At 45.7% G+C, this 115343-nt stretch carries 100 protein-coding genes (1 of these 100 running past the window's edge); 54 read left to right on the top strand and 46 right to left on the bottom strand.

The features are described from left to right. The 9 genes from ACED45_RS04815 to pilM form a co-directional block, all read right to left on the bottom strand. Positions 1 to 164, bottom strand: partial view of a Dam family site-specific DNA-(adenine-N6)-methyltransferase gene (locus ACED45_RS04815; RefSeq protein ID WP_060468737.1) — the 5' end (the start) only. It extends 682 nt beyond the left edge of the window; the window shows 164 of its 846 coding nt (coding positions 1-164); it begins with the start codon at positions 162 to 164; the stop codon falls past the left edge of the window. A 69-nt stretch (positions 165 to 233) separates the two neighbouring features. Continuing rightward, on the bottom strand, positions 234 to 1751 hold the full coding sequence (locus ACED45_RS04810) for an SPOR domain-containing protein (protein ID WP_371713404.1): 1518 nt from the start codon (positions 1749 to 1751) through the stop codon (positions 234 to 236). A gap of 79 nt (positions 1752 to 1830) precedes the next feature. Continuing rightward, positions 1831 to 2919 (bottom strand): 3-dehydroquinate synthase, encoded by a 1089-nt coding sequence (gene aroB / locus ACED45_RS04805; RefSeq protein ID WP_017061124.1) that lies wholly within the window; start codon positions 2917 to 2919, stop codon positions 1831 to 1833. 25 nt (positions 2920 to 2944) lie between these two features. After that, the gene (gene aroK, locus ACED45_RS04800; RefSeq protein WP_017061125.1) at positions 2945 to 3463 is read right to left on the bottom strand and encodes a shikimate kinase AroK; all 519 of its coding nucleotides are present in this window, start codon (positions 3461 to 3463) and stop codon (positions 2945 to 2947) included. Between the two features lie 176 nt (positions 3464 to 3639). Further along, entirely contained in the window at positions 3640 to 5334 is a 1695-nt protein-coding gene (locus tag ACED45_RS04795; protein WP_371713415.1) for a type IV pilus secretin PilQ, read from the bottom strand. Between the two features lie 59 nt (positions 5335 to 5393). After that, entirely contained in the window at positions 5394 to 5912 is a 519-nt protein-coding gene (locus ACED45_RS04790) for a pilus assembly protein PilP (protein WP_048605381.1), read from the bottom strand. After that, positions 5899 to 6528 carry a type 4a pilus biogenesis protein PilO gene (locus ACED45_RS04785; protein WP_371713403.1) on the bottom strand — a complete coding sequence of 210 codons (630 nt, stop codon included), beginning with the start codon at positions 6526 to 6528 and terminating at the stop codon, positions 5899 to 5901. Before ACED45_RS04785 ends, ACED45_RS04790 begins: the two co-directional genes overlap by 14 nt. After that, positions 6521 to 7135: a PilN domain-containing protein gene (locus ACED45_RS04780; protein WP_371713402.1), complete on the bottom strand. Its 615-nt coding sequence runs from the start codon at positions 7133 to 7135 to the stop codon at positions 6521 to 6523. The genes ACED45_RS04785 and ACED45_RS04780 overlap by 8 nt, the downstream gene beginning before the upstream one ends. Beyond that, entirely contained in the window at positions 7119 to 8144 is a 1026-nt protein-coding gene (pilM, locus tag ACED45_RS04775; RefSeq protein ID WP_371713401.1) for a type IV pilus assembly protein PilM, read from the bottom strand. The genes ACED45_RS04780 and pilM overlap by 17 nt, the downstream gene beginning before the upstream one ends. A gap of 151 nt (positions 8145 to 8295) precedes the next feature. Between pilM and ACED45_RS04770 the strand changes: the two genes are divergently transcribed. Beyond that, positions 8296 to 10857, top strand: a complete 2562-nt coding sequence (locus ACED45_RS04770; protein ID WP_371713400.1) for a penicillin-binding protein 1A — start codon at positions 8296 to 8298, stop codon at positions 10855 to 10857. Between the two features lie 111 nt (positions 10858 to 10968). Here the strand turns inward: ACED45_RS04770 and oxyR are convergent, their stop codons facing one another. Continuing rightward, positions 10969 to 11862, bottom strand: coding sequence for a DNA-binding transcriptional regulator OxyR (gene oxyR, locus ACED45_RS04765; protein WP_371713399.1), 894 nt, complete (start codon positions 11860 to 11862; stop codon positions 10969 to 10971). Between oxyR and ACED45_RS04760 the strand changes: the two genes are divergently transcribed. The 3 genes from ACED45_RS04760 (at position 11861) to ACED45_RS04750 (ending at position 14553) form a co-directional block, all read left to right on the top strand. Continuing rightward, positions 11861 to 12040 (top strand): hypothetical protein, encoded by a 180-nt coding sequence (locus ACED45_RS04760; RefSeq protein WP_017096544.1) that lies wholly within the window; start codon positions 11861 to 11863, stop codon positions 12038 to 12040. The two genes, oxyR and ACED45_RS04760, sit on opposite strands and share 2 nt — an antisense overlap. A gap of 44 nt (positions 12041 to 12084) precedes the next feature. Continuing rightward, entirely contained in the window at positions 12085 to 12813 is a 729-nt protein-coding gene (locus ACED45_RS04755) for a glutathione peroxidase (protein ID WP_017061133.1), read from the top strand. 273 nt (positions 12814 to 13086) lie between these two features. Next, positions 13087 to 14553, top strand: coding sequence for a dihydrolipoyl dehydrogenase (locus ACED45_RS04750; RefSeq protein WP_371713398.1), 1467 nt, complete (start codon positions 13087 to 13089; stop codon positions 14551 to 14553). 255 nt (positions 14554 to 14808) lie between these two features. On the opposite strand, the gene ACED45_RS04745 is transcribed toward ACED45_RS04750, so the two are convergent. Next, positions 14809 to 15156 carry a RidA family protein gene (locus tag ACED45_RS04745; RefSeq protein ID WP_004737155.1) on the bottom strand — a complete coding sequence of 116 codons (348 nt, stop codon included), beginning with the start codon at positions 15154 to 15156 and terminating at the stop codon, positions 14809 to 14811. A gap of 87 nt (positions 15157 to 15243) precedes the next feature. Between ACED45_RS04745 and ACED45_RS04740 the strand changes: the two genes are divergently transcribed. Then, positions 15244 to 15492, top strand: coding sequence for a DUF3624 domain-containing protein (locus tag ACED45_RS04740; protein ID WP_371713397.1), 249 nt, complete (start codon positions 15244 to 15246; stop codon positions 15490 to 15492). Positions 15493 to 15746: 254 nt separating this feature from the next. Here the strand turns inward: ACED45_RS04740 and argH are convergent, their stop codons facing one another. The 4 genes from argH to argC all read right to left on the bottom strand — a co-directional run bounded on the left by argH (position 15747) and on the right by argC (position 21099). Next, complete coding sequence (gene argH / locus ACED45_RS04735; RefSeq protein ID WP_371713396.1) at positions 15747 to 17621, bottom strand: argininosuccinate lyase; 1875 nt, start codon at positions 17619 to 17621, stop codon at positions 15747 to 15749. 347 nt (positions 17622 to 17968) lie between these two features. Next, a complete protein-coding gene (locus ACED45_RS04730; RefSeq protein WP_017061137.1) occupies positions 17969 to 19180 on the bottom strand; it encodes an argininosuccinate synthase in 1212 nt (403 codons plus the stop codon). Positions 19181 to 19293: 113 nt separating this feature from the next. Then, positions 19294 to 20082, bottom strand: coding sequence for an acetylglutamate kinase (argB, locus tag ACED45_RS04725; protein WP_146492426.1), 789 nt, complete (start codon positions 20080 to 20082; stop codon positions 19294 to 19296). 12 nt (positions 20083 to 20094) lie between these two features. Further along, the gene (gene argC, locus ACED45_RS04720) at positions 20095 to 21099 is read right to left on the bottom strand and encodes an N-acetyl-gamma-glutamyl-phosphate reductase (protein WP_371713395.1); all 1005 of its coding nucleotides are present in this window, start codon (positions 21097 to 21099) and stop codon (positions 20095 to 20097) included. Positions 21100 to 21252: 153 nt separating this feature from the next. Here argC and argE point away from each other — a divergent pair, with 153 nt between their 5' ends. The 3 genes from argE (at position 21253) to ACED45_RS04705 (ending at position 26166) form a co-directional block, all read left to right on the top strand. After that, positions 21253 to 22389 (top strand): acetylornithine deacetylase, encoded by a 1137-nt coding sequence (argE, locus tag ACED45_RS04715; protein WP_371713394.1) that lies wholly within the window; start codon positions 21253 to 21255, stop codon positions 22387 to 22389. Positions 22390 to 22640: 251 nt separating this feature from the next. Further along, a complete protein-coding gene (gene ppc / locus ACED45_RS04710; protein WP_017063683.1) occupies positions 22641 to 25277 on the top strand; it encodes a phosphoenolpyruvate carboxylase in 2637 nt (878 codons plus the stop codon). A 349-nt stretch (positions 25278 to 25626) separates the two neighbouring features. Further along, on the top strand, positions 25627 to 26166 hold the full coding sequence (locus tag ACED45_RS04705) for a PadR family transcriptional regulator (RefSeq protein WP_017061141.1): 540 nt from the start codon (positions 25627 to 25629) through the stop codon (positions 26164 to 26166). 130 nt (positions 26167 to 26296) lie between these two features. On the opposite strand, the gene metF is transcribed toward ACED45_RS04705, so the two are convergent. The 3 genes from metF to ACED45_RS04690 form a co-directional block, all read right to left on the bottom strand. Next, the gene (metF, locus tag ACED45_RS04700) at positions 26297 to 27196 is read right to left on the bottom strand and encodes a methylenetetrahydrofolate reductase (RefSeq protein WP_009848888.1); all 900 of its coding nucleotides are present in this window, start codon (positions 27194 to 27196) and stop codon (positions 26297 to 26299) included. 297 nt (positions 27197 to 27493) lie between these two features. Beyond that, positions 27494 to 29905, bottom strand: a complete 2412-nt coding sequence (locus ACED45_RS04695; RefSeq protein ID WP_371713393.1) for a bifunctional aspartate kinase/homoserine dehydrogenase II — start codon at positions 29903 to 29905, stop codon at positions 27494 to 27496. A 2-nt stretch (positions 29906 to 29907) separates the two neighbouring features. Further along, positions 29908 to 31089, bottom strand: coding sequence for an O-succinylhomoserine (thiol)-lyase (locus ACED45_RS04690; protein ID WP_371713392.1), 1182 nt, complete (start codon positions 31087 to 31089; stop codon positions 29908 to 29910). 208 nt (positions 31090 to 31297) lie between these two features. Between ACED45_RS04690 and metJ the strand changes: the two genes are divergently transcribed. Next, positions 31298 to 31618, top strand: coding sequence for a met regulon transcriptional regulator MetJ (gene metJ / locus ACED45_RS04685; RefSeq protein WP_004415993.1), 321 nt, complete (start codon positions 31298 to 31300; stop codon positions 31616 to 31618). A gap of 165 nt (positions 31619 to 31783) precedes the next feature. Here metJ and ACED45_RS04680 read toward each other — a convergent pair whose 3' ends face one another. Both ACED45_RS04680 and rpmE read right to left on the bottom strand, forming a co-directional pair. After that, entirely contained in the window at positions 31784 to 33091 is a 1308-nt protein-coding gene (locus tag ACED45_RS04680; RefSeq protein WP_371713391.1) for a malic enzyme-like NAD(P)-binding protein, read from the bottom strand. A gap of 333 nt (positions 33092 to 33424) precedes the next feature. Beyond that, positions 33425 to 33643 carry a 50S ribosomal protein L31 gene (rpmE, locus tag ACED45_RS04675; protein WP_004737142.1) on the bottom strand — a complete coding sequence of 73 codons (219 nt, stop codon included), beginning with the start codon at positions 33641 to 33643 and terminating at the stop codon, positions 33425 to 33427. Positions 33644 to 33974: 331 nt separating this feature from the next. On the opposite strand from rpmE, the gene priA reads away from it, so the two are divergent. From priA to rraA, 7 genes are all read left to right on the top strand, one after another. Further along, positions 33975 to 36176 (top strand): primosomal protein N', encoded by a 2202-nt coding sequence (priA, locus tag ACED45_RS04670; protein WP_371713390.1) that lies wholly within the window; start codon positions 33975 to 33977, stop codon positions 36174 to 36176. A gap of 240 nt (positions 36177 to 36416) precedes the next feature. After that, complete coding sequence (gene cytR, locus ACED45_RS04665; RefSeq protein ID WP_048659182.1) at positions 36417 to 37421, top strand: DNA-binding transcriptional regulator CytR; 1005 nt, start codon at positions 36417 to 36419, stop codon at positions 37419 to 37421. A gap of 122 nt (positions 37422 to 37543) precedes the next feature. After that, complete coding sequence (locus ACED45_RS04660; protein WP_029405385.1) at positions 37544 to 38083, top strand: SPOR domain-containing protein; 540 nt, start codon at positions 37544 to 37546, stop codon at positions 38081 to 38083. Positions 38084 to 38306: 223 nt separating this feature from the next. Continuing rightward, positions 38307 to 38855, top strand: a complete 549-nt coding sequence (gene hslV, locus ACED45_RS04655) for an ATP-dependent protease subunit HslV (protein WP_004729692.1) — start codon at positions 38307 to 38309, stop codon at positions 38853 to 38855. Positions 38856 to 38913: 58 nt separating this feature from the next. Next, complete coding sequence (gene hslU / locus ACED45_RS04650) at positions 38914 to 40254, top strand: HslU--HslV peptidase ATPase subunit (protein WP_048605412.1); 1341 nt, start codon at positions 38914 to 38916, stop codon at positions 40252 to 40254. A 155-nt stretch (positions 40255 to 40409) separates the two neighbouring features. Further along, positions 40410 to 41327, top strand: coding sequence for a 1,4-dihydroxy-2-naphthoate polyprenyltransferase (locus ACED45_RS04645; protein WP_371713389.1), 918 nt, complete (start codon positions 40410 to 40412; stop codon positions 41325 to 41327). Positions 41328 to 41400: 73 nt separating this feature from the next. After that, entirely contained in the window at positions 41401 to 41919 is a 519-nt protein-coding gene (gene rraA / locus ACED45_RS04640) for a ribonuclease E activity regulator RraA (protein ID WP_017071322.1), read from the top strand. A gap of 93 nt (positions 41920 to 42012) precedes the next feature. Here the strand turns inward: rraA and zapB are convergent, their stop codons facing one another. After that, positions 42013 to 42255: a cell division protein ZapB gene (gene zapB / locus ACED45_RS04635; RefSeq protein ID WP_008219652.1), complete on the bottom strand. Its 243-nt coding sequence runs from the start codon at positions 42253 to 42255 to the stop codon at positions 42013 to 42015. A gap of 324 nt (positions 42256 to 42579) precedes the next feature. On the opposite strand from zapB, the gene glpX reads away from it, so the two are divergent. Next, on the top strand, positions 42580 to 43587 hold the full coding sequence (glpX, locus tag ACED45_RS04630) for a class II fructose-bisphosphatase (RefSeq protein WP_210443034.1): 1008 nt from the start codon (positions 42580 to 42582) through the stop codon (positions 43585 to 43587). Between the two features lie 113 nt (positions 43588 to 43700). Here glpX and ACED45_RS04625 read toward each other — a convergent pair whose 3' ends face one another. Together ACED45_RS04625 and ACED45_RS04620 are read right to left on the bottom strand one after the other, a co-directional pair. Beyond that, on the bottom strand, positions 43701 to 44036 hold the full coding sequence (locus tag ACED45_RS04625; RefSeq protein WP_371713388.1) for a NirD/YgiW/YdeI family stress tolerance protein: 336 nt from the start codon (positions 44034 to 44036) through the stop codon (positions 43701 to 43703). 18 nt (positions 44037 to 44054) lie between these two features. Next, the gene (locus ACED45_RS04620; RefSeq protein WP_371713387.1) at positions 44055 to 44702 is read right to left on the bottom strand and encodes an AcfA family outer membrane beta-barrel protein; all 648 of its coding nucleotides are present in this window, start codon (positions 44700 to 44702) and stop codon (positions 44055 to 44057) included. A gap of 182 nt (positions 44703 to 44884) precedes the next feature. Here ACED45_RS04620 and ACED45_RS04615 point away from each other — a divergent pair, with 182 nt between their 5' ends. Together ACED45_RS04615 and ACED45_RS04610 are read left to right on the top strand one after the other, a co-directional pair. Next, positions 44885 to 45505 carry a helix-turn-helix transcriptional regulator gene (locus ACED45_RS04615; RefSeq protein ID WP_371713386.1) on the top strand — a complete coding sequence of 207 codons (621 nt, stop codon included), beginning with the start codon at positions 44885 to 44887 and terminating at the stop codon, positions 45503 to 45505. Positions 45506 to 45627: 122 nt separating this feature from the next. Then, entirely contained in the window at positions 45628 to 45975 is a 348-nt protein-coding gene (locus ACED45_RS04610) for a DUF3135 domain-containing protein (protein ID WP_371713385.1), read from the top strand. Positions 45976 to 46041: 66 nt separating this feature from the next. Here the strand turns inward: ACED45_RS04610 and ACED45_RS04605 are convergent, their stop codons facing one another. Next, a complete protein-coding gene (locus ACED45_RS04605) occupies positions 46042 to 46464 on the bottom strand; it encodes a DUF805 domain-containing protein (protein WP_008219645.1) in 423 nt (140 codons plus the stop codon). Between the two features lie 63 nt (positions 46465 to 46527). Continuing rightward, complete coding sequence (locus ACED45_RS04600) at positions 46528 to 46875, bottom strand: 5-carboxymethyl-2-hydroxymuconate Delta-isomerase (RefSeq protein ID WP_017061157.1); 348 nt, start codon at positions 46873 to 46875, stop codon at positions 46528 to 46530. Between the two features lie 249 nt (positions 46876 to 47124). On the opposite strand from ACED45_RS04600, the gene tpiA reads away from it, so the two are divergent. Beyond that, positions 47125 to 47895 carry a triose-phosphate isomerase gene (tpiA, locus tag ACED45_RS04595; RefSeq protein ID WP_146492416.1) on the top strand — a complete coding sequence of 257 codons (771 nt, stop codon included), beginning with the start codon at positions 47125 to 47127 and terminating at the stop codon, positions 47893 to 47895. Positions 47896 to 48046: 151 nt separating this feature from the next. Here the strand turns inward: tpiA and pfkA are convergent, their stop codons facing one another. From pfkA to ACED45_RS04580, 3 genes are all read right to left on the bottom strand, one after another. Further along, on the bottom strand, positions 48047 to 49009 hold the full coding sequence (gene pfkA / locus ACED45_RS04590) for a 6-phosphofructokinase (protein WP_017061160.1): 963 nt from the start codon (positions 49007 to 49009) through the stop codon (positions 48047 to 48049). A gap of 315 nt (positions 49010 to 49324) precedes the next feature. Continuing rightward, complete coding sequence (fieF, locus tag ACED45_RS04585; protein WP_210446822.1) at positions 49325 to 50233, bottom strand: CDF family cation-efflux transporter FieF; 909 nt, start codon at positions 50231 to 50233, stop codon at positions 49325 to 49327. A 163-nt stretch (positions 50234 to 50396) separates the two neighbouring features. Then, complete coding sequence (locus ACED45_RS04580; RefSeq protein ID WP_371713384.1) at positions 50397 to 50906, bottom strand: CpxP family protein; 510 nt, start codon at positions 50904 to 50906, stop codon at positions 50397 to 50399. A gap of 178 nt (positions 50907 to 51084) precedes the next feature. Here ACED45_RS04580 and ACED45_RS04575 point away from each other — a divergent pair, with 178 nt between their 5' ends. From ACED45_RS04575 to trmL, 4 genes are all read left to right on the top strand, one after another. Further along, complete coding sequence (locus ACED45_RS04575) at positions 51085 to 51774, top strand: response regulator (RefSeq protein ID WP_146492413.1); 690 nt, start codon at positions 51085 to 51087, stop codon at positions 51772 to 51774. After that, a complete protein-coding gene (gene cpxA / locus ACED45_RS04570) occupies positions 51774 to 53153 on the top strand; it encodes an envelope stress sensor histidine kinase CpxA (protein WP_285953292.1) in 1380 nt (459 codons plus the stop codon). Before ACED45_RS04575 ends, cpxA begins: the two co-directional genes overlap by 1 nt. 76 nt (positions 53154 to 53229) lie before the next feature. Then, the gene (locus tag ACED45_RS04565; protein ID WP_371713383.1) at positions 53230 to 53847 is read left to right on the top strand and encodes a superoxide dismutase; all 618 of its coding nucleotides are present in this window, start codon (positions 53230 to 53232) and stop codon (positions 53845 to 53847) included. Between the two features lie 77 nt (positions 53848 to 53924). Beyond that, entirely contained in the window at positions 53925 to 54404 is a 480-nt protein-coding gene (gene trmL / locus ACED45_RS04560; protein ID WP_060983415.1) for a tRNA (uridine(34)/cytosine(34)/5-carboxymethylaminomethyluridine(34)-2'-O)-methyltransferase TrmL, read from the top strand. A 166-nt stretch (positions 54405 to 54570) separates the two neighbouring features. Here trmL and ACED45_RS04555 read toward each other — a convergent pair whose 3' ends face one another. Continuing rightward, positions 54571 to 55095 carry an FxsA family protein gene (locus ACED45_RS04555; protein WP_060983416.1) on the bottom strand — a complete coding sequence of 175 codons (525 nt, stop codon included), beginning with the start codon at positions 55093 to 55095 and terminating at the stop codon, positions 54571 to 54573. 284 nt (positions 55096 to 55379) lie between these two features. Here ACED45_RS04555 and aspA point away from each other — a divergent pair, with 284 nt between their 5' ends. The 11 genes from aspA to ACED45_RS04500 all read left to right on the top strand — a co-directional run bounded on the left by aspA (position 55380) and on the right by ACED45_RS04500 (position 69997). After that, on the top strand, positions 55380 to 56831 hold the full coding sequence (gene aspA / locus ACED45_RS04550; RefSeq protein WP_371713382.1) for an aspartate ammonia-lyase: 1452 nt from the start codon (positions 55380 to 55382) through the stop codon (positions 56829 to 56831). 180 nt (positions 56832 to 57011) lie between these two features. Then, a complete protein-coding gene (locus tag ACED45_RS04545) occupies positions 57012 to 58319 on the top strand; it encodes an anaerobic C4-dicarboxylate transporter (RefSeq protein WP_017061168.1) in 1308 nt (435 codons plus the stop codon). A gap of 510 nt (positions 58320 to 58829) precedes the next feature. Continuing rightward, positions 58830 to 60278: a YfcC family protein gene (locus tag ACED45_RS04540; protein ID WP_017068849.1), complete on the top strand. Its 1449-nt coding sequence runs from the start codon at positions 58830 to 58832 to the stop codon at positions 60276 to 60278. Positions 60279 to 61083: 805 nt separating this feature from the next. Then, a complete protein-coding gene (gene arcA, locus ACED45_RS04535) occupies positions 61084 to 62307 on the top strand; it encodes an arginine deiminase (RefSeq protein ID WP_086715848.1) in 1224 nt (407 codons plus the stop codon). Between the two features lie 71 nt (positions 62308 to 62378). After that, positions 62379 to 63290, top strand: coding sequence for a carbamate kinase (arcC, locus tag ACED45_RS04530; protein ID WP_019821541.1), 912 nt, complete (start codon positions 62379 to 62381; stop codon positions 63288 to 63290). A 141-nt stretch (positions 63291 to 63431) separates the two neighbouring features. After that, positions 63432 to 64442: an ornithine carbamoyltransferase gene (locus tag ACED45_RS04525; protein WP_017063666.1), complete on the top strand. Its 1011-nt coding sequence runs from the start codon at positions 63432 to 63434 to the stop codon at positions 64440 to 64442. A 484-nt stretch (positions 64443 to 64926) separates the two neighbouring features. Continuing rightward, on the top strand, positions 64927 to 65856 hold the full coding sequence (gene pyrB, locus ACED45_RS04520; protein ID WP_004729720.1) for an aspartate carbamoyltransferase: 930 nt from the start codon (positions 64927 to 64929) through the stop codon (positions 65854 to 65856). A 15-nt stretch (positions 65857 to 65871) separates the two neighbouring features. Beyond that, positions 65872 to 66336, top strand: a complete 465-nt coding sequence (pyrI, locus tag ACED45_RS04515) for an aspartate carbamoyltransferase regulatory subunit (protein ID WP_060983419.1) — start codon at positions 65872 to 65874, stop codon at positions 66334 to 66336. A gap of 326 nt (positions 66337 to 66662) precedes the next feature. Next, positions 66663 to 67151 (top strand): arginine repressor, encoded by a 489-nt coding sequence (locus tag ACED45_RS04510; RefSeq protein ID WP_285953288.1) that lies wholly within the window; start codon positions 66663 to 66665, stop codon positions 67149 to 67151. A 175-nt stretch (positions 67152 to 67326) separates the two neighbouring features. Continuing rightward, complete coding sequence (locus ACED45_RS04505) at positions 67327 to 69156, top strand: protein-disulfide reductase DsbD (protein WP_371713381.1); 1830 nt, start codon at positions 67327 to 67329, stop codon at positions 69154 to 69156. Positions 69157 to 69367: 211 nt separating this feature from the next. Then, entirely contained in the window at positions 69368 to 69997 is a 630-nt protein-coding gene (locus tag ACED45_RS04500) for a response regulator transcription factor (protein WP_012604978.1), read from the top strand. On the opposite strand, the gene ACED45_RS04495 is transcribed toward ACED45_RS04500, so the two are convergent. Then, on the bottom strand, positions 69994 to 71745 hold the full coding sequence (locus tag ACED45_RS04495; RefSeq protein WP_210446829.1) for a potassium/proton antiporter: 1752 nt from the start codon (positions 71743 to 71745) through the stop codon (positions 69994 to 69996). The genes ACED45_RS04500 and ACED45_RS04495 overlap by 4 nt on opposite strands. 435 nt (positions 71746 to 72180) lie before the next feature. Between ACED45_RS04495 and ACED45_RS04490 the strand changes: the two genes are divergently transcribed. The 4 genes from ACED45_RS04490 to ACED45_RS04475 all read left to right on the top strand — a co-directional run bounded on the left by ACED45_RS04490 (position 72181) and on the right by ACED45_RS04475 (position 76135). Beyond that, entirely contained in the window at positions 72181 to 72447 is a 267-nt protein-coding gene (locus ACED45_RS04490; RefSeq protein ID WP_010435433.1) for a DUF4212 domain-containing protein, read from the top strand. 10 nt (positions 72448 to 72457) lie between these two features. After that, on the top strand, positions 72458 to 74161 hold the full coding sequence (locus tag ACED45_RS04485; RefSeq protein WP_017062715.1) for a sodium:solute symporter family protein: 1704 nt from the start codon (positions 72458 to 72460) through the stop codon (positions 74159 to 74161). A 189-nt stretch (positions 74162 to 74350) separates the two neighbouring features. Next, positions 74351 to 74737, top strand: coding sequence for a hypothetical protein (locus tag ACED45_RS04480; RefSeq protein ID WP_146492406.1), 387 nt, complete (start codon positions 74351 to 74353; stop codon positions 74735 to 74737). A gap of 12 nt (positions 74738 to 74749) precedes the next feature. Beyond that, the gene (locus tag ACED45_RS04475) at positions 74750 to 76135 is read left to right on the top strand and encodes a class II fumarate hydratase (protein ID WP_371713380.1); all 1386 of its coding nucleotides are present in this window, start codon (positions 74750 to 74752) and stop codon (positions 76133 to 76135) included. A gap of 93 nt (positions 76136 to 76228) precedes the next feature. Here the strand turns inward: ACED45_RS04475 and ACED45_RS04470 are convergent, their stop codons facing one another. Further along, positions 76229 to 79660 (bottom strand): hybrid sensor histidine kinase/response regulator, encoded by a 3432-nt coding sequence (locus ACED45_RS04470; RefSeq protein ID WP_371713379.1) that lies wholly within the window; start codon positions 79658 to 79660, stop codon positions 76229 to 76231. Positions 79661 to 79778: 118 nt separating this feature from the next. Further along, a complete protein-coding gene (locus ACED45_RS04465) occupies positions 79779 to 80975 on the bottom strand; it encodes a 3-phenylpropionate MFS transporter (protein ID WP_017062710.1) in 1197 nt (398 codons plus the stop codon). A gap of 232 nt (positions 80976 to 81207) precedes the next feature. Here ACED45_RS04465 and ACED45_RS04460 point away from each other — a divergent pair, with 232 nt between their 5' ends. From ACED45_RS04460 to fis, 9 genes are all read left to right on the top strand, one after another. Then, on the top strand, positions 81208 to 83040 hold the full coding sequence (locus tag ACED45_RS04460; RefSeq protein WP_371713378.1) for a DUF294 nucleotidyltransferase-like domain-containing protein: 1833 nt from the start codon (positions 81208 to 81210) through the stop codon (positions 83038 to 83040). Between the two features lie 10 nt (positions 83041 to 83050). Further along, positions 83051 to 83683: a 3'-5' exonuclease gene (locus ACED45_RS04455; protein ID WP_017062708.1), complete on the top strand. Its 633-nt coding sequence runs from the start codon at positions 83051 to 83053 to the stop codon at positions 83681 to 83683. Between the two features lie 218 nt (positions 83684 to 83901). Next, positions 83902 to 85851 (top strand): acetate--CoA ligase, encoded by a 1950-nt coding sequence (acs, locus tag ACED45_RS04450; RefSeq protein WP_009844693.1) that lies wholly within the window; start codon positions 83902 to 83904, stop codon positions 85849 to 85851. Between the two features lie 322 nt (positions 85852 to 86173). Beyond that, positions 86174 to 86623 carry a type II 3-dehydroquinate dehydratase gene (aroQ, locus tag ACED45_RS04445; RefSeq protein WP_010435475.1) on the top strand — a complete coding sequence of 150 codons (450 nt, stop codon included), beginning with the start codon at positions 86174 to 86176 and terminating at the stop codon, positions 86621 to 86623. A 74-nt stretch (positions 86624 to 86697) separates the two neighbouring features. Next, positions 86698 to 87147 carry an acetyl-CoA carboxylase biotin carboxyl carrier protein gene (gene accB / locus ACED45_RS04440; protein ID WP_248388910.1) on the top strand — a complete coding sequence of 150 codons (450 nt, stop codon included), beginning with the start codon at positions 86698 to 86700 and terminating at the stop codon, positions 87145 to 87147. 15 nt (positions 87148 to 87162) lie between these two features. Then, on the top strand, positions 87163 to 88506 hold the full coding sequence (gene accC, locus ACED45_RS04435; protein ID WP_017062706.1) for an acetyl-CoA carboxylase biotin carboxylase subunit: 1344 nt from the start codon (positions 87163 to 87165) through the stop codon (positions 88504 to 88506). Positions 88507 to 88676: 170 nt separating this feature from the next. Continuing rightward, entirely contained in the window at positions 88677 to 89564 is an 888-nt protein-coding gene (gene prmA, locus ACED45_RS04430; protein ID WP_146492401.1) for a 50S ribosomal protein L11 methyltransferase, read from the top strand. Between the two features lie 140 nt (positions 89565 to 89704). Then, positions 89705 to 90673: a tRNA dihydrouridine synthase DusB gene (gene dusB, locus ACED45_RS04425; RefSeq protein WP_032546269.1), complete on the top strand. Its 969-nt coding sequence runs from the start codon at positions 89705 to 89707 to the stop codon at positions 90671 to 90673. A 23-nt stretch (positions 90674 to 90696) separates the two neighbouring features. Then, positions 90697 to 90993, top strand: coding sequence for a DNA-binding transcriptional regulator Fis (gene fis / locus ACED45_RS04420; RefSeq protein WP_004729744.1), 297 nt, complete (start codon positions 90697 to 90699; stop codon positions 90991 to 90993). Positions 90994 to 91082: 89 nt separating this feature from the next. Here fis and zntR read toward each other — a convergent pair whose 3' ends face one another. Next, positions 91083 to 91523 (bottom strand): Zn(2+)-responsive transcriptional regulator, encoded by a 441-nt coding sequence (gene zntR / locus ACED45_RS04415; protein WP_371713377.1) that lies wholly within the window; start codon positions 91521 to 91523, stop codon positions 91083 to 91085. A 325-nt stretch (positions 91524 to 91848) separates the two neighbouring features. Between zntR and purH the strand changes: the two genes are divergently transcribed. Then, entirely contained in the window at positions 91849 to 93456 is a 1608-nt protein-coding gene (purH, locus tag ACED45_RS04410) for a bifunctional phosphoribosylaminoimidazolecarboxamide formyltransferase/IMP cyclohydrolase (RefSeq protein WP_371713376.1), read from the top strand. 92 nt (positions 93457 to 93548) lie between these two features. Beyond that, complete coding sequence (purD, locus tag ACED45_RS04405; protein WP_054542683.1) at positions 93549 to 94838, top strand: phosphoribosylamine--glycine ligase; 1290 nt, start codon at positions 93549 to 93551, stop codon at positions 94836 to 94838. A 182-nt stretch (positions 94839 to 95020) separates the two neighbouring features. On the opposite strand, the gene ACED45_RS04400 is transcribed toward purD, so the two are convergent. Next, positions 95021 to 95719, bottom strand: a complete 699-nt coding sequence (locus ACED45_RS04400) for a DUF1481 domain-containing protein (RefSeq protein WP_017068859.1) — start codon at positions 95717 to 95719, stop codon at positions 95021 to 95023. Positions 95720 to 95766: 47 nt separating this feature from the next. After that, complete coding sequence (gene hupA / locus ACED45_RS04395; protein ID WP_004729753.1) at positions 95767 to 96039, bottom strand: nucleoid-associated protein HU-alpha; 273 nt, start codon at positions 96037 to 96039, stop codon at positions 95767 to 95769. A gap of 270 nt (positions 96040 to 96309) precedes the next feature. Here hupA and ACED45_RS04390 point away from each other — a divergent pair, with 270 nt between their 5' ends. Then, positions 96310 to 97476, top strand: coding sequence for a CNNM domain-containing protein (locus ACED45_RS04390; RefSeq protein WP_371713375.1), 1167 nt, complete (start codon positions 96310 to 96312; stop codon positions 97474 to 97476). Positions 97477 to 97556: 80 nt separating this feature from the next. On the opposite strand, the gene ACED45_RS04385 is transcribed toward ACED45_RS04390, so the two are convergent. Beyond that, the gene (locus tag ACED45_RS04385; protein ID WP_017062699.1) at positions 97557 to 98144 is read right to left on the bottom strand and encodes a YjaG family protein; all 588 of its coding nucleotides are present in this window, start codon (positions 98142 to 98144) and stop codon (positions 97557 to 97559) included. 71 nt (positions 98145 to 98215) lie between these two features. On the opposite strand from ACED45_RS04385, the gene ACED45_RS04380 reads away from it, so the two are divergent. Continuing rightward, on the top strand, positions 98216 to 99142 hold the full coding sequence (locus ACED45_RS04380; RefSeq protein ID WP_055319891.1) for a D-2-hydroxyacid dehydrogenase: 927 nt from the start codon (positions 98216 to 98218) through the stop codon (positions 99140 to 99142). Further along, positions 99142 to 99735, top strand: coding sequence for a uracil-DNA glycosylase family protein (locus tag ACED45_RS04375; protein WP_371713374.1), 594 nt, complete (start codon positions 99142 to 99144; stop codon positions 99733 to 99735). The genes ACED45_RS04380 and ACED45_RS04375 overlap by 1 nt, the downstream gene beginning before the upstream one ends. A 103-nt stretch (positions 99736 to 99838) precedes the next feature. On the opposite strand, the gene hemE is transcribed toward ACED45_RS04375, so the two are convergent. Next, positions 99839 to 100906, bottom strand: a complete 1068-nt coding sequence (hemE, locus tag ACED45_RS04370; RefSeq protein ID WP_017060530.1) for a uroporphyrinogen decarboxylase — start codon at positions 100904 to 100906, stop codon at positions 99839 to 99841. A gap of 299 nt (positions 100907 to 101205) precedes the next feature. Continuing rightward, complete coding sequence (gene nudC, locus ACED45_RS04365; protein ID WP_371713373.1) at positions 101206 to 102015, bottom strand: NAD(+) diphosphatase; 810 nt, start codon at positions 102013 to 102015, stop codon at positions 101206 to 101208. A gap of 165 nt (positions 102016 to 102180) precedes the next feature. On the opposite strand from nudC, the gene rsd reads away from it, so the two are divergent. Then, positions 102181 to 102678: a sigma D regulator gene (gene rsd / locus ACED45_RS04360; RefSeq protein ID WP_371713372.1), complete on the top strand. Its 498-nt coding sequence runs from the start codon at positions 102181 to 102183 to the stop codon at positions 102676 to 102678. A gap of 359 nt (positions 102679 to 103037) precedes the next feature. On the opposite strand, the gene rpoC is transcribed toward rsd, so the two are convergent. The 8 genes from rpoC to secE all read right to left on the bottom strand — a co-directional run bounded on the left by rpoC (position 103038) and on the right by secE (position 115058). Continuing rightward, complete coding sequence (gene rpoC / locus ACED45_RS04355; RefSeq protein ID WP_017060527.1) at positions 103038 to 107240, bottom strand: DNA-directed RNA polymerase subunit beta'; 4203 nt, start codon at positions 107238 to 107240, stop codon at positions 103038 to 103040. A gap of 92 nt (positions 107241 to 107332) precedes the next feature. Continuing rightward, positions 107333 to 111361 carry a DNA-directed RNA polymerase subunit beta gene (rpoB, locus tag ACED45_RS04350; RefSeq protein WP_017060526.1) on the bottom strand — a complete coding sequence of 1343 codons (4029 nt, stop codon included), beginning with the start codon at positions 111359 to 111361 and terminating at the stop codon, positions 107333 to 107335. Positions 111362 to 111596: 235 nt separating this feature from the next. After that, on the bottom strand, positions 111597 to 111965 hold the full coding sequence (rplL, locus tag ACED45_RS04345) for a 50S ribosomal protein L7/L12 (RefSeq protein ID WP_017631516.1): 369 nt from the start codon (positions 111963 to 111965) through the stop codon (positions 111597 to 111599). 57 nt (positions 111966 to 112022) lie between these two features. After that, positions 112023 to 112517 (bottom strand): 50S ribosomal protein L10, encoded by a 495-nt coding sequence (gene rplJ, locus ACED45_RS04340; protein ID WP_010435550.1) that lies wholly within the window; start codon positions 112515 to 112517, stop codon positions 112023 to 112025. A gap of 250 nt (positions 112518 to 112767) precedes the next feature. Next, entirely contained in the window at positions 112768 to 113472 is a 705-nt protein-coding gene (rplA, locus tag ACED45_RS04335) for a 50S ribosomal protein L1 (protein WP_048659214.1), read from the bottom strand. Positions 113473 to 113476: 4 nt separating this feature from the next. Next, entirely contained in the window at positions 113477 to 113905 is a 429-nt protein-coding gene (gene rplK / locus ACED45_RS04330; protein WP_010435555.1) for a 50S ribosomal protein L11, read from the bottom strand. A 213-nt stretch (positions 113906 to 114118) separates the two neighbouring features. Further along, a complete protein-coding gene (gene nusG, locus ACED45_RS04325; RefSeq protein WP_010435556.1) occupies positions 114119 to 114667 on the bottom strand; it encodes a transcription termination/antitermination protein NusG in 549 nt (182 codons plus the stop codon). 13 nt (positions 114668 to 114680) lie between these two features. Beyond that, positions 114681 to 115058: a preprotein translocase subunit SecE gene (gene secE, locus ACED45_RS04320; protein WP_010435558.1), complete on the bottom strand. Its 378-nt coding sequence runs from the start codon at positions 115056 to 115058 to the stop codon at positions 114681 to 114683. Between the last annotated feature and the right edge of the window lie 285 nt (positions 115059 to 115343).

The raw sequence follows: 115343 nt of genomic DNA, 5'->3' as shown, positions 1-115343 counted from the left end.
ATATCTGCAAGCAGGTACTGTTCAAAGTCAGTATTCAGAAATACTGAGCCGGCACCGACAAACGGTTCTACCAATTTACGAGCAGGTGGCAGGTGACGTTGGATGTCTTCAACTAGGCCATATTTACCACCAGCCCATTTTAGAAAGGCACGCTGCTTTTTCATTTACTGCTCTATCTATCAACTCAAAAATAAGGCTGCGGAATGTAACATATTTTGAGGCTAAGCTCAGGGTTATTTCGCACGTTCTATCTCTCGATGTACTTGATTCATCGATTTTGCCCAAGGTTCCAACTGTTGAAGTGGTTTTGGTAACGCACTTACCGCGTCTCGCGCCACTTGAATCGTTGGGTAATCTTGATAAGTGATAATAAACCACTTGATGTCGTTGCGAAGTGTTGGGTAAATACGAACCTTGTTCTCAAGGTCATACTCTTCAATGAAAGATTGTACGTCTTCCAATGAGGTCATCGCACTCAACTGCAGAGTATAAGCTCGCGGCGAGATAGCTTGTAACTCTTCGCGAGAAAATGAAAATGTGATTTTCTTAGTCGGTGGCGTGGACTGTGTTAGCTCTGTGGCTTCATCGGTTGAAGGCTGTGACTCCACTTTTGCTGCATCAGGTTGCGAACTCACCGCGGCAGCTGTGTTTTCTTCAACCGCAGCATCAATCGCACTGGTATCGGCGCTTTCAGGTTTATCATCAAGTAAGGCATCAACCACATCCGAAGTAATCACGACACGCTGTTGGTCTTGCTCAACCTCACCCACGCTAGCCGTCTCTTCCACCACAACCGGTGGCAAAGATGAACTGTCATCATCAGCGCCTTGATAACTCATGTCAGGTGACGTTTCAGTGTCTACAACTCCCTCAACACCAGCTTGTTCTGAGCCACTGTCCACTTCAAAGGTTGGAATAGCAGTCTGCTCGATTGGTGCGATCAGAGATTGCGCTTTGTCATCCGGGGTCGGTTGGCTGAACATCCACCAATAACCACCACCAATTAACAACAGCAACAGGGCTACCACAATCGCGATATTGATTGGTGAGCCAATGATTGAGCGAATAATAATCCTTTTTTCCACTTTCAATTCTCCTAAAGCCATTAGCTCGCCAGGCAGAGGTTGCGCTTTGTTAAACGCACGTCGCACACGAGTTTCAGACTCATCATCCACATATCGAATCACTAGTGATTCAAAGAAATGTTCAGCTTCTGGTTGCGAAAGGTCATCGATCTCAAGATCGATAGGCTTGTGTTGTTGGCCGTAACTTAGACGTGTGAGTAAGGTGTCTAGGTGACCAATTTCTGAGAAAAGAACGACATTGATCGTCCATTGGGGATTAGCTTGAGCTTCCAGTACCAACATCCATAGTTCGGATACCAATAGCTCAGAAAGTCGGTGGGCATCATCGACAACGATAACCACGCTACACGGCTCACCATCCAGCAACCTTGCTAGGCTATCTGATAAGGAATCGTGTTGATTAAATAGCGGATCAGAAACAATTTGGCTAAGAATAAGCGCGCGGCGTTGTTGGTCGTCTTGGCTTGGATGACAAAGCAGTAAACACTGATTTTTTTCTGTCGCCCACGCTTCGAGATAACGCTGTGCTAACCAAGAACGGCCAGAGCCAGGTTTACCAGCCACCGTTACTAGATTTGAACCAAAGTTAGTCAAAAGCTGTAAGCGCTCTAGCAGCTCAACTTGAGACTCTAACTCTAATACTCTTAATTCATGAGCCAAACTCATTGCGGATCCCTACTGATTAGATCGATCAGTAAAACGCTTCAGTTGCCTAGAGTTTAGCTAGCCAACCTCACAACCAAATTTAAAGAGTACGGCAGAAATCGATCGCTTGTTTAATGATGTCTTGAGGCACATCAGCAACCACTTCAGCAGTACCAATACTTGTTGGTAATACCAAACGTAACTGACCAGACAGCACTTTTTTATCGCGCATCATATGCTTCATAAAGTCTTCAAAAGACATGCTTTCTGGCGTATGGATTGGTAGTTTCGCATTCTTGAGTATAGAAATAATTCGCTCAAGTTGCTGCTGAGAGATCAGTCCCTGTAATTGAGCTGTTTTAGCTGCCATTACAGTGCCTGACGACACAGCTTCACCATGTAGCCAATTACCATAGCCTAGTTCTGCTTCAATCGCATGACCAAATGTATGACCTAGGTTCAATAACGCTCTGATTCCTGACTCTTTTTCATCTAGAGCCACCACTTCAGCCTTAATTGCACAACAACGAGCAATCGCGGTGATCAGTGCTTCTTCATCAAGTTGATAAAGTTTCTCTAGATTCTGCTCCAACCAATCAAAGAAGGCTTCATCGTAAATGATGCCGTATTTGATCACCTCAGCAATGCCCGCTGCAAACTCACGCTCTGGAAGCGTTGATAAACAGTTGGTATCGATAATCACAGATTTCGGTTGGTAAAAAGCACCGATCATATTCTTACCAAGAGGATGGTTTACTGCGGTTTTACCACCAACAGAAGAGTCCACTTGAGAAAGAAGGGTCGTCGGAATTTGAATGAAATCAATACCGCGTTGGTAACAAGAGGCAGCAAAACCGACCAAGTCACCGATAACACCACCACCTAAAGCAATCACCACCACATCGCGGCTGTAATTTCCTTCAAGCATGTAGCTCATCACTGAATTGAACGTTTCAAGGGTTTTGTACTGTTCACCATCTGGCAGCTCGAGAAGAGATGTCTGACAGCCAACTTGATCCAATAGCGATAAAATTTTATCAGCATAAAGAGGCGCTACTGTCACATTACTGATAACAACAACTTTCTGCTTACCTGATAAAAAAGAAAGGTACGCCGGGTCTTCAAATAACCCGGCGCCAATAGAGATAGGGTAGCTACGCTCAGCTAGATTGACCGTAATCCGTTCCATGGGTTTGCTCTCCGAAAAAATGAACTTAACGTTCTTCTAGCATTTTTACGATCTGGTTGGCTACCACTTTTGCACTTTGGTCGTCAGTACGAACTGTGTAGTCCGCCACTTCTTCGTATAGTGCGTTGCGAGATACAGCTAGATCTTCTAGCACATCACGCGGGTTGTCTGTTTGAAGTAGAGGGCGTTTCTTGTCGCGGTTAGTGCGAGCAAGTTGCTTTTCAATTGTTGTCTCTAGGTATACAACAATGCCTCGTGCAGATAGACGGTTACGGTTTTCTTTGCTCAACACTGAACCACCACCTGTCGCAAGAACAATACCTTGTTCTTCTGTCAGATCATTGATTACAGATTCTTCGCGCTTACGGAAACCTTCTTCGCCCTCAACATCAAAAACCCATGCGATGTCTGCGCCAGTGCGCTCTTCGATCACAGTGTCAGAGTCTAGAAACTCCATATGAAGTTGGGAAGCTAGGTGTCTACCAATTGTACTTTTGCCGGCGCCCATTGGGCCAACAAGAAAAATATTGCGTTTCTCAGCCATGTTTTTAGCAGTAATTTACAACGTTAATTCAATGACATCGCCACAAGGTAGGTCAGTACAAGTACTGAAATTAAAAGGCCCGTGGCACCGATTCCTCACAGATAATTCGTGATAAGACCCGAAATTATCAAGGTTAGGTGCCACTAATGCAACTTTATTTTTAATCTAATTGTTCATTACTGAATCACAACTTTAGGTGTGACAAAAATAAGCAGTTCACTTTTACCCACATTTTCATAGCTGCGACGGAACAATGCACCCAAAACTGGCAGGTCTCCCAACAGAGGAACTTTATCCACCGTACTGCTCACGCTGTGTTGAAATATCCCGCCAAGCACGACAGTTTCACCATTATTAACAAGCACTTGCGTACCTATCCTTTGCGTATCAATTGCGACCGCTTCACCCGTTCCGGTTTTTACCACCTGCCCAGGCCTATCTTGAGTCACGCTCAAATCCAATACCAAACGATTGTCGGGCGTGATCTGCGGTGTCACCTTAAGACTCAACACTGCTTTCTTAAACGCGACCGACGTAGCGCCACTTGAAGAGGACTCTAAATAAGGAATTTCAGTACCTTGCTCAATATAGGCGGGCTTTTTATTGGTGGTGATTAAGCGTGGGCTCGAAATAATTTCAGCTTTCGACTCTTGTTGCAGTGCTGACAATTCAAGATCAAGCAAGGTATCCGAACCCAACTTGGCTACCTGAAACGCAATACTCGAGGCGTTCGGCGATGTTGCTCCTAAATTTACGTTGAGATAGTCATCAATCACGCTGCTGCCGCTATCGTCGTCATACGGCGTAATCGCTGATGGGTGGTTGCCTTCGATTGAACCGCCTACGGTGAAGCTTCCGTTGGTTGAAGAAACACCCCAGCGCACACCAAGCTCATCAAGATTACCCTCAGTGACGGTTACGATACGCGCCTCTATCTGTACCTGCTTCACTGGAATGTCTAACGATTCAATAATACCTCGGATCACGGCAATGTTTTCTTCCAGCTCACGAATGAGCAGTGAGTTGGTGCGCTCATCAATGGTAATTGAACCACGATCGGACAACATACTGACCGTGCCTTCACCGCCAATCATGTCGGCAATGTCGGTGGCTTTAGCAAAGTTAATCTTGATGATTTCTGACTTAAGCTCCCCTAACTCCTCTTCCAAGCGAGATTTCTCTAACGCTTGTTGCTCTCGAAGATCGAGTTCCGCTTTCGGCGCGACCAAGATCACATTGCGATCAACACGCTTATCCAAGCCTTTAACTTGCAAGATAATGTCGAGAACTTGCTGCCAAGGTACGCCATCTAAACGTAACGTCAGGTTTCCGGCTACCGAATCAGACACCACGAGATTGAAATCGTTATAGTCGGCAATCAACTGCAGGACATTTCGTACTGGGATATCTTGGAAGTTAATCGATATCAGCTTGCCCTCTTTCTCTAGAACGCTTTTTTCTTTGGTCACTTCATCGATAACCGGTTTGCTGATCACCACCTCAATAAAGCGCCCCTTTAGATTATATTCATACTGATAGTCATTGCTAATCGTCGCTAGAAGCCGAGTGCTTGGTGTCTCTTTGTAGACCTCAATACCTTCAACCAAGGTGGCGAAGTCTTTCACATCCAGTAGGTAAAGCTTGTCATCATCAACCTGAGTATTGATTAACTCGATACTTAACCCTTCCTGAGCACGTTGAACATCCACCACAGCGGTGCTGGTCGCTAGCTCAATGATAATGACGGCGTCTTTATCCTTATTAACCCTAAAATCAATATTCTCTAATTTATTTGGTAGGCTCTCTGCGTAACTAAATACGCTAAAAACCAACATCACAGACACCATCAAGCCTTTCAGCCCTTTGTTCATTGACTCACTTATTCCTTTAATCATATTTACATCTCATATCCACATCATGTGACATTGGTTTACTTCAGAGCCAGCCTAACGTTGCGCTTATGCCAACAACCTAAGCCATCTGGAAGAGTTTCATTAATCTGAACGTATTGGCTCGTCACCTTAGTAACTCGACCATTGTTTAAGCCGATAAACTGGCCTTTCTTGACGTTGACCACGTTGCCTTTGGGTGTTTGCACTAAGCCGAACACGCTTGACCCACTGCCCATCACGCCTCTTAAACGAAGCTTACTCAGCGGATACTTCTCTAACTTGCCATTACGAGAACGGGCGCTGGGTTGCCAACAGTCTTTCTTCACCAAGGGTTGGTTTTGCACAATGGCTTCTTTAGGCAGTTCAAAGGGAGGACGAAAGGCACGGCGCTGATAAGTCGCCGCCGTGAATTCAGTTGCTGGGACAAGTTGCTCGACGTCTTTTCTCGCTTTGGCTTCAACCTGCGCCACAAAGTCTTGCAGTGAGTCTTGATTAGCCTTGCAGCCTGATAACGCAAGCAGCAACACGATTGAGTAAAACGCACTATTGGGTTTCATCATTGACCTCCGATTTAAACTGGTAGGTATAAGCTCGAACCCTAAAGTGCAGCGTGCTACTTTCTTGGCTGACTCTCTGCCAATTCACATCATCAAAGCTGATAATACGCGGCAGCTTGGCGATGGCAGCAGAGAAGTCACCAATCTCGTGATAGCCACCTGTTAGCTCAATATTGAGAGGCAATCGATAGAGGAATTCCTTATTCTGCTTTTGCCCCCAATCAATTCGAGTGAAGGTCAGCGCGTTATCCAAACCGAGCTCATTCACTGAGGCCAACATACTCGCCAACTCCTTTTGAACGGGCAGCTGCTCTAACAAGTAATCGTAACGGCTGGTTAGCTCATCCAACTGGCTCTGCAACTGAGGCAAGGCTGCAACCTTATTCGCCTTTATCCTCAAGGTCGTTTTTAAGGTCTGCTCCTGTTGCTTCATCTGTTGCAGTTCATCGTCGAGCGGCAACACATAAAGCCAAGTACCAACACCTTGGATTAACACTATCAGCACCAGAATCACGAGAAGCTGAGGCAGCAATGGCCATTCGGTGATCTCATCAACATCGAGATCTTGCAAGCTCATCCTATTTTGCCAACTAATCCTATTTTGAAGGTTAGCCATGATGTGCCCCCTTCTCTTTTCTGCTCGTGGCTGTGCTCTCTGCGGTTGTGTTTTCTAAAGGCACTGGGCTGAACACAAAAGAGACCTTGAAGGTCTGAAACTCTTTATTGAAGCGCTTACGGTTATGAACGATAGAGTGCATCTCGACCCCTTCCAGAGAATCTGAATGCTCGAGGTTATCCAACATGGTAGCGAGACGAGCAGTACTATCGCTGATACCCGACATTTCAATCTCCTGACCATTCATCTTTATCTTATCGACATACACGCCCTTAGGAATCAGATCCGGCATCAAGTTCATAAAGTCGGTGGTCTTATTGCGGCCAAGCTGCAGCGACTCCACTACATCAAGTCGAGTCAGAATCGCTTTGTGCTCTTGCTCTGCGACTTTTAATGACTGAATTTGTCGGTCGAGCTCAGCGATGTACTGATTGAGGTAATTGAGACGAGCTTGTTGCTTGGCTTGTTGGTCGTGAAAATAGTGACCAACCGCCCATTGCCCTGTAAGCGCAATGATGACGCCAAGAATGACCAGATGGATAAAACGCTTCTTGTGCTGAGCACGAATCTCATCACGCCACGGCAGCAGGTTAATTTGATGCAGCATGCTTTTCTCCCTGCCACTTAAGTCCACTCATCGCCATACCCGCGGCAATGCCAAAGTGTTGCCAGTCCATTGGCAGTCGACGTCTCTTGGCGACCTTGTTCTCAAACAGAGACAAAGGATTCAATGACTCACAGCTCAGCTGAAAATGGCGCTCTAGCTCTTCAGTTACCATAGGAATGCTGGCACCCTCACCCATCAGCCAGATCCCAGAGATAGGTTGCTGCGCATTTCCCGATGAATAGAGCTGTAATTGACGCTTGAGCTTCTCAATCAAATTAACAATGAATCGATGGGTATCTTCAGCCGTGCCGAGCCCACCATCTATATCACTTGGGTTATCCGAGCTGCGAAGGTCTTGAGTACCAAAAGCGATGTCTTTATAGAAAGGCGCTGAATTCTGCGGGATAACTCCTAGCGACGTTTGGTCGATGCCAACATCCACCAGCAGCCAGTTTTTCTTTTCGGGATACAGACGCGAGGCTAGTTGCCAGATATTGAGCAGCCCATGTGCCTGTGTATCTACCACCACAGGTTTAAAACCAGCCTTAGTTAATGCATCCGCTCGGCTATCCACCACTTCCTTACGAGTGGCGTATACCTGATAATTGCTTGTCGAACCTTTACCAAATCGTTTGTCTTCCAGCTTTACAAAATCTAAACTCAGCTCCTCGATAGGAAAGGGAGATTGATGGGCGAAGGTTTGATAGATAGAAAACTCTTTTTCTCTGTCCTCTAACTCACTCTCTATTTGCAGTACTTTGCTGATCACCGTGTTATCAGGTACCGAAATGGCGACGTTGCGACAGCCAAAAGGCAGTCCTTTCCTAAGTTCTTTAAGTTTCTTAACAGTTTTCTGATACTCCAAAGTATGGTTAGCTGTAAAAATGTCGTCCGAAATCGGCAGCTCTTTGTATCCCACTAGGGCATACAACTCCCCCACGGGTTTTAGTACCACGGCTTTGATGCTGTGATGATTTATATCTATACCTGTAATTAATGATGAACCCATGTGACCTAGCTCCTGAAGTGCCAAGCATTTCGTTGATTATCTAGGGGTTGTGATTATTAGTTAAATAAGCGTTAATAAACGAAAGCTAAGTTTTTAGCCTAGAGTACAAGGGTTTGCTGCTTATCAGCCTTAACTAATCAGGGATTATCCGGTGAAGTTCATAAAGCGATTATTCATATTTACATTGATTTGCATGATTCTTGGAGTCAGTACAATTTTCGGGTTTTATTATTACGTAAAACCAGAGTTGCCTGATGTTGCCACTTTGCGCGACGTAGAACTCCAAACGCCGATGCAGGTCTTCAGTCAAGACGGTAAGTTGATCTCTCAATTTGGCGAAAAGCGTCGTAACCCGGTGACTTATGACGAGATTCCTCGCCACTTAGTTGAGGCTCTGATTGCCACCGAAGATAGCCGTTTCTATGAGCACCCTGGTATTGACCCAATCGGTATCACACGTGCAGCACTCGTGGTTGCCATGTCGGGTTCAGCAAAACAAGGTGCGAGTACTATTACTCAGCAGCTTGCGCGTAACTTCTTCTTATCTAATGAGAAAAAGATCATGCGTAAGATCAAAGAGATCTTCATTGCAATCCACATTGAGCAGCTTCTTAGTAAAGAAGAGATCATGGAGCTTTACGTAAACAAGATCTTCCTTGGTCACCGTTCGTATGGTTTTGGCGCGGCAGCACGTGTTTACTTCGGTAAGGATCTTCCTGATCTAACGCTAAGTGAAATTGCTACGCTTGCGGGTATGCCAAAAGCACCTTCTACAATGAACCCTATTTACTCTGTTGAGCGCGCGACTAACCGTCGTAACGTTGTATTACGTCGTATGTTAGACGAGAAATACATCACTCAAGCAGAGTTCGATGACGCTCGTAGCGAAAAACTTATCTCGAAATACCACGGTGCAGAGATCGAACTGAGCGCGCCATATGTTGCTGAAGTTGCACGTGCTTGGATGGTGGAACGCTACGGTGAACAAGCTTATACATCAGGTATGAAGGTCTACACCACCGTTGATTCAAAACTGCAAAAAGCAGCGAACCAAGCGGCGATTAAGAACCTACTTGGCTACGATGAGCGTCACGGCTACCGTGGTGCAGAAAAAGTATTGTGGCAGACTGCGCAATCAGCGTGGGATCAAGAACAAATCGTTAAGCACCTAAAGTCTCAACCAACCTATGGTGACCTAGTCCCTGCTGTTGTTACCGCGGTTGATTCGAAAAGTGCTCAAATTTGGGTTAAGAATCAAGGTGAAGGCACTATCGAATGGCAAGGCATGAGCTGGGCGCGTAAATTCCTAACGGATAACCGCCAAGGACCAGCCCCTTCTCAAGCGAAAGAAGTTCTAGCTGTTGGTGAACAAATCTGGGTTCGCCATGAAGCCGTTACCGGCGATGAAGTCTCTGAAGAGCCGACAGAAGAGTCAGCTACGGCAGAATCAGAGACACCGATTGTATGGCGACTAAGCCAAGTACCTAATGCGAACACCGCATTTGTTGCAATGAACCCGAACAACGGCGCGGTATTGTCGATGGTCGGTGGCTTTAACTTTGTTCACAACAAATTCAACCGTGCAACGCAATCTATTCGTCAGGTGGGTTCTGGTATCAAACCATTTATCTACTCAGCAGCGATTGAGAAAGGCTTAACGCTAGCCTCACTGATCAATGATGCTCCGATTAACCAATGGGATAAGAGCCAAGGTACAGCGTGGCGACCAAAGAACTCGCCACCGACTTACGTGGGTCCAACTCGTTTACGTATTGGCTTAGCTCAGTCTAAAAACGTAATGGCGGTACGTGTACTACGTGAAGTAGGCCTAGATGATACTCGTAACTACTTAACTCGATTTGGTTTTGATATTGACGAAGTACCGCGCTCTGAAACCATTGCTCTGGGTGCTGGCAGCTTAACGCCAATGAAGGTAGCTCAAGGTTACTCAGTATTCGCTAATGGCGGCTACTACGTTGAACCTTTCTACATCAGTCGCATTGAAACACCATTTGGTGAGACTGAATTTGAAGCGACACCAAAAGTCGTGTGTAAAGATGATTGCCAACAACAAATGACCGCAGATCCAATGGCGGATGAGTTTGCAGAGCAAGACGTTGATGCCAAAGTACAATACGCACCTCAAGTTATCTCTGAACAGAACGCATTCCTTGTTCGTGAAATGATGTACAGCAACATCTGGGGTGGCGGTGATTGGAGCGCGGGTACTGGTTGGAACGGTACAGGTTGGCGTGCACAGCCGTTGAAGCGTCGTGACATTGGCGGTAAAACCGGTACTACCAACGACTCAAAAGATACTTGGTACAGCGGTTACGGCCCTGGCATGGTTGCAACGGTATGGGTTGGTTTTGACAACCACAACCGTAACCTAGGCAGAACCAAAGCGAACTCGAACCTTGGTAAGAATCAGATTACAGGTGCAGAAGCTGGCGCGAAAACAGCAGAACCTGCATGGGTTGATTTCATGGGTACGGCGTTAGCGGGTGTTCCTGCTGAGCGTAAAGAGCTTCCGGATAACATCGTCCGTGTTCGTATCGACCGTGAAACTGGCTTACTGACTAACAAGTTCGATAGCTCATCGATGTTCGAGTACTTCGAGAAAGGCACAGAGCCAACCGAATACATCACTGAACGTTTCAATGATGACATCTACTCAACCTCATCGGGTGAAGCAGTAGAAGAACTGTTCTAGATAGGGTCAACAGACCCTAGCAACATGAACCAATAAAAAGGGTTGATATGAATTCATATCAACCCTTTTTTATTTCTACAACTTGAGCAGTCTAGGTTCTTAGTTCGAACATTAAAGCGCTTTTTCTAATTGCGTACGGATAGTTTCAGCCAGTTGCTCGAAACGTCCCTTCAATGGAGAGCCCGGACGGTAAGCCACGACAATTCTACGTGAAGGCGTTGGATTCACCGCAGGTACGTAACACACGCCGTCTTTCTGCTTTTCCTTTGGCACCGATAACTGAGGTAACAAGGTAATGCCTGCCCCAGCCGCGACCATGTTACGCAGCGTTTCTAAGCTGGTTGCCTTAAAGCGCTCATCGTCTTTTGCGCCCGCAGCAAAACAGAAGCCCAAGGCTTGGTCTCTTAAACAGTGACCATCACCTAGCGCCAGTACTGTTTGTCCATTTAGCTGCAGCATATCGACAGTATCTTGCTGAGCCCATTCATGGTCACATGGAACAGCAACACTTAATGGCTCGTCATACACATCAATCTCTTTAAACACCGCAGTTTCATCAACCGCAGCCAGTACCAAGCAATCAAGCTTGCCATCTTCAAGTTGGCTCACTAACTGGTGGGTCTGAGCTTCATGCAGGTAAAGCTCAAGATCTGGGAAGCTCTCTTTAAGATGAGGAACAATCTTAGGCAGAATGTAAGGCCCCACGGTTGGAATAAAACCAATGTGCATTGGCCCCGTCATCGCTTCACCGTGTCCACTCGCCATATCTTTAAAAGTTTTCACCTCATTGAGAATACGCTTGGCTTGTTCAACAAGTTGTAACCCTGATTCTGTAAATATGACCTTCCTTGGACTGCGCTCGGTTAACTGAAGTCCAATTTCATCTTCTAGTTTGCGTATTTGACCGCTTAGCGTGGGCTGACTGACAAAGCACGCTTCTGCCGCTTTTCGGAAGTGTTTATGCTCTGCGAGCGCCACCAAGTATTCAAAGTCACGAATGTTCATGATCAGTCTCTTACCTCAGGTTTTAATAAGAACAAGGGTTCTAATAGAAACATTTAAAAGAAAAATGCTCTTGATAGAATTCACCTATCAAAACCATAACATCAAACGATTAGAGCTATCAAAGGATTTATCTAATAATGGGCTCAACGAAACGAAACAGAGCGAAGAAAAACGTTAAGCTCTGATAGAACAAAATTAAAAATACTATTTAAGGAAATCAATATGTTTGCATCTAAAGAAGGTCAATCAATCCCTCAAGTCACATTCCCAACTCGCCAAGGTGATGCATGGGTTAACGTAACGACGGAAGAGCTATTCAAAGACAAGACAGTTATCGTATTCAGCCTACCAGGTGCGTTTACACCAACATGTTCTTCAAGCCACCTACCTCGTTACAACGAGCTACACTCTGTATTCAAAGAGAACGGTGTTGATGACATTCTATGTGTTTCAGTAAACGACACATTCGTAATGAACGCTTGGAAAGCTGACCAAGAAGCGGAAAACATCACATTCATCCCAGATGGTAACGGTGATTTCACAGACGGCATGGGCATGCTAGTTGAGAAAAACGACATCGGCTTCGGCAAACGTTCATGGCGCTACAGCATGCTGGTTAAAAACGGCGTGGTAGAAAAAATGTTCATCGAAGAAGACGTACCAGGCGACCCGTTCAAGGTTTCTGATGCTGATACTATGCTTAACTACCTTGCTCCTGAGCACAAAGAGCAAGAGTCAATCACAGTATTCACTAAGCCAGGTTGTCCTTTCTGTATGAAAGCAAAACAGAACCTAATCGACAAAGGTCTGAACTACGAAGAAGTCGTACTAGGTAAAGACGCTACTACAGTAAGCCTACGTGCAATCTCTGGTCGCACAACGGTTCCTCAAGTATTCATCGGTGGCAAACACATCGGTGGTAGCGAAGAACTAGAAACTTTCCTAGGCTAATCGCTTCATCGCCGATATAGGCTTAGAAGTATCAGCTAACCCACCCTCTTGTGGGTTAGCTATTCCAAACGCTCTTATCTGAGTTTTGGAAAAAGAATCTAGCTGGTGACTCGCCTGTCTTTTACTAACCTATAGTTAGCAATAAAAGCAGAGTCACAAGCTAAACCTAATAAAACAGAATCACAAAACTGACCCGCTATCCTGACTCTCAAAAAATCATCAGAGTTGGAGGGGTTCGTTCAAACCAAATTTAGCCATTGCGAGAAAATTATTATGAAACAAGTCAATGTAGATGTAGCAGTTATCGGGGGCGGTACGGCAGGTTTAGGTTCCTACCGCGCTGCAAAAGCACACACTGACAGTGTCGTGATGATTGAAGGTGGTCCTTACGGTACAACCTGTGCTCGTGTTGGTTGTATGCCATCTAAACTGCTTATTGCAGCTGCGGAAAGCGTACACCAAATCGAGAAAGCTCCGGCTTTTGGCGTTCACCCTCAAGGCGATATCGTAATTAACGGTCGTGAAGTGATGGACCGAGTGAAGTTTGAACGCGACCGTTTTGTTGGTTTTGTTTTAGAAGGCGTCGATGAAATCCCAGAGCAAGACAAGATCTCTGGTTACGCAAAGTTCTTAGACGACAATACACTACAAATTGATGATCACACGGTTGTGACGGCTAAGCGCATTGTTATCGCGACTGGTTCGCGCCCTGCATACCCTGCAGTTTGGAATGAACTTGGCGACCGTCTAATCATTAATGATGACGTATTCAGCTGGGATGATTTACCAGAATCGGTTGCAGTATTTGGCCCTGGTGTTATTGGCCTTGAGCTTGGTCAGTCACTACACCGCTTAGGTGTGAAGACCAAACTGTTCGGTTTGGGTGGTCAAGTTGGCCCAGTAACCGACCCAGAAATCATGGCGTATGCAGATAAAGCCTTCAATGAAGAGTTCTACCTAGATGCCGACGTGAAAATCGAAAGCATGAAGCGTATTACCACTGAGTCAGGTGAAGATCGTGTCGAAATCCAGTTCATCAATAAGCAAGGTGAGCTAGAAACTAACGTCGTTGAGTACATACTGGCAGCAACAGGTCGTCGTCCTAATACAGATAAACTTGGCCTAGAGAATACCTCTCTTGAGCTTGATGAACGTGGTGTTCCTATCGCTGACCACTACACGCTTCAAACATCACTACCATCAGTATTTATCGCTGGTGATGCAAGCAACCAACTGCCTCTACTGCATGAAGCAGCAGACCAAGCACGTATTGCGGGTGATAATGCAGGTCGCTTCCCAGAGATTCGCGCAGGCTTGCGCCGCTCTAAAATCTCTGCGGTATTCTCTGACCCACAAATCGCGATGGTTGGTGAAACATACAAAGAGATCATAACCCGCTTAGGCACATGTGGTTGTTTCGCAACCGGTGAAGTGTCTTTCGAGAACCAAGGTCGTTCACGAGTGATGCTACGCAACAAAGGTATTCTGCACGTTTACGGCGAGCAAGGTACAGGCCGTTTCCTTGGTGCTGAGATGATGGGACCAAACGCAGAACATTTGGCTCACTTACTCGCATGGGCACACCAGAAAAAGATGACGGTTTCTGAAATGTTGGATATGCCATTTTACCACCCAGTAATTGAAGAAGGTGTACGAACAGCGTTACGTGACCTCAATGCGAAACTGCACCTTGGTCCAGAGATGGTGAAACACTGTCTAGATTGTGGCCCTGGTTGTTAATCTCAGGTCATTGAGACAGGTAGCAGTTTGATCTGTAAACAAAGACTAGATACTAAAAAGGAAAGCCATTGGCTTTCCTTTTTGTTTTTGGTAACGAGCAAATAACAGATTCCCGACCACGCTCCTTCGTCACTAACGGGAATGACGTTGATTTATTTATGCAACTAAACCAAAACTTAATCCGTCATTCCAGAACCGAGGGACGAGGTATCTGGAATCTCTTAAAACCGTTACTTATCGCTAAATGCGAGAGAATTACTTCTCAGCGGCAATCACAGAGATTTCAACTAGTAGTGCTTCACGAGCCATGTCGCCAGTCACACATGCGCGAGCTGGGGCGTGACCTTCAGGAACCCATGCATCCCAAACTGCGTTCATTTCTTGGAAGTCTTTCATGTCTTTCAAGTAAATCGTTGCTGACAGCATGTGCTCTTTGTCGCTGCCTGCTTGCTCAAGTAGGGCTTCGACTTTATCTAGCATCGTCTGTGTTTGCTCTGTAATGCCTTTGGTTGCATCCGCACAAACTTGGCCACATAGGTAGATAGTACCGTTGTGTTTAACAATACGGCTCATGCGTTGCTTGGTTTCTTGGCGCTCAATCATCGATCTTCTCTCTCTATGTCACCGTGATCCAATATCTTGTGACGTGTTATTATCAGGGCAACAAGCATAACGCGAATCAAGCCCAAGATGACATGTCTTCATTGCAATAAAAGTGAAAAAATCCGTAACAAACTCGGTCGTTGCCAGCGCTGCATGAATCAGCTGATGGTGTTGTCGATTTTGAGTTGGGGAGCGTGGTGGCTATTTTTCAGAGAAGACCCAAAAACCATCAATGCCATCGCTTTGATGATGGCAGCTTTCTCATTCAGTGGCTTATTGTCGTTGCATTGGATAATGAAGTTTTTGGTGCTGCCTTTAAGGAACAAAAAGCGTTAGCTGCGGTGTTTGTTGGATAGGCAATAATGGTTAGATGATAGGTTCAATACTCCGATAATTGGTCACAACAATCGAACGAGTATAATTTCCCAAACAGCAGATAGAAAAAAGCCCCAGAACCAATCGATTCTAGGGCTTTCTTAGAAAATTCTAAGAAAAAGCAGTGGTACTTTAATAGACCAGACTTTTCTCAGTTTGTTCCCAAAAAAGATCAGATTTTTGATCTTTTTTTTAGGAGCTATAAAATCAATGCCTTATGCAACATTAACCTTAGCGATAATCTGCTCTACCAAGTTCACTTCCAACGCCACTTCATCGCATGCATGTTGACGAGGACACTGGTCACAATCTTTCAGCACCTTCTCTGGCAGCAGAGATTTTGATGTCGGTAAGAAGTCATGCTTCATAAAGAACTCTGGAGTACGAGTCAGCACAAACACCTTCTTAATGGCCATTTGTCGTGCTTTATCCACCAAGTGCTGCACAATCGCTGTACCCTGCCCTTGACCTTGCCAACCGGCTTCAACACCGAGTGAACGTATTTCCGCTAAGCCAGAGTCATACACATAGAGCGATGCACAACCTGTTACCTCACCATGATGTTCTGCGACCGCAAACGAACCAATATCACGCACCAGTTCATTACGAGAGCGAGGCAGGTTTTCACCCATGTTCGCCCAGTAAGCCACCATGCCTTCCAATGCTTCAATGTCAGTCAAACGAGCAGGACGAACCTTGACGATGGAAGTATCACGCTGCGCCAAACGTTTCTCAGCTTGGTCAACCGCGTAAGCCACTTGCTGTGGAGATACACCACCTAGCGCGCTACGTTTTTCAAGACACGATTCAATGGTCAGGATGTCATACACATCCTCTTCAATCACCTCAGAGAACTCTTTCATCTCTGCGATGGTTAATTCTTCTAGTGCACAGCCTTTAGCAATCGCCGCGACGACTGTTACACCAACAATGTGGTGAGCTTCACGGAAAGGAATCCCTTTCGCTACTAGGTAATCAGCCAGCTCTGTTGAGTTCGCGTAGCCTTGTTTCGCTGCTTCAAGTGTACGTTCGCCGTTCACTTTAATGCCGTCAAAACAAAGAGCAGCCATTTCCATACAGTCATTCCAAGTGTCTAAAGCGTCGAATAAACCCTCTTTATCTTCTTGCATGTCTTTGTTGTACGCCAAAGGCAGAGCTTTCACTGTCATCATCATTGCTGCTAATGAACCATATACACGGCCCGTTTTGCCACGGATAAGTTCTAGCGCATCCGGGTTTTTCTTTTGTGGCATCAGAGATGAACCTGACGTCACTGTATCCGCTAACTCGATGAAGTTCGATTCACCTGAGTTGTAGAAAATCATATCTTCTGCAAGACGCGAAAGGTGAAGCATAGAGATAGAAGCAATCGACATTAGCTCCATCACATGGTCACGGTCAGAGACTGAATCTAGAGAGTTGCGCGTTGCACGACGGAAACCTAAGTTGTGAGCTAACTCTTCACGGTCCATCGGGTAAGCAGTTCCTGCAAGGGCACCAGAACCCAGCGGACATGTATCTAGACGCTTAATCGCATCATTCAAACGTGAATAATCACGCTCAAGCATTTCAACGTAAGCCAAGCACCAATGAGCAAAAGTTACCGGCTGAGCACGTTGTAAGTGAGTGTAGCCAGGCAGCACGGTTTCTTGATGCTGAGAGGCAACGTTCACCATTTGGCTCTGCAGACGATCAAGCGCTAGCAGTAGTTGGTTACCTTGCTGACGGCACCATAGTTTCAGATCGGTCGCCACTTGGTCATTACGAGAACGTCCCGTGTGAAGCTTTTTACCCAAGTCACCGACTTTGCCGATAAGTTGTTGCTCAACCCAGCTGTGAATATCTTCTGCATCAGAACGTAGAATCTGTTCAGGATCTTCCATCACCTCAAGTTTTAGCTCATTCAGCGCTAACTCAAGCTTCTGTTGCTCTTCTTCTGTTAATACGTTGACCGACAGTAGAGCTTTAGACCAGGCAATTGAGCCCACAATGTCTTGCTCAGCCAATCGGTAATCAAAACGAAGAGAATCGTTAAAATCTTTGAACCGGGTGTCTGCTGCTTGGGTAAATCTACCGCCCCATAATGCCATTGTGTATCTCCTAATTGCACAGTGCTCACTGTTTTTGCAAATGATAATTCTGATTAAGATTCAGTATTTTTCTGATGGTTTAAACTTACGGCAATTCAAAATGAAAATAAAGTATTAATTCATTATTTTCACATATTTATTCACCGCAAATTGAATCCATTGATTATTTTCAGCGTGGAGCGCGAATTATATGCCATCACATAGTAAAAACCGAAGCTGATTTATTAGACGATTAGAAAGTAAAAAGCCCACTCACTAATCAATAGTGAATGGGCTTTGCATAATCATGTCTGTTTACTGGCCTTCAACCTTTCGCTAAAGGCTAGTTCACTAACTCATTGTTAGCATTACTTTTGGCTATTCAGAGCACGGATACGGCTTGATAGAGAGTAAAGACGGATGAAGCCTTCAGCGTGGCTTTGGTCGTAAACTTCATCTTCACCAAAGGTTGCAAACTCTTCTGAGTACAGGCTGTTGTCAGAACGCTTCTGAGTCACCGTTGCATGGCCTTTGTAAAGTTTGATAACCACTTCACCATTCACGTCTTGTGCTAGCTCTTCTGTCGCTGCAAGGATTGACTTACATAGCGGAGTGAACCAACGACCGTCGTATACAAGGTGAGAAGCTTTAACACCCAGCTCTTCACGGAATTCGAATGCCGCTTTATCAAGAACCAGTTGCTCTACTGCGCGCAGTGCTTCCATCATGATTGTGCCACCCGGAGTTTCGTAACAACCACGAGACTTCATACCAACAAGACGGTTCTCTACGATATCGATACGACCAACACCGTGCTTAGCGCCTTTCTCATTTAGGTAAACCAGTGCGTTGTATGGCGTCATTGTTTCACCATCTACCGCTACCACTTCGCCTTTTTCAACTTTCAATGTCACTGTTTCAGATTCGTTTGGCGCTTGCTCTGGATCTACAGTCCAAGCCCAGCAATCTTCGTTAGGTGCGTTCCATGTATTTTCTAGAACGCCACCTTCTGTTGAGATGTGCCATGCGTTTGCATCACGCGAGTAAATCTTAGTAAGAGAAGCGGTACAAGGGATGTTACGCTCTGCTAGGTAATCTAGACACTCTTCACGGCTCACTAGATCCCACTCACGCCATGGTGCAATTACGTGTAGGTCTGGTGCTAGTGCTGCGAATGCACCTTCAAAACGAACTTGGTCATTGCCTTTACCAGTACAACCGTGACACAGCGCGTCAGCACCGACTTTACGTGCGACTTCAACCTGCGCTTTCGCGATGATTGGACGAGCCATAGAAGTACCTAGTAGGTATTTGCCTTCGTAGTAAGCGCCTGTTTTTAGTGTTGGGTAGATATAATCTGCCACCATCTCTTCTTTAAGGTCTGCGATGTAACACTCAGAAGCACCAGAAGCTTTCGCTTTCTCCTCGATACCAATCAACTCTTCGTCGCCTTGACCAACATCCGCGACAAACGCAACCACTTCACAGTCATAGTTCTCTTTCAACCATGGGATGATTACGGATGTGTCTAGACCGCCAGAGTAGGCTACTACAACTTTCTTTACGTTAACTTTGCTCATTTTCTTTCTCCTAGTTTCCATACTGCACATGGCGGTCAGCGTTGGAAATGACTTCATAATTATATGTTTATTTAATTTGTCTAAATTCTTTAAGCAGTGACTCGTTGTGAGACCTACTGAGGTAAAAACTGTGTTCCTATGCTTTTACCTGAAAACAGTTGTGTTAGCTTTTCTGGGTATCGCCAAGTGGCAACTTCGATTGGTCGTCCAAGGTCGTTAGCGGCTTCTAGTGCGGCTTGAACCTTAACGATCATGCCATCGGTAATCACTTTGCCTGTAATAAGGTCATCAGCTTGCTGTTGATTAAGGCTTGGAATGAGGTGGCCTTTGCCATCCAACACACCACTTACATCAGAAAGAAGCACCAGTTCAGCATCAAGTGCGCCAGCTACGGCAACCGCAGCTTGGTCGGCATTGACGTTCATCAGTTGGCCTTGTTCAGTTAGGCCAATTGAACTGATGATTGGCAGTGCGCCAGCATTAAGAATCGCTTGCAGGACGGTTGAGTCGCCCGGCTCCGCTTTTCCTACTGCGCCCAGCTCAGGGTTCAATTCGCTCACTTTGCATAAACCACCATCTGCAAGGCTCAAACCAACGGCATTGATACCATCTTTAATTGCCTGACCTTGAAGTAATTTGTTGGCCGTGCCCGCTAGTGCACCAGCGATCACAGGGATCTGGTCATAAGGAGTAACACGTAGCCCTTCTTTCTTAACCGTTTTTAGGTTTAGCTTACTCATCAAATCATCAACAAGGTAACCACCACCGTGAACGATCACGATAGGACGCTGTGCCTGCTGTTGGTAAGCTGAAATAGCACCAAATAACTTGCTGAGTGTTTCACCACAAGATAGCGCAGCGCCACCTAACTTTATGATTAATGGTTGATTATTAAGGCTCATATCTAGATTCCTTTACACTAACGCAGTTAATGGCGCAAAACCATAACGTAAATTTAAACATTGCATCGCTTGGCTAGATGCACCCTTTAATAAGTTATCAATCGCTGAAACAACGATGATGTGCTGACCTTGGACCTTCCAACCTAAGTCGCAGAAAGGCGTCTGTTCTACATCTTGAATTCTTGGCAGTGTCTCTTCGAGTAACCTCACAGCAGGTTTACCTTGGTAAGCTTGCTCAAAGGCATCTTGTATCTGTTGTTCTGTCGCGCCTTCAGCCAGTTTCATGGTGATGGTCGCTAAAATACCGCGCTTAAAGTTGCCGAGGTGCGGAGTGAAAATCACATCACACCCTAAATGTGCGGCCATTTCAGGTTGATGACGGTGATTGAAGACGCCATAAGCTTGCAGGCTCACTTCGCAGAAGCTGTTAACCATAGTCGCCTTGCGACCTGCACCAGTAACTCCGCTAGTCGCGTTAATCACTGGCCATTGGTTCTCATCAAGTAACTTGGCTTCAACCAGAGGCTTAATCGCCAGTTGTGATGCGGTTGGGTAACAACCCGCGACGGCAATAAGCTGAGCTTCTTTAATTTCTTGTTCGTTCCATTCAGCTAAACCGTAAGCTGCTTTGTCTAACCATTGTTCGTGTTGATGTTCAAAACCGTAGAACTCTTGGTAAAAGTTCTCGCCTTTAACTCTGAATGCACCCGATAGGTCGAACACTTGGCAATCGTTCTCTAGAAAGATTGGCGCTAGGTCATGACTGACCTCATGTGCCGTTGCTAGAAAAATTACATCGGACTGTTTAGCCACTTCTTCCGGATTCGTTAGCGGTTGTACTGGCATATCAATCAAACCAGCTAACTTACCGTGCAACGCCGCAATAGGTTTACCTGCGTCTACACTATTGGCTGAGACATACAAACCTGATAGCGTGAGCTCAGGGTGTCTGTTTATCATTAGAGCCAGTTCTGCTCCTGTGTAGCCGCTTGCGCCAATGATCGTGGTTTTCAACATCTCAACACATCCATTCTTGAGGTAAGTTACTTTTCAAATTTGACTATTCATACTTAATTTTTAGCTTTATTTGATTTCTTATGCATTAAATATGATTTAATATGTGTTTTACCGACTTATAGTTTTCCTGTCAATAGTAGAAGTGAAGATATTATGCAATTACCGAGTTTCCTTGAGGTCTATAAAGGCCTTATTTCCACAGACTCTATTAGCTCGACTGATCCAAGCTGGGATCATGGCAACGAGAAAGTGATCGAAAAGATGGCACAATGGTTCAAAGACTTAGGCTTTAGCGTTGAGGTCATGGAAGTCGAGCCCGGCAAGCATAATATGGTCGCAAAAATGGGGGAAGGCGAAGGTGGCTTGCTACTAGCAGGACACAGCGACACCGTGCCATTCGATGAAGGGCGTTGGAATTTCGATCCTCACGCACTAACAGAACACAACAATCGCTTCTATGGGTTAGGCACGGCCGATATGAAAGGCTTTTTCGCTTTCGTTTATGAAGCGGCAAAGAAGATGGATTGGAGCAAACAGGCGAAGCCACTTTATGTATTGGCAACCTGTGATGAAGAGACCACCATGCTAGGCGCACGTCACTTCACGGAGAATGCACCATTTAAACCGGATTACTGCATCATTGGTGAGCCAACCAGCCTTGTGCCTATACGTGGTCATAAAGGTCATGTCGCCAATGCCGTGCGAGTAACCGGTAAATCAGGTCACTCTTCGGATCCTGCATTAGGTGTCAACGCCATCGAAATCATGCATGAAGTGCTGTTTGCTTTGATGCAGCTGCGTGACAAGTTAGTCAAAGAGTATCACCACCCGGGTTTCGCTATTCCAAGTCCGACTCTAAACCTTGGCCATATTCACGGCGGTGATAGCGCTAACCGAATCTGTGGCTGTTGTGAACTACATTACGACGTTCGTCCTTTACCAGGCATCAGCTTAGATGGGTTGGATAACATGCTGCGCAGCGCACTCAAGGAAGTAGAAGCAAAATGGCCGGGCAGAATTGAGATTACTCCGCTGCATGAGCCGATTCCGGGTTACGAGTGCCAACACGACCATCCATTTATTGGTGGTATGGAATCGGTGTGCGAGATTGAATCGCAAACCGTGAACTACTGTACAGAGGCACCTTTCCTTCAAGAGCTGTGTCCAACCTTAGTACTAGGTCCGGGGTCAATCGACCAGGCTCACCAACCGGATGAGTTCTTAAGCTTCGATTTTATTGACCCAACAATTGATGTTCTGAGTAAATCGATCCGTAAATATTGTTTCTAGTTATTGCTACCCGTTCGATATTTTTATACAAAAGCCACCCAAAAAGGTGGCTTTTATTCTGTTATCTCTGACATAGCCTGTTCTTGTAATTAAATTTCACTTTATTCCACAGTATTGAAAAATTTACTTCTCCCGCATTTCTAAACCTAATAATTGCAAACTTAGAATGCTTTATTTGACTAGATACAGCAGTTTTCGCTAGATTGTGTACTTAACAAGGAACAATGGATGTAATTTTTTTACGAGGCAGGATGACAATGAACGAGAAATACGCCGCTCTCAAGAGTAACGTAAGCATGCTGGGACGCTTGCTAGGTAACACAATCCAAGATGCACATGGTGACGTTATCTTAGAGAAAGTGGAAACTATCCGTAAACTTTCCAAATCCGCCCGCGCAGGCAACAAAGCTGACCGTGACAGCCTAGTTGAAGAAATCAAAAACCTGCCGAACGAACAACTCACTCCTGTTGCTCGTGCATTTAACCAATTTCTCAACCTCACCAACATGGCAGAGCAGTACCACACCATCTCTCGCCACTGTGAGGAGCATGTTTGCGAACCAGACGTGCTGCAATCTCTATTTTCCAAATTAAACCAAAACGACATCAGCAAGCTAGATGCGGCTCAAGCAGTTCGCGACCTGAACATTGAACTCGTTTTGACTGCACACCCAACAGAAATCACTCGTCGCACCATGATCAACAAGCTGGTTAAGATCAACGAGTGTCTATCTAAATTAGAATTAAGCGACCTATCACACAAAGAGCGCGTGAAAACCGAACGTCGCCTAGAGCAACTTATCGCTCAAGGTTGGCACTCAGATGTGATTCGTCAGCAACGCCCGACTCCACTTGATGAAGCTAAATGGGGCTTTGCGGTTGTCGAAAACTCGCTTTGGGAAGCTGTGCCAGATTTCCTACGTGAAATGGATGGTCGACTAAAAGGTTACCTTGGTGAAGGCCTGCCAATCGATGCTCGTCCAGTACACTTCTCATCTTGGATGGGCGGTGACCGCGATGGTAACCCATTCGTAACGCACACCATCACTAAAGAAGTGCTGCGCCTATCTCGCTGGAAAGCTGCAGACCTTTACCTAGGCGACGTTAATGAGCTGATTACCGAGCTGTCGATGACTAAGTGTAATGATGCGGTTCGTGAACTAGCAGGTGATGAGCACGAAGCTTACCGTGCAATCCTGAAGAGCCTACGCACTCTGCTGAACAACACGCTAGAAGTGCTGGATGCAAAACTGCATGATGCTGAAGTACCGAAGAAAGAAACACTGCAGAACATCGACCAACTTTGGACACCACTTTACGCGTGTTACCAATCGCTGCACGAATGTGGCATGGGCGTAATCGCGGATGGTTCTCTGCTTGATACCCTACGTCGCCTAAAAGCATTCGGTGTGCATTTAGTTCGTCTCGATGTTCGTCAAGAAAGTACACGTCACTCAGATGTCCTATCTGAACTGACTCGCTACCTAGGCATTGGCGATTACGACCAGTGGAGCGAGCAAGACAAGATTGCTTTCTTAACTAATGAATTAAGCTCAAAACGCCCACTGCTACCGCGCGACTGGGAGCCATCTGAACAGGTGAAAGAGGTTTTAGACACCTGTAAGGTAATTGCAGCTCAACCTCGTGAAGCCTTCGGCGCTTATGTGATTTCTATGGCTCGTACTGCATCGGATGTACTGGCTGTTCACTTGCTTCTGCAAGAATGTGGTTGCCCATACCGCATGGACGTATGTCCACTGTTCGAAACGCTAGACGATTTGAACAACTCAGAAGCGGTAATGAAGCAGCTAATGAGCATCGACTTGTACCGTGGATTTATCCAGAACCACCAAATGGTGATGATCGGATACTCTGACTCAGCGAAAGATGCGGGCGTAATGTCTGCAGGTTGGGCCCAGTATGACGCGATGGACAAGCTGGTTAAAGTTTGTGATGAAGAAGGCATTGAACTGACTCTATTCCACGGTCGTGGCGGTACGGTTGGTCGTGGTGGTGCGCCAGCGCACGCTGCTCTTCTTTCTCAGCCACCTAAGAGCTTGAAAGGCGGTTTACGTGTAACTGAGCAAGGCGAAATGATCCGCTTTAAGCTTGGTTTACCAGACGTTGCTGTAAACAGCTTTAACCTTTACGCAAGTGCGATTCTAGAAGCGAACCTTCTGCCGCCACCAGAGCCAAAACAAGAGTGGCGCGACCTAATGGAAGTGCTGTCTCAAGTCTCTTGTGAGGCTTACCGTAACGTGGTTCGTGGTGAAGAGAAATTCGTACCTTACTTCCGTCAAGCGACGCCTGAACTGGAGCTAGGTAAACTGCCTCTTGGTTCTCGCCCTGCAAAACGTAACCCGAATGGCGGCGTAGAAAGCCTACGTGCAATTCCATGGATCTTCTCTTGGAGCCAAAACCGTTTGGTACTTCCTGCATGGCTAGGTGCTGGTGAAGCCATTCAATACTCTGTAGACCAAGGCCATCAAGCGCTACTGGAAGAGATGTGTCGTGAATGGCCATTCTTCTCAACTCGTCTGGGTATGTTGGAAATGGTGTACTCGAAGTGCAACATGGAAATTGCGAAGTACTACGATCAACGTCTTGTTGACGAAGAGCTATTGCCTCTGGGTGAGTTACTGCGTGAACAGCTACAAAAAGACATCAAAGCGGTACTGAATGTAGAAAATAACGAGAACTTGATGCAGAGCGACCCTTGGGGGCTTGAGTCAATTCGCTTACGTAACATCTACGTTGAGCCACTAAACATGCTTCAAGCAGAACTGCTTTACCGTACTCGTAAGTGCGAAACACCACCAGCAGAGCTAGAAGAAGCGCTAATGGTGACGATTGCAGGCATTGCAGCAGGTATGCGAAACACTGGTTAATTAGTGATTCCTACTATAAAAAGAACAAAAGGTCGCCACGCGCGACCTTTTTATTTTGAAAAATAACCACTAGTGAGTATTTTGTCAGTTTTTTGGGTTATTTTGTCCATGTATTCTACTTTATGCTTATTATTTAGATATACTACTGCTCCGCTGCGGAAACACTCCAAAAAAATAATCTGCAGCAATTTGACCAATAAACTGGTCAACCTAGGTGATAAACGGCTTTGTAAGGTGACATAACCAACCGATGAGTTGGTGCTACTTAGACATAACCAATATAACGTGCCATTAGAAGCACACTTGTTGTTTAAGTATTTGTTTACTGTTTACCATTTGGATTTCAGACATGTCATTACCACACGTAATTCTAACCGTTTTAAGTACACGCGATGCTACTGGTTACGATATCACAAAAGAATTCTCCGCAAGCATTGGTTACTTCTGGAAAGCTAGCCACCAACAAGTTTACCGCGAGCTAAATAAAATGGCTCAGAACGACCAGGTAACTTGCGTGCTTGAGCCTCAAGAAGGCAAACCTGATCGTAAAGTTTACTCTATCACTGATGCTGGCCGTGGCGCGCTAGGTGAATGGTTTGAACAACCAACTGCACACCCAACCGTTCGTGACGAGTTCTCAGCTAAGCTAATGGCTTGTGCTGTACAACCTTCTGACGCTTACCGTGTACAACTTGCTGAGCTAGTAGAAGAGTCTCGCAAACTGGTTTCTCACTACCGTGAAATCGAAGCGGCTTACTACGCAACGCCATCAACTCTAGACAAGCAAGCACGCCTTGAGCGTCTTACTCTTCGTCGTAACCTACTTATCCGTGAAGCATGGATTGTATGGGCTGAAGAAGTACTGCTTGAACTTGGCGCTCTTGCTTAAGTTAAGCTAGAAGCTAGAATAGCAAAAGGCTTGAACTCTTAGAGTCCAAGCCTTTTTTGTATCTACAGGATTTGAAATTTTACAGCCAGAGGCTTTTACAAGCACTTAGGCTTTACTTCTTAGACTTTGCTTAAAGCGCAGCGACTTGTGGACGAACACCTAATGTGTGGCAAAGTGCGTAAGTCATTTCTGCACGGTTTAGCGTGTAGAAGTGGAAGTCTTTCACACCTTCACGGCTCAGTGTACGAACCATATCAATTGCTTGGCTAGCACCAACAAGCTGACGAGTCGTTGGATCATCATCCAAACCTTCAAACTGCTTCGCCATCCAACCCGGTACTTTTACGTTGTTCATCGCAGCAAAGCGAGACGCTTGCTTGAAGTTAGAAACCGGTAGGATGCCCGGAACAATTTCAACATCTACACCAGCCGCCACACAGCGGTCTCGGAAACGTAGGTAGCTTTCAACATCGAAGAAGAACTGAGTGATAGCACGGTTAGCACCCGCATCGACTTTACGCTTAAGGTTAATAAGATCCGATTGAGCGCTTTTTGCTTCAGGGTGAACCTCAGGGAATGCCGCTACTGAGATATCAAAATCGTGGCGAGATTTAAGTAGCTCGACTAGGTCAGATGCGTACATATCTGGCGCGCCGCCGCCTGCTGGAATATCACCACGCAACGCAACAATACTCTCGATACCATTCGCCCAGTAATCGTCGGCAATTTGAATCAGCTCTTCGCGACTCGCATCAATACACGTTAGGTGCGGTGCTGCAACTAAGCCTGTTTGGTTCTTAATCTCTTTAATGATTGAGTGGGTACGGTCACGTTCGCCCGAGTTTGCACCGTAAGTTACCGATACAAACTTTGGTTGAAGTGTTTTAAGACGGTGAACAGAATTCCACAGGGTCTCTTCCATCTTCTCACTGCTTGGTGGAAAAAACTCAAATGACACATTGATGTTGTCAGAAAGCTCAGCGATATTCTGATTTAAAGCGTCGATATGACTAGCGTGTGTGTATCCCATCTTACTCTCCCTGTGGCAAAAGCAACCACTAAAAACTCAAATCCTCAAACGACGTTTAGACGTCTATATGTCTGTAGAATGTATTGAATACGATTTAATGTCAACAGATCCATTATGAATTTTTCTCAAGTAGATCGTGAGTAAAACTCAAGTCGTTAGATGAGTCGCAAAGCAGAAATAATGTAGAAAAAAGGCTGAAAAACACATCGTGCTTTCAGCCTTATTTATCTTAGTGAATAGTATGCCATTTACGTACTAAAACAATTGATCTAAGTATTAAACCAACCGATCTGAGTATCAGAACAGGCTCGACATTCGGTTCAAATCAGACTGAATTGCACCAGCCGTCACTTCACGTCCAGCACCCGGGCCACGAATAACCAATGGATTATCTTTGTACCATTTACTCTCGATCGCAAAGATATTATCGCAAGGCAGCAAGTTCGCTAGAGCGTGTTCTTTAGACAGAGCTTCAACGCCTACAGTTGCTTTGCCGTTCTTCTCTAAACGCGCGACGTAACGTAGCACCTTTTGTTGCGAATGTGCTTTTTCTAAACGTTCAGCCAACTCTTCACTCAGAACAGAAGCCTTATCAAAGAAGTCATCAACTGATAGATCTTGCAACTCTGCAGGTACCAGTGACTCTACTTTCACGTTTTCAGGCTCAATATCTAAACCCGATTCACGCGCCAGAATCACCAGCTTACGCATCACATCTGAACCATCTAGGTCAGCACGCGGGTCTGGTTCAGTCAGGCCTTGTTGCCATGCTAAGTCGACTAACTCGCTGAACGGCACCGTGCCATCAAACTGCTGGAACAACCAAGACAAAGTGCCCGAGAAAATACCCGACAGCGCAATGATGTCATCGCCACTTTCACGTAGGTCACGTACCGTGTGGTTAATCGGTAAGCCTGCACCCACTGTCGCGTTGTACAACCAATGACGGCTGATCTTAGCGAAAGCATCTTGTACTTGATGGTAATACTCACTCGATGCAGAACCAGCCACCTTGTTCGCCGAGATCAGGTGGATACCTTGTTGTGCAATTTGCAGGTACTTTGCTGCAAGCACAGGGCTTGCGGTGACATCGAGTACCACAGCTTCATCGTAACCCTGAATAGACCCCAAACGCTCTAACCAGTCGTTACCATTGTTGGCAATCGCTTCATCATCAAAACGCTTGCTCACCGAGGTCGCATCAATGCCTTGATCGTCGAACCAATAGGTTTGGCTATCAACTACCGCAACCAACTCAAAGTTCATTCCACGACGCTTTTCAAGTTCCGCTTTTTGCTCTGCAAACAGGCTTAACCAGCTTGAACCAATATTGCCCTTGCCACATAAAGCAATCGCAACACGCTTCTGCGCTTGGAATAGTTGAGAGTGAATACCTTTCACTAGGCTTGATGTTTCACTCTTACGAATCACAGCCACTAAGCTCAAGCCAGAGTTCGCTTCCGAGATGAACTCAACTGGCGAGCTCTTAAGCTGCTGGTAGAAACCGTAACAATGGTTCGGGTTCTTAGTCACGCCAGCACCCACGGCAGCAATCAAAGAGAAACCCTCTTTTAGCTTAATCTCAGCTTCAATCGCATGGTCTTGTAGATATTCTAATGCACCACCAGCGATCTCTTCCGTATAGGCAAGACGCAAGCAGTGTTGATCCGGTTCAAGCTCATAAGCCAGCGGCTCCAGTTGAGCGCGTTTAAGCCCTTCAAGCACTTCACTCTCTAGACGATCGAAATCATGGCCGTGACCAAAGGTCAGCTGCACGATAAGAACTTCATCCAGAGAGGTAATAATTTTCGCGCCACGACCCGATGCCAGTACGCGCTCTATCTGTGTAGAGCCCGCCTCCGGCTGGTAGCTGCAGCGTAAGCTCAGATCCATAGCACTTTGAGCCACAGGCTGTAACGTTCGACTATGAAGCACTGGAGCGGCAAGACGCGCCAATTCACTAGCTTCATCAAGGCGAAGTAGAGGCAGTAAACACGCATCCGAAACCAGACGAGGGTCAGCGCTGTAAACGCCCGCCACATCACTCCAAATCGTCACGCGTTCAACTTCAGCCAAAGCACCAATCACGGTTGCTGAGTAATCCGAACCATTACGACCAAGTAATACCGTTTCACCCTCGCAGTTCTGAGCCATAAAGCCCGTAATCACCACGCGGCAATGTGCATGCTGCGCTAAGGCTTCTTTGATCAGAGGATAAGAACGTGCGCGGTCAACTTCAGGTTGAGCACCCGCTTCTGCACGTAAAAAGGCACGTGCATCTTGAGCAACTGCTTGTAAGTCATGCTGGCATAACAAAGCAGCGAGTAGACGTGAAGACCAAACCTCACCGTGTCCAAGCACTTTTGCTTTTTGTGCTTCACTTAAAGGAGCCGTTAGCTCCCCCAAAGCGGTAAATTCTTGTTGAATGGTTGCCGTTAGCTGAGCCGAAGACTCACCTTCAAGCAGTGTTTCAATCAGTTCAAGCTGGAACTGACGAAGTGCTTGTAGGCATTCATGGGCAATACGACCATCTTTGTCGAGCGCTTCAACAAATTCAATCAAACGGTTGGTTGTTTTGCCTGCTGCCGATACCACCACCAAATCAGATGCTGATGAGTATTCTCTAAGAATGTTGACCACGCGTTGGTAACATTCAGGATTCGCTAAACTGCTGCCACCAAATTTATGTAGCTGGCGAAAGGTTGCCATTATTAACCCTCCCCTTCAGCGATAAAGCGCTGTGTTCTTTCAAACGCTTGCTTGAGGTCATCGATTAGGTCTTCTGCATCTTCAAGGCCAACAGATAGACGCAGTAGTTGCTGAGAAACACCCGCTTCTGCTAAGGCTTCTTCACCCATCGCGCGGTGAGTCATCGACGCAGGGTGACAAATCAGGCTTTCAACACCGCCCAATGATTCTGCCAAAGAAAACAGCTCTAACTTATCAACAAAGTATTTAAGCGCCTCGAATAAGCCCGCAAACTCAAAACTGAGCATGGAACCAAAGCCCGATTGCTGTTTCTTCGCGATATCATGACCCGGATGTTCAGGAAGGCTTGGGTGGTAAATAGTGCCCACCAGATCTTGTTGTTGCAGAGCCGTCAGAATTTCACGTGAACTCTCTTCGTGAACACGCATACGCGCACCTAGCGTACGAATACCACGTAGAGTCATGTAACTATCAAATGGTGTTCCGGTCGCACCAATACAGTTGCCCCACCATGCAAGCTCTTCCGCGTGCTCTTCAGTTTTAGTGACCACAACGCCACCAATAACATCCGAGTGTCCGTTGATGTATTTGGTGGTTGAGTGGATAACAAAATCAGCACCCAGCTCTAAAGGCTTTTGGAACACAGGCGTCAAAAATGTGTTATCGACAGCAACCAGAGCACCAACCTCTTTCGCTTTACGGCAAGTCTCTGCAATATCAACCACACGAACCAACGGGTTCGATGGCGTTTCGATTAAGATCAACTTTGGCTTGAGCGCGATCGCCGCATCCAACGCGGCTTGATCCGATTGATCAACGAACAAAACTTTGAAGTCACCTTTTAGCGAGCGAGTATTAAACAGACGGTAAGTACCGCCGTAGCAGTCATGCGGTGCAATAATAAGATCATCGCCACCTAAGAAAGCAGAAATCCATAAGTTAAGCGCCGAAGTACCACAGTTAGTGACCACCGCGCCTTTGCCCGATTCAAGCTCAAACAGTGCCGTTTCTAGTAAACCGCGGTTTGGGTTACCAGAACGGATGTAATCGTACTTTGGCACTTCACCAAAAGCGGGAAACCCATAGTTAGTCGAAAGATAAATAGGTGGGACAACGGCATGGTGTTGCGTGTCTGACTCGATACCAGTACGTACTGCGATGGTTGCTGGCTTCCGGCTGCTCATAGGTGCTTCCTTACAAGTTTTGCGTCTGAGAATCACAGCTGCTTGTCGGCATTTTGCGGCTGTGTTAGATATATGTTATTCACTTTACTTTCATAAACGTGAGACGTCAACACTTCTAGACGTCTATATGTCTTTGCTTATGGCAGTAAATCCCGCTAAAATCACCACTATTAATTTATTCTAACAACTAAAGTGATGAAGGTACGCAATGGCCGACTGGAATGGTGAATACATAAGCCCATATGCTGAGCATGGAAAGAAAAGCGAACAAGTAAAGAAAATTACAGTTTCTATCCCTCTAAAAGTGTTAAAGGTTCTAACTGATGAGCGTACTCGCCGCCAGATTAATAACCTACGCCATGCAACAAACAGTGAGCTACTGTGCGAAGCCTTTCTACATGCGTACACAGGCCAACCACTACCAACGGATGAAGACCTTCGTAAAGATCGTCCTGACGATATCCCTGCTGAAGTTAAAAAACTGATGACAGAAATGGGTATCGAGTTCGAAGCGTTTGACGAAGAATAAAAACAACTCAGTCACTGCCTTCATTATTGATTCGCTATAGCTGACCCTATCTATCACATTATGCATTGCGTTTTTATGACTACGCTGCGAATGATAGACATAAAAAAACCGACTCCAGATGAGTCGGTTTTTTATTATTCTTTTCTCTCAATAGAGCAGCAGCTACTACGCCATGTAGTTAGCAGGCATCTCGATACGAGCTACGCCAGATTCAACAGCCGCTTCCGCAACTGCTCGTGCTACGCGAGGAAGTAGACGTGGGTCCATTGGCTTAGGAATGATGTAGCCTTTACCAAATTCCAGTGCGGTCTCACCCGCCGCTGCTAGTACTTCAGCTGGAACTGCTTCTTTCGCCAGTTCACGAATCGCTTTAACCGCCGCTAGCTTCATTTCGTCATTGATTTCGCTTGCACGCACATCTAATGCACCACGGAAAATGAATGGGAAACAAAGTACGTTGTTTACTTGGTTAGGGTAATCACTACGGCCTGTACCCATGATAAGGTCAGAACGAACTTCGTGTGCAAGCTCAGGTTTGATCTCTGGATCTGGGTTTGAACATGCAAACACAACTGGCTTATCAGCCATCAACGTTAGTGCTTCAGCAGGCAGTAGGTTAGGACCCGATACACCTAAGAACAGGTCAGCGCCTTCGATAACATCTTCAAGTGTGCGCTTATCCGTGTTGTTTGCGAATAGCTCTTTGTATTCGTTCAGATCATCACGACGAGTGTGAATCACGCCTTTACGGTCAAGCATGTAAATCTTCTCACGCTGAGCGCCACACTTAATCAGTAGTTCCATACATGCAACCGCTGCTGCGCCAGCACCTAAACAAACGATCTTACACTCTTCAAGTTTCTTACCTTGAAGTTCGATCGCGTTCAACATACCCGCTGCCGTTACAATCGCAGTACCGTGTTGGTCATCGTGGAATACCGGTACATCACAACGCTCAATCAGGCGACGTTCAATCTCAAAACAGTCTGGTGCTTTGATGTCTTCCAGGTTAATACCGCCGAATGTATCTGCGATATTCGCAACCGTATCAACGAACTCATCGATTGTGCGGTGTTTTACTTCAATATCGATAGAATCTAAACCAGCAAAACGCTTAAACAGTAGCGCTTTACCTTCCATTACAGGTTTAGAAGCAATAGGGCCAAGGTTACCTAGGCCAAGAATCGCTGTACCGTTAGAGATAACAGCAACCATGTTGCCCTTACCTGTGTACTTATAGACGTTATCAACGTTCTGTGCGATCTCGCGAACAGGCTCAGCCACACCTGGGCTGTATGCAAGTGCTAGGTCTTCTGCAGAGTTTGCAGGCTTCGTCAGTTCTACGGCAATTTTGCCAGGAATTGGGAACTCATGGTAATCAAGAGCTTGCTGACGGAATTGTTCTTGAGGCGATAACGATTTTTCAGATGATAACGCTTGAGAGGATTGAGCTTGGCTGCTGTCTTCAGACATAGGTGTAGGTTCCTAGGATATTATTATTTGGGGGATCTTGTTCATGTTAATGGATGTACTTCAAAGTTCCTAGGTGGTTGGAGCCTCTGTCTCATTAAAAAACGAGATTTCACTACTAATAAGACCAGTGAGCAGTTGAAATTACTGTCGCTTGTTGAACTTTCGAGCTGAATTTTGGTGAAGAGAGATACGCAAGGAATTGCCCTGCAATAGAAAGGTAGGCACCTTATCGTTGGGCGGGATTGAAGCTTGAATGAAAATCAGTGCTTTCTCAAATTTCAGGCAACAAAAAAGGACACCGAAGTGTCCTTTTTCATGTCTAAATAGCGAGAATTACTTCTTGCTAGAAAGAGCACCGAAACGCTTGTTGAAGCGATCAACACGGCCGCCAGTATCTACGATACGTTGCTTACCAGTGTAGAACGGGTGACATTTGTCACATACGTCTAGGTGGATAGATTCTTTTGCAAGAGTTGAGTTGAACTCAAATGTGTTGCCGCAAGAACAAGTTGCAGTAACTGCTTTGTATTCTGGGTGGATTCCAGCTTTCATGGGATAACCTCAAGTAGGCCGTGTCGCTATACGATTCTAAGCCGCACACCACACGTAGTTTAAAAAAGAAATAAAGACACCGCATCGACACAAAAGAGTGATGAAGCCATACCTTTAAGGCGCAGTATAGTAATGAATCTATAAGGCAGGATCAACTGATTTGATACATTTTTCACCAATTCTCTCTTTATTTCCTTTATCGGCCTGAGATTTCGAGCTGTCGTTGTCTGTATACGTTAACTCGCCGCCTTCATCCAAACTGCTTCTCGAATTTAACCGCCTTATCCTTTAGACTGTTCGCTCTCGTCAACTCAGATAAAGCCGTCCCTTTATGCGTCCAATGATTGCCCGCGTGGCACTGCCTGTTCCACTCGACAAGCAGTTCGATTACAAGATTCCTAGCCACCTATTTCCTATTATTGGTGGACGAGTCTCTGTGCCTTTTGGACGACAAACCTTAACCGGTATTGTAACGGCTCTGGTTAACGAATCTGAATTCGAGCTCGATAAGCTCAAACCCATTAAAGCCCTATTAGACAATCAGCCTGTTTGGCCGGAATCTGTCTATTCACTCTTAATGTGGTGCAGTCAATTTTATCAGTACCCTCTTGGCGAAACCTTTGCTAACGCCCTTCCGAGTGCTCTAAGAAAAGGCAAAGCCGCCGACTTTGCAACGCTGGTTGAGTGGCAGTTAACGCCATCAGGCAAAGACCAACTGATGCAAGGTTTTGGTCGCGCAGTCAAACAAGCCAAAGTGATGCACATGCTTGAGCAAGGCCCGGTTCCTCATCAAAAGTTCATTGATGAAGAAGTTGGCAGCGCCGTACTCAAGACACTAGAAGAGAAAGGCTGGATTGAATCGGTAGAGAAAAAGCCGAAGCGTCAGCCGTGGCCAGTTGATCTTGAAAACGACCAAGACAAACCTAAGCTCAATGCTGAACAAGCCATCGCGATTGCGACCGTAAATAGCCAAACCGACTTTGGTTGTTTCCTGTTAGAAGGCGTCACTGGCTCAGGTAAGACCGAGGTTTACCTGAATATGATTAAGCCGATTCTCGATCAAGGTAAACAAGCGTTAGTACTCGTGCCTGAGATTGGCCTCACCCCTCAAACGATTAACCGCTTTAAGCGACGCTTTAATGTGCCTGTTGAGGTTATCCACTCGGGTTTAAACGATTCTGAGCGACTGAATGCTTGGTTATCGGCACGCGATAAAATAGCGGGCATCGTGATTGGTACCCGTTCGGCTCTGTTCACGCCGTTTGCTGACCTAGGTATTATCATTGTCGATGAAGAACACGATGCCTCTTATAAACAGCAAGATAGCCTGCGCTACCACGCTCGTGATGTGGCGATCATGCGTGCGCACAAAGCGCAGATTCCAGTTGTGTTAGGCTCGGCGACTCCGGCCTTTGAGACGCTGCACAACGCTCAGATCGGCAAATACAGTTATCTCACCCTGACTTCACGTGCGGGTGTCGCACTGCCGACCACCAATAAGGTGTTGGACGTTAAAGGTGAATATCTAGAAAGTGGTTTGTCTGCGTCGTTAATTGCAGAGATGCAAAGACACCTCAAAGCTGGCAACCAAGTGATGCTATTCCTCAATCGCCGAGGTTTTTCTCCCGCATTGATGTGTCACGATTGTGGTTGGACAGCCGAGTGTAAACGTTGCGATGCTTACTACACCTATCACCAATACAGCAATGAGATGCGCTGCCACCACTGTGGTTCTCAGCAGCATATCGTGCACAATTGCCAAGGCTGTGGGTCTGCAAACTTAGTGACAGTGGGTGTAGGGACCGAGCAGTTAGAAGCTCAACTTGGTCAACTATTCCCTGAATACAAAACCATTCGTATTGACCGCGACAGCACCCGCCGTAAAGGCAGCTTAGAAAGCGCACTCGAGTCGATTCGTAAGGGTGAATTCCAAATTCTTATCGGCACGCAGATGCTTGCTAAGGGTCACCATTTCCCTGACGTGACACTTGTGGCGTTATTGGATGTGGATGGCTCTTTATATAGTAGTGACTTCCGTGCCTCTGAACGTCTTGCCCAGCTATTCATCCAAGTAGCGGGACGCGCAGGACGAGCAAGCAAACCCGGTGAAGTGATCTTACAGACTCACCACCCAGAACATGGGTTGTTGCAAGCCTTGCTACACAAAGACTATAACCACTTTGCTCAGACGGCGCTGGCAGAACGTAAGCAGGCAATGTTACCGCCCTATACCTTTATGACGCTGTTTAGAGCAGAAGCCAATGACACTCGCTTGGTGGAAGAGTTCTTGCGTCAGGTTCGTCACACATTGGAATCGCACCCGCTGTTTGACCAATATTGCATGGTGTTAGGGCCAACCCCGGCTCCGTTAGCAAAACGAGCGGGCAAATCGCGCTGGCAGTTAATCTTACAAACTCAGATGCGCTCGTTAATGCAGAAGCTATTGATGAGTGCCAAGCCAGCCATCAATATGTTACCTGCTGCGAAAAAAGTTCGTTGGTCACTCGACATAGAGCCGCAAGATCTGAGCTAAACCCCTTCGGGTTAAAACTAATGATAAGTTTGTTCACAAATATTTCATATTTCTCGTGAGCAAGTTCACACGAGTCATGTGATTTTTGTTAATCTAGCCGTAACTTTACACGGATTAAACGAATAAAATATTGCAATAAAAAAAGTGTTAGCAACACTTTCATAATATCTATTCGATTACATTTATTATTCACGCCTTAGATACTTAGGCGACAAAGGAACTTAAAAGAGGGTTTAATTTATGGCGACAATGAAGGATGTTGCCCAGCTAGCAGGCGTCTCAACAGCCACGGTATCACGTGCATTGATGAACCCTGAGAAAGTCTCAGTTTCGACTCGTAAACGAGTGGAAACAGCAGTACTTGAAGCTGGATACTCACCCAATACATTAGCTAGAAACTTACGTCGCAACGAATCAAAAACCATCATCACTATCGTTCCTGATATCTGTGACCCTTATTTCGCCGAGATCATTCGTGGTATCGAAGATGCCGCAGTAGAAAATGACTACCTTGTCTTACTGGGTGATAGCGGCCAACAAAAGAAGCGTGAGTCTTCGTTTGTTAACTTAGTTTTCACCAAACAAGCTGACGGTATGCTATTGCTTGGCACTGACCATCCATTTGATGTCAGTAAATCTGAACAAAAGAATTTACCACCAATGGTGATGGCGTGTGAGTTTGCCCCTGAGCTTGAACTGCCTACCGTACACATCGATAACCTGACCTCTGCATTTGAAGCGGTGAACTACTTAGCTCAGTTAGGTCATAAGCGTATCGCTCAAATATCAGGGCCAGTATCGGCAACGCTGTGTAAGTTCCGCCAACAAGGCTATCAACAAGCGCTGCGTCGCGCTGGAGTATCAATGAACCCTGCCTATAGCACCGTCGGCGACTTTACTTTTGAAGCCGGTGCTCAAGCGGTTCGTCAATTGTTGGCACTTCCTGAACAGCCTACAGCTATCTTCTGTCATAACGACGCGATGGCCATTGGCGCGATTCAAGAAGCGAAGAAGCTGGGCTTACGCGTTCCTCAAGACCTATCGATTGTCGGCTTTGATGACATCCAATTCGCTCAATACTGCGATCCTCCGCTAACCACCATTTCTCAACCTCGTTATGAGATTGGACGCCAAGCGATGTTGATGATGCTTGATCTACTGAAAGGCAACGATGTGCAAGCAGGTTCGCGTCTACTTGAAGCTAAATTAGTGGTTCGAGGCAGTACAGCACCACCTCGAATGTAACCTTCAAAAATACCCTTACAAATCTGCGGCACATTTTGATGTGCCGCTTCCATTTCTGCACTATTATCCTCGCGCAATCTGGATTACCATGAGGGCAGAATCAGCAACTATTGAAATGTCTTGTGGCTAATAGAGATTATGTAAAGCGCGGTCGTGGTACGAAAAAACCGACCAAAAAACAAGCCCCTCGCCGTAAACCTTGGCGCAGTGGTCTTTTGGCGATCCTCCTTGCCGGTGGTTTTGGTTACGGACTTTACCTATTGAGTAATGATCCTGAGCCGCCAGCACCTGCTCCTGTGGTAACCAAACCAAAACCTAAGCCAAAACCAGCGAAAGTGATTCCGCCGCCTCCTGAAGAGAAATGGGACTACGTTGAAACGCTGCCAAGCCGCGAAATCGAAGTGAAAGCCAAAGAGCAAGAGATCTCGAAGATCCCTTACATCATGCAGTGTGGCGCTTACAAAACCTCGTCGCAGGCAGAAGCTCGTAAGTTGGATATTGCCTTCCAAGGTATCTCGAGTGAGATCCGCAAGAAAGATGGCAGTAGCTGGTACCGTGTGGTTCTAGGTCCATACAAGTTGAAGCGTGACGCAGAGCGAGATCGCCATAAGCTGCAACGAGCGAAAATCGAACCTTGTGCTATTTGGAAAGACACCGAGTAATTTAGATTCAGCGGCAGTCTCGGTCTTAGTAAAAGCCGAAAACCAAACACTGAAAGCCTCCCACTGTGGAGGTTTTCTTTTATCCCCTCCCCTTTAACCAAATTTCCTTACAACTTCCGCCGATAAGTTTGCACGACATCACTCACCCTTCCTTGAATTATCCGAGCGCCATCCTCATATACTTTTTATACCCAAAGATAAGAAATATTAAGAGGCCCTACTCGTGACTACCATTGTATCTGTACGTCGTAATAATAAAGTCGTCATCGCGGGTGATGGACAAGTATCTCTAGGCAACACTGTAATGAAGGGCAATGCCCGTAAAGTACGTCGCCTATACAACAACAAAGTACTGGCAGGTTTTGCTGGCGGTACCGCTGATGCTTTCACGCTATTCGAAAAATTTGAAAGCAAGCTGCAAATGCACCAAGGTCACCTAACCAAAGCTGCCGTTGAGCTGGCGAAGGATTGGCGTAGCGACCGTGCTCTACGTAAGTTAGAAGCACTGTTAGCAGTAGCGGATGAGACCGCTTCACTGATCATCACAGGTAACGGTGACGTCGTTCAACCTGAGAACGACCTGATTGCGATCGGTTCGGGCGGTAACTTCGCTCAAGCAGCAGCTACTGCACTATTAGAAAATACTGATTTAGATGCGCGTGAAATCGCAGAAAAGTCGCTGAACATTGCGGGCGACATCTGTGTCTTCACCAACCATCACCACACTATTGAAGAACTAGAAAGCACCGTTGAGCTGCCAAAGCCAGAGTAACGACCGCTTCCATCAATAACGTTGTATTCAACAGTGATTAAAGAATTAAGGAAAAACCATGTCTGAGATGACTCCTCGCGAAATTGTTCACGAACTCAATCGCCACATTATCGGCCAAGACAACGCTAAGCGTTCAGTAGCTATCGCTCTGCGTAACCGCTGGCGTCGTATGCAGCTTGAAGAAAGCCTGCGTGTTGAAGTATCACCAAAGAACATCCTAATGATTGGCCCAACAGGTGTCGGTAAAACTGAAATTGCTCGCCGCCTAGCGAAATTAGCAAACGCGCCTTTCATCAAGGTAGAAGCGACTAAGTTCACCGAAGTTGGCTACGTTGGTAAAGAAGTTGAGACAATCATCCGTGATCTAACGGACGTTGCAATCAAGATGACACACCAACAAGCGATGGAAAAAGTACAGTACCGCGCTGAAGAACAAGCTGAAGAACGCATTCTTGATGCCCTTCTACCACCAGCACGTGATGCTTGGGGTCAGAACGAGCAATCAACAGAAGACACCACCTCTTCAAACACTCGCCAGATTTTCCGCAAGAAACTGCGTGAAGGTAAGCTAGACGACAAAGAGATCGAAGTTGATGTAGCCGCGCCGCAAATGGGCGTTGAAATCATGTCACCTCCAGGCATGGAAGAGATGACAAACCAGCTGCAAGGCATGTTCCAAAACCTAGCAGGCGACACCAAGAAAAAGCGTAAGATGAAAATCAAAGACGCATTCAAAGCACTGACGGAAGAAGAAGCTTCAAAGCTTGTGAACCAAGAAGAGCTAAAAGAGAACGCGATCTTCAACGCTGAAAACAACGGCATCGTATTCATCGATGAGATCGACAAAATCTGTAAGCGTGGCGACAGCTCAGGCCCAGACGTATCTCGCGAAGGTGTTCAGCGTGACCTACTGCCTCTTATCGAAGGCAGCACAGTATCAACCAAGCACGGCATGGTTAAAACTGACCACATCTTGTTTATCACATCAGGCGCATTCCAAGTGGCTAAGCCATCTGATCTGATCCCTGAGCTACAAGGTCGTCTACCAATCCGCGTAGAACTTGAAGCACTATCAGCGCATGACTTCAAACGCATCCTGACTGAACCAAAAGCATCTCTAACAGAGCAATACATTGCCCTAATGAAAACAGAAGATGTGAGCATTGAGTTCACTGAAGATGGCATCAACCAGATTGCGGACGCAGCATGGCGCGTAAACGAAACCACTGAGAACATCGGTGCGCGTCGTCTACACACGGTAATGGAGCGTCTAATGGATGAAATTTCATTCGAAGCAACAGACAAAGCTGGCAGCAAGCTTGTTATTGATGAAGCTTACGTAACGTCGAAACTTGGTGAGTTCGTAGAAGACGAAGACTTAAGTCGCTTCATCCTGTAGCACACCAAACTCCAACTTATTGCTCTATCTCAAAGAAATAGCAGCTAATAAGCGAATTCAAGGCCCACTTTCGAGTGGGCTTTTTATTACCCGAAAAATGGGCGTATACTCAAATCACAGTATGAAACGAAGACTTACAAAGAATTAGACCTACGATGAAACAATCTCTACTGATTTGGCTTGATGCCGCACGACCAAAAACTCTGCCTCTCGCACTTGTCTCTATTCTTACAGGAAGTAGTTTAGCGTTCGCCGGTGGTCAGTTTTCTTTATCAATAGCATTACTGGCTTTTTTAACCGCCACCCTATTACAGATTCTATCGAACCTCGCCAATGACTATGGCGACGCCATAAAAGGCACAGACAACGAAAACCGTCTGGGGCCTACACGTGCCATGCAATCTGGCGCGGTAACAGCGAAAACCATGAAGCAAGCGATCATCCTCAACATCGTGTTTACTATGGTCGCTGGGCTGATTCTTATTTTTCATGCCTTAACCTCGATTGAAAGTATCTTATCTTTCATTGCGTTAGGCATATTAGCCATTGTTGCTGCCATCGCTTACACCGTCGGTAACAAACCTTATGGCTATATTGGCCTTGGTGACTTATCGGTGTTTATCTTCTTCGGTTTGTTAGGTGTTTCAGGGACTTACTTCTTACACACTGGCCATGTTGAACCAAGCCTGTTTTTGCCTGCTTTAGGCTGCGGACTGATGGCGGTGGCGGTACTCAATATCAACAACATGCGTGATATCGAAAACGACAGCGAATGCGGTAAGCGCACCATGGCGGTTCGCCTAGGACAGCGCAAAGCCAAGCACTATCATTTTGCACTGCTTGGCCTCGCCCTTGCGTCTTTCGCTATCTACCTACTTATTCAAGACAAACCGGCCTGGATCAGTCTGCCGTTTTTACTGAGCATTATTATCGTTTATAAGCATGGTAAGGCTGTTTGGGAAACCGAAAAACCAGCACAGATCGCACCAATGATGCCTGTGATTGTGAAATGTTCATTGGTGACTAACCTATTGTTTGCAGGGGTTGTCGTAGCTCAAACTCTATTGAGTTAATTGAGACTAATCATTGCAAAGGGATCAAGCACCGATATACTCAAAGTAAGCTCATTGTTCAAAAGGTATACGAATGGAATACAACACTTCAGCACTGTGCGACATATATTTGGATCAAGTTGATGTCGTGGAGCCAATGTTCAGCAACTTCGGTGGACGTGCATCCTTCGCAGGACAGATCACGACATTAAAGTGTTTTGAAGATAACGCTTTAATTCGCTCCGTATTAGAACAAGATGGTCTAGGGCGTGTACTGTTAATCGATGGTGGCGGATCACTACGCAAAGCGCTGATCGATGCTGAAATTGCCTTACTTGCCGAAGACAATGAGTGGGAAGGGATTGTAGTTTACGGCTGCGTTCGTGAAGTCGATGAGCTTGAAGACATGAACCTCGGCATCCAAGCCTTGGCTTCTATCCCTGTAGGTGCGAGCCAAGAGGGTGTCGGTGAGTTAGACGTTCCTGTGAACTTTGGCAGCGTGACCTTCTTACCCGAAGATTACCTCTACGCAGACAACACCGGCATCATTCTTTCAGCAGAACCTTTGGACGTAGAACTCGATCTGGATGTTGAAGAAGAAGAGGTCGAGTAATTCACTCAGCTTTGAATAATAAAACAAAGATTAAGAACAAACAAAAACGCCCGCTACTGAGTAGCGGGCGTTTTTTTAAACCTGAAGAGTCGATTACTCTACTTCATCCATTTTACCAAGAAGGTTACGGATGCGATCTTGCCATGCTGAATGCTCTTCCTGCATTTGCTGAGTTTTTTGCTCTAGCTCGTGACGGCTTGCTTTAAGCTCACCAGCTTCTGTTGCTAGTGCTTGTTTCTCTTCTTTAAGCTCTTCCACTTCCATTTGAAGAAGTGCAATTGTATCTACTGCTGTTTGAATTTTTGCTTCTAGCTGCTCTAGTACTTCAAAAGACATTCTGGCCTACCTTTAAGTTATCCGTTTGATGGTGAAGGTTCACTCCACTTATTTCCCCATTCTACTCAGCAGAGCAAGGATAAACACTCAATATATTCGATATTTTGCGCCATTCGATGAAAAAAACAGCGCTTTTTACCGAATATTGACGTGAATGATTATCGCCACAACGGCAAACCGATTATTTTGATGAATAATAACTGTTTTCCACTGCGAATTGATCGAGAGCAATCTCCAAAAAACAAAAAGGCAAACGTTTCCTTTTGGATATGGTAAAATTCGCCGCGAAATTTCTATTCCCCCTTTGAAAATTTTGGAGTCCGCATGAAACGCGATTTAGCAATGTCATTCTCTCGTGTCACAGAAGGTGCAGCACTAGCTGGTTACAAGTGGCTTGGCCGTGGCGATAAAAACGCTGCAGATGGCGCTGCTGTAGAAGTAATGCGTAGCCTATTAAACAAAACCGAAATTAGCGGCGAGATTGTTATCGGCGAAGGTGAAATCGATGATGCACCTATGCTGTACATCGGCGAAAACGTAGGTGTAGGCGGCGACGCTGTCGACATCGCAGTTGATCCAATTGAAGGGACACGCATGACAGCTATGGGCCAATCAAATGCATTGGCTGTATTGGCTGCAGGCGAAAAAGGCAGCTTCCTTAAAGCGCCTGATATGTACATGGAGAAGTTGGTTGTAGGCCCAGGTGCTAAAGGCGTGATTGACCTAGAACTACCACTAACAGAAAACCTAGAAAACATTGCGAAAGCACTAGGTAAAACACTCGATACTCTAGTCGTAACCACACTGGCAAAGCCTCGTCACGATCAAGTCATCGCCGACATGCAAGCTATGGGCGTTCGTGTATTCGCTGTGCCAGACGGTGATGTTGCGGCTTCTATCTTAACGTGTATGCCAGACAGCGAAGTGGACGTCATGTACTGCATCGGCGGCGCACCTGAAGGTGTGGTTTCTGCCGCGGTAATTCGCGCACTTGATGGTGATATGCACGGTCGTCTTCTACCTCGTCACGAAGTGAAAGGCGACACAGCAGAAAACCGTAAGCACGGTGAACTTGAACTTGAGCGCTGCGCAGAAATGGGCGTAACGGCGGGTATCGTGTTGAAGATGGAAGACATGGCACGCAGCGACAACGTTGTATTCTCAGCAACGGGCATCACTAAGGGTGACCTGCTAGAAGGCATTTCTCGTCAAGGCAATATCGCCACAACAGAAACGCTACTTATCCGTGGCCGCTGCCGCACGATTCGCCGCATCAAATCAATCCACTACTTAGAGCGTAAAGATCCAGAAGTGGTTGGTCACATCCTGTAATCCACCTCCGATTCACAGCGAATAGACAATAGCCTGAAGAGTGCAAACGCCTCTTCGGCTAATACAAAAATCCCCATAAACTGAGTTAGTGGGGATTTTTTAACAAATAGCGATTAGATTTTTTGGATCATATCGACATCAATCTGAGTCGTCGTCCACTCAGAGTCAACCTCACCGCGGATAGTCACTGTATCTTGTGGCGAGACCTCTTGTCCCATCCAGCTCTCATGATCGATCTCCACTTCAATCTCACCACTCGCGTCTTTAAACAAGTAGAGCTCACCTCCTAGAGATTGCACAATATGGCCAGTTAGCACCACAAAACTATCATCTGCCGCGCTCTTAGCTTGTTCAACATTACTCACCGCCGGAGCGCTCGGGCCATTAAACGCAGCCATTGTCGAACTCGACATCAGAGCAAGTGTCATAGTGAAAAGTAGTTTGTTCATAATGATGATTCCCTAGCGTTAAAAGTAGTAAGTCGAACTAACATTCAGTGAAGCGGTATTAGCATAGCTATCCAGTTGGTACTTGGCGTTAGCACCCACAGTGAAACCAGCAGTGATTTCGTATTCCGCACCAATCGAAACCATAGCGCCAAGCTCATCATTTTTTTCTGAACGATGGGAAAGTGTGTTATTCAGTTCGACATCATCGTTGACCACAAGCTCGAACTCTTCTGACTTACGTACCGAAGACTCATATTGTGTGTAAGTCACGCCCGCCTTAATTTTCGTTGTCCATTTGTCGTTAACGGCATAGCTAAACACCGGCGCAAGCGTGATTTGTTTGGCTTTGATTGAAGAGTCCCACTCCATTTCGTGCTGATACATCTGGCCTTCAATATCAACAATACCCATATTTTTTGAACGCTCATCATCAAGTTCAAATTGGCTGTAACCCAACTCAATCGCCCATGATTCATTGATAGAGTAACCAACGAAGCCACCTAAAATACCGTCTTCTAGTTCAGGGTTAAGGTTCACACCGTCAGCGTGAAAAGACGTTTCAAAATCGTGGTCTGTCGAACCAAATCCGTATTCCAAACCAACATAAGGCGCAGCTGCAACTGAAAATGAGTTTAGGGCAAGGGCTACTAGGATTGTTTTTTTCACTGTATTTCTACCTCTTTATTTCGATAGAGGCATTATCTGAAAACGCTCGTGAAGTGATCGTGAAGAAAAAGAAAATTCTCAGATATTTATAAACACAGCGTAGAGAAAATGACAAAATAGTAAATGGTTTGCTTTATAAACACCTTGCCTCATAATAGTAAGGTTCATGAGGTAGGGATAGTATGAAAACAAGCGACAAAATCTTACAGACCATTAAGCGTCAAGGCGCAGTAACGGCCAAACAGCTATCAGAAGAGTTTGGCATGACGACAATGGGTGCAAGGCAACATCTGCAAAGCCTGGAAGATGACGGCATTCTCGCGTTTCATGACGTCAAAGTGAAAGTCGGTCGTCCGACTCGTCACTGGTCTCTTACTCAGCACGGCCATAGTCAGTTTTCAGACCGTCATGGTGAACTTACGATTCAAGTCATTGATGCCGTAGAGAATCTATTCGGAAAAGAAGGCTTAGCTAAAGTCGCTGCCGAGCGTGAACAGCACACCTTAAAACAGTATCAAACTGCGCTGTCTGATTGCGACTCACTCATCAGCAAACTTAAAAAACTCACCCAACTTCGTGAAAACGAAGGCTACATGGCAGAACTTCAAGAGCATGACGATCACTACATCTTGATCGAGAACCACTGCCCTATCTGCAAGGCTGCGACTCGTTGTCCTAGCCTGTGCCAATCTGAGCTCAATGTGTTTACTGAGTTACTCAAAGATGAGTGTCATGTGAGCCGTACAGAGCACATCATTGCTGGCGAGCGACGCTGTACTTATACCTTAACACCCACGCTTTGATCATCACGGTAAGCGGTTAATGATGTCTCAATATTGAGAAAATATAAATAGATTAAAATTTGTACAAATTTCTTTCTTAAGCTTATAGCATATGAAACACGCTTAATGCTAAGGAAGGAATCATGGCATATCCGCAACCCGCTCAAAAACTGCCACCCTTTGATGAACTGGTCCAACTCGCAAAAAGCGATCCTAAAGCATTCAACCAATTCAAACACGAGATGTGCGAGCAGATGATCTGCTCCGCTTCTGAAAGTATGCAAGGCAGACTTCGAGCTCAGCAAAGCCATCTCGATTTAGTCGTCAGCCGTTGTAAAAACCCTCACCACGTCAATGTAGTGCTAATGCAAGAGCTACGCTGTCAGGTTTGCAAGTTCCAAGACGCAATCCAAGGACGCTGTACCTTAGAAGAGCCTCAGCCTGAAAATGTGGTTCCATTCAGACCTAACACTGAACCAAAAATGTATTAGATCTGACATTTCCAGAAAACAAAAAAGGGAGCCTGATGCTCCCTTTATATTAACTGCTGAAAACTCTTATACTGGATCTTCACCGTAATCGTTGCGGCCTTCTGTACCTTTCAACAAACCACATTCAATCAAAATCCATAAACCACACACTAATGCTGCAACCGTTGCCACCATGTGCATTGGTGATACCGAGTCCGCCGATGTTGCCGCGACAGGCGAAGCTAAACGCCCTAATACTAGCGGTACATTCAGTAGTAACCAGTAGTTAGACTTGTTACGGTCATGCCAACGCTTAGCGGTCACCGCTAAGTCTGGGATTACGAGTAGCAACAAGAAGATTGGCAGTAAAATATAGGAGTAGGCAGGAAACAGTACCGAAATCCCAGACGCAAAACCGGTGATCGCGACATAGTAGAAAATGTTCCACATCCAGTAAGTCTTACGACCAATTCTCCCTTTGAAAGAGAGCAGTAAATCTTTCATCGACATCTAAAAATACTCAAAAATTAATACACTACCAAAAAGTTAGCAGCAAATACTTTATTACACGAATCAGTTAATCACTTTCTGAAAACAACTTTTGTCCATATCGCGAATATTAACCGTTAGGCTTCGAACATGACTCGCTTGTTCTTGCAGGATCTGCATTAACGATCGTGACAATTCTCGCTTTTGCTCTTCCGTTCGTCCCGAAAGTAACTCAAAGCTGATATGAATAAAGTCTACACTATCTTCCTCATCACCGACCAACCAATTATGGCAACGCAGTGAACGAGACTTCACTGACGGCACATCAAACAAGCCACATGTGAGAGCGACTTGATGGAGATCTTCCAGTAAGCCTTGGATATTTACTCGCTCATCCACTGAATTGGAGTACTCAAGAACTAGATTCGGCATTGTTACTTCCTGTTGTTAACGCAATCGTTTGTCCCTTAATAGCAACTAACGGTGAAAAATCCGAGAAGTTAGCTATTATTCTGTCTGCCGGATCACTGATATATGCTCAAAATCTACTCTGACCATTGAGTAAGATCCAAGAAAGTCATGACCACAGTCATGATCTGTTGATATTATTCTGTTATATTATTTCGTAATAAAGTTTACTTTTTTACATTCGATTTATTTAAATACTTTGGAGATATTCCTATGCGTCATCCTGTAGTTATGGGTAACTGGAAACTAAACGGCAGCAAAGAAATGGTTGTTGAACTACTAAACGGTCTTAACGCTGAACTTGAAGGCGTAACAGGCGTAGACGTAGCAGTTGCTCCACCAGCACTTTTCGTTGATCTTGCTGAGCGTACGCTTACTGAAGCTGGTAGCGCGATCATCCTAGGTGCTCAAAACTCTGACCTAAACAACAGCGGTGCATTCACTGGCGACATGTCTCCAGCAATGCTTAAAGAGTTCGGCGCATCTCACATCATCATCGGTCACTCTGAGCGTCGTGAATACCACAACGAATCAGACGAGTTCGTAGCTAAGAAATTCGCATTCCTAAAAGAAAACGGCCTAACTCCAGTTCTTTGTATCGGTGAATCTGAAGCACAAAACGAAGCAGGCGAAACTGTTGCAGTATGTGCTCGTCAACTTGACGCTGTTATCAACACTCAAGGTGTTGAAGCTCTTGAAGGCGCTATCATCGCTTACGAACCAATCTGGGCTATCGGTACTGGTAAAGCAGCTACAGCTGAAGATGCACAACGCATCCACGCTCAAATCCGTGCACACATCGCAGAGAAATCTGAAGAAGTTGCTAAGAAAGTTGTTATCCAATACGGCGGTTCTGTTAAGCCAGAAAACGCAGCAGCTTACTTCGCACAACCAGACATCGACGGTGCTCTAGTTGGCGGTGCAGCTCTAGACGCGAAAAGCTTCGCAGCTATCGCTAAAGCAGCAGCTGAAGCAAAAGCTTAATTTAAACGTCACCGTTTAGATTAGATGAAAGGTCAACTTAGGTTGGCCTTTTTTATTGCCTGTAGTTTTTGAAACCTCAAACGGCAGGCACAAAAAAACCGCTGATAAATCAGCGGTTTTTAAATATTTTCAAGCGAACGCTAAGCGTGGCTTAGAACAACTCTTCTGCAACGCGGAATAGCTCAGAACGGTCTGGGTTCTGCATGTTCTCGATACAATCGATAATGTCGTGGTGAACAAGTTCTTCTTTCTCGATACCAACACAACGACCACCGTGGCCTTCTTGAAGAAGGTGAACAGCGTAGTTACCCATGCGAGAAGCCAGTACACGGTCAAATGCAGTAGGACGACCACCACGTTGGATGTGACCAAGAACCGTTGCACGAGTTTCACGACCAGTTGAAGATTCGATCTCTTTAGCCAGTTCGTTCGCATCCATCATTAGCTCAGTTAGAGCGATGATTGCGTGCTTCTTACCTTTAGCAATACCATCTTGGATGTTGCTGATAAGCTGTTCTTTATCTAGGCCAGTCTCTGGAGTAATGATGTACTCACAACCACCCGCGATTGCTGACATAAGCGTAAGGTCACCACAGTGACGGCCCATGATTTCAACAATAGAAATACGTTGGTGAGAAGAAGACGTGTCACGTAGACGGTCAATTGAATCGATAACAGTGTTAAGCGCTGTTAGGTAGCCGATTGTGTAGTCAGTACCCGCGATATCGTTATCGATTGTGCCTGGAAGACCGATACATGGGTAACCCATTTCAGTCAGTTTCTTAGCACCCATGTAAGAGCCGTCACCACCGATAACAACTAGTGCTTCGATACCGTGCTTCTTAAGGTTCTCGATGCCTTTCTCACGAACAGCGACGTCTTTGAACTCAGGGAAACGTGCAGAACCTAAGAAAGTACCACCACGGTTGATTACGTCAGATACGCTTGAACGGTCAAGCTTTTCGATACGATCTTCAACAAGGCCTTGGTAGCCATCGTAAATGCCGTAAACTTCAATGCCAACTGATAGTGCAGTACGAACTACGCCGCGAACTGCTGCGTTCATGCCTGGAGCGTCACCACCACTGGTCAAAACACCGATCTTCTTAATCATGCTCACCCTCGATTTTTGGGAATCTATTATTCAATTCTTTTGCTTGCTGACTGTATATCAACAAGATTTTAAATCTGTATTTGTGCTTTATGTTACATTTCCTCAAAGGGAATAGCACTTAAATCGCGTAAATTTATGTAACATTTCTACTTCTGTAAGAGTATTACAGTTTTACTCAATAACTTTGTTGATTCACATCAGAATCAACATTAATTGTTATCAGCTGTATTTTGTCTCACCAAAGAGCTAGCAATTTTTACTCACTTTAGTTCAAAAGCCACTCACTTACCATTTGCTACCCATTTTTTAGCACGCTTACCATGAGTGGGATTTCTGCTGCTTCTCTGGTCCAAATACGACCGAGTATGGATCTTGATGAATTAATACATCAGCATCAGGGAAAACAGAGATAAGCTTGTCTTCTACTTCGTCAGAAATGCGGTGCGCTTCAATAAGTGGGATATTATCTTCGAGTTCTAAATGTAATTGAATGAACCGAACAGGCCCTGAACGGCGCGTTCTTAGTTGATGCACACCCAATACCCCTTCCACACTCAACGATGTCTCTTTAATTAGCTTGAGCTCTTCATCAGGCAACTTCCTATCAAGCAGAGATTGAATCGCCTCCATCGCCATTTGATAAGCGCTGTAAAGAATGTAGATACCGATACCAATCGCGAATACTGAGTCTGCTTGACCGATGCCAAACCAACTAAGTGCCAATGCCAGCATGATCGCCGCATTCATATAAAGATCAGACTGATAATGAAGAGAATCGGCAGCTATCGCCTGGCTACCTGTTTGGCTCACAACGTACTTTTGGAATCGAACCAAACCAAAGGTCATTACAATCGCGAACAAGCTGACATAAATACCAACTTCTGGAGAATTCAGCTCATGTGGTCGGAAGAAACGCTCTATACCATTAAGAATAAGGAAACAAGCGGAACCAGAAATAAACATCGCTTGTGCTAATGCGGCAAGAGATTCAGCCTTACCATGGCCAAAGGTATGCTCTTTATCAGCGGGTTGCAGAGAGTAGCGAACAACGACGAGGTTGACTACAGAAGCAGCGATATCCAACAGTGAATCAACAACAGAAGCTAATAAACTGACTGAACCTGTCACCCACCACGCTGCAACCTTCACAACCAATAATATGGTAGCAATGATGGTGGCTGCCCAAGCGGCGAGCGTAACTAAACGTGCATATTTTTGTTTCATAAATTGGCTATAAAGTGACTGATAGCACAAAGTATAACCCGCAAACAACCGATTGAATATGACAGCCATGATGTAAAATATTCATTTTTAAGGATCAAAAAAAGCGGCACACAGCCGCTTCTTTGCAAACACCTTCATTCAACTAGGTTTTTCAAACCATGAATTACTGATTTTTGTTCATATGCTTTTCCATTTTGTCCGCGCACTTCGCCATGCGCTCTTGCTGGATTTCTTTCAGTTGAGTCTTTTGCTCAGGTGTTAGTACGCTCATCATTTGATGTTGTTTCTTAAGCATTGCTACGCGACGCTCAGTTTGCTTCTCAACCATTTGGCTTGCTAGGTCGTTTGCTGCCGCTTCGTCAAAGTTGTCTGCAAGTACCAATGCTTGAACTTTCTCGTGATGCGCTTTCATTTGCGCCATCTTGTCAGCTTTATTGCCTGAATGTTTTGCTTTCATCTCAGCGCGATTCGCTTCACGCATCTCTTTTAGTTCTGCTTTTTGAGCATCCGTTAGGTCTAGCTGACGCATCACTTTCTTATCGAAGCCGCCACATTTGCCGTGCATACCTTTGTGGTCGCCTTTATCACCACCACCGTAAGCATACGCGCTTGCTGTACCAAAGATAAGTGGAAGTACCGCAGCTGCTAGTACAAGTTTCTTAGTCATTTTCATAATTGTTGCCTCAATTCGGTATAATAAGTCATGTGTTGCGTCTGTTTCTCAGCGCTTGAATATAGATTAGTCTTTCCCTCGTAAAGTGACGTTTAGAAAGCGTAAAGAATCGTAAAGAGTGAAAGTTGACGAATAATTAGCAGTATTATTAACCTAACTAAATGATTAAGGCTTCCCAATGGCGAACATTCTTCTTATTGATGACGACACCGAGTTAACCAGCTTACTCAAAGACATTCTGAGCTTTGAGGGCTTCACTGTTTCCGAAGCCAATGATGGCTACGCGGGGCTCGAGGCGATCAATGATGAGATTGATTTGATTCTTTTGGATGTGATGATGCCGCGTCTTAATGGCATGGAAACACTAAAGAAGCTGAGAGAAAATTGGGAAACACCCGTGCTCATGCTGACCGCAAAAGGCGAAGAGATCGACCGTGTGATTGGCCTTGAACTTGGCGCGGATGATTACCTACCTAAGCCTTTCAGTGACCGCGAATTGTTAGCGCGTATTCGAGCTATCTTGCGCCGAACGCAGACCACTGCGGCACCTAAAACCACCAGCGATAAGGTTCAATATCAAGACATCGAGGTATTCCCTGGCAAACAAGAAGCTTATTGTAATGGCCAGCTTATCGACCTCACCACTACCGAGTTCGCCCTGCTGAGCCACCTAATCCAGAACCCGGGGCAAGTGATCACCAAGGAAACGTTGAGTTTAGATGTGCTCGGTAAAAGACTAGCAGCATTTGACCGTGCGATAGACATGCACATATCCAACCTGCGTAAAAAAATTCCTGAACGCAGTGACGCCAAACCTCGCATCAAGACCTTGCGTGGCCGTGGTTACTTATTGGTAGAGGAAGATTAATGCGTATACCTAAAATCACCAGCTTATATGGACGTATCTTTGCTATCTTTTGGTTCACCATGTTACTGGTGCTTTTGTCGGTACTGTCGCTTCCCCATTTAGACCCGCGTGTAGCACGCGATGTACCCGCGGATCATCTCAATAAATTAGAGCGTATCGCTAAATTCACAGAGAAACGCTACGCCAAAGAACCGAATCTGGGCAAAATTGTATTCCAACTTGAGGCACCACGTAGCCGCAAGGACTCACGAGCTCGCATCTACTTAACCGACCTTGAAGGAGCCGTCCTTACCTCTAAGAGACATTCAGACTACAAGTTGAAGGCAATTCGCAACTTTGTGACCTCAATTGAGAACCCTGAAGTGCCGAAACAAAAGCTCTACGGACATTACATGGTGGCCGGTCCAGTACCGATCAAACTGGCAGGTGAAGAGTTGTTGATGTATGCCGGAGTGAAATGGAATCAACCACCGCCATTCTTGTTACGCCTGTTTGATAGACCTTTACAGCTATTGCTTGCTGTCATGTTAGCGAGTACTCCGCTATTACTTTGGCTAGCTTGGGCACTGAGTCAACCAGCTCGCAGGCTAGAACGCGCTGCGCAACGTGTAGCGAAAGGCCAGTTTGAGGTCGACCCAACACTTGAAAAAGGTACCTCTGAATTCAGACAAGCGGGTGAAAGCTTTAACCAAATGGTCGAAGCGGTAAACCAGATGATTTCGGGGCAACAGCGACTACTCTCTGATATATCACACGAGCTCCGCTCACCACTGACTCGTCTGCGCATGGCGAATGCGCTGGCAATTCGTAAACAAGGTGAGAGCCAAGAACTTGAACGTATTGATACCGAAGCACAACGTCTTGAACAGATGATCAGTGAGCTACTGACGTTATCTCGTATGCAAGTCGACAGCCACATTACTCGTGAGGTTCAGCCTATCTCGAGTCTATGGGAAGAGATCTTAAAAGACGCACAGTTTGAAGCCGAACAGATGGGCAAACAACTGACGTTCTCAGAGATCCCTGAGCGTTCTATTTCGGGTAACCCTAAGCTGCTGATGAGCGCGCTAGACAACATTACACGCAATGCGATCTACTACGGCAAAGACCAAGTGGATGTGCAATTCCATGTGGTTCAGGATCAGCTAACAATTTGCGTCAATGATAATGGTGATGGTGTACCAGAGGATGAACTGGATTCTATCTTCAGGCCTTTCTATCGAGTTTCCACTGCTCGTGATCGTAACTCAGGCGGTACTGGACTTGGGTTAACCATTACTGAGAGTGCAATTCGTCAACACAGCGGAACCATCACTGCAAGCCGCAGCACGTTAGGCGGATTACAACTCGAAATCACCCTACCTATCTTACCGGTGTAATATCCCTACAAAGATCATAGTTGATAATGATTGTTATTATCATTATGGTAAATCCTCTAATTAAGGAGGATTTACCATGTCTCATACTTTCCCTGCTCTGCCCTACGCTTACGATGCCCTAGAACCTTACATCGATGCCAAAACGATGGAGGTGCATTACAGTAAGCACCATAAAACTTACTACGATAAGTTTATTGCGGCTGTCTCTGGCAGCGAACTTGAACAGCAATCACTGACTGAAATCTTCGCCAACATCTCCCAACACAGCCCTGCCGTTCGTAACAATGGTGGTGGTTACTACAACCACATCTTGTATTGGAACTGCATGTCTCAAGACGGCGGTGGTGAACCAACGGGTCAACTCGCTGAGGCTATCAATAGCACGTTCGGTGATTTCGAAACACTCCAAGACGAGTTCGCTCAAGCGGCAATCAACACCTTCGGCTCTGGCTTTGCTTGGCTAGTGGTAGAAGAAGGACAACTCAAGATCGTCTCAACCTCAAACCAAGATAATCCTTGGATGGATACAGTTGCCAGCGATGGTGAGCCGATTCTCGCGCTCGATGTTTGGGAACATGCTTACTACATCAGCTACCAGAACCGTCGTCCTGATTACATCAATGCATGGTGGAACGTGGTGAATTGGAATGCAGTATCAGAAAACTACGCACAAGCATTAGCGAACAACGCGTAAGCTGATAGTGGCGAACTGTACTCACTCAGCTTGCCACCGTATACTCTGGCTATCTTTGATTATTCTTGTGAACCAACATGTTTGATATCGCTTTATACGAACCAGAAATTGCACCCAATACGGGTAACATCATCCGCCTATGTGCTAACTGCGGCGCAAACCTTCACCTTATCGAACCGCTTGGCTTTGATTTTGAAGAGAAGAAAGTTCGTCGTGCAGGCTTGGATTACCACGACCTAGCGCGAGTTAAACGTCACAAGAACCTAGAAGCCTTCCTTGAGTATCTAGAAAATGAGCGCGAGGGTGGTTTCCGCATCTTTGCTTGTACCACTAAAACAACAGGTCACCACGTTGATGCAAAATTCCAACAAGGTGATGTGTTGATGTTTGGCCCAGAAACACGCGGCCTGCCAGCTGAGTTCATCGAAAGCATGCCGATGGAACAACGTATTCGCATTCCAATGATGCCAGACGCACGCAGCCTGAACTTATCAAATGCTGTAGCAATCATCGCGTTTGAAGCATGGCGACAAATGGGATTTGAAGGCGCGGTATAATGCCAATCGCAGTAAATAACCGCTCATCCGCCCTGTTATTTATTACTTGATATCACGAGTAAGTAATACTCAATAAAAAAGGCTGTTACCGTTATCACTTTCTGACGAAGGATAAAGGTAACAGCCTTTTCTGTTTTTCCCTCTATATAAAGAAGAGGGAAGTGGATTAGTTTAGTCGGTTACGATCGTTATCGTCGTCTTTCTTCTCAAACTCACCTTCAAAGGTGTTGCCATCTTTTGACTGGTCAAATGGGTCACGATTGAATGGGTCTTGTCCAAAAGGACTCTGACCAAAGCCAGTTTGCCCACCCGCATGGAAACCACCAGACATATTTTTAACCACCATTTTTTCCATCATTTTCTTGGCAATCATCGCTCTTGGTGCTGGTAGCAACACCAACATACCCAGCGCGTCTGTCATGAAACCCGGAGTCAGCAGTAATACGCCTGCAACCGCAAGCATCACGCCTTCAAGAATCTGCTGTGCTGGCATTTCGCCTTGTTGCAAACGGCCTTGTACAGACATTAGTGTCTGAATGCCTTGGCTACGAACCAGTGAGGCACCAACAAATGCAGTAATCAACACTAACGCAATAGTTGGCCACAATCCTAAGAAGCCACCAACTTGAATAAATAGCCCAATCTCAATGATGGGTACGAAGATAAATAGTAATAATAAGATAGGAAACACACGCCCTCCTTTGTTGCATTCAGTTTACGCTGAAAGCCCTATCAATCTCAAATTTATCCTGTAAATAAGCGTGTTTATTGACCGAGAATAACTTTGCAAAATATTGACGAAACAAAACCGAAAAAGGTGATCAACTTAATATTTTTATGCGCTAAGTACAGTATCATGTGCCACATAAGTCAGGACGGATTTATCAGCCCAATATTCTAGCGAACGGAGTATTTGCACACAGAATAGGCTAATAACTAACTATATAATCAGAATAATTCTCTAAGGATCCTGTTATGGCTACTCTATCAGAAGCACAAGTTGATGCTCCTCAAGCTACTCGTCTCGAAGAAGATCTTTTAGGTCAACGTCATGTTCCGGCTGATGCTTACTACGGCATCCACACTCTACGCGCAGTTGAAAACTTCAACATCTCAAATGTAACGATCTCAGATGTACCTGAATTCGTTCGCGGTATGGTGATGACAAAGAAAGCTGCGGCTTTAGCAAACAAAGAGTTAGGTGTAATTCCTAGCGAAGTGGCTAAATACATCATCCAAGCTTGTGACCTAATTCTAGACACGGGTAAGTGCATGGATCAGTTCCCATCAGACGTTTTCCAAGGTGGTGCTGGTACTTCTGTAAACATGAACGCGAACGAAGTGGTTGCGAACGTGGCACTTGAGCTTATGGGCAAAGAAAAAGGCCAATATGAGTTCATCAACCCGAACGACCATGTAAACCGCAGCCAATCTACAAACTGTGCTTACCCAACTGGCTTCCGTATCTCTGTTTACAACAGCGTTCGTAAACTGATTGATGCGATCGAATACCTAAAAGGTGCATTCGAGCTTAAGAGCCAAGAATTCAACACGATTTTGAAGATGGGTCGTACTCAGCTTCAAGACGCAGTTCCAATGACGGTTGGCCAAGAGTTCCACGCTTGGGCTGTAACCATCAATGAAGAAATCAAAAACCTAGAATACACTTCAAAACTACTGCTTGAAGTAAACCTAGGCGCAACGGCTATCGGTACAGGTCTGAACGCAGCACCGGGTTACCAAGGCCTAGCAGTGAAACACCTAGCAGAAGTAACAGGCCTAGAGTGTGTAGCGGCTGAAGATTTAATCGAAGCAACGTCTGACTGTGGCGCATACGTAATGACGCACGGCGCACTTAAGCGTCTAGCAGTTAAGCTATCTAAGATCTGTAACGACTTGCGTCTACTTTCTTCAGGTCCACGTACTGGTTTGAACGAGCTAAACCTACCTGAACTGCAAGCAGGTTCTTCAATCATGCCTGCTAAAGTAAACCCAGTTGTACCTGAAGTAGTAAACCAAGTTTGCTTCAAAGTTCTAGGTAACGACAACACGGTTTCTTTCGCTGCGGAAGGTGGTCAACTTCAACTGAACGTAATGGAACCTGTTATTGCACAAAGCATGTTTGAGTCTCTAGACATTCTGACAAACGCTTGTGTGAACCTGCGCGACAAGTGTGTAGACGGCATTACGGTAAACAAAGAAGTATGTGAAGCGCACGTATTTAACTCTATCGGTATCGTCACTTACCTAAACCCATACATTGGCCACCACGAAGGTGACATTGTTGGTAAGATCTGTGCAGAAACAGGTAAGAGTGTTCGTGATGTAGTTCTAGAACGCGGTTTATTGACCGAAGAAGAACTTGATGACATTTTCTCTGTTGAAAATTTGATGCATCCTCAGTATAAAGCGAAGCGCTACGAATAAAGTTAGCGAGAAAGGGTTCCAAACGGAGCCCTTTTTTAGGCTCCAATACGGTTAACCATGATTATTTTGTGGATTTCCGTTGGTTGCGCTTTTGCCAAATTGAATCTAAACCATAGAACTATTATGTGAACATTCCAGCGGCGAATGTTCACATAATAAAATCTAAATGAGGTGTTACTTATGATTGCAGTAGAACTGTTTGTCGTCCTGCTCTTTATCTTTTTGGGGGCCAGAATTGGCGGTATCGGTATTGGTTTTGCCGGTGGTGCTGGTGTTATTGCCCTTTCACTTATTCTTGGCGTTCCAACAAGCCAATCTTTCATCCCGATCGACGTAATCTTGATCATCATGTCAGTTATCACCGCAATTGCTGCAATGCAAGTTGCTGGCGGTATGGACTGGTTGGTACAAATTGCCGAAAACTTTTTGCGTAAACACCCTGAACGCATCACCTTTTACGCGCCGATTGTGACCTTTGTAATGACATTAATGGCGGGTACTGGTCACACAGCATTCTCTACGCTTCCTGTTATTGCAGAAGTAGCGAAAGGCCAAGGTGTTCGTCCTTCTCGTCCACTGTCTATCGCAGTTGTCGCTTCTCAAATTGCTATCACAGCTTCGCCAATCTCGGCTGCAGTTGTGGCTTTCGCAGCAATGTTGGCACCATTTGGTGTTGATTACCTAACGCTATTGATGGTTTGTATCCCAACAACCTTCATCGCTTGTATGGTTGGTGCGGTTGTTGCTAACTACATGGGTAGCGAATTGAAAGACGATCCTGTTTATCAAGAACGTCTAGAGAAAGGTCTAATCAAGCTAGCAACAGAAGAGAAACGCGAAATTCTACCTACAGCGAAGAAAGCAACGTACATCTTCCTAGCTGCAATTGGTTTCGTGGTTTGTTACGCAGCGGCTATCTCTAGCTCTGTTGGCCTAATTGAAAACCCGGCGCTAGGTCGTAACGAAGCGATCATGTCTGTAATGCTGGCAGCAGCAGCGGCTATCGTGATGTTCACTAAGATTGATGCAGCGAAGATTTCTTCAGCACCAACGTTCCGTTCTGGTATGACGGCATGTGTATGTGTACTTGGTGTGGCTTGGTTAGGTTCAACGTTTGTAAACGCACACGTTGCTGAAATCAAAGACGTAGCAGGCGCTCTACTGGCTGACTACCCATGGATGCTGGCTCTTGTTCTGTTCTTCGCTTCTATGCTGCTTTACTCTCAAGGCGCAACAACAGTTGCACTGATGCCTGCAGCACTAGCGATTGGCGTAGCACCACTAACAGCCGTTGCTTCTTTTGCTGCGGTAAGTGCGCTGTTCGTACTTCCAACTTACCCTACGCTACTAGCAGCGGTTGAGATGGATGACACAGGCTCAACGCGTATCGGTAACTACGTATTCAACCACCCATTCTTCATTCCAGGTGTGGTAACAATCAGTACTGCGGTAGCACTCGGCTTCGCATTCGGCGGTCTGTTTATCTAACATTCGCTGGTGATTGAACATTTAAAAGGAAGCTTCGGCTTCCTTTTTTGTTTTCTGCTCAATGTGTTATTTGATACGCATCAAATAACCATTATAAACTTTAAAAACCGCCTAAAAATAAAGTTTGAATAAAATTCCAAGATTATTCTGCCTAATCATAAACAACACCTACCAAATCAATCTCCTTCCACTTCCAGTTAATCCACAACGAATATTAATCCAAGCTAACTAACCAAAAAACCTTGACGATTTTCTGCCATTTTTTAGCCCTTTTATTAGCCATTATTTTTGTGAACAGCACCAAACTTAAATACCGGAGTAAGGAATAAAATAACCGCAGCTAAATTAAATCTAACTTCATTTGGATTAGTAAATATAAAAACAACCTTAATTTAAAGTCAGCAACTTTATATCGTTGAGTGCTTTATAAGTGTCCGTGTATTTACAATCTATAAATCATTAGTCGCTAATTCACATCACTTCTATTTAAGATGATGTAAGGAGATAGCCATGACAACTCAAACGATACCAAGCGAGAAAAAAAAGGGCGGCTTCTTTGCCAACTTTAAATTCCCTTCTGCCTACACCATTCTATTTATTCTGATTGCGTTCGTCGCACTGCTTACCTGGATTGTTCCAGCAGGCCAATACGACCGTGCAATGAATGAAGAGCTAGGCCGAGAAGTACCCGTAACCGGAACCTATCAAGCGGTAGAAGGTAACCCTCAAGGCGTGATTGATGTACTGCTCGCGCCTATTGACGGCTTCTATGACCACAATAGCTATGAAGCGGCGGCTATCGACGTTTCGCTGTTCATCTTAATCATTGGTGGCTTCTTAGGGCTAGTAACCAAAACGGGTGCCATTGATGCCGGTATCGAGCGCGTCACCGCCCGCTTAGAAGGGCGAGAAGAGTTGATGATACCAATACTGATGGCGCTATTTGCCGCAGGTGGTACCGTCTACGGCATGGCGGAAGAATCACTGCCCTTCTATACATTGCTAGTGCCGGTAATGATGGCAGCTCGCTTTGACCCTCTTGTTGCCGCTGCGACCGTACTGCTTGGTGCAGGTATTGGGGTGCTGGGTTCAACGATTAACCCATTCGCAACCGTGATCGCTGCCAACGCCTCTGGTATTCCATTTACAGACGGTATCGTGTTGCGCATTGCGATGTTGATTATTGGTTGGGGTATTTGTGTTGTCTACGTAATGCGTTACGCAAGAATGGTTCAAGCCGATCCAACAACATCAATTGTCTACGACAAATACGAAGAGAACAAAGCGCACTTCTTAGGTAATGCGAGCGGCGAAAAACTTGAATTCACCGCGACTCGCAAACTGATTCTGACCATTTTTGGTGGCTCGTTCGCTGTAATGATTTATGGTGTATCCGTTGCTGGATGGTGGATGGCTGAGATCTCAGCGATGTTCTTAGCAGCAACCATCATCGTTGGTATTGTGGCTCGCATGAGCGAAGAAGAGTTTACCACCAGCTTCATTGATGGTGCCCGCGACCTACTTGGCGTTGCGCTCATCATAGGTATTGCACGTGGTATCGTAGTGGTGATGGACCGCGGTATGATCACCGATACCATTCTCTTCTCAGCAGAACAGATGGTAACGGGGCTTTCTTCGGTTATCTTCATTAACGTGATGTTCTTCTTAGAGATTCTACTGTCGTTCTTAGTGCCATCGACCTCTGGCTTAGCGGTACTGACCATGCCAATCATGGCACCACTGGCCGACTTTGCTGGCGTAGGTCGTGACTTGGTTATCACTGCGTACCAATCTGCATCTGGCTTGGTGAACCTAATCACCCCAACCTCCGCGGTGGTGATGGGTGGTTTGGCGATTGCTCGTGTCCCTTACGTGCGCTGGGTTAAATGGGTGATGCCACTAGTCGGTATATTGATGGTGTTCTGCATTGTTGTACTGAGTATTGGTGCGCTGATCTAACTAACAGCACTTCACTCCTTTCTCATCCAAAGCCGCTTCTCACAGCGGCTTTTTTATTGTTCCCTCTCAATGTAACCCTCTGCCACTGAAACAGCTCCTCAAAGCCATACACGCGATATTCAAGGTTCTTCTGTTCGTAGCCAAGCTCAACTAAACTCAAAGCACTCGCAATAGAAGAATCAATCCTACTTTTAAACATCTAATTTTCTTGATGAAATAACACTCTATTTTCAACCATGATGTTTAAACAAATAGTTAGTCACTTATTAGCGTTAATTATATTTAAAGTAATTAATAGCCTAATAAACAGACGAGGATTAATGCCCTTTTCTATCAAAAAACACACTTAAACAGCCGATTTTAAAATGTGATCGCAACAGCTTTATTCGCATTTACTTTGTTAATAAACAATTAATTCCACATCCAAAATTAAATATCTAAATAAAAACACTGCATACTTCCAAGCTAAGTACACTCTTATCAATAAAACTATTCTGCATATAATCCCTCGTAAATTAGATTCTAGTAAGTTTCGTCAAAAAAGCGTGCATAAAGTTCCCTAACTGCTAACTATTTAGAATGTATTATTCATAACTGAAAGTGCATAAAGTTTGTTAAAACCCTTAATTTTAAAGGGCTGCGGGATAAAAAACGATTTGTGATAGATCTCTAAGAATACCTGACTAGCAGGCGTAATATTAATTCCAGACAAGAGATATGAATAAATAATTCATTCTTCTCAACTGAAAATAAATAATTACTCTTAGCGATAAAAGTAATTCAAATATATAAGAGAGAGACGATCATGAGTAAGTTCTATGTAGGTTCTGAAATAGGTCAATTACGTCGCGTTCTAGTTCACCGTCCAAGACGCGCACTGACTCACCTAACACCCTCTAACTGTCACGATTTACTATTTGATGACGTACTGGCTGTTGAACGTGCTGGTAAAGAGCATGACGCATTTACTCAAACGCTGCGTGATCAAGGTGTTGAAGTTCTTCTTCTTACTGACCTACTAGCAGACACGCTAGCAGTGCCAGAAGCGAAAGATTGGCTTTTGAATCATCAAGTTTCTGATTACCGCTTAGGCAAAACGTTTGCTAACGATGTGCGCTGCTACTTGGGCGACTTACCAAACCTAGAACTAGCAAAAATCCTAACGGGTGGTCTTTCTTACGCTGAGATGCCAATGAAATCATCTTCAATGATGCAAGGCATGCACGCACCAACCGACTTCATTATCGAACCGCTACCAAACCACCTATTTACTCGTGACACATCTTGTTGGGTATACGGTGGCGTATCCATCAACCCGATGGCGAAACCTGCTCGTCAACGTGAAACCAACCACGTTCGCGCTATTTACCGCTGGCACCCAACATTCGCAGGCCAAGACTTCATTAAATACTTCGGTGATGAAGAGAGCATCAGCTACGACAACTCAACCATTGAGGGTGGTGACGTTCTTGTTATCGGCCGCGGCACGGTACTTATCGGTATGTCTGAGCGTACAACAGCACAAGGTGTTGAGCACTTAGCATCGAGCCTATTCAAACACGGTCAAGCGAAACAAGTTATCGCAATGCAGCTACCAAAACACCGCTCTTGCATGCACTTAGACACCGTTATGACGCACATGAACGAAGATACCTTCTCTGTTTACCCTGAAGTGGTAAGTAAAGACGTGCAGTGCTGGAACCTAACTGGCGATGAGTCTGGCGCAGTAAAAGTGAAAGAAGAGGGCTACTTCGTAACCGCTATCGAAAAAGCACTGGGCGTAGACAAGCTAAACCTCATCACAACAGGTGGTGACAACTTCCATGCAGAACGTGAACAGTGGAACGATGCGAACAACGTTCTAACCGTTAAACCTGGCGTTGTGATTGGCTACGAAGGCAACACCTACACCAACGAAAAATACGACAAAGCGGGTATCACGGTTCTTCCGATTCCAGGTGATGAACTTGGCCGCGGTCGCGGTGGCGCACGCTGCATGAGCTGCCCAATTGAGCGTGATGGTATCTAATCACTAAGACGAAACGGCCAAGTTGAACAATCTTAATAATCTCAGCTTGGCCAAAATGAGAGAACACAATTATGACTAAGCAAACCGTTGTTGTCGCACTCGGTGGTAATGCCCTACTTCGTCGCGGTGAGCCGTTAGAAGCCGATGTTCAACGCCGCAATATTGAAACGGCGGTGAAAACCATCTCTGAAATCGCAAAAGTGTACAACGTGGTGTTAGTACACGGTAATGGCCCACAAGTTGGCTTACTTGCTCTGCAAGGTTTGGAATACAAGAAAGTCAATCCATACCCGCTGGATGTGTTGGGCAGTGAGACTCAAGGCATGATCGGCTACATGTTGATGCAAGAGTTCAAGAACTACCTGCCTAACCGCAACATCTCGTGCATGTTGACCCAAATGACGGTTGATCCAAATGATCCTGCGTTTGCGGATCCAACCAAACCGATTGGCCCGATCTATGAAGAAGCTGAAGCGCGTGAATTGGCAGAGAAATTCCACTGGATCGTAAAACCCGATGGCCAACATTTCCGCCGTGTAGTACCAAGCCCACGCCCTACCGGCATTGTTGAACACGAAGCGATCACTCAGCTTATCGATGCAGGCCACCTCGTGATCTGTACTGGCGGCGGCGGCATCCCAGTGAAAAAAGAGAATGGCAAATTAGTCGGTGTGGAAGCTGTTATCGACAAAGACATGTCTGCGGCTTTCTTAGCGAAACAACTGGATGCGGATGCGCTACTGATTCTGACCGATGCAGACGCTGTGTACCTGGATTGGGGCAAACCGACTCAACACGCACTGCGCAGCACCACACCAAGTGAACTGGCGCAATTCGAATTTGATGCAGGCTCAATGGGGCCAAAAATTGAAGCATCGTGCGAATTCATTCAGCAAGGCGGCAAGGTCGTCGGTATTGGCGCACTCGAAGATGGTTTGCAAATCCTGCAAGGCTTGGCGGGCACCAACATCACCAAAGATTAATCTACTCGCGAGCTTTTCAAACCTTGCGAGAAAACTGAATCACCGTTTGAACTGAAATTAATACACAAAAATTGAATCGCGCTTTCTTGAATTTTCTTTCCCTGTAACAAGAAAGCGCCTAAATCTAAGAAGGAATACATCATGGCTTTTAACCTACGCAATCGTAACTTCCTAAAACTACTAGATTTCACTCCACGCGAAATTCAACACTTGTTAGATCTTTCTATGGAGCTAAAAAAAGCGAAGTACAACGGTTACGAACAGCCGACACTGACTGGCAAAAACATTGCACTTATCTTTGAGAAAACCTCAACTCGTACTCGCTGTGCATTCGAAGTCGCGGCATTCGACCAAGGTGCTCGCGTGTCTTACTTAGGTCCATCTGGCTCTCAAATTGGCCACAAAGAATCTATGAAAGATACCGCTCGCGTTCTTGGCCGTATGTACGATGGCATTGAATACCGCGGCTTCGGTCAAGAGATCGTTGAAGAACTAGGCGCTTACGCTGGTGTACCGGTATGGAATGGTCTGACTGACGAATTCCACCCAACTCAAATCTTGGCTGACTTCCTAACCATGACGGAATACGGCCGTGGTAAACAGCTACATGAAATCAGCTTTGCTTACCTAGGCGATGCTCGCAACAACATGGGCAACTCTCTGATGGTTGGCGCTGCGAAAATGGGTATGGACATCCGCCTTGTAGCTCCAAAGCAATTCTGGCCACAAGAAGAGCTACTAGCTCAATGTCGTGAAATCGCAGAACACACTGGCGGCAAAATCACGCTAACAGAAGATGTCCAAGAAGGCGTGCAAGGTTGTGACTTCCTATACACCGACGTTTGGGTATCCATGGGCGAAGCGAAAGAAGCATGGGCTGAGCGTATCAACCTAATGATGCCTTACCAAGTGAACATGGAAATGATCAAAGCAACAGGCAACCCACATGTGAAATTCATGCACTGCCTACCGGCTTTCCACGGCGAAGATACAACAGTCGGTAAGCAACTTGCTGCTGAATATCCGCAACTTAAAGATGGCGTAGAAGTGACAGATGAAGTAGTCGAGTCTGAATACTCAATCGTATTCGATGAAGCAGAAAACCGCATGCACACCATCAAAGCAGTCATGGTTGCGACACTAGGCAGCTAATAAATTAAAAAGTTACGAAGTTAAAAAGTTAAGCACTCACTTGTTCGCAAGACATTGACAAGTTAAGTGCAATAACAGGGAAATGCGGGTGGCGTTCTTGGGATTTTGACCTTGGATAAAACCCGCATTTTTTTTCATGTACTAAAAAAGATTATTACCTGAAAAACCCTGAGATTCGCAGTTCCGACAAAGGCTTTAATGGAAGCTACAAACGGACGTGATTTCGCATAAAAATCCATTAAATGAATACTTTACAGAAAGTATTGCATGGCCTTTTTATCTGAGTATAATCCTCCGCAATTTGTCTAAAGAGAGCAAAAAATGAACCGCAGTTCTGTCGCACATAATTGTCAAACTACACGCCAAAGAGTGGCGTTAGTGTCATTTTTATTTTGCTCTATTGATCGTTTCGAAGCCTCCTATTTTTAGGGGGCTTTTTTTTGTCCGCAATTTGACTGTATGCATAGAAAAAGGAAGACCCGTTATGGCGCATTCGTTATTTAACAAGCACATCATCTCCATTCCAGAGCTCTCTCGTGATGAACTGGAGCTTATCGTCGATACTGCAGCAAGACTCAAAGCAGAGCCAAACCCAGAGCTGCTGAAAAATAAGGTGGTTGCGAGCTGCTTCTTTGAGCCTTCAACTAGAACTCGCCTTTCATTTGAAACCGCAGTTCAACGCCTAGGTGGCACTGTCATCGGTTTTGATAATGGCGGTAACACGTCATTGGCGAAAAAAGGCGAAACACTTGCCGATTCGGTGCAAGTTATCTCTTCTTACGTTGATGCCTTTGTGATGCGTCATCCACAAGAAGGCGCAGCACGTTTAGCCTCTGAGTTCTCTAACGGTGTGCCAATTGTGAATGGTGGCGATGGTGCCAATCAGCACCCAACGCAGACCTTGTTGGATCTATTCTCGATTTACGAAACGCAAGGCACGCTCGACAACCTCAATGTGGCATTCGTTGGTGACCTAAAATATGGCCGCACCGTACACTCATTGACGCAAGCACTATCAAAATTCAATAACGTACGTTTCTTCTTTATTGCGCCAGAAGTGTTAGCGATGCCTGATTACATCTGTGAAGAACTGGAAGAGATGGGTATCCAATACAGCACCCACAGCAGCATTGAAGAAGTGGTGCCTGAGCTGGATGTTCTGTACATGACTCGCGTACAGAAAGAGCGCTTTGATGCATCAGAATACGCGCACATGAAATCGGCTTACATTCTAACAGCTGATACGCTGAAAGATGCACGCCAAAACATGAAAGTGCTTCACCCACTGCCACGTGTCGACGAAATCACAACTGATGTAGATAAAACGCCACACGCTTACTACTTCGAGCAAGCTGAAAATGGTGTGTATGCTCGCGAAGCCCTATTAGCCCTAGTTCTAAACGACACTTTATAAGCAGGAGAAACAGTCATGGTTAAACAAACTCAGCTACAAGTAGAAGCCATTCGTAACGGCAGCGTCATTGACCACATCCCTGCTCACCTTGGGATCAAAATCCTCAAGCTGTTTAAATTGCACAAGACCGAGCAACGCATCACCATGGGATTAAATTTGCCATCATCAGCACTGGGTCATAAAGATCTGATCAAGATTGAGAACATCTTCCTAACCAAAGAACAAGCCAACCAATTGGCTCTGTATGCTCCGCAAGCGACGGTGAATCAAATTGAAGAGTACAAGGTGGTCAACAAGTTAACACTGGTACTGCCAGACCAAATCAATAGTGTGTTCGCTTGCCCAAATAGCAACTGTATTTCGCATGGTGAGCCTGTTGAAAGTAGCTTTAAAGTACAGCTTAAGCAGGAAAACGTGCAGCTAAAATGTCACTACTGTGAAAAAGTATTCTCTCGCGAGATCATGAGTGAAATTCGCTAACCCTTAGCGCTATTACCTCCGCAACAAAAACCCTTTATAACTTATGGATATTTATTCCCAACGCGGAATAAATATCCACTTAACCAAAGAATAAAACTCCACAATAAAAGCAATTAACCAGAATTTTATTTGGTGATCGCCTTCAAAAAGATAACTATCCTTTAGTGGTAGACTCAATGCATAGATGATCATACATCTCGCATACCCTCCCTCTTATTTCGGGGTTCATCGGTAAGCCCTAATTAACAATCGTACTCTACGGCTTTGGGAGTGCGTTCTGCGCTATGGACAAGCGATATCAACACGTTGACCTTAAGGAGTTGTTCATGAACCCAATCACTGAGCACGGTTGCTTGTATTCAGCTGAAGATAAAACACTGACTGCCGCGTGCAAACGCTTACTACAACAGCAAAGCTTCTCGACCCAGAACCAACTGCGCGAGAAACTCGTCGATATTGGCTATACAGGCATTAGCCAATCGACCGTCTCTCGCATTTTGTCACAGCTTGGCGTTGTCAAAATTCAGAATGCCTGTGGCAAAAAGGTTTACTGCATCACGGTTGAAAGCGCGCCTGTGCGTGTCGATGCCTCAATCTCATCACAAATCGAATTAATTACTCACAACCAAGCTATGGTGATTGTAAAAACAAACCCTGGTTGCGCACAGTTGGTCGCAAGATTAGTCGATATCGACCCACATACCGAGATTATCGGTACGGTTGGCGGCAATGACACCGTGCTCATTATTCCGAAAGACACAATGAACATTGATGCTTGTGAACAAGTAGTAAGAGCACGCTTAGGTGTTGCCTAAATGTTTTATTGGCAAGGGCTGTTCACTGCAGTTGCGCAGCTAACCCTCTCTCGACTGCCTAAGAAAGTGGCTCACCCGCCCTAGCGGATATTTGCTGGTCGATGAAACTAATCACAAACTATTACGGTCTGATTGAGTTAAGATACCTTCAACTCCATTTTGATGACTAAATAGTATGCGACGACTTGCCACATTACTTTTTGTTTGCGTTTCCCTGTTCACCCAGTCTGCGTGGGCGCTTTTTGGAAACGACAACGCCGAGCCAAGCTTCGGAGGCAATAACAACGGTTTTGTCCCTGTAGACCAAGCTTTCCCTTTCAATTACTACCAGCAAGACGGCAAGGTCCTTCTCGACTGGCAAGTAAAAGAGGGCTACTACCTCTATCAACATAGCCTCTCGTTCACTGGCCAAAACCTCGCTATCGGCAACGTTGAAATGGAAGATGGCCAACCACACCAAGATGAATTCTTCGGTGAGGTGAGCATTTATACTCAGCCGTTATTCGTGCAAGTTCCGCTACAGAGTTACCAAGATGGCTCACAGCTGATCGTTAAGTATCAAGGCTGTGCAGATGCTGGTTTCTGCTACCCACCAGAAACTCGAGTAATCGACATAGCACCGTTTGAAGCAACGGGTTCAAGCGACACTGCTGCCGACACTACCAGCAACCAAGCGAACACCGCACCACAAGTTGCTTCTCCAAAAGCAGATGTGGCAAATAACACGACACCACAATCAAGCGCACCCGTTTCAAAAGAAGCGAGCCTAGCCGATAAACTCGGTGACAGTTGGTGGACTCCATTATTATTCTTAGCACTCGGTGTTGGCTTAGCCTTTACGCCGTGCATTCTGCCTATGTACCCAATTCTGACGGGTATCGTATTGGGTGGCGGCAAGCTCAGCCAAGGTCGCGCTTTGATGTTGTCCTTCATCTATGTGCAAGGCATGGCGTTAACCTACACCTTATTAGGTTTAGTGGTTGCTTCTGCAGGCATGCAGTTCCAAGCTGCTATGCAACACCCTTACGTGCTGATCGCGCTGAGTGTTCTGTTCGTGGCGTTAGCGATGTCAATGTTTGGCGTTTATAACCTGCAACTGCCAAGCAGCATCCAAACTTGGCTTAACAATCAAAGCAACAAGCAGCAAGGTGGCAATAGCTTGGGCGTGTTCGCGATGGGCGCTATCTCTGGCTTGGTATGTTCACCTTGTACCTCGGCGCCATTGTCAGGTGCGCTGCTGTATGTAGCTCAGAGTGGCGACCTATTTACCGGTGCGATTGCTCTGTATGCGTTAGCTATGGGTATGGGTATCCCGCTGCTCTTGGTTGCGGTATTTGGTAATAAGCTACTGCCAAAAGCAGGTAGCTGGATGGATAAGGTGAAGATCGTATTCGGCTTTATCTTGCTGGCAGCGCCTATCTTCCTGCTAGAGCGAATTATTCCTGAATTATGGGCGACGGTACTTTGGTCTGCCCTTGGCTTCATCGCCTTTGGTTGGCTTTACCACAGCAAAAATGCACTGCCATTTGGCGGCTGGAAACAGAGCGCAGTGGGTATCATCGCAATGCTCGGCCTATTCGCTTCTGCGCAACCTGCGTTGAATTACTGGTTTGCAGAAAAGAGCGTGGTAGTTGAACAGCAAATCCAATTTGCACGCATCAACACCGTTGAAGAATTAGAAATCCAGCTCATCGAAGCCAAGAAACTCGGTAAGCCTGTGATGCTCGATTTCTACGCCGATTGGTGTGTGGCGTGTAAAGAGTTTGAGAAGTACACCTTCCACCAAGCTGATGTGGAAAACAAGCTTTCTGACTTCGTACTGCTACAAGCGGATGTAACGAGAAACATGCCTCAAGACATTGAACTGCTTAAACAATTACAGGTGCTCGGCTTACCGACGATTGAGTTCTGGGATGGTGAGGGTAACCATGTTCCAAATGCTCGTGTAACCGGTTTTATGCCTGCCGATGTATTCTTAAAACACATGCAAAACCACCAGCTATAACGGTAATATTCACTAAAATATAGCCGAATCGAAAGCCGCACCGCCCCTCCGTAACGAGATGGCAGTGCGGCTTTTTTGCTATTCAGAGTAACGCTTTCTTATTCCGGGGATAAAAGTCGATATGGTTCAGACTTTTAATGCATAGATATTGTCCACATACTCAATCAGGATGATAATAAATATTAACTAAATTGTTAAAAGTATGAACGTCATGGACTCGACCTATACCATCATCATTGCTGATGACCATCCTCTCTTTCGCAACGCCCTGTTTCAGTCAGTTCATATGGCGATCAGTGGTGCGAACCTGCTTGAGGCTGATTCCCTCGATGCCTTACTGACTCTGCTAAAGAAAGAAGATGAACCAGACCTGTTGCTTCTCGACCTTAAGATGCCGGGTGCCAATGGGATGTCTGGCTTAATTCAACTGCGAGCTGAATACCCAGATTTACCGATTGTAGTGATCTCTGCCAGCGAGGATGCCAGCGTTGTCACTCAAGTTAAGAGCCATGGTGCCTTTGGCTTTATTCCTAAGTCGAGTGATATGCGTGAATTGGTCAGCGCACTCAATCAAGTGCTGAATGGCGACCCGTTCTTTCCTGAAGGGCTGATCACCAACAATGCAGCCTGTAGCGACCTTGCGGAAAAGCTTTCCACATTGACGCCTCAGCAATACAAGGTATTAGGGATGCTTTCAGACGGCCTGCTGAACAAGCAAATCGCGTATGAATTGAATGTTTCGGAAGCGACCATCAAGGCACATATGACAGCCATCTTCCGTAAACTGGATGTGAAAAACCGAACTCAGGCGGTTATCTTGCTACAAGAAGTCCACAACTAAGCTTCACTGATATCCTCTTCTAAAGTCGTCTTTGGTAAACATAAACCCAACCTGACGACTTTATGATCATCTATCTCTGCAACCACCCAAGTAATGTCATGCCACACAAAACTATCGCCTAATACAGGATGTGCACCAAGCTCTCGCTCAGCCAATTGTTTTAGCGTTATTTCTCGCTCTTCTTCCGAGCCCAGTTCAATACCATAACAATCACTGACCGCTCCAACCGATAGTTCGACATCCAAGAAGAAATCACCAAAGAATCGAGCGGTCTCTTCAGCTAGAGGAGCCTCACTGAATAGCGCACTTAAGCTATCTAGGTCTTTATCTTGGCCAAGCACACAAAGAATATCGTTCGCCTCTAAGACGGTGCTACCCGATGGGTGAAGCAAAGCATCTTTTCTAAACAGTGCCGTAATTCGTGTCCCTTCAGGCATGGACAAACGCTTAAGCGGTTCACCAACACACCACTTTTCCTCTTTCAGCTTGTAGACAAACATCTCCCACTCACTGGTCGGATAAATCTCCATGCCGGTACGAGAAATTGGGGTTGGTGTCGGTGGTAAGGTCACCTGAGCCAACCTCGCAACTTTCATCAAGCTACCGCCCTGAACAATCAGCGAAACCATAACCACGAAGAAGGCGATATTGAAGTAAAGCTGGGCATTAGGCAGGCCAGCCATCATCGGGAACACCGCCAAAATGATCGGCACAGCGCCACGTAAACCTACCCAAGAAACAAACCAACGTTCTTTGGTGGTAAAGCTTCTGAACGGCAGTAAACCCAACCAAACAGACAACGGGCGAGCAAACAAAATCATACCGAAAGCCAATGCTAACGCAGGAAGTGCAATGTCCATCAATGTCGATGGCGTCACCAATAACCCCAGAACCAAGAACATCACGATCTGGCTTAGCCACGTCATGCCATCAAGAACATTAAGGATAGAGTGTCGAGAGCGAGTTGGACGATTACCAATGAACAAGCCAACGAGGTAGATCGATAAGATACCGCTGCCGCCAAGCATGTTAGAGAACGCAAACAGAGCCACACCGCCACTGAGCACCAGAATAGAGTAAAGACCATCAGCCAGTTGCACTCGATTGATAAGACTCCATAGCACCCAGCCCCCACCAAGACCGATAAGAGTGCCGATACCAAACTGCATCGCGAAGCTTTTCAGTAGGAAGTTCATCCCCATTTCAGCATCAGGAGTGCCCAGCAGCGCAATTAAGGTCACCGTCAGGAACACCGCCATTGGGTCATTGGTACCGGATTCGATCTCTAGGGTTGAGCCAACACGTTCATTGAGGCTCTGCCCTTTCAACAAAGAGAATACCGCTGCCGCATCGGTCGAACCAACAATCGCGCCCACCAAAATGCCCTGCATCAGTGACAGGTCGAACAGCCAAGCCGCCATTAAACCGGTTAGAGTCGCAGTACAGGCTACGCCTATTGTTGCTAATGAGAGCGACGGCCAGAAAGCGACCTTGAAGCTTGCGACCTTGGTTCGCATACCGCCATCCAGCAAGATCACGGCAAGCGCGAGGTTACTCACCAAATAAGTCAGTGAGTAATCATCGAAATTAATACCGCCCGGGCCATCTTCACCGGCTAACATGCCAACGAAAAGGAAGATCAAAAGAATAGGAACGCCCAATCGAGAGGACACTTGTGAGAAAAGTACACTGATGGCGATGAGTACGGCACCAGTCAAAAATAAGTGATTAATGGTTATTGCGTCCAATTCGTTCCCCCAAAGAATAAAACTCGAGCTTTAAGCCTGTTGATCTTTTGCCACTAGCTTGTTGATCTTCTGCCGTTAAGCAAGTCACAGCCGGTGAAAGTACCGTAGTTACTATAACAAACTTATGTTTCGCTTCGTGTCATAGGCAGGACTAAATACCGTTTCTCGGTCATTTAGTTGTTAAATTTTATGACTCGCCGCCTAATTCATACGTTTTTGTTAGACCTTAGGCTAATTTAACAACATTGCAACATCACATTTTTCTATGGTTATGCCTTCCAACGCCCATATTTCAGTGAATTAGCGCTAATAGTGTCCCGACTAAAGTTGCACAGATCCCTTTACTTATCCTTGCTACATTCTAGATCGTAACATTACGTTAACACGGCCATTTACAAAAACGGTTTCTACGGAAACGAAATAAAGGAGAAGGCAATGGCGTTCGAATCTACGGAACATGCTCAAGCCTACTGGAAGGAAAACTTGGGAATTATGGGAACACTGCTCGCAGTCTGGTTTGCAGTGTCTTACGGCGCTGGCATCTTATTTGTGGATGCCCTCAATACCGTTCAGTTTGGCGGGTTCAAGCTAGGGTTTTGGTTCGCTCAGCAAGGTTCGATATACACCTTCGTGGCGCTGATATTTATTTACGTTGTTCGCATGAATGCGCTCGACAAAAAATACAACGTACAGGAAGACTAGAGGCTAGAACATGGATATTCAAACTTGGACGTTTATTCTCGTCGGTATTACTTTCGCGGTATATATCGGCATCGCAATCTGGGCTCGTGCAGGATCTACTAGTGAGTTCTACGTAGCTGGCGGTGGTGTACACCCAGTAGCAAACGGCATGGCGACTGCAGCTGACTGGATGTCGGCAGCATCATTCATCTCAATGGCAGGTATCATCTCATTCGTTGGTTACGACGGTGCGGTTTATCTAATGGGTTGGACAGGTGGTTATGTACTACTTGCGCTATGTTTAGCACCTTACCTACGTAAGTTTGGTCAGTTTACGGTTCCTGATTTCATCGGTGAGCGTTACTACTCGAAAACAGCACGTATGGTAGCGGTATTCTGTGCAATCTTCGTATCGTTTACGTACGTTGCAGGTCAGATGCGTGGTGTGGGTGTTGTATTCTCTCGTTTCCTAGAAGTCGACATTAACCTAGGTATCATCATTGGTATGGGTATTGTGTTCTTCTACGCAGTACTTGGTGGCATGAAAGGCATCACTTATACGCAGGTAGCTCAATTCTGTGTCCTCATTTTCGCCTTCCTTGTTCCAGCAATCTTTACATCAATTATGATGACAGGTAACCCACTTCCACAAGTTGGTATGGGTTCTACGCTATCAGGCACAGATGTTTACTTACTTGATAAACTGGATGGACTCACAGAAGAACTCGGATTTACCGCCTATACCGAAGGTAACAAGAGCATGGTGGATGTATTCTTCATCTGTGCGGCTCTAATGGTCGGTACTGCAGGTCTTCCACACGTAATCATTCGTTTCTTCACGGTACCAAAAGTACGTGATGCTCGTATCTCAGCGGGTTGGGCTCTACTATTCATCTCATTGCTATACACAACAGCACCAGGTGTTGCAGCCTTCGCTCGTGTAAACATGATCGAAACAATCAACGGCCCTGACATGCAAGGTGTCGCAGCAGCAGATGCACCAAGCTGGTACAAAAACTGGGAAAGCACTGGCCTAGTGGGTTGGGAAGATAAGAACGGCGATGGCAAAATGTTCTACTCGGGCGATGAACGCAACGAGATGAAGATTAACCGTGACATCATCGTACTGGCTTCTCCAGAGCTAGCGAAACTACCAAACTGGGTTGTAGCACTACTAGCAGCAGGTGGCCTAGCAGCCGCACTATCAACAGCCGCGGGGCTACTATTGGTAATCTCAACGTCGATTTCACATGACTTGCTGAAGAAAGGCTTCAGACCAAACATGACCGACAAGCAGGAGCTATTAGCCGCTCGTCTAGCAGCCATGGTCGCGATTGTCGGTGCTGGTTACTTGGGTATTAACCCACCAGGCTTCGTAGCACAGGTAGTAGCGTTTGCCTTCGGCTTAGCCGCAGCATCCTTCTTCCCAGCGATTATCCTAGGTATCTTCTACAAGAAGATGAACAAGGAAGGCGCAATTGCAGGTATGTTGTCAGGTATTGCCTTCACAGCAAGCTACATCATCTACTTCAAGTTCATCAACCCAGCAGCAAGCACACCTGAAAACTGGTGGTTTGGTATCAGCCCTGAAGGCATCGGTACGCTAGGTATGTGTCTAAACTTCGTAGTATCGATTGCTGTAAACAAAGTAACAGCTGAAGTACCACAAGACGTACAAGATATGGTTGAGAACATCCGATACCCGAAAGGTGCTGGTGAAGCTCACGACCACTAAATAAAGATGTTTAGCAAAAAATGAATCAGTACTTACATTGTAGGGATTAGGTACTGAATCTCAGAAAGCCGATACGTTATGTATCGGCTTTTTCTTTTCCCGTTTCATTTTATAAAAAGACAAACAAAGGGTTGTTTTTAAAATTTCATTTGATAATAATTATCATTAGCATCCAATAAAGAGATGCAAATGATGATGAAAGAACAGCAGGGTCTCTATTCGAGGTTTTACAAAGCACAAGATCGCTTTGTTTCATTAGAACAAGTACAAGGCCATGAGCCATTTGTGATTCGAGACTACATCGAGTGCGCACTGACGCTTTCCGCTTACTATGAAAAGCACGCCGCCCAAGAAAACATCTTGTTGTGCGAGCTGTACCTGCGCCAAGTTTTCTTCCATTTGATTGAAGCGATTGAGTCTCCTGAGCGCAGTTTCGCCTTTCGTCATATCTGCCTAGACTCTATTCACTCACCACTATTTTATCTAAAACGCCATTACTGCCAGCAGCCTCAAGGCCAAGCGCGTTTTTTGAATCTCAGCCAAACACTACAACAAGTCCAAGCCCCACTTGGCTAACAAGGATAGAAGATGACCCTACAATATCGAATTGAGAAAGACAGCATGGGCGAAGTGAAAGTCCCTACTGATGCGCTATACCAAGCACAAACTCAACGTGCTGCAGATAACTTTGCTTTTAGTTCACACAAGATGCCCACCAGCTTCATTCAAGCATTGGCATTCATTAAACAGGCCGCCGCAGACACCAACGCTCAGTTGGGTTTATTGGAAGGTGATATTGCCAATGCGATTGCCGAAGCGAGCCAAGAGATCATCGATGGTAAATACCTCGATCAATTCCCGATCGATGTTTACCAAACTGGCTCTGGTACTAGCTCCAACATGAATGCCAACGAAGTGATTGCAACACTCGCTTCAAGAAGTTTGCAAGGGGACGTGAATCCGAATGATCACGTCAATATGGGCCAAAGCAGCAACGATGTGGTACCAACCGCAATTCAAGTCAGTGTCGCCCTTATGGCTGAAAACAAACTGCTACCGGCATTAACTCACCTTTCAGAAGCACTTACCGTTAAACAGCAAGAGCTGGCTGAGGTAGTAAAAACAGGCCGTACTCACCTAATGGATGCGATGCCAATTACCTTTGCTCAAGAACTTGGTGGTTGGAAGTTCCAGATTGAACACGCTAAGCAAGCCATTGAAAGCACCCTGCCCGCTATTAAAGCACTTGCTCAAGGTGGAACGGCGGTAGGAACGGGGATCAATGCCGACCCACGCTTTGCCGATAAGTTTGCAAGTAACTTGTCTCAATCGACAAAGGTCAGCTTTAACGCGAGTGAGAACTTCTTTTTTAATCTCAGCAGCCAAGACGCGATCGTTGCATTCTCGGGTCAGCTCAAAACTGCAGCCGTTGCGATCATGAAGATCTCAAACGATCTTCGTTGGATGAACTCTGGCCCATTGGCAGGCTTAGGTGAAATTGAATTGCAAGCACTACAGCCAGGTTCTTCTATCATGCCAGGCAAAGTAAACCCTGTGATTCCAGAAGCCGCAGCTATGGCGGCAGCACAAGTAATTGGTAACGACACCACCATTACTGTCGCAGGCCAATCTGGTAACTTCCAGCTAAACGTGATGCTGCCAGTGATTGCTCATAACGTATTAGAAAGTATAGAGCTTTTAGCTAACAGCTCTGTCGCTTTAGCGGACAAAGCCATCGCGACCTTCACGGTACGCCAAGACAATCTCGATTTGGCACTGTCAAAGAACCCAATCCTAGTGACCGCACTTAACCCTGTGATTGGCTACTTGAAGGCAGCTGATATTGCAAAGAAGGCCTACAAAGAAGGCTTACCGATTCTTGACGTTGCAGAAAGAGAAACCGATCTCAGCCGAGAAGAACTCAGCAAGCTTCTTGACCCAACCGCTCTCACTCAAGGTGGTATCGCAGGTTAAAATCAGTAACTCATAACAAGTCTATCGGATCAAAAAAGGCCTCATCTGAGGCCTTTTTAGTCGCTAGTAGTTAATTGAAAATAGTTAATTAAATTAACTCACACGATTCAATACCGCTCTGAGTTTTAGTGGCTTCACTGGCTTAGCAATAAAGCTAAAGCTGTTGGCCTTTATCGCTGCCAACATGTCATCGGTTCTATCGGCACTAATGATGACCCCTTCAAAAGAGTCTCCAAGGCGCAAGCGACACTGTTGTAAGACTTCAAGCCCGGTTCGACCATTGTCGAGACGATAATCCGAGAAAATTACATCCGGCTGCCAGCCATCGTCGAGACACTTCAAGCTTTCGACCAGATCAACCGCCGTCTTAACCTCACAGCCCCAACGTCCAATCAAGTTTTCCATACCGACTAAAATTTCTCGTTCATTGTCGACACACAATATCTTGAGATGCTCGATGTCGCTGGTCACCACTGGTGTCGAAGCTTGCACTACTGGAGCAACTCTTTCTGCTCGAGCTAAGGTGATGGAAAAAACACTGCCTTGACCCGGCCATGAACGCATCGAAATTTGATGACCAAGCACATGAGCAATACCTTTGGAGATGGCTAGCCCTAGCCCCAACCCTTGGTCAGCACGAACTTGGCTACCACGAGTAAACTCTTCGAAGATCTCTTGTTGCTTGTCTTCATCGATACCGGTTCCGTTATCCCACACATCGATTCGTACCTGACCGTTCACTCGCCTTGCACCGAGTATCACTTTCCCTTCAGGGTTATAGCGGAAAGCATTGGTCAAAAAGTTCTGAATCACACGCCTTAATAACTTAGGATCTGAGTGAATGAACAATGACGATGGGATCATCTGAAACTCAATTTTTTGTTGTCTCGCTAACGCGCTAAATTCCGCGTTCAAGTTGGTTAGCACATCGTGCACGGCAATCGCGTGAATGTTGGTTTCTAATTTCCCTGACTCCAAGCGAGAGATATCCAACAAGTCGCCAATCAGATCTTCTGCGGCCCCTAACGCACTCTCGATATGAGATGACAACTGCTTCACCTCTTGCTCTTTTGCCACCTCAGAAAGTGACGAAGCAAACAAGCGCGCAGCATTGAGCGGCTGCATTAAATCGTGGCTTACCGCGGCTAGAAAACGACTCTTGGATTGTGATTCTTGATCCGAAATCTGAGTTGCTTTTACCAAGCGATGGTTCAGTTTTTCGAGCTCTTGAGTTCGCTCATGTACTCTCGACTCCAAGCTTTCATTAGCATCTTTTAGCGCTTGCTCTGCTTGCCTAAATACCGTGATATCGGTAAAGCTCATTACAAAGCCACCACTTGGCATCGGGTTACCTTGCACCTCAATCACTCGACCATCAGGACGAATACGAGAAGAGGTGTGTCTAGTGCCTTGTTCAAGGTGATAAACACGGCGGCGAACGTGATCTTCTGGGTCACCCGGACCACACAAACCTTGCTCGGCATTGTGACGAATCACATCTGAAATGGGTCGTCCAACCTGAATCAAACCCGCAGGAAATTCAAACAGTTCTAAGTAACGTTGGTTCCACGCCACCAGCCTCATTTGCTTATCGATCACTGCGATGCCTTGACCAATGTGTTCAATCGCACCTTGTAGTAAACCACGGCTAAAATCGTATAGCTCAGAGGCCTCATCAACGATGGTCGCGACCTCTTCAAGCTGCATGTTTCTGCCCTGTAAAGCAGAAGTAAGTACTAACTTAGCGGAAGAGGCACCGAATACACCCGCGAGTACGCGCTCTGCATGTCGAATCAAACTCGCAGGTGCTTGTTGATTGGGAAGCAGCGGTTGTCCGTGTTGTTGCCAATAGCTGTGTAAGGCGCTTTTCGCTCGCTTTCGACCGACAAAGCGTGATGCCAACATCTCTAGTTCCGCAACCGTCACACGATTCTGGTAAAGGCTGATGTTTTCATTCTCAGGCAGCGGTGTACCAACAAATGCTGCTGATTGTAAGCGCTCACTTAGGCTTGGTCTTGTGGACATCGAAACCACGGCATAGCACAAGGTATTAAGCACAATACTCAGCACAATTCCCCAGTTTGAACTACTGATATCCCAACTGCTGAGCAACTCTGGTGGCGTGATAATCCACAGCAAAAGGTTACTTTGGCTGTCGCCTGCCAACATGCTCGTTTGACTCATTAGGGTGATAAGCCAAATCAACGAGCCCACCATTAAGCCGACATACACACCCTTGCGGTTACCCGGGCGCCAGTACAAACCACCAATCAATGCTGGCGCGAATTGAGCAATCGCAGCAAACGAAAGAAAACCAATCGCTGACAGTGAATGAATGGTATCGAGAGCCTGATAAAACAGCCAAGCACCCAGTAACAGCAGTAAAATTAGCCCGCGACGAATCACTAATAACAGGCCAGAAAAGTGTCGATGTGTTCTTTGGGTTAGACGCATACGGCGCAGTAGCAATGGCATCACTAAGTCATTCGATACCATGATCGCCAGTGCAATGGTCGATACAATCACCATGCCACTCGCCGCAGAAGTACCACCAAGGAAAGCTAACAATGCAATGTGATTAGCGCCTTCTGCCATTGGTACACTGATCACGTAGGTATCCGCAGGCATGCCAGTAAGTAGCCCTTGCCCTGCCCAAGCAATTGGCAGCACGAACAGTCCCATCAAAATCAGGTAAAGCGGAAATAACCAGCGAGCGGTATGCAAATCTTGCGGACGTTCGTTCTCTACCACCATGGTGTGAAACTGACGCGGCAGACAGACAATTGCCAACATCGTGAGAATAGTGTGAATCACTAACGTGGGAATATTGGGCGATTCATAAGTGGAAGCTGCAACATCAAGCAAGTCGATTTTATCGCTGCTCATCGCGAGGTAAATGATAAACAGACCAACAATCAAGAAAGCCGCTAGTTTTACAATCGACTCAAACGCCACCGCCATCATCATGCCACGGTGATGCTCTGTGTTATCAATGTGCCTTGTACCAAACAGCATGGTAAAAATGGCCAAAGCACCGACCACAAACCAAGACACATGATAGTCCTGATAACCGAAGTCAGCCGCTAGGTTGGGTGCAACAATATCCAACCCCATGGTGATACCACGCAGTTGCAGAGCAATATAAGGAAGGATACCAACCACGGCGATAACCGTCACCGCCACCGCTAAGCCCTGAGATTTTCCATAACGAGCCGCGATAAAGTCGGCAATGGAGGTGATATGTTCCCGCTTCGCAATCAGGATCAGCCGCGCCAAGATCCGCCAGCCTAGTGTAAAGACTAGAATCGGGGCGAGGTAAATGGGTAAAAAAGACCAAGGGTTGTTACTCGCCTGCCCGACCGTTCCATAGAAGGTCCAAGAGGTACAATACACGGCAATCGAAAGGCTATAGATCCACGGGCGCCAACGCGATAGCCAACGAACCTGCCTGTCTCCATACCAAGCGATCAGAAATAACACGCCCAAGTAGGCTAAAGAGACTGGAATTACTATCCATCCTTGCATTGAAAACCCTTTTTTCATCCATAAAAAAACCTCTCCATAAGGGAGAGGTTTTATTTAACTAAGGATGGGTGATTAACTCAATCGCATCGCTTAAATTCTGTGCTTTAGACTCTAATTATCAGCATTTGCTGTGAGATTCTGACTGTTCCGAATCTGATTGATTAATCTCAACCACTGAACTTCTTTCATCCAACTTAATGAACAGAGCAAGTGCACCCATTGCAGCCATGCCCCAGAAGATATTTGCGCCCCAAAGCTCATAACCCCAACCACTTAAGGTGGTCATCAGTGCAATAAAGGCACCTAATGGAATCGCGTTATACAGGGCTTGTAGCGCAACCATCTTGTTTTGTTCTTCAGATTGGATGTATTGAATCGCGGCGATGTGTGCCATGGCAAATGTCACACCGTGCAGCAACTGCACCATCACCAGTGCAAAAATCGCCGTGGTTGATGCGGTAATACCCCAACGCGCCATCACCCCAATAGCCGCGACGACAAACAAAGTACGCAGTGACCAGCCTGAGAATAATCGCTTACTCAGAGCAAATACGGCCACTTCAGCAACAACACCTAAACTCCACAAATAACCGATGATAGCTTCTGAGTGACCCGCTTCTTTCCAATAAATCGCACTAAAACTGTAGTAAGCCGCATGACTACCTTGCAGCAGCGCCATCAAGGCTAAAAACTTTACCACTGACGACTCACGCAGCAGTTCACCTAGTTTTGGTCGCGCCGCTTGTTGCTCAGATTGTGTTACTGGCATCACATTGGGGTTTCTCATCGCAAGAATCAATGACAGCAACACACCGGCAAGCGCAGTATACAAAATCATGTCAGTGCCGAATTGTGCCACCAAATAGCCAACAACCGTTGAACCTGCGATAAAGGCAATTGATCCCCAAAGACGAGTTCGGCCGTAGTCGAGCATTTTCAAACGACTGTAATGGTTAGCCATCGCATCAGAAAGAGGAATGATCGGCCCACAACAGAGGTTAAACAGTACCGTTGCCAACAACATCAGTATAAAGCTGCCACCGGTGAAGAAGTGGAAACCGACAAACAGCAGCGCAGCGAAACTCAAACAGCGTAGCGCTGGCATCAAGTGTTCCACTTTATGGATACGCGGCGTAATCACTAAGTTGGCCACACAACGAGTCGCAAAGCCGATACCAATCAATACGCCAATATCACCAGCAGACACGCCTTGGTCTTCAAACCACAACGCCCAAAATGGCAAATACACGCCATACGCAAAAAAGAAACCAAGAAAATACTGAGAGATCCAGCCATAGGGTGAAGGGCTAAACATAAATGACCTATAAAGTGTGCGGAAAAAGGCAGCACCAATTATGCCTATCTCGCATACGATGAAAAAGGGAATTATTACTGGGATAGTATTCCCATATTCAATGGGTCTGGATATCGCATTTCAACAAGAGATTTCACGCTCATCAATACTCATACTCGCATTTAGACTAAAGTCGTCTGGAGCTTCGCTGGTATTTTGTCAGACTGATTAAAGACTCCCATTTCTTCTTGTGATGCTTATGCCTGACAAATTTAATATGCAGCACCCGCCCTTCGATAGCCTGTCCGACGCCGAACAGTTGAAGCTTCGCTCTTCATTAGACGTGGTGTATTACCGCTCTCAAGAAGTGATACTGGAAGCTGAAAGGCCGAGCCGACACCTGCATATTTTGATCAAAGGAGCTGTTGAAGAGCGCGCGAGCAGTGATGGTGAGATTTACGCACACTATGCCAATGACGATATTTTTGATGTCCGCAGCCAGTTTGAACCCCACACCAAACACCAATATATCGCACTCGAAGATACATTAAGTTATCTGCTGCCCACCGATATTTTTCTTGAGCTTTACCACGCCAATGGCCAATTCGCTGCCTACTTTGATAGCAACCTATCAACACGAAAAGCTTTGATAGAAGCCGCCCAGCAGCAACAGAATCTTGCCGAGTTTATATTAACCAAAGTGGATGACTCTATCTATCACCCACCACTGATACTTGAACCAAACCAACCGATCAACCAAGTCACTCAAACCCTTAAAGAACAAGGGTTAGACTCGGCCCTAGTCCATTTGGAACATGATGATCCAAAAGCTTTTGGATCATCATGTTCCTTGCCGTATGGAATCGTCACTCGAACCAATTTATTGCATGCTGTGATGCTCGATAATTTCACACTGGATGCGCCTGTCGGTGAGATCGCAACGTTTCCGGTGATGCACGTGAACCAAGGCGATTTCTTATTTAACGCCATGATTACCATGACCAGAAATCGAGTAAAAAGGTTGATGGTTTGTGATGGTAAAAATGCGGTCGGCATGGTGGATATGACACAGATTCTCAGTGCATTCTCCACACACTCCCACGTTCTTACTTTGCGTATTGCGCGCGCCACCAGCGTTGAAGAATTGGCAATGGCATCCAACAAACAACGTCAACTGGTCGAGAGCTTGCTCAGTAATGGGATTCGCACACGCTTTATCATGGAGCTGATTTCTGCGGTCAACGAACAGATCATAGAGAAGGCTTTTGAGTTGGTGATCCCACCTGCACTGCATAATCATTGCTGCCTAATCGTGCTGGGTTCTGAGGGGCGTGGAGAGCAAATTCTCAAAACCGATCAAGACAACGCTCTGATTATTCAAGATGGTTTGGAATGGCATCAATGCCAAAGTGCCATGAACGACCTCACCCATACCCTTCAACAATTGGGTTACCCACTGTGCCCGGGCAACGTAATGGTCAACAATCCGAAATGGGTGCATTCAGAACAAGAGTGGAAACAAACCCTCACCCATTGGGTAAAAAAAGCCACGCCAGACACCGTGATGGATATCGCGATCATGGCAGATGCACACGCAGTAGCGGGGAATAGAGAGTTATTAAAACCTGTAAAGCAGCACCTCAGTGATTTAATGCTCGGACAAGAATTGATTCTGACGGAGTTCTGCCGCCCGGCGCTGAACTTCTCAGTTCCCCTGACCCTGTTTGGTAATGTGAAGCAATCTAAGTCCGGACTCGATATCAAACAAGGCGGTATTTTCCCTATCGTGCATGGTGTGAGAGCGCTTTGCCTAGAACATGGTGTCACGGTCAACAACACCTTCGAACGCATTGAGCAGCTGGTCAGCAAGAAAGTATTAGAGCAAAGTACTGCCGATAATCTCAGTGAAGCACTCAAGCAATTCTTTAAGTGGCGCTTAGCCCAAAGGCTTTCTCAGCAGCACAGCAGCAACAAGATTAACGTCAAACTGATGGAACGAGCAGACAGGGATCTGCTTCGTCATAGCCTGCACGTGGTGAAGAAATTCAAGCAATGGCTCGGCTACCACTATCAGATACGGGATTAGGCATTGAACGATGAATAGGTTGGTTCGCTATTACTGGCATCACAAGCTCAAAGGCTCCCTCTATCAGCCTCTGTTTACTGCGCCTATTGATCATGAATATGTATCGCTCGATTGTGAAACCACCAGCCTAGATCCCAATCAGGCAGAATTAGTTACCATTGCCGCGACCAAGATCATCGGTAACCGAATCATTACCAGCCAACCTTTTGAAGTCCGGTTGCGCGCCCCCCAATCGCTCGATTGCAATTCAATAAAAATCCACCGTATCCGTCATCAAGATCTAAAGCACGGCATCGAAGAAAAACAGGCTTTAATCGAGCTACTGAACTTCATTGGAAATCGTCCTTTAGTCGGCTATCACATCCGCTATGATAAAAAAATTCTCGACCGCGCCTGTTTAAAACAGCTTGGATTTCCACTGCCTAACCGATTAGTCGAAGTGAGCCAACTCTATCAAGACAAACTCGAAAGACAGCTGCCCAATGCCTATTTTGATCTCAGTATGGACGCCATCTGTCGCCAACTCGATTTACCTATCCCGGTCAATAAACATGATGCATTACAAGACGCTATCTCCGCTGCGCTGATCTTTGTGCGCCTGAAACATGGTGACCTTCCCCGTTTCAACTCTTCTTATTCTTAATTCAACCACTGGCGCTTCACATAGAGAGCAACATCTCAAAATTGAACTTAACTCGCTATTTTGTAAGTGAAAAGCAGCGTCTCATCCTAAAGTCTAATTGTGGAAATCGCCGTCCTAGCCGAGAGTGATAACACAAAGACGGTTCTGTAATAGACCTAGAAACTGAACACAAAGGAAGTTGCCAGTTCATTAGGAATGTAGGCACAAGGAGAGATGCAATGAGTGAAGCCCACGTTTATCCGGTAAAAGAAAATATTAAATCAACCACACACGCGGATAATGACACTTACCTAGCCATGTACCAGCAATCTGTTTCTGACCCTGAAGGCTTTTGGGGTGAACACGGAAAAATCGTTGATTGGATCAAACCTTTCACACAAGTAAAAAACACCTCTTTCGACCCTGGCCACATTGATATTCGCTGGTTTGAAGATGGCACGCTTAACGTTTCGGCTAACTGTATCGACCGCCACCTTGCTGAGCGCGGTGATGAAGTCGCTATCATCTGGGAAGGCGATGACCCGGCAGATGATAAAACTCTAACTTTTAATGAACTGCATAAAGAAGTGTGCCTGTTTTCGAATGCTCTAAAAGAGCAAGGCGTGCGCAAAGGTGATGTGGTTTGTTTATACATGCCAATGGTGCCAGAAGCGGCAGTAGCCATGCTGGCGTGTACCCGTATCGGTGCGGTTCACACAGTCGTATTTGGTGGTTTCTCACCAGAAGCACTGTCTGGTCGTATTATCGATTCAAATTCTAAAGTCGTTATCACTGCCGATGAAGGCGTGCGTGGCGGCCGTGCTGTTCCACTGAAAAAGAATGTCGATGAAGCACTGACGAACCCTGAAGTGAAAAACATCGAGAAGGTTGTTGTATTCAAACGCACTGGCGGTGATGTGGCATGGCACGAACATCGCGATGTGTGGTGGCACGATGCTATTGCTAATGTATCTGCAGATTGCCCACCAGAAGAGATGAACGCAGAAGATCCACTATTCATCCTTTATACGTCAGGCTCAACAGGTAAACCTAAAGGCGTTATGCACACCACAGGTGGCTACCTTGTTTATGCTGCGATGACCTTCAAATACGTATTCGATTACCAAGAAGGCGAGACTTTCTGGTGTACAGCCGATGTGGGTTGGATTACCGGTCACACATATCTTGTTTACGGACCGCTTGCTAATGGCGCAAAAACGATTCTGTTTGAAGGCGTGCCAAATTACCCGAACACCAGCCGCATGAGCGAAGTGGTCGATAAGCACCAAGTTAATATTCTTTATACGGCGCCAACGGCTATTCGTGCATTGATGGCGAAAGGCAATGAAGCCGTTGAAGGTACTTCTCGTGACAGCCTAAGAATCATGGGCTCAGTGGGTGAACCTATCAACCCAGAGGCGTGGGAGTGGTACTACAAAACAATCGGTAATGAGCAATCTCCAATTGTTGATACATGGTGGCAAACAGAAACGGGCGGTATCTTGATTGCACCGCTACCAGGCGCAACAGACCTGAAACCGGGCTCTGCAACTCGTCCATTCTTCGGTGTGCAACCGGCACTGGTTGATAACATGGGTAACATCATTGAGGGTGCAACAGACGGCAACCTAGTGATTCTAGATTCTTGGCCGGGCCAAATGCGTACCGTTCATGGCGATCATGACCGCTTTGAACAGACTTACTTCTCTACATTTAAAGGCATGTACTTCACCAGTGATGGCGCTCGTCGTGATGAAGACGGCTACTACTGGATTACTGGCCGTGTTGATGACGTACTTAACGTCTCTGGTCACCGTATGGGTACTGCAGAAATTGAATCGGCTCTAGTCGCGTTTGATAAGATCGCAGAGGCCGCGATTGTGGGTATCCCTCATGATATTAAAGGCCAAGCGATTTACGCTTACATCACGCTGAATGATGGCGAGTTCCCAACTGCTGAACTTCATAAAGAAGTGAAAGACTGGGTACGTAAAGAGATTGGCCCAATCGCAACGCCAGATGTGCTGCACTGGACCGACTCATTACCGAAAACTCGTTCAGGTAAAATCATGCGTCGTATCCTGCGTAAGATTGCTACCGGTGATACAGGTAACCTAGGTGATACCTCTACTTTGGCAGACCCAAGTGTGGTTGATAAGCTGATTGCCGAGAAAGCAGAACTGGCATAAGCAACCGGTCACACCCTGAATTACTGTTTAAAACAGACCTTACCTAAACCGTCACCTATGTGGCGGTTTTTTTATGGCTGATCTTGATCTCAAATATCCAGCCCCAAATTAAGGCTAAGGCGCTTTTTTGTTAAGTTGGTAACAATTCCACGCTGTATCAATAGGAGATTAGACCAGTAAATTGCTGCGATTTGCGCTGAATTAGCTATAATCTGGTTCTAATTTTTAAATTTGGGTTTTTCTCACTAGAAATTAACCGCAAATTTTCAATAAAATGGCAACATTCACGTTCGTAAACACGATAAAGGAAGATAGCCCCACGATGTCTACAAAGTTTCGCATTCTAGTTTTAAATGGCCCAAACCTTAACCTGTTAGGCCTAAGAGAGCCGGCACACTACGGTTCTCAAACACTTGACCAGATTATTAGCTCATTGACCGAGCAAGCGAAAGCACACGATGTTGAGCTATCTCATTTACAGTCAAATCGCGAGTATGAACTGATTGAAGCGATCCATAGTGCTTATCAAAATGTTGATTTTATCATTATCAACCCAGCAGCCTTTACACATACCAGTGTGGCACTGCGTGATGCACTACTTGGCGTTGCAATCCCATTTATTGAGGTTCATCTATCGAATGTTCACGCGCGTGAACCATTCCGTCACCACTCTTACCTATCTGATAAAGCAGAAGGTGTGATTTGTGGCTTAGGTGCCCAAGGTTATCAATTTGCTTTGACCGCGGCGCTCAGCAAGCTCAACTCAAAGTAAACATAAACAACGAACTATTACTAACCTACTCAGTCAAAGAGTAAGTTCAATTAACAGATAAAGAGAAAGAAACAATGGATATTCGCAAAATCAAAAAGCTAATCGAATTGGTTGAAGAGTCTGGTATTTCTGAGCTAGAAATCTCTGAAGGTGAAGAGTCAGTACGAATCAGTCGTAACAGCACCGCACCTGTAGCACCTGTTCAATATGCAGCAGCTCCAGCTCCTGTAGCAGCAGCTCCTGCGGCGGCACCTGTAGCAGCAGAAGCAGCGGCTCCTGCAGTTCCAGCTGGTCACCAAGTTCTTTCTCCAATGGTTGGTACTTTCTACGGCGCTCCAAGCCCAGACGCAAAACCATTCGTTAAAGTTGGTCAATCTGTAACTGCTGGCGAAACTCTATGTATCGTTGAAGCAATGAAAATGATGAACCAAATCGAAGCTGATAAATCTGGTGTTGTAACAGCTATCCTAGTTGAAGACGGTCAACCAGTAGAATTCGACCAAGCTCTAGTAATTATCGAATAATAGAGAGCACTCATTATGTTAGATAAATTAGTAATCGCGAACCGTGGTGAAATTGCACTACGTATTCTGCGTGCATGTAAAGAGCTTGGCATTAAAACGGTAGCGGTTCACTCAACTGCTGACCGTGATCTTAAGCACGTACTGCTTGCAGACGAAACCATTTGTATCGGTCCAGCTCGTGGTATCGATAGCTACCTAAACATCCCTCGTATCATCAGCGCAGCTGAAGTGACAGGTGCAGTAGCTGTCCACCCTGGCTATGGCTTCCTATCTGAAAATGCAGACTTTGCAGAACAGGTAGAGCGCAGTGGCTTTATCTTTGTTGGCCCTAAAGCTGAAACCATTCGTATGATGGGTGACAAAGTGTCAGCTATCACGTCAATGAAGAAAGCTGGCGTACCTTGTGTACCAGGTTCTGACGGTCCTCTTGACGATGACGAAGCGAAAAACAAAGCGCACGCTAAGCGCATTGGCTTCCCAGTTATCATCAAGGCATCTGGCGGCGGCGGCGGTCGTGGTATGCGTGTTGTTCGTTCTGAAGCAGAACTAACAGAAGCTATCGCGATGACTCGCGCTGAAGCAAAAGCATGTTTCAACAACGACATGGTTTACATGGAGAAATTCCTAGAAAACCCACGTCACATTGAAGTACAAGTGCTTGCAGATGGTCAAGGCAATGCTATCCACCTAGGTGAGCGTGACTGTTCAATGCAGCGTCGTCACCAGAAAGTTGTGGAAGAAGCACCAGCTCCAGGTATCACTGAAGAGATGCGTAAGTACATCGGTGAACGCTGTACTCGTGCATGTATTGAGATCGGTTACCGCGGCGCAGGTACATTTGAATTCCTATACGAAAACGGTGAGTTCTACTTCATCGAAATGAACACTCGTATCCAGGTTGAACACACGATTACTGAAATGGTAACGGGTATCGACCTAGTGAAAGAACAGCTACGTATTGCAGCTGGTCAGCCTCTATCATTCACTCAGGATGATATTAAGCTGCGCGGCCACTCAATCGAATGTCGTATCAATGCTGAAGATCCAGTTCGCTTCCTACCTTCACCAGGTAAGATTGAACGTTTCCACGCACCGGGCGGCATGGGCGTACGTTGGGAATCTCACATCTACACGGGTTACACAGTGCCACCACACTACGATTCAATGATTGGTAAGCTGATCACTTACGGTGAGAACCGTGATGTTGCTATCGCTCGTATGAAGAACGCATTGGGTGAAATGATTGTTGAAGGTATTAACGTTAATACCGAGCTTCAATTGTCTATTATGAACGACGAAAACTTCCAACACGGTGGTGCAAACATCCACTACCTTGAGAAGAAACTTGGTTTGTCATAACCCGTTCGTTTAAGAACAGTCAAAATGCTCACTTCGGTGAGCATTTTTGTTTTTGAGCCGCCGAAAAAATCAATCTTTAATCCCCATTATATTCCGTGGGGTTTTGGTGAATTTGCTCATATTTTCTGCTAGACTCGCCATCCAATTTTTCTCATATAGAAGATGCAGCCATGCCTTGGATTCAAATCAAGCTTAATGCTACCAATGAAAATGCCGAACAAATCGGCGACATGTTAATGGAAGAGACTGGTGCTCTTTCTGTAACTTTCCTGGATGCACAAGATACCCCTGTATTTGAGCCTCTGCCGGGCGAAACTCGCCTTTGGGGTGATACTGACATTCTCGCGCTTTACGACGCTGAGACTGATACTAGTGTCGTTCTAGCGCAGATTAAAGCAAGCAACATGTTCCCTGCAGACTTTGCTCATAAAGTAGAGCAAATTGAAGACAAGGATTGGGAACGTGAATGGATGGACAACTTCCACCCAATGAAGTTTGGGGAGCGTTTATGGATCTGCCCTAGCTGGCGCGATATCCCTGAACCTGACGCTGTCAACGTAATGCTAGACCCAGGTCTTGCATTTGGTACAGGTACCCACCCGACAACGGCATTGTGTCTTGAGTGGCTTGAAGGCTTAGACCTGACAGGCAAAACCGTGATCGACTTCGGTTGTGGCTCAGGCATCCTAGCGATCGCTGCGATCAAACTAGGCGCGGCAAAAGTTATCGGGATCGATATTGATCCTCAAGCTCTGCTTGCATCAAAAGACAACGCACAACGCAATGGCGTTGCTGAGCAACTAGAGGTGTTCTTGCCACAAGATCAACCGGAAGGTTTGCTAGCTGACGTTGTTGTTGCCAACATTCTTGCCGGTCCATTACGCGATCTTTCTGGCATCATCAAAGGCCTAGTTAAGCCAAATGGTGTGCTTGCGATGTCGGGTGTGTTAGATACACAAGCAGAAGATGTTGCGACTTATTATCGTGATGAGCTTCACATTGATCCGATCATTGAGCAACAAGAATGGTGTCGAATCTCAGGTCGCAAGCAAGGCTAGACAAGACTTTGGGCGCTAATTGACTGAAATTTAAACAAATTACAAAAACAAATTGTAAATGCTCAAATATTAGTCTTTTCACGCAGCGAAAAAATGCGTAAAATGCGCGCCCTTGCTGGTACAGAACTGTGATGACATTTTTGAAAATCGGAAATTATCAACTTAAGAACAATCTAATCGTCGCTCCTATGGCTGGCGTAACGGATAGACCATTCCGTGAGTTGTGTCTTCGCTACGGTGCGGGGATGGCAGTCAGTGAAATGATGTCCTCCAATCCGAAAGTTTGGAAAACGTCAAAGTCTCAGCAGCGTATGGTACATGAAGGCGAATCGGGCATTCGTTCAGTACAAATCGCTGGTGCAGATCCACAGCTTATGGCCGAGGCTGCTCAATTTAATGTCGATAACGGTGCGCAAATCATCGATATCAACATGGGTTGTCCAGCCAAAAAAGTGAATAAGAAGCTTGCGGGCTCAGCCCTACTGCAGCATCCAGAACTCATTGAAGACATTCTGAAAGCGGTGGTAAATGCTGTCGACGTTCCAGTAACGTTGAAAACGCGCACAGGCTGGGATACAGACAATAGAAACTGTGTCCAAATCGCGAAAATAGCCGAAGACTGCGGCATACAGGCACTTGCCCTTCACGGGAGAACTCGCGCTTGTATGTACAAAGGTGAGGCAGAATACAAACACATTAAAGCAGCGAAACAAGCAGTATCTATTCCGGTTATCGCTAACGGTGATATCGATAGTCCGGAAAAAGCGAAGTTTGTGCTGGAGTACACCGGCGCTGATGCTTTAATGATAGGTCGACCTGCCCAAGGACGTCCTTGGATTTTTAACGAAATCCTACACTATTTGGAAAACGGCACCACGATGGACCCACTCCCGATTTCGGAAGTGAAAGACATCATGCTTGGTCATGTGCACGCTCTACATGAATTTTATGGAGAGTTTTTAGGCCCTCGCATCGCTCGTAAGCATGTGGGTTGGTATCTAAAAGAACATGAACAAGCGAGTGAGTTTCGCCGTACCTTCAACGCATTCGAAGCAGGTGATCTGCAGCTTGAAGCGCTAGAAGGTTTTTTTGATAACGTTGCACCATAATTACGAGAAGAGCTAGACCGAATATGTTCGAACAAAATCTGACTTCAGAAGCATTGACAGTAACTACAGTTACATCACAAGACCAAATCACGCAGAAGCCACTACGTGACTCAGTTAAAGCATCATTGAAAAATTACCTTGCTCAATTAAACGGTCAAGAAGTCAGCGAGTTATACGAATTAGTATTAGCTGAAGTTGAACAGCCACTACTAGACACTATCATGCAGTACACTCGCGGTAACCAAACTCGCGCAGCAACCATGATGGGTATTAACCGCGGTACTCTTCGCAAGAAACTTAAAAAATACGGCATGAACTAATCATTCTTTCGTAATTTATTGAATTGAAAGCCAAACTCATTTTTGAGTTTGGCTTTTTTTTGACTTGTATAGCCCTGCTCGGTGGCTGACTACTCCCCAGTGCGACAACAGCGCCCTTTGTCGACGTTTGCAGAATCCAAAGCTGCCAGAATCGAACAATGGCTTGCATCGTCATCTACATGGCCACAACACGCATCATTAATCTTTTTAAGTGCGGTGCGAATCTTAGTTAATTCGGTAATCTTCTCATCAATCATCTCTAGCTTTGCTGAGGTAATCGACTTCACTTCAGCGCAACTGTGCTGTGTGGCCTCAAGGCGAATCTCAAGCAATTCTTTAACCTCGTCCAAACTCAGCCCCAACGCTTTAGATTTAAGAATAAACGTCACCTGTTTCTGGTTATTTTCATCATACAGACGATAACCCGACTCACTGCGACTGGCTGGCGCGATCAGGTTATTCTTCTCATAAAATCGCAAGGTATCGGCTGTCACACCGCATCGTTTCGCTAATTCACCGATCTGAAACATGTTTTTTCCTACTGTTTCGTCCATTCCACAATTAACCTTATCGTTACTTTTCAGGCTGAAATGGCACTTTTCATAATTAATTTTGAGATGCCAAACGATTGCGCGAGCTTTTTTGTAATAAATTAGTTAGAATCTGCGCCATCAAATTTGGAGTTGGTTATCTTATAGCTTAATCATAAGACTAACCCAAAAGGTCTTTACCAAAACTGGCCAATATTTTATCTCTTACTGGTATCTAAGATAATCCACGCTAAGAAGATAGAAACAAGTTCTTTTTTGGCAAATATCTTTATTTTAACCCCATGAATTTGAGGAAGATGGAAGCATGAATAACGCTCGTCCAATTCGCCGCGCTCTAATCAGCGTATCAGACAAAACTGGTATCGTTGAATTTGCACAAGCTCTTGCTAACCGTGGTGTAGATATCCTATCTACCGGTGGCACTGCTCGCCTGCTTGCTGAAAAAGGCATCTCTGTTACAGAAGTATCTGACTACACTGGTTTCCCAGAAATGATGGATGGCCGTGTTAAGACTCTGCACCCAAAAGTTCATGGTGGTGTTCTAGGCCGTCGTGGTCAAGATGATGACGTGATGGAAACTCACGGTATCAACCCTATCGATATGGTTGTTGTAAACCTATACCCATTCGCAGAAACCGTTGCTAAAGAAGGTTGTACTCTTGCTGACGCTGTTGAGAACATCGACATCGGCGGTCCAACAATGGTTCGCTCTGCAGCGAAAAACCACAAAGATGTCACTATTGTTGTTAACGCACACGACTACGAGCGCGTTGTCGCTGAAATGGACGCGAACGAGAAATCTCTAACACTAGGGACTCGCTTCGACCTCGCTATCGCAGCATTCGAGCACACCGCTTCTTACGACGGCATGATCGCAAACTACTTCGGCACTATGGTTCCATCTTACGGTGAGAACAAAGAAGGTGACGAACCTTCTCCTGAAAACAAGAGCAAATTCCCTCGCACGTTCAACCAGCAATTCGAGAAGAAGCAAGACATGCGCTACGGTGAGAACAGCCACCAAGCAGCAGCATTCTACGTTGAAGCGAACCCTGAAGAAGCATCAGTTTCTACTGCTCGCCAAATCCAAGGTAAAGCGCTTTCTTACAACAACATCGCTGATACTGACGCAGCACTTGAGTGTGTGAAAGAGTTCGACCAGCCAGCATGTGTGATTGTTAAGCACGCCAACCCATGTGGTGTAGCACTAGGTGAAGACATCCTAGAAGCTTACGACCGTGCATTCAAAACAGACCCAACGTCTGCATTTGGCGGCATCATCGCTTTCAACCGTGAGCTAGACGCTGCAACAGCAACGGCTATCACTGAGCGTCAATTCGTTGAAGTTATCATTGCACCATCAGTTTCTGCTGAAGCAGTAGCAATCGTAGCGGCTAAGAAAAACCTTCGCCTACTTGAGTGTGGTGAGTGGACAACGAAGACAACTGGCTTTGACGTTAAACGCGTTAACGGTGGTTTGCTAGTTCAAGACCGCGACCAAGGCATGGTATCTGAAGATGACCTGAAAGTGGTTTCTAAGCGCCAGCCAACAGCTGAAGAATTGAAAGATGCTCTATTCTGCTGGAAAGTAGCGAAATACGTTAAATCTAACGCTATCGTTTACTCGAAAGGCGACATGACAATTGGTGTTGGCGCTGGCCAAATGAGCCGCGTTTACTCTGCGAAAATCGCAGGCATCAAAGCTGCAGACGAAGGTCTAAAGGTTGAAGGTTGTGTGATGGCATCAGATGCATTCTTCCCATTCCGTGACGGTATCGACGCGGCAGCAGAAGCTGGCATCAAGTGTGTTATCCAACCGGGCGGCTCTATGCGTGATGACGAAGTCATCGCAGCAGCAGACGAACACGGCATGGCGATGATCTTTACAGGCATGCGTCACTTTAATCATTAAAAATCACTTGGTTTCTAGTTCTAAGTTCTAGAAACAGTTCAAAGCCTCGAATGACCTTCGAGGCTTAAGCAATTTAAGTTAAGGATTTTACAATGCGAGTTCTTATTATTGGTGCTGGCGGTCGTGAGCACGCACTTGGTTGGAAAGCGGCACAAAACCCAAATGTTGAAACGGTATTCATCGCTCCAGGTAACGCTGGTACTGCACTTGAGCCGAAACTTGAGAACGTAAACATCGGCGTTGAAGACATCGCTGGTTTAGTCGCGTTTGCCCAAGATAAAAAAATCGAACTGACTATCGTGGGCCCTGAAGCACCATTGGTTATCGGTGTGGTTGATGCATTCCGCGAAGTAGGTTTGCCAATCTTCGGCCCTACTCAAGCTGCAGCACAGCTTGAAGGCTCTAAAGCATTCACTAAAGACTTCCTAGCTCGTCATGATATCCCAACAGGTTACTACTCAAACTTCACTGAGATTGAGCCAGCTATCGCTTACGTTCGCGAGCAAGGCGCTCCTATCGTAGTGAAAGCTGACGGTCTTGCGGCAGGTAAAGGCGTTATCGTTGCGATGACCCTTGAAGAAGCAGAAGACGCAATCAAAGACATGCTAGCGGGCAACGCCTTTGGCGAAGCAGGCAGCCGCGTGGTTATCGAAGAGTTCCTCGAAGGCGAAGAAGCAAGCTTCATCGTAATGGTTGACGGCTCTAGCGTGCTTCCTATGGCCACCAGCCAAGATCACAAACGTGTTGGCGACAAAGACACTGGGCCGAACACGGGCGGCATGGGTGCTTACTCTCCTGCGCCGGTTGTAACTCCAGAAATCCACAACCGTATCCTTGAGGAAGTTATCTACCCAACGGTACGTGGTATGGACGCAGAAGGCGCACCTTACACAGGTTTCCTTTACGCTGGCCTAATGATCGATGCTGACGGCACACCTAAAGTTATCGAATACAACTGCCGCTTTGGCGACCCTGAAACGCAACCTATCATGATGCGTATGGAGTCAGACCTTGTTGAACTTTGCCTAATGGCTATCGACGAGAAGCTCGACGAAGCAGAATCGAAGTGGGATCCACGCGCTTCTATCGGTGTTGTTCTTGCGGCTGGCGGTTACCCTGCTGACTACGCAAAAGGTGACGTTATTTCACTACCAACAAGCGAAGTTGAAGGCCAAAAGGTTTTCCACGCGGGTACGACAAATAATGAAGCTGGCGATGTGGTGACAAACGGCGGTCGTGTACTTTGTGCAACAGCACTGGGCAATACGGTTTCTGAGGCTCAAGAGCGCGCTTACGCGTTGACTAAGCAAGTTAGCTGGAATGGTATGTTCCACCGCAATGATATTGGTTACCGTGCGATTGCGCGCGAACAAGAGCAGTAAACAATCTTGTTGCTCGCTTACTTTCCAATAACAGTAAGCAAATGACAGCAAGTGAATAACAGAAAAAGGCGCCTCAATAGGCGCCTTTTTATTATCTCATTTACACAAGAATCTGTATTTGTACAGACAAATAGGCACTTAGCCTACAGTAGGCCAAATACTCTTAATTCTTTGATTGCTTTCTATTCTTTCAGCAACGATGGCCTCACGACACAATCATGACTGTCTTCAGCCAGCATCAGTAACTCTTCTACGCTCATCTTACCGAGTAAGTCACTGCCAAGAAACGCCGCATAGCTTTCCACTGATGCCAATCGGTCGATCACGAAGCTTGGTAAGGTCTGGTTAAATTCAATGCGATCAAATTCACCACCAGCGCACGTCTTAAAAGAGCTGCCATCCCAGTAACCCTGAACCAGTCTGAGCCCTTCGTCATTCTGCTTCATCGTAGTCTCTAGAACCGACTTAGCTTCTTTCTGGTAGTTTTCGAGTTGCTTAGCTTGGATAGGTAAGATTTTGCTATCAATACGATACTGTTGATACACAGCTTCGCCTGACTTATTGAAACGCACATGGACACGATAAGGAACCAGCTCATTCGAAGAGTTACGCTGCTCGCCTTCACGAATGAATTCTCGCAGCACGCCTTCTGACCAAGCATAATCAGTTTGGTACCAGCCGTAATCGCCGACAGTGACGTAGTCAGCTGAAGTATGAGGTTGTGTTAGCTTGTTTGTAACCCAGTAGAAACTTGTCGCGTCGCCCATGACTTGGCCGCCGGTATGAGTTTCAAATTGCTCTAGGTTTTTGCGAGGGCTTGTTGAAGAACAGCCAATAAGAAATGTAGATAATAGTGAAACGAGAAGAAATGCTTTTTTCATAAAAACCTGTACCGAGGTGGAATACGACTACCTCGGTACAGTTTAGATTATTTCACTGAATCTTTCAGCGCTTTACCTGCAACAAATGCTGGAACATTTGCAGCAGCGATTTGGATCTCATCACCAGTTTTTGGGTTACGACCAGTGCGAGCTGCACGGTGGTTTACTTTAAAAGTACCAAAACCAATTAGCTGAACTTGATCGCCATCTTTAAGAGCATCTGTAACACCGCCAAGAGTCGCTTCTAGAGCAGCTTTAGCTTGTGCTTTAGAAAGGTCCGCTTTTTCAGCAATAAAGTCGATTAATTGAGTCTTGTTCATTTTAGGTTTCCCTTCTTTGTATTTTTGAATTCAATTCACTCTAAAACATAAATGCCCCATCTGGCAAAGGTTTGTCGTCGATCTTTAGCTCTAATGCCGTAGTTTTAGCCATAATATGAGTAATAACTCACAATTTGTTACTGATTTTATTAAGCAAGCCCTTGTTTAAAAGGGGCTGAGAGCAAAATTAATGATGACCTAGCCACTACTTTTTCACTATAATCCACGCTGAATCGCTGCTAAAGCGTACAATTTAATTTAAGGGCAAACATGCTGCTGCTATCTATTTACGTCTCCATTGCTATTGGAGTTTCTTTCATTTGTTCTGTTTTGGAAGCTGTACTTTTGAGTATTAGTCCGAGCTACATTGCTCAACTAAAACAAAATGGGCACCCTGCAGCAGAGTCTTTAGACAAACTGAAAACAGATATTGACCGCCCGCTTGCGTCAATTTTAACGCTCAACACCATCGCCCATACTATCGGTGCTGCGACAGCAGGTGCACAAGCGGCGGTGGTTTTTGGTAGCCAATGGCTAGGTGTATTCTCTGCCGTGCTAACTCTAGGTATTTTGGTACTGTCTGAGATTGTTCCCAAAACCATTGGTGCAACTTACTGGCGTCAACTTGCGCCAGCATCGGCGAGCGTGCTTCGTTGGATGGTGTTCTTCCTAACACCGTTTGTTTGGTTCTCTGAGCAGATCACTAAGCGCCTAGCTCGTGGTCACGAAGCACCAAAAATGCGTGATGAATTGTCTGCGATGGCGATTTTGGCAAAAGAGAGTGGTGAATTTGCAGAAGGCGAATCGAAAATCCTAAGCAACCTACTTGGCATTCAAGATGTACCTGTGACGCAAGTAATGACACCACGACCAGTAGTATTCCGTGTCGATGCTGAGATGAGTATCAATCAGTTCCTAGCGGATCATAAAGATACGCCATTCTCACGCCCGTTGGTTTACAGCGAGCAGAGTGACAACATCATCGGTTTTGTGCACCGCTTAGAGCTGTTTAGGCTTCAACAAGCTGGCAGCGGAGAGAAATCTCTAGGTGATGTGATGCGCCCTATTCATGTATTACTGAATAACTTGCCGTTACCAAAAGCGTTTGACCAAATGATGGCTCAACGTTTGCAGCTATCTCTCGTGGTTGATGAGTACGGCACAATCCAAGGCATCATTACCCTAGAAGACATTTTTGAACACCTTGTTGGCGAAGAGATCGTTGACGAAGCGGATAAGACGACCGACATGCAGGAACTGGCATTTCAGCGTTGGGAAAAGTGGAAAGAGACCCACGGTGTGATCGAAAACCGCGACGAAGAAGACGAGCTAGAGCAAGAAGTTTCAGCAGACAACGACTCTTCAGATGCAAAATCAACGAATGACGACGACGCATCAAAAGACAAAGTGCAGAACGAAGACAAAAAAGACGCTTAATCTCAATTTGATACCGTCAGATACCACAAAGGCTCCCTAGGGAGCCTTTGTTTTTATTCGTACCTTGGTGCAATTGCGAATTATAGCGCAACACCAATGTTACTGACTGGGTCTTCACGCAGTTCGTGGCGTAGGTCTTTGATCAACTCTAAGTCACGCTCAGTCGTTTCACGTAAAGGTCGGAAAATGGCCCACTGAACGTCCCACTCTTCACATACCGCTTCGTTTTCTTTCTGGTTTTCGTTCGTCACTTCTTCAGCGCCTTGAGCAAACTCAAGCTCAGCAACCGTCTTCACCGATTGTTGACTCACTTTAATTACCGCTTCCAACATATGTTCACGGTCAAGCAGGCCATGAATTAGCGTTGCTAGGCCTTGGCATGCGTCCATTGCTGGGTAAACACCATAAAAATCAAAATCATCACCGCTAGGGAATAGCTCTTCAACCTTCTCAAGTTGACGCTCAAAGTTCACCTTTGCTGTTTTAACCGTCAGGATTTCCCAAATGCTATCCAAAACATCACGATAGATTCGAGCTTCCGCAAATTCTGTATTCTCACAAAACATGGCATAGTTAGGGTACATACGCTCACATAGACACGCCATAAAGGTAATTTGTTGCCAAGGTTCTAACTTTTCAAGACGAACCTGCAGTGGATTCTGAAGCATAGTCACTCAATAATTGCAGAAAAAGACAGCGAAAGTGTACTTGATAAACCCTGGGGGGAAAAGGTAAGCCGATGAACAATTTCACGAATAAGCTCTATATTCTTACTGAGCATAACGATACCTATACGCAACTGATTCTAAACCAGGATTTACCCGACCTAGAAATCACTCAAAACCCCGAGTTAGCTGAAATTGTATTAGCCTCGCCTCCCCTGATAGCCGAGCGCCTTGGCGAGTTTAAAGAGCTAGACTGGGTACAGAGTACCTACGCTGGCATCAATAAACTCACTCAGCCAGACCTTCGTCAGGATTACACGCTGACCAACGTCAAAGGTATCTTTGGCCCGGCTATCGCGGAGTACGTTTTAGGTTACGCAATCAGCCACTGTAGACACTTTCCTCATTACCATCAGCATCAACAACAACGAAACTGGCAGCCACAGCTTTATACTAGCCTAACTGACAAAACTATGGTGATTTTAGGAACAGGTTCAATCGGCAGTCATTTAGCAAAAACCGCGGCCGCTTTTGGTATTCATACCATAGGTGTCAACCGTACGGGTATCCCATCCAAACAAGAAACCTTTAAAGAGACTTTCCACATCAATGAGATAGAGGCTGCCCTCAAGCAGGCCGATATTGTGGTCAACACCCTGCCATCAACTGCTGAAACCTATCAGTTGTTGAACCAAACCACGTTAGGCTACTGCTCTAATGTGTTGCTGTTTAATGTCGGTCGAGGAGAGAGCATCGACAATAAAGCCTTGTTGCTCGCCATAAAAAACAGATGGGTAGAACACGCATTTTTAGATGTGTTTGAAAGTGAACCCCTCTCGCAAGAACACCCTTTCTGGAAACTACCGCAAGTTACCATCACTCCGCACATCGCTGCACTCAGTGAGCCAAGACAAGTGGTCGAGATCTTCGCAGAGAATTACCAACAATGGCGAGATGGCTTTACACTTAATCATGTCATCGATTTTGATAAAGGTTACTGATGTCCTCTTCGTTACTTAAAGAGATTCGACAATGCCGAGCTTGTGAACCTCACCTATCACACGGTGCCAACCCAGTGATTCAAGCACACCCAAATGCGCGTTTGCTGATCATAGGTCAAGCGCCGGGTATCAAGGTGCATGAGTCGTCGATCCCTTGGAATGACGCCAGTGGCGAACGATTAAGAGACTGGTTAGGGATAGACAGCGATACTTTTTACGACGAGCATAAAGTCGCGATTGTGCCTATGGGGTTTTGTTATCCGGGAAAAGGAAAGAGTGGCGATCTGCCACCACGCAAAGAATGCGCAGAGCTCTGGCACAAAAAAGTACTGCAGTCATTGCCCAACATTCAAATGACACTATTGATTGGTCAATATGCGCAAAACTATTATTTAAAGGAAAGAACCACCAAAACGCTGACAGAAACAGTCAAAAACTGGCAGGCTTGGGCGCCTGAATTTTTGCCATTACCTCACCCTTCGCCACGCAATAATATCTGGCTAAAGAAGAACCCTTGGTTTGAAAGTGAAGTCATTCCCTATATCAGGAAAAACATCTCAGAGCATTTGGCCTACCATGATCCAAATGCCTAATTAACTGCACACAACAAGATTAAAGCGCGATCAAATACCAATTTCAGGCAATAAAAAAGCGCTGTTGGTTTCCCAACAGCGCTTTCAATCATCTTACTCAGAGTTACTTGTGGTAAGGCTTAGACAATTCGTGAACAGCGTCAACGAATACACCAGCGTTCTCTGGCGGTACATCTAAGTGGATACCGTGGCCTAGGTTAAATACATGACCTGTACCACCGTCGCCGAAGCCTTCTAGGATGCTGCCCACTTCTTCGCGAATACGTTCAGGCTGAGCGTAAAGCATTGAAGGATCCATGTTACCTTGCAGAGCAACTTTGTCGCCGATGCGAGCTTTTGCATCTGCGATGTTGATTGTCCAGTCTAGACCAACCGCATCACAACCTGTTGCTGCGATAGACTCAAGCCACATGCCACCGTTCTTAGTGAACAAAGTAACCGGTACACGACGACCTTCGTTTTCACGGATTAAGCCATCAACGATTTTGTGCATGTATTGCAGTGAGAATAGGTTGTAGTCACGAGGAGTCAGTACACCACCCCATGTATCAAATACCATTACTGATTGAGCACCCGCTTTAATTTGCGCGTTCAGGTATTCGATAACACTGTCAGCCAGCTTGTCTAGAAGCAGGTGCAGTGTTTGTGGTTCTGCGTACATCATCTTTTTGATCTTAGTGAATGCTTTAGAGCTCCCACCTTCAACCATGTATGTCGCTAGAGTCCATGGGCTACCAGAGAAACCAATCAGCGGCACTTCGCCTTTCAGGTCTTTACGGATCTGACGAACGGCATTCATTACGTATTGAAGCTCACCTTCTGGATCGGGTAAGCCAATCTTCTCTACGTCAGCTTTACACGTGATAGGACGCTCAAACTTAGGACCTTCACCTGTTTCAAAGTACAAACCTAAGCCCATTGCATCAGGGATAGTTAGGATGTCTGAGAACAAGATTGCCGCATCAAGCGGGAAACGACGTAAAGGTTGAAGTGTTACTTCTGATGCCAGTTCCGCGTTTTTGCACAAAGACATGAAATCGCCCGCTTCAGCGCGCGTTGCTTTGTACTCAGGAAGATAGCGGCCAGCTTGGCGCATCATCCATACCGGTGTGTAATCAACAGGCTGTTTTAAAAGTGCGCGTAAATAGCGATCGTTTTTTAATTCGGTCATTCCGTTAAATTCCAATTCAATCTTGTCTAGTTTTGATGGCAAGTATTCTAACACTGATTGAAGGGTAAAAGCTGTGTGCTTTGCAACCTAGATCAAGTTATTAACTTTTAAATCAATGCTTAATTTGCACCCAATTACGGGAGCATGTTAAAAATTTGTTCGCTAGCGAAAATTACAATTATAACATCTGAGTAGTCACTACTCAGCATCTCATAACGACATCTTACTTACCCCCTCCACTTGTGGAGGGTTTTTTTTAGCTTTTGACTACCCATAGGCTAAATACTATCACAGGCCAATTAGTGCTCTAGCATCTGCTCCGTCACACCATCTTTCATCACGTCATCAACTGTTTTCTCAATCAACTGTCTCGCAATGGTTCCAACAGGAGCAACATCAGGTAGGCCTGTTACGCCAAACCATTGAGCATCCGATAGCTCGCTGTAGTCAGGCTTAAGCGTACCACCAGCATAATCTGCAAGAAAGCCCATCATCATACTCGATGGAAACGCCCATGGCTGACTGCCAAAGTAACGAATGTTGTAGACATCGATACCCGTTTCTTCTTTGACTTCTCTTGCCACACACTGCTCTAAGGTTTCTCCGACCTCTAGGAAGCCCGCTATCACGGTATACATGCCTGTTTTATGTCTTGGGTGCTGCGCAAGCAATATCTTGTTGTGGTTTCGTACAGCGACAATGATGCACGGGAAGATACGAGGATAATGAAGCGTGCGGCAATCTCCACACTGCATCGCCACCTGGTTATGATTGAGGTGATTACGGCCGCCACATTGAGGGCAAAAGCGCATACTTTGAGTCATATGCCCATATTGGATGGCTTTGCTTGCAGTCAAGAAACTCGCTTCAGGCCAGTGCAGCAACTCTCTTAGGCTGACCATGCTCAACTTATTCTCCACATCACAATCGTTGAGCCAATACACCTTGCGACCTTGATGTTGACCAATACAGATTGCATGCTCAATACTCAGCCCTAGCTCTTCAGCAGAGCCAAACGGAAACTGATCATTATTAACCCAAATATCACTACCAGAAACGACGCACCAATAAGCTTGCTCTGTCATTTTTTTATCACTTTTTTTTAACATCCCTATGCCTCATTGCTTGCAGTTCGTTCATTTTACTGGCAATCTAATTTCATACTAGAGTTGTAGCAGAGAATATTTCAAGCTATTACTTTTAGTAGCTACCAATAAAACGGACCCTGCTTAGGCAATTACTTGATCACAAGGTTGTGATCAGATCATGAGGACATGGTCATGCTAAATAAATTCAAACAAATACAAGAACAATGGGGTGGCTCTAATGAGGTCATCGATCATTGGCTCGAAACTCGACAGTCTCTAATCGTTGAGTATTGTAAGCTTGCCGCTCTGCAGCCTTCATCGTCGAAAGCAACTGCAATCACCGAACTGCCTTCTCCAGAAGAGCTCCAAAAATTCAGCCAACACCTTGTTGATTACATCTCTGAAGGTCATTTCAAAATCTATGACATGGTGATGGATAAATGGCAGTCTACTGGCTTCAAAGCAACAGACGAAATCAACCAATCTTATAGTCATATCGTTCTTACCACAGATCCACTGCTCAACTTCACCGATAAATACGCTGCCATTGAAGCGACCGATACATTAGAAAGCTTTGATAGTGAGCTATCACTCGTTGGTGAGATTCTTGAGGCGAGATTTGCGGTTGAAGACCAACTGATACAACAAATTGCCGACAGCCTAGCGGTCCCACCAGGAGCGTAATGGCTTAACATCTTCTAAGCTTGCCTCTGTGCAAGCTTTTTGTTTTGTCTGTAGCGTTACCTAAAACATCCAACTCTTCTACCAGAGGTTATTGGTTCGTCCCTACTCTGATGTTTGGCGATAACCAGACTTAACACTTGTCACCAGTTTCACCCTCACGCTCTTCCTGCAAACACTCAAAACTACCTTCGAAAAAGTACTCGTGACTAAGTCCACCAGCCAAGCAATCAAGCAATCAAGCAATCAAGCAAACCTATCAGATTCTAATCTATAGGCCCTCGTTAAACACCAATACGCCAGATACAAAAAAGGCACCCAAAGGTGCCTTTTTCTTATCTCTTAGAGACTACTCGTAGAGCTTACTCTTCTGAAGAGAAACCAGCGTTTAGAAGTGCTGCTAGGTTGTCAGTAGCTTGTTCAGCTGAAGGACCTTCTTGCTCTTCTTCACGTTGCTTTTGACGCTCTTGGTGGTATGCGAAACCAGTACCAGCTGGGATCAGACGACCAACAATTACGTTCTCTTTCAGACCGCGAAGGTCATCACGCTTACCAGAAACCGCAGCTTCTGTTAGTACGCGAGTCGTTTCTTGGAACGATGCAGCTGAGATGAATGACTCAGTTGCAAGAGATGCTTTAGTAATACCTAGTAGATCACGTTCGAAACGTACTAGTTCTTTACCTTCAGCTTCTAGCTTACGGTTAGCAATCTTAACATTGTGGTACTCAACTTGTTCGCCAGGTAGGAACGGAGAGTCACCAGAATGAGTGATTGTACACTTACGTAGCATTTGACGAACGATAGTCTCGATGTGCTTATCGTTAATCTTTACGCCTTGTAAGCGGTAAACTTCTTGAACTTCGTTCGCGATGTACTGAGTTACTGCGTGGATACCACGTAGACGCAGGATATCGTGTGGAGTTTCAGGACCGTCGGCGATTACATCACCACGTTCAATCTTCTCACCTTCGAACACGTTCAATTGACGATGCTTAGGAATCATCTCTTCGTAAGCGTCACCGCCTTCACGAGTGATTACTAGACGACGCTTACCTTTCGTTTCTTTACCGAAAGACACAGTACCTGTGTGCTCAGCAAGGATCGCAGGCTCTTTAGGCTTACGAGCTTCGAATAGGTCAGCTACGCGTGGTAGACCACCGGTGATATCTTTGTTTCCGCTCGATTTTTGAGGGATACGAGATAGTGTGTCACCAATGCCAACTTCAGCGCCATCTTCAATGTTTACAATCGCTTTGCCAGGTAGGAAGTAGTGAGCTGGCATATCAGTACCAGGGATCATTACGTCGTTACCTTGCTCATCAACAAGTTTGATAGCTGGACGCATATCTTTACCTGCTGCTGGGCGAGCTGCTGCGTCTGTAACTTCACTTGAAGAAAGACCCGTTAGATCGTCAGTTTGACGAGAAACTGTAATACCATCGATCATATCTACGAATTGGATACGACCTGCCACTTCAGTGATGATTGGCATGGTATGCGCTTCCCAGTTAGCTACAACTTCACCAGCAGTAACTGCTGCGTTGTCGCCTTTGGTTAGCATCGAACCGTAAGGAAGTTTGTGCTTCTCTTTAGTACGGCCGAATTCATCAATAATCGTCATCTCAGATGCACGAGAAGTGATAACCAGTTTCTTATCTTTGTTAACTACGAACTTAGCATTGTGAAGTTTCACAGTACCAGTTGTCTTAGCTTGGATGCTGTTCTCTGCTGCTGCAGTAGATGCCGCACCACCGATGTGGAACGTACGCATCGTTAGCTGTGTACCCGGTTCACCGATAGATTGTGCAGCGATAACACCAACTGCTTCACCTTGGTTCACTAGGTGACCACGTGCTAGGTCACGACCGTAACACTGTGCACAACAACCGAAGTCTGCATCACAGGTAACAACAGAGCGCACTTTCATGCTATCTACTGAGTTGTCTTCCATGATTTGACACCACTTCTCATCAATCAGAGTATTACGTGGAATCAGTACATCTTCAGTACCAGGCTTAAGAACGTCTTCAGCTACTACACGACCTAGAGCAAGCTCAGAAAGTGCAACTTTAACGTCACCACCTTCGATGTGAGGCATCATGTCGATACCTTCATGCGTGCCACAGTCATGTTCGTGTACTACAACGTCTTGAGCAACGTCTACTAGACGACGAGTTAGGTAACCCGAGTTTGCTGTTTTCAGTGCTGTATCCGCAAGACCCTTACGAGCACCGTGCGTTGAGATAAAGTACTGAAGGACGTTTAGACCTTCTTTAAAGTTCGCGGTGATCGGCGTTTCGATGATTGAACCATCTGGACGCGCCATCAGACCACGCATACCTGCTAGCTGACGAATCTGAGCTGCAGAACCACGTGCGCCCGAGTCGGCCATCATGTAGATGCTGTTGAACGATTCTTGCTGTTCTTCTTCGCCGTCACGGTTGATAACTGTTTCAGAAGATAGGTTATCCATCATTGCTTTCGCAACGCGGTCATTCGTAGATGCCCAGATATCGATAACTTTGTTGTAGCGCTCACCCGCAGTAACAAGACCAGATTGGAATTGCTCTTGGATTTCGCGAACTTCTTCTTCAGCAGATTCAATTTCATCGTATTTCGCTTGAGGTACAACCATATCGTCGATACCTACAGAAACACCAGAAAGTGCAGCGTATGCAAAACCTGCGTACATGATTTGGTCAGCAAATACTACTGTATCTTTTAGACCAAGCTTACGGTAACACTCGTTAAGAAGAGTAGAGATCTGCTTCTTACCTAACTTTTGGTTAACGATGCTGTACGGTAGGCCAGCTGGAACGATTTGCCATAGCATTGCACGGCCGACAGTTGTATCAACCATCTTCGTTTCAGTAGTGCTGTTACCATCTTCGTCTACTACAGTCTCGGTGATACGTACTTTAACGCGAGCGTGTAGCTCAGCAGTCTTAGTACGGTATGCCTTTTCAGCCTCAGCAGGGCCAGCAAGGTACATACCTTCGCCTTTCACGTTGATCTTGTCACGTGTCATGTAGTAAAGACCCAATACAACGTCCTGAGAAGGTACGATGATCGGATCACCTGACGCTGGCGACAGAATGTTATTCGTCGACATCATCAGTGTACGTGCTTCAAGCTGTGCTTCTAGAGTTAGAGGCACGTGTACCGCCATTTGGTCACCATCGAAGTCGGCGTTGTATGCCGCACACACTAGTGGGTGAAGCTGAATCGCTTTACCTTCGATTAGTACTGGTTCAAACGCTTGGATACCTAGACGGTGAAGTGTAGGTGCACGGTTAAGCAGTACTGGGTGTTCGCGGATTACTTCGTCTAGGATATCCCAAACGATAGCTTCTTCGCGCTCTACCATCTTCTTAGCAGCTTTGATTGTCGTAGCCATGCCACGAGTTTCTAGCTTGCTGTAGATGAACGGCTTAAATAGCTCAAGTGCCATCTTCTTAGGAAGACCACACTGATGTAGACGAAGGTATGGACCTACTGTGATTACAGAACGGCCAGAGTAGTCTACACGTTTACCTAGAAGGTTCTGACGGAAACGACCCTGTTTACCCTTGATCATATCAGCAAGAGATTTCAGAGGACGCTTGTTCGAACCAGTGATAGCACGACCACGACGACCGTTATCTAGAAGTGCATCAACAGACTCTTGCAGCATACGTTTTTCGTTACGTACGATGATGTCCGGAGCAGCTAGCTCTAGAAGACGCTTCAAACGGTTGTTACGGTTGATCACACGACGGTAAAGGTCGTTCAGATCTGAAGTCGCAAAACGACCGCCATCTAGTGGTACTAGAGGACGTAGATCTGGCGGCAGAACCGGAAGTACAGTCAGAATCATCCATTGCGGATCGTTACCCGATGCAATGAACGCTTCAACTAGCTTCAGGCGCTTAGTAACTTTTTTACGCTTAGTTTCTGAGTTAGTTGTTTCTAACTCTTCGCGCATTTCTTCCACTTCTTGATGAAGGTCCATTGTTGCAAGCAGATCTTTGATCGCTTCAGCACCCATCTTAGCAGTGAATTCGTCACCCCACTCTTCTAGACGATCCAGATACTCTTCTTCAGTAAGCATCTGAGATTTTTCTAGATCAGTCATACCTGGTTCAGTTACTACGTACATCTCGAAGTAAAGAACACGTTCGATATCACGTAGAGGGATATCCATTAGTAGACCGATACGAGACGGTAGTGATTTTAGGAACCAGATGTGAGCAACTGGTGAAGCTAGCTCGATGTGGCCCATGCGGTCACGACGAACTTTAGTTTGTGTAACTTCAACGCCACACTTCTCACAGATAACACCACGGTGCTTCAGGCGCTTGTATTTGCCACAAAGACATTCGTAGTCTTTAACTGGACCAAAAATACGTGCACAGAACAGACCATCACGTTCAGGTTTGAACGTACGATAGTTAATTGTTTCCGGCTTTTTAACTTCACCAAAAGACCATGAACGGATCATGTCTGGTGAAGATAGACCGATTTTGATTGCATCAAATTCTTCGGTCTTATGCTGTGCTTTTAGAAAGTTTAATAAGTCTTTCACATTCAGCTCCTGTAAGGAGTTAAAGGAGCTCACTGCTGTAGCAAGCTCCCTTTTACCAAATAATCCTATCTTCTTTTAAAAAAGAGGAGGGATTACTCTTCGTCTTCTAGCTCGATGTTGATACCTAGCGAGCGAATCTCTTTCAACAGTACGTTGAACGACTCAGGCATACCAGGTTCCATGCTATGGTTACCGTCTACGATGTTCTTATACATCTTAGTACGGCCGTTAACGTCATCCGACTTAACTGTTAGCATTTCTTGTAGAGTATATGCAGCACCGTATGCTTCTAGTGCCCATACTTCCATCTCACCGAAACGCTGACCACCGAACTGAGCTTTACCACCAAGTGGTTGCTGAGTTACTAGGCTGTAAGAACCAGTTGAACGAGCGTGCATCTTGTCATCAACCAAGTGGTTCAGTTTCAGCATGTACATGTAACCAACAGTTACAGGACGCTCAAACGAATCACCAGTACGACCATCAAACAGTTTAAGCTGACCAGATTCTGGCAGATCACCCAGTTTAAGTAGTTCTTTGATTAGAGATTCAGAAGCACCGTCGAACACAGGAGTAGCAATCGGTAGACCGCCACGTAGGTTCTTGATCAGTGTACGAACTTGATCATCAGACAGTTCAGCAATATCAACTTTCTGACGAGTATCACCAAGATCGTAAACCTTCTGTAGGAACTCACGGAACTTATGCAGTTCTTGTTGTTCCTTAACCATTTGGTTGATCTTGTCACCGATACCTTTCGCAGCCAAACCTAAGTGAACTTCTAGGATCTGACCGATGTTCATACGCGATGGTACACCCAGCGGGTTAAGTACGATGTCTACAGGCTGACCTTTCTCATCGTATGGCATGTCTTCAACAGGGTTAATCTTAGAGATTACACCTTTGTTACCGTGACGACCGGCCATCTTATCACCAGGCTGGATACGACGTTTAACCGCTAGGTAAACTTTAACAATCTTAAGAACGCCAGGCGCTAGATCATCACCTTGAGTGATTTTACGACGCTTAGTTTCAAACTTCTTATCGAAGTCTGCTTTTAGCTCATCCCACTGCTCAGCAAGTTGCTCAAGCTGTGTTTGTAGCGCATCGTCTTCTAGAACTTGCTCTAGCCATTGCTTACGACCGATAGTATCAAGCTTAGCTTCAGAGTAACCACCAGACAGAAGTACAGCTTTAACACGGTTAAGAAGGCCACCCTCAAGAATTTGGAACTCTTCAGTTAGGTCTTTCTTAGCTTCTTTAAGCTGCATCTGTTCGATTTCAAGTGCACGCTTGTCTTTCTCTACGCCATCGCGAGTGAAGACTTGTACATCGATGATAGTACCCGAAACAGAGTTTGGTACACGTAGAGAAGTATCTTTAACATCAGATGCTTTCTCACCGAAGATAGCACGTAGTAGCTTCTCTTCAGGAGTCAGTTGAGTTTCACCTTTAGGGGTTACTTTACCAACTAGGATGTCGCCACCCTTAACTTCAGCACCAATGTAAACGATACCTGACTCGTCTAGTTTAGACAGAGCAGACTCACCTACGTTTGGAATATCAGCTGTGATCTCTTCAGAACCCAGCTTAGTATCACGAGCCACACAAGATAGTTCTTGGATGTGGATTGTCGTGAAACGGTCTTCTTGAACTACGCGCTCAGATACTAAGATCGAGTCTTCGAAGTTGTAACCGTTCCAAGGCATGAATGCGATACGCATGTTTTGGCCAAGAGCAAGTTCACCAAGGTCTGTTGAAGGACCATCAGCAAGAACATCACCGCGTGCAACTGGTTCACCTGGAAGTACAGTTGGACGTTGGTTAATACATGTGTTTTGGTTCGAACGCGTGTACTTAGTTAGGTTGTAGATATCGATACCAGCTTCGCCAGGTACCAATTCATCTTCGTTAACCTTAACTACGATACGAGAAGCGTCTACAGACTGAACTTGACCACCACGTTTAGCAACCGCTGTAACACCAGAGTCAACTGCGATGTTACGTTCGATACCCGTACCTACTAGAGGCTTATCAGCCTTAAGTGTTGGTACAGCTTGACGTTGCATGTTGGCACCCATCAATGCACGGTTCGCATCATCGTGTTCTAGGAACGGGATAAGCGAAGCAGCGATAGATACAACCTGGTTTGTCGCAACGTCCATGTAGTCAACGTGATCGCGTGGGTGAAGACCAGATTCACCTTTTTGACGAGCTGTGATTAGCTCATCTGCAAACGTACCTTCTTCAGTAAGAATGGTGTTTGCTTGCGCGATTACGAATTGACCTTCCTGGATTGCAGACAGGTAATCAACTTCTTCTGTTACTACACCATCAACTACACGACGGTACGGAGTTTCTAGGAAACCGTAATCGTTACAACGTGCAAACGCAGATAGCGAGTTAATTAGACCGATGTTTGGACCTTCAGGCGTTTCGATCGGACATAGACGACCGTAGTGAGTTACGTGAACGTCACGTACTTCGAAGCCTGCGCGCTCACGAGTAAGACCACCAGGACCTAAAGCAGAGATACGACGTTTGTGCGTAACTTCTGACAATGGGTTGTTTTGGTCCATGAACTGTGAAAGCTGTGAAGAGCCAAAGAATTCTTTAACTGCAGCAGAGATCGGCTTAGCGTTGATAAGATCTTGAGGCATGATTGCATCAAGGTCACCAAGGCTTAGGCGTTCTTTAACGGCACGTTCTACACGAACTAGACCAACACGGAATTGGTTTTCTGCCATTTCACCTACAGAACGGATACGACGGTTGCCAAGGTGGTCGATATCGTCCACTTCACCAATACCGTTACGGATACCAATCAGTTTCTTCATCACTTCGATGATGTCTGATTCATCCAGAGTACCGCGCTCTTCTTCTTCTTCACGCTCGATAGAGCTGTTGAACTTCATACGACCTACAGTTGATAGGTCGTAACGTTCTTCAGAGAAGAATAGGCTTTCGAATAGAGACTCTGCAGCTTCTTTCGTTGGTGGCTCGCCAGGACGCATCATGCGGTAGATTTCTACCAATGCAGAGATGCGATCTACTGTGCTATCTGCACGTAGAGTGTCTGACATGAATGGACCGTGATCTAGGTCATTCGTGAACAGAGTTTGTAGAGCCTTGTGGCCTGCTTGAGACAGGTTAGCAAGTGCTTCTAGGCTAATCTCTTGGTTCGCGCCAACGATGATCTCACCAGTTGCTTCATTGATGTAATCTTTAGATGCAACTTTACCAACGATGTACTCTACTGGTACTTCGATGTGCTCAACGCCATCTTTCTCAAGTTGACGGATATGGCGAGCAGTAACACGACGACCAGTCTCAACGTAAGTTTTGCCGTTTGCTTCGATGTCGAATGACGCAGTTTCACCACGTAGACGATCAGGAACCAACTCCATAAGAAGAGTTTGGTCTTTAACTTCGAAGTTCACTTTGTCGAAGAATAGATCAAGGATCTCTTCAGTCGATTTACCAAGTGCACGAAGAATAATCGATGCTGGTAGCTTACGACGACGGTCGATACGTACGAATAAGTTATCCTTAGGATCGAACTCAAAGTCTAACCATGAGCCACGATAAGGAATTACACGTGCGTTATAAAGAACTTTACCTGATGAGTGGGTCTTACCCTTATCACTGTCGAAGAACACGCCTGGGCTTCGGTGCAGCTGGGATACGATAACCCTCTCGGTACCATTAATTACGAAAGTACCATTGTCTGTCATAAGCGGAATTTCGCCCATGTAGACTTCTTGTTCTTTAATGTCTTTTACAGTACCTGCTGGTGCATCTCGATCAAAGATAACTAGACGTAGTTTTACGCGTAGTGGCTTTGAGTAAGTAACACCGCGGATTTGACATTCTTTAACGTCAAAAACTGGCTCACCAAGACGGTAGCTAACGTATTGCAGCTCAGAATTGCCGTTGTAGCTCTGAATTGGAAATACAGAACGGAAAGCAGCTTCAAGACCGTATTGACCTTCTGGATCCTGTTCGATGAATTTGTCGAAAGAATCAAGCTGGATCGATAACAGGTATGGAATGTCCAAAACTTGTGGACGAGTACCAAAATCCTTACGGATGCGCTTTTTCTCGGTATAAGAGTAAACCATGGGGTTCCTCAGCTCGCTGATAAGTGACCCAAACCACCCAAAACACTCTTCAGAGGGGGTGGTGACAAACAGCTGTTTAGTGGTAGTGAACAATCATTTCGAAAAAATGACTGTTTTTTTGCTCGGATTATGACGGTTAAACAGCGGAAATTTCGTCATAGCCCTACAGCGCAAAAAGGCCGGTGGTTAATAAACCACCAGCCATTAGCCTTGCGGCTATGAAATTAAGTAATAATTACTTGATTTCAACAGAAGCGCCAGCTTCTTCTAGCTGTGCTTTAAGAGCTTCAGCTTCAGCTTTGTCAACGCCTTCTTTAAGCGCTGCAGGAGCTGAGTCTACAAGACCTTTAGCTTCTTTAAGACCTAGGCCAGTTGCGCCACGTACAGCTTTGATAACTTGTACTTTGTTAGCGCCAGCAGCAGTTAGGATAACGTCGAATTCAGTTTGCTCAGCAGCAGCGTCGCCGCCAGCTGCGCCGCCAGCTACAACAGCAGCAGCTGCAGTAACGCCGAATTTCTCTTCCATAGCTTCGATAAGCTCAACAACTTGCATTACAGACATTTCTGCAACTGCGTCTAGGATTTGCTCGTTAGTAATAGACATAACAATTCTCTTTTAAGTCAACAATAAGTTTAAATAGCAACCAGTGAAAAGCAAGGCTTATGCCGCAGCTTCTTCTTTTTGGTCGCGAACAGCAGCGATAGTACGAACCAGCTTGCCAGCAGAAGCTTCTTTCATGCACATCATTAGGCGTGCGATAGCTTCGTCGTAAGTTGGTAGTGTCGCTAGTACTTCAGCATCAGTAACTGCGCCTTCAAATGCAGCAGCTTTGATCTCGAAATCTTTATTCTCTTTAGCGAAGTCTTTGAAAAGACGCGCTGCAGCACCTGGGTGCTCATTAGAGAATGCGATCAGAGTTGGACCAGTGAAAGTGTCTACTAGACACTCGTAGTCTGTACCCTGAACCGCACGGCGTGCTAGTGTGTTACGAACAACTTTCATGTAAACACCCGCTTCGCGAGCTTGTTTACGTAGAGAAGTCATTGCGCCAACTTCAACGCCACGAGAATCAGCTACAACTGCAGAAAGTGCACCACTGGCAGCTTCGTTGACTTCAGCAACAATTGCTTTTTTGTCTTGAAGATTTAAAGCCATTTGGATTAACCTCTGGTTGTGATTACAGCACTCAATACAAAATGTAATGAGCGTTTACGATGTTATTTAAAAATGAATAAATTCACTTCAAACCACAACATCGCCTACGTAGGTTTTATTAAGCTATCAATAATCTAATGAAAATCGACAGCGCCTACGGTCTTGGGATAGATGATTTCAAATTGCTTTAAAACCACCCAACCACAAATATTAGGCGCAGAAGTATACACTAAATCTGCGCCTAAGCAAATTAGTTTGCTTGAGTGTCAAGACTAGCTTGATCAACAGCAACACCAGCACCCATCGTAGTAGAGATGCTTACTTTCTTCAGGTAAGTACCCTTAGCTGAAGAAGGCTTAGCTTTCTTAAGAGCAACTAGAAGAGCTTCTAGGTTCTCTTGAAGCTGGTTAGCTTCGAAAGATGCTTTACCGATAGTAGTGTGGATGATGCCGTTCTTGTCGTTACGGTAACGAACCTGACCAGCTTTAGCGTTCTTAACCGCTTCAGCAACGTTAGGAGTTACAGTACCAACTTTAGGGTTTGGCATAAGGCCGCGTGGACCTAGGATTGTACCTAGTTGACCAACAACACGCATTGCATCTGGAGAAGCAACAACAACGTCGAAGTTCATTTCGCCTTTTTTCACTTGCTCAGCAAGATCTTCCATACCAACGATATCTGCGCCAGCTGCTTTAGCTGCTTCTGCGTTTGCACCTTGAGTGAACACAGCAACGCGGATGTCACGGCCAGTACCGTGAGGTAGCACAGTTGCGCCACGAACGTTTTGGTCAGATTTACGAGCATCGATGCCTAGGTTAACAGCAACATCTACAGACTCAACGAATTTAGCAGTCGCTAGTTCTTTAAGAAGAGCAACAGCTTCGTTGATTTCGTATTCTTTAGTCGCGTCAACTTTGTCGCGGATTACGCGCATACGCTTAGTAAGTTTAGCCATGATCTTATCCCTCTACCACTAGGCCCATTGAACGAGCAGTACCAGCAATAGAACGCTTCATTGCTTCGATGTCAGCACCAGTCATATCAGCAGCTTTAGTTTCTGCGATTTCCTGTACTTGAGCGTCAGTTACAGTACCAACTTTCTCAGTGTTTGGACGACCTGAACCAGACTTAACGCCAGCAGCTTTCTTAAGAAGAACAGCAGCAGGTGGAGTCTTAGTTACGAACGTGAAAGAACGGTCGTTGTAAACAGTAATAACTACTGGAGTAGGTAGACCTTTCTCAACAGATTCTGTTTTTGCGTTGAACGCTTTACAGAATTCCATGATGTTCACGCCGTGTTGACCTAGAGCAGGACCAACCGGTGGACTTGGGTTTGCCATACCAGCTGCAACTTGCAGTTTGATATAAGCTTCAACTTTCTTAGCCATGATATTTCCTAATATTTTGGGTACATGCGCTAGCCGTAAGGCGAGCTCCCCATAAATTCAATTAACTCTTTTTTACTTCCGCAGAAGCAAAAAGGCGCGAAATTATAATCATAATTCGCGCCTTTAACAACCCTAAAAAGGTGATTTTTTATACTCTTTTATTTTGAACAACTTATGAAGCATTTATCCACAGCTTGCTCAAATGTCAGAGTTTTAGTCCAGTTTTTCAACCTGACCAAATTCAAGCTCAACTGGTGTTGCACGACCAAAGATCGATACAGATACCTTAATGCGGCTTTTCTCGTAATCTACTTCTTCAACAGTACCGTTGAAGTCAGCAAATGGACCATCGTTCACACGAACCACTTCACCCGCTTCGAACATTGTCTTAGGACGTGGAGACTCGCTCGCTTTCTCTAGACGGTTCAAGATAGCATCAGCTTCTTTATCAGTGATTGGTGCAGGACGATCAGAGGTACCACCAATGAAGCCCATAACACGCGGAATGCTGCGTACTAAGTGCCATGATTCATCATTCATGATCATTTGAACTAATACGTAGCCAGGGAAGAATTTACGTTCACTTTTACGACGTTGGCCAGCACGCATTTCCACTACTTCTTCAGTAGGTACTAGCACATCGCCAAATAGTTCTTCCATGTTGTGCATTTTAATATGCTCGCGTAGCGACTGTGCAACACGACCTTCAAAGCCAGAAAAGGCTTGAACTACATACCAACGTTTTTTTGGAGCTTCACTCATGAATCAGAACCCTCTACACCCCAGTTGCTAGAGAAACTAGACGGACCATAATGCCGTCAATTCCCCAAAGCACTAGAGACATAACAATACATACAGCTAAAACGATCAATGTAGTTTGCATAGTTTCTTGGCGAGTAGGCCAAACAACTTTACGAATCTCCATACGAGATTCTTTTGCAAAATCGATCGCAGCTTTACCTTTAGTTGTTGTTGCTGCAACGCCTAGTGCGGCAGCAATCAGCACAACTACACCTGCAGCGCGAATTACAACAGACAATTCACCATACAGGTAATTACCCACAACAGCAGCAGCCAACAGAACAAAAGCGACAATCCACTTCATTGTATCTGCTGCACCTGAGCTATCAGGAGTTTCAGCGTTTGCTTTCATAAAACCAACCTGTGATAAGTCTTAAATATAGACGACAATAACCCCGCTGTTGCAGGGCACATTCCTTTGCGTTGCAAAACAACACATCTAACAGTCATTTTAGTCAAAAAGACCGTTTAATTCTTTGCTAAGAGCAAAAATCGATGTCAAAACATCCAACTCTTTTTTTAGCGCAGAAAAAGGGCATCAAATGATGCCCTTTTTACTAGTGGTTCGTCAAATCTTATGCAAAGATTTTAGCTACAACACCAGCACCAACTGTACGGCCACCTTCGCGGATTGCGA

The organism is Vibrio crassostreae (assembly GCF_041439375.1).
In the GTDB taxonomy this organism is placed as follows: domain Bacteria; phylum Pseudomonadota; class Gammaproteobacteria; order Enterobacterales; family Vibrionaceae; genus Vibrio; species Vibrio crassostreae_D.
The sequence above is the reverse complement of the archived record's forward strand: the minus strand, read 5'-3'. Positions and strand labels throughout refer to the sequence as shown.

What these genes read in the sequence shown, in the direction of transcription:
- glpX (WP_210443034.1), top strand. Translation starts at nt 42,580, where the DNA reads ATGAAACGCGATTTAGCAATGTCATTCTCTCGTGTCACAGAAGGTGCA.
- rplJ (WP_010435550.1), bottom strand. Translation starts at nt 112,517, where the DNA reads ATGGCTTTAAATCTTCAAGACAAAAAAGCAATTGTTGCTGAAGTCAAC.
- ACED45_RS04525 (WP_017063666.1), top strand. Translation starts at nt 63,432, where the DNA reads ATGGCTTTTAACCTACGCAATCGTAACTTCCTAAAACTACTAGATTTC.
- ppc (WP_017063683.1), top strand. Translation starts at nt 22,641, where the DNA reads ATGACAATGAACGAGAAATACGCCGCTCTCAAGAGTAACGTAAGCATG.
- ACED45_RS04645 (WP_371713389.1), top strand. Translation starts at nt 40,410, where the DNA reads ATGAAACAATCTCTACTGATTTGGCTTGATGCCGCACGACCAAAAACT.
- ACED45_RS04540 (WP_017068849.1), top strand. Translation starts at nt 58,830, where the DNA reads ATGACAACTCAAACGATACCAAGCGAGAAAAAAAAGGGCGGCTTCTTT.
- ACED45_RS04385 (WP_017062699.1), bottom strand. Translation starts at nt 98,144, where the DNA reads ATGCTTCAGAATCCACTGCAGGTTCGTCTTGAAAAGTTAGAACCTTGG.
- ACED45_RS04380 (WP_055319891.1), top strand. Translation starts at nt 98,216, where the DNA reads ATGAACAATTTCACGAATAAGCTCTATATTCTTACTGAGCATAACGAT.
- ACED45_RS04505 (WP_371713381.1), top strand. Translation starts at nt 67,327, where the DNA reads ATGCGACGACTTGCCACATTACTTTTTGTTTGCGTTTCCCTGTTCACC.
- metJ (WP_004415993.1), top strand. Translation starts at nt 31,298, where the DNA reads ATGGCCGACTGGAATGGTGAATACATAAGCCCATATGCTGAGCATGGA.
- hslU (WP_048605412.1), top strand. Translation starts at nt 38,914, where the DNA reads ATGTCTGAGATGACTCCTCGCGAAATTGTTCACGAACTCAATCGCCAC.
- ACED45_RS04780 (WP_371713402.1), bottom strand. Translation starts at nt 7,135, where the DNA reads ATGCTGCATCAAATTAACCTGCTGCCGTGGCGTGATGAGATTCGTGCT.
- argE (WP_371713394.1), top strand. Translation starts at nt 21,253, where the DNA reads ATGCAATTACCGAGTTTCCTTGAGGTCTATAAAGGCCTTATTTCCACA.
- secE (WP_010435558.1), bottom strand. Translation starts at nt 115,058, where the DNA reads ATGAAAGCAAACGCTGAAACTCCTGATAGCTCAGGTGCAGCAGATACA.
- ACED45_RS04485 (WP_017062715.1), top strand. Translation starts at nt 72,458, where the DNA reads ATGGATATTCAAACTTGGACGTTTATTCTCGTCGGTATTACTTTCGCG.
- ACED45_RS04740 (WP_371713397.1), top strand. Translation starts at nt 15,244, where the DNA reads ATGACATGTCTTCATTGCAATAAAAGTGAAAAAATCCGTAACAAACTC.
- ACED45_RS04680 (WP_371713391.1), bottom strand. Translation starts at nt 33,091, where the DNA reads ATGTCTGAAGACAGCAGCCAAGCTCAATCCTCTCAAGCGTTATCATCT.
- ACED45_RS04565 (WP_371713383.1), top strand. Translation starts at nt 53,230, where the DNA reads ATGTCTCATACTTTCCCTGCTCTGCCCTACGCTTACGATGCCCTAGAA.
- ACED45_RS04790 (WP_048605381.1), bottom strand. Translation starts at nt 5,912, where the DNA reads ATGAAACCCAATAGTGCGTTTTACTCAATCGTGTTGCTGCTTGCGTTA.
- rplA (WP_048659214.1), bottom strand. Translation starts at nt 113,472, where the DNA reads ATGGCTAAACTTACTAAGCGTATGCGCGTAATCCGCGACAAAGTTGAC.
- pfkA (WP_017061160.1), bottom strand. Translation starts at nt 49,009, where the DNA reads ATGATTAAGAAGATCGGTGTTTTGACCAGTGGTGGTGACGCTCCAGGC.
- metF (WP_009848888.1), bottom strand. Translation starts at nt 27,196, where the DNA reads ATGGGATACACACACGCTAGTCATATCGACGCTTTAAATCAGAATATC.
- nudC (WP_371713373.1), bottom strand. Translation starts at nt 102,015, where the DNA reads ATGTTAAAAAAAAGTGATAAAAAAATGACAGAGCAAGCTTATTGGTGC.
- arcA (WP_086715848.1), top strand. Translation starts at nt 61,084, where the DNA reads ATGAGTAAGTTCTATGTAGGTTCTGAAATAGGTCAATTACGTCGCGTT.
- ACED45_RS04615 (WP_371713386.1), top strand. Translation starts at nt 44,885, where the DNA reads ATGAAAACAAGCGACAAAATCTTACAGACCATTAAGCGTCAAGGCGCA.
- aroQ (WP_010435475.1), top strand. Translation starts at nt 86,174, where the DNA reads ATGTCTACAAAGTTTCGCATTCTAGTTTTAAATGGCCCAAACCTTAAC.
- pyrI (WP_060983419.1), top strand. Translation starts at nt 65,872, where the DNA reads ATGGTTAAACAAACTCAGCTACAAGTAGAAGCCATTCGTAACGGCAGC.
- ACED45_RS04400 (WP_017068859.1), bottom strand. Translation starts at nt 95,719, where the DNA reads ATGAAAAAAGCATTTCTTCTCGTTTCACTATTATCTACATTTCTTATT.
- priA (WP_371713390.1), top strand. Translation starts at nt 33,975, where the DNA reads ATGCGTCCAATGATTGCCCGCGTGGCACTGCCTGTTCCACTCGACAAG.
- ACED45_RS04490 (WP_010435433.1), top strand. Translation starts at nt 72,181, where the DNA reads ATGGCGTTCGAATCTACGGAACATGCTCAAGCCTACTGGAAGGAAAAC.
- purD (WP_054542683.1), top strand. Translation starts at nt 93,549, where the DNA reads ATGCGAGTTCTTATTATTGGTGCTGGCGGTCGTGAGCACGCACTTGGT.
- ACED45_RS04755 (WP_017061133.1), top strand. Translation starts at nt 12,085, where the DNA reads ATGTTTGCATCTAAAGAAGGTCAATCAATCCCTCAAGTCACATTCCCA.
- ACED45_RS04510 (WP_285953288.1), top strand. Translation starts at nt 66,663, where the DNA reads ATGAACCCAATCACTGAGCACGGTTGCTTGTATTCAGCTGAAGATAAA.
- pyrB (WP_004729720.1), top strand. Translation starts at nt 64,927, where the DNA reads ATGGCGCATTCGTTATTTAACAAGCACATCATCTCCATTCCAGAGCTC.
- acs (WP_009844693.1), top strand. Translation starts at nt 83,902, where the DNA reads ATGAGTGAAGCCCACGTTTATCCGGTAAAAGAAAATATTAAATCAACC.
- trmL (WP_060983415.1), top strand. Translation starts at nt 53,925, where the DNA reads ATGTTTGATATCGCTTTATACGAACCAGAAATTGCACCCAATACGGGT.
- nusG (WP_010435556.1), bottom strand. Translation starts at nt 114,667, where the DNA reads ATGAGTGAAGCTCCAAAAAAACGTTGGTATGTAGTTCAAGCCTTTTCT.
- ACED45_RS04745 (WP_004737155.1), bottom strand. Translation starts at nt 15,156, where the DNA reads ATGATTGAGCGCCAAGAAACCAAGCAACGCATGAGCCGTATTGTTAAA.
- ACED45_RS04455 (WP_017062708.1), top strand. Translation starts at nt 83,051, where the DNA reads ATGAATAGGTTGGTTCGCTATTACTGGCATCACAAGCTCAAAGGCTCC.
- pilM (WP_371713401.1), bottom strand. Translation starts at nt 8,144, where the DNA reads ATGGGTTCATCATTAATTACAGGTATAGATATAAATCATCACAGCATC.
- argC (WP_371713395.1), bottom strand. Translation starts at nt 21,099, where the DNA reads ATGTTGAAAACCACGATCATTGGCGCAAGCGGCTACACAGGAGCAGAA.
- ACED45_RS04810 (WP_371713404.1), bottom strand. Translation starts at nt 1,751, where the DNA reads ATGAGTTTGGCTCATGAATTAAGAGTATTAGAGTTAGAGTCTCAAGTT.
- purH (WP_371713376.1), top strand. Translation starts at nt 91,849, where the DNA reads ATGAATAACGCTCGTCCAATTCGCCGCGCTCTAATCAGCGTATCAGAC.
- argB (WP_146492426.1), bottom strand. Translation starts at nt 20,082, where the DNA reads ATGAGCCTTAATAATCAACCATTAATCATAAAGTTAGGTGGCGCTGCG.
- rraA (WP_017071322.1), top strand. Translation starts at nt 41,401, where the DNA reads ATGGAATACAACACTTCAGCACTGTGCGACATATATTTGGATCAAGTT.
- prmA (WP_146492401.1), top strand. Translation starts at nt 88,677, where the DNA reads ATGCCTTGGATTCAAATCAAGCTTAATGCTACCAATGAAAATGCCGAA.
- ACED45_RS04575 (WP_146492413.1), top strand. Translation starts at nt 51,085, where the DNA reads ATGGCGAACATTCTTCTTATTGATGACGACACCGAGTTAACCAGCTTA.
- ACED45_RS04625 (WP_371713388.1), bottom strand. Translation starts at nt 44,036, where the DNA reads ATGAACAAACTACTTTTCACTATGACACTTGCTCTGATGTCGAGTTCG.
- accC (WP_017062706.1), top strand. Translation starts at nt 87,163, where the DNA reads ATGTTAGATAAATTAGTAATCGCGAACCGTGGTGAAATTGCACTACGT.
- ACED45_RS04760 (WP_017096544.1), top strand. Translation starts at nt 11,861, where the DNA reads ATGATCAGTCTCTTACCTCAGGTTTTAATAAGAACAAGGGTTCTAATA.
- ACED45_RS04545 (WP_017061168.1), top strand. Translation starts at nt 57,012, where the DNA reads ATGATTGCAGTAGAACTGTTTGTCGTCCTGCTCTTTATCTTTTTGGGG.
- ACED45_RS04785 (WP_371713403.1), bottom strand. Translation starts at nt 6,528, where the DNA reads ATGGCTAACCTTCAAAATAGGATTAGTTGGCAAAATAGGATGAGCTTG.
- aroB (WP_017061124.1), bottom strand. Translation starts at nt 2,919, where the DNA reads ATGGAACGGATTACGGTCAATCTAGCTGAGCGTAGCTACCCTATCTCT.
- ACED45_RS04610 (WP_371713385.1), top strand. Translation starts at nt 45,628, where the DNA reads ATGGCATATCCGCAACCCGCTCAAAAACTGCCACCCTTTGATGAACTG.
- ACED45_RS04480 (WP_146492406.1), top strand. Translation starts at nt 74,351, where the DNA reads ATGATGATGAAAGAACAGCAGGGTCTCTATTCGAGGTTTTACAAAGCA.
- rpmE (WP_004737142.1), bottom strand. Translation starts at nt 33,643, where the DNA reads ATGAAAGCTGGAATCCACCCAGAATACAAAGCAGTTACTGCAACTTGT.
- argH (WP_371713396.1), bottom strand. Translation starts at nt 17,621, where the DNA reads ATGGCATTATGGGGCGGTAGATTTACCCAAGCAGCAGACACCCGGTTC.
- ACED45_RS04690 (WP_371713392.1), bottom strand. Translation starts at nt 31,089, where the DNA reads ATGAGCAGCCGGAAGCCAGCAACCATCGCAGTACGTACTGGTATCGAG.
- arcC (WP_019821541.1), top strand. Translation starts at nt 62,379, where the DNA reads ATGACTAAGCAAACCGTTGTTGTCGCACTCGGTGGTAATGCCCTACTT.
- zapB (WP_008219652.1), bottom strand. Translation starts at nt 42,255, where the DNA reads ATGTCTTTTGAAGTACTAGAGCAGCTAGAAGCAAAAATTCAAACAGCA.
- ACED45_RS04500 (WP_012604978.1), top strand. Translation starts at nt 69,368, where the DNA reads ATGGACTCGACCTATACCATCATCATTGCTGATGACCATCCTCTCTTT.
- ACED45_RS04375 (WP_371713374.1), top strand. Translation starts at nt 99,142, where the DNA reads ATGTCCTCTTCGTTACTTAAAGAGATTCGACAATGCCGAGCTTGTGAA.
- ACED45_RS04475 (WP_371713380.1), top strand. Translation starts at nt 74,750, where the DNA reads ATGACCCTACAATATCGAATTGAGAAAGACAGCATGGGCGAAGTGAAA.
- aspA (WP_371713382.1), top strand. Translation starts at nt 55,380, where the DNA reads ATGGCTACTCTATCAGAAGCACAAGTTGATGCTCCTCAAGCTACTCGT.
- fieF (WP_210446822.1), bottom strand. Translation starts at nt 50,233, where the DNA reads ATGAAACAAAAATATGCACGTTTAGTTACGCTCGCCGCTTGGGCAGCC.
- oxyR (WP_371713399.1), bottom strand. Translation starts at nt 11,862, where the DNA reads ATGAACATTCGTGACTTTGAATACTTGGTGGCGCTCGCAGAGCATAAA.
- ACED45_RS04465 (WP_017062710.1), bottom strand. Translation starts at nt 80,975, where the DNA reads ATGTTTAGCCCTTCACCCTATGGCTGGATCTCTCAGTATTTTCTTGGT.
- ACED45_RS04750 (WP_371713398.1), top strand. Translation starts at nt 13,087, where the DNA reads ATGAAACAAGTCAATGTAGATGTAGCAGTTATCGGGGGCGGTACGGCA.
- rsd (WP_371713372.1), top strand. Translation starts at nt 102,181, where the DNA reads ATGGTCATGCTAAATAAATTCAAACAAATACAAGAACAATGGGGTGGC.
- cpxA (WP_285953292.1), top strand. Translation starts at nt 51,774, where the DNA reads ATGCGTATACCTAAAATCACCAGCTTATATGGACGTATCTTTGCTATC.
- rplL (WP_017631516.1), bottom strand. Translation starts at nt 111,965, where the DNA reads ATGTCTATTACTAACGAGCAAATCCTAGACGCAGTTGCAGAAATGTCT.
- ACED45_RS04795 (WP_371713415.1), bottom strand. Translation starts at nt 5,334, where the DNA reads ATGAACAAAGGGCTGAAAGGCTTGATGGTGTCTGTGATGTTGGTTTTT.
- ACED45_RS04605 (WP_008219645.1), bottom strand. Translation starts at nt 46,464, where the DNA reads ATGTCGATGAAAGATTTACTGCTCTCTTTCAAAGGGAGAATTGGTCGT.
- fis (WP_004729744.1), top strand. Translation starts at nt 90,697, where the DNA reads ATGTTCGAACAAAATCTGACTTCAGAAGCATTGACAGTAACTACAGTT.
- accB (WP_248388910.1), top strand. Translation starts at nt 86,698, where the DNA reads ATGGATATTCGCAAAATCAAAAAGCTAATCGAATTGGTTGAAGAGTCT.
- ACED45_RS04730 (WP_017061137.1), bottom strand. Translation starts at nt 19,180, where the DNA reads ATGAGCAAAGTTAACGTAAAGAAAGTTGTAGTAGCCTACTCTGGCGGT.
- tpiA (WP_146492416.1), top strand. Translation starts at nt 47,125, where the DNA reads ATGCGTCATCCTGTAGTTATGGGTAACTGGAAACTAAACGGCAGCAAA.
- zntR (WP_371713377.1), bottom strand. Translation starts at nt 91,523, where the DNA reads ATGTTTCAGATCGGTGAATTAGCGAAACGATGCGGTGTGACAGCCGAT.
- ACED45_RS04705 (WP_017061141.1), top strand. Translation starts at nt 25,627, where the DNA reads ATGTCATTACCACACGTAATTCTAACCGTTTTAAGTACACGCGATGCT.
- ACED45_RS04460 (WP_371713378.1), top strand. Translation starts at nt 81,208, where the DNA reads ATGCTTATGCCTGACAAATTTAATATGCAGCACCCGCCCTTCGATAGC.
- hupA (WP_004729753.1), bottom strand. Translation starts at nt 96,039, where the DNA reads ATGAACAAGACTCAATTAATCGACTTTATTGCTGAAAAAGCGGACCTT.
- ACED45_RS04470 (WP_371713379.1), bottom strand. Translation starts at nt 79,660, where the DNA reads ATGCAAGGATGGATAGTAATTCCAGTCTCTTTAGCCTACTTGGGCGTG.
- hemE (WP_017060530.1), bottom strand. Translation starts at nt 100,906, where the DNA reads ATGACCGAATTAAAAAACGATCGCTATTTACGCGCACTTTTAAAACAG.
- ACED45_RS04580 (WP_371713384.1), bottom strand. Translation starts at nt 50,906, where the DNA reads ATGAAAATGACTAAGAAACTTGTACTAGCAGCTGCGGTACTTCCACTT.
- ACED45_RS04390 (WP_371713375.1), top strand. Translation starts at nt 96,310, where the DNA reads ATGCTGCTGCTATCTATTTACGTCTCCATTGCTATTGGAGTTTCTTTC.
- ACED45_RS04600 (WP_017061157.1), bottom strand. Translation starts at nt 46,875, where the DNA reads ATGCCGAATCTAGTTCTTGAGTACTCCAATTCAGTGGATGAGCGAGTA.
- cytR (WP_048659182.1), top strand. Translation starts at nt 36,417, where the DNA reads ATGGCGACAATGAAGGATGTTGCCCAGCTAGCAGGCGTCTCAACAGCC.
- rplK (WP_010435555.1), bottom strand. Translation starts at nt 113,905, where the DNA reads ATGGCTAAGAAAGTTGAAGCTTATATCAAACTGCAAGTTGCAGCTGGT.
- aroK (WP_017061125.1), bottom strand. Translation starts at nt 3,463, where the DNA reads ATGGCTGAGAAACGCAATATTTTTCTTGTTGGCCCAATGGGCGCCGGC.
- rpoB (WP_017060526.1), bottom strand. Translation starts at nt 111,361, where the DNA reads ATGGTTTACTCTTATACCGAGAAAAAGCGCATCCGTAAGGATTTTGGT.
- ACED45_RS04695 (WP_371713393.1), bottom strand. Translation starts at nt 29,905, where the DNA reads ATGGCAACCTTTCGCCAGCTACATAAATTTGGTGGCAGCAGTTTAGCG.